84 protein-coding genes and 4 tRNA genes (1 of these 88 cut by a window edge) are annotated in these 96,004 nt (G+C 66.0%); 35 read left to right on the top strand and 53 right to left on the bottom strand.

The features are described from left to right. Positions 1 to 399 precede the first annotated feature (399 nt). The 10 genes from LC092_RS04730 to LC092_RS04685 all read right to left on the bottom strand — a co-directional run bounded on the left by LC092_RS04730 (position 400) and on the right by LC092_RS04685 (position 9,739). Positions 400 to 753, bottom strand: a complete 354-nt coding sequence (locus LC092_RS04730) for a RidA family protein (RefSeq protein ID WP_224805273.1) — start codon at positions 751 to 753, stop codon at positions 400 to 402. Positions 754 to 817: 64 nt separating this feature from the next. Beyond that, entirely contained in the window at positions 818 to 1,921 is a 1,104-nt protein-coding gene (locus LC092_RS04725; RefSeq protein ID WP_224805272.1) for an NAD(P)/FAD-dependent oxidoreductase, read from the bottom strand. Further along, complete coding sequence (locus LC092_RS04720; protein WP_224805271.1) at positions 1,921 to 2,943, bottom strand: histone deacetylase family protein; 1,023 nt, start codon at positions 2,941 to 2,943, stop codon at positions 1,921 to 1,923. The genes LC092_RS04725 and LC092_RS04720 overlap by 1 nt, the downstream gene beginning before the upstream one ends. Beyond that, positions 2,940 to 3,434: a GNAT family N-acetyltransferase gene (locus LC092_RS04715; RefSeq protein ID WP_224805270.1), complete on the bottom strand. Its 495-nt coding sequence runs from the start codon at positions 3,432 to 3,434 to the stop codon at positions 2,940 to 2,942. Before LC092_RS04715 ends, LC092_RS04720 begins: the two co-directional genes overlap by 4 nt. Further along, positions 3,431 to 4,357, bottom strand: a complete 927-nt coding sequence (locus LC092_RS04710) for a 3-keto-5-aminohexanoate cleavage protein (RefSeq protein ID WP_224805269.1) — start codon at positions 4,355 to 4,357, stop codon at positions 3,431 to 3,433. Before LC092_RS04710 ends, LC092_RS04715 begins: the two co-directional genes overlap by 4 nt. Before the next feature lie 31 nt (positions 4,358 to 4,388). After that, positions 4,389 to 5,744, bottom strand: a complete 1,356-nt coding sequence (locus tag LC092_RS04705) for an aspartate aminotransferase family protein (protein ID WP_224805268.1) — start codon at positions 5,742 to 5,744, stop codon at positions 4,389 to 4,391. Further along, positions 5,744 to 6,835 carry an ABC transporter ATP-binding protein gene (locus LC092_RS04700; RefSeq protein WP_224805267.1) on the bottom strand — a complete coding sequence of 364 codons (1,092 nt, stop codon included), beginning with the start codon at positions 6,833 to 6,835 and terminating at the stop codon, positions 5,744 to 5,746. The genes LC092_RS04705 and LC092_RS04700 overlap by 1 nt, the downstream gene beginning before the upstream one ends. Before the next feature lie 66 nt (positions 6,836 to 6,901). After that, the gene (locus LC092_RS04695) at positions 6,902 to 8,041 is read right to left on the bottom strand and encodes an extracellular solute-binding protein (RefSeq protein ID WP_224805266.1); all 1,140 of its coding nucleotides are present in this window, start codon (positions 8,039 to 8,041) and stop codon (positions 6,902 to 6,904) included. A gap of 46 nt (positions 8,042 to 8,087) precedes the next feature. Further along, entirely contained in the window at positions 8,088 to 8,873 is a 786-nt protein-coding gene (locus tag LC092_RS04690; RefSeq protein WP_224805265.1) for an ABC transporter permease, read from the bottom strand. Further along, positions 8,873 to 9,739 carry an ABC transporter permease gene (locus LC092_RS04685; RefSeq protein ID WP_224805264.1) on the bottom strand — a complete coding sequence of 289 codons (867 nt, stop codon included), beginning with the start codon at positions 9,737 to 9,739 and terminating at the stop codon, positions 8,873 to 8,875. Before LC092_RS04685 ends, LC092_RS04690 begins: the two co-directional genes overlap by 1 nt. A 97-nt stretch (positions 9,740 to 9,836) precedes the next feature. On the opposite strand from LC092_RS04685, the gene LC092_RS04680 reads away from it, so the two are divergent. Then, positions 9,837 to 10,805 carry a LysR family transcriptional regulator gene (locus LC092_RS04680; RefSeq protein ID WP_224805263.1) on the top strand — a complete coding sequence of 323 codons (969 nt, stop codon included), beginning with the start codon at positions 9,837 to 9,839 and terminating at the stop codon, positions 10,803 to 10,805. A 209-nt stretch (positions 10,806 to 11,014) separates the two neighbouring features. Here the strand turns inward: LC092_RS04680 and LC092_RS04675 are convergent, their stop codons facing one another. The 6 genes from LC092_RS04675 to paaG all read right to left on the bottom strand — a co-directional run bounded on the left by LC092_RS04675 (position 11,015) and on the right by paaG (position 16,292). Further along, positions 11,015 to 12,004 (bottom strand): ornithine cyclodeaminase family protein, encoded by a 990-nt coding sequence (locus LC092_RS04675; protein ID WP_224805262.1) that lies wholly within the window; start codon positions 12,002 to 12,004, stop codon positions 11,015 to 11,017. Between the two features lie 143 nt (positions 12,005 to 12,147). After that, a complete protein-coding gene (locus tag LC092_RS04670) occupies positions 12,148 to 12,720 on the bottom strand; it encodes a hypothetical protein (RefSeq protein ID WP_224805261.1) in 573 nt (190 codons plus the stop codon). A 215-nt stretch (positions 12,721 to 12,935) separates the two neighbouring features. Continuing rightward, positions 12,936 to 13,535 (bottom strand): TetR/AcrR family transcriptional regulator, encoded by a 600-nt coding sequence (locus tag LC092_RS04665; protein ID WP_224805260.1) that lies wholly within the window; start codon positions 13,533 to 13,535, stop codon positions 12,936 to 12,938. Between the two features lie 76 nt (positions 13,536 to 13,611). Beyond that, positions 13,612 to 14,925, bottom strand: coding sequence for a phenylacetate--CoA ligase PaaK (gene paaK / locus LC092_RS04660; RefSeq protein WP_224805259.1), 1,314 nt, complete (start codon positions 14,923 to 14,925; stop codon positions 13,612 to 13,614). A 96-nt stretch (positions 14,926 to 15,021) separates the two neighbouring features. Further along, on the bottom strand, positions 15,022 to 15,486 hold the full coding sequence (paaI, locus tag LC092_RS04655) for a hydroxyphenylacetyl-CoA thioesterase PaaI (RefSeq protein WP_224805258.1): 465 nt from the start codon (positions 15,484 to 15,486) through the stop codon (positions 15,022 to 15,024). Next, positions 15,483 to 16,292: a 2-(1,2-epoxy-1,2-dihydrophenyl)acetyl-CoA isomerase PaaG gene (gene paaG, locus LC092_RS04650; RefSeq protein ID WP_224805292.1), complete on the bottom strand. Its 810-nt coding sequence runs from the start codon at positions 16,290 to 16,292 to the stop codon at positions 15,483 to 15,485. Before paaG ends, paaI begins: the two co-directional genes overlap by 4 nt. 344 nt (positions 16,293 to 16,636) lie before the next feature. Between paaG and paaN the strand changes: the two genes are divergently transcribed. The 6 genes from paaN to LC092_RS04620 all read left to right on the top strand — a co-directional run bounded on the left by paaN (position 16,637) and on the right by LC092_RS04620 (position 22,979). Next, complete coding sequence (paaN, locus tag LC092_RS04645; protein WP_224805257.1) at positions 16,637 to 18,298, top strand: phenylacetic acid degradation protein PaaN; 1,662 nt, start codon at positions 16,637 to 16,639, stop codon at positions 18,296 to 18,298. A gap of 152 nt (positions 18,299 to 18,450) precedes the next feature. Beyond that, entirely contained in the window at positions 18,451 to 19,551 is a 1,101-nt protein-coding gene (locus LC092_RS04640; protein ID WP_224805291.1) for an ABC transporter substrate-binding protein, read from the top strand. A gap of 111 nt (positions 19,552 to 19,662) precedes the next feature. Next, positions 19,663 to 20,535, top strand: a complete 873-nt coding sequence (locus LC092_RS04635; RefSeq protein WP_224805256.1) for a branched-chain amino acid ABC transporter permease — start codon at positions 19,663 to 19,665, stop codon at positions 20,533 to 20,535. Positions 20,536 to 20,537: 2 nt separating this feature from the next. Beyond that, complete coding sequence (locus tag LC092_RS04630; RefSeq protein WP_224805255.1) at positions 20,538 to 21,482, top strand: branched-chain amino acid ABC transporter permease; 945 nt, start codon at positions 20,538 to 20,540, stop codon at positions 21,480 to 21,482. Beyond that, positions 21,479 to 22,267 (top strand): ABC transporter ATP-binding protein, encoded by a 789-nt coding sequence (locus LC092_RS04625; protein WP_224805254.1) that lies wholly within the window; start codon positions 21,479 to 21,481, stop codon positions 22,265 to 22,267. Before LC092_RS04630 ends, LC092_RS04625 begins: the two co-directional genes overlap by 4 nt. Beyond that, a complete protein-coding gene (locus tag LC092_RS04620) occupies positions 22,254 to 22,979 on the top strand; it encodes an ABC transporter ATP-binding protein (protein WP_224805253.1) in 726 nt (241 codons plus the stop codon). The genes LC092_RS04625 and LC092_RS04620 overlap by 14 nt, the downstream gene beginning before the upstream one ends. Here LC092_RS04620 and LC092_RS04615 read toward each other — a convergent pair. Further along, positions 22,964 to 24,508: a diguanylate cyclase domain-containing protein gene (locus LC092_RS04615; protein ID WP_224805252.1), complete on the bottom strand. Its 1,545-nt coding sequence runs from the start codon at positions 24,506 to 24,508 to the stop codon at positions 22,964 to 22,966. The genes LC092_RS04620 and LC092_RS04615 overlap by 16 nt on opposite strands. Before the next feature lie 108 nt (positions 24,509 to 24,616). On the opposite strand from LC092_RS04615, the gene LC092_RS04610 reads away from it, so the two are divergent. Further along, positions 24,617 to 26,017, top strand: a complete 1,401-nt coding sequence (locus tag LC092_RS04610; RefSeq protein ID WP_224805251.1) for a flavin monoamine oxidase family protein — start codon at positions 24,617 to 24,619, stop codon at positions 26,015 to 26,017. 165 nt (positions 26,018 to 26,182) lie between these two features. Here LC092_RS04610 and LC092_RS04605 read toward each other — a convergent pair whose 3' ends face one another. The 9 genes from LC092_RS04605 to LC092_RS04565 all read right to left on the bottom strand — a co-directional run bounded on the left by LC092_RS04605 (position 26,183) and on the right by LC092_RS04565 (position 34,816). Beyond that, positions 26,183 to 28,156 (bottom strand): hypothetical protein, encoded by a 1,974-nt coding sequence (locus tag LC092_RS04605; protein ID WP_224805250.1) that lies wholly within the window; start codon positions 28,154 to 28,156, stop codon positions 26,183 to 26,185. Between the two features lie 414 nt (positions 28,157 to 28,570). Beyond that, entirely contained in the window at positions 28,571 to 29,650 is a 1,080-nt protein-coding gene (gene paaE, locus LC092_RS04600; protein ID WP_224805249.1) for a 1,2-phenylacetyl-CoA epoxidase subunit PaaE, read from the bottom strand. A gap of 57 nt (positions 29,651 to 29,707) precedes the next feature. Beyond that, the gene (gene paaD, locus LC092_RS04595; RefSeq protein WP_224805290.1) at positions 29,708 to 30,226 is read right to left on the bottom strand and encodes a 1,2-phenylacetyl-CoA epoxidase subunit PaaD; all 519 of its coding nucleotides are present in this window, start codon (positions 30,224 to 30,226) and stop codon (positions 29,708 to 29,710) included. 2 nt (positions 30,227 to 30,228) lie between these two features. Beyond that, complete coding sequence (gene paaC / locus LC092_RS04590) at positions 30,229 to 30,981, bottom strand: 1,2-phenylacetyl-CoA epoxidase subunit PaaC (protein ID WP_224805248.1); 753 nt, start codon at positions 30,979 to 30,981, stop codon at positions 30,229 to 30,231. 17 nt (positions 30,982 to 30,998) lie between these two features. Then, entirely contained in the window at positions 30,999 to 31,286 is a 288-nt protein-coding gene (gene paaB / locus LC092_RS04585; protein ID WP_224805247.1) for a 1,2-phenylacetyl-CoA epoxidase subunit PaaB, read from the bottom strand. 34 nt (positions 31,287 to 31,320) lie between these two features. Then, complete coding sequence (paaA, locus tag LC092_RS04580) at positions 31,321 to 32,322, bottom strand: 1,2-phenylacetyl-CoA epoxidase subunit PaaA (RefSeq protein ID WP_224805246.1); 1,002 nt, start codon at positions 32,320 to 32,322, stop codon at positions 31,321 to 31,323. Between the two features lie 168 nt (positions 32,323 to 32,490). Then, positions 32,491 to 33,390, bottom strand: a complete 900-nt coding sequence (locus LC092_RS04575; RefSeq protein WP_224805245.1) for a PaaX family transcriptional regulator C-terminal domain-containing protein — start codon at positions 33,388 to 33,390, stop codon at positions 32,491 to 32,493. Between the two features lie 7 nt (positions 33,391 to 33,397). Then, positions 33,398 to 34,306: an allantoinase PuuE gene (puuE, locus tag LC092_RS04570; RefSeq protein ID WP_224805244.1), complete on the bottom strand. Its 909-nt coding sequence runs from the start codon at positions 34,304 to 34,306 to the stop codon at positions 33,398 to 33,400. Between the two features lie 102 nt (positions 34,307 to 34,408). Continuing rightward, positions 34,409 to 34,816, bottom strand: a complete 408-nt coding sequence (locus LC092_RS04565; protein WP_224805243.1) for a hypothetical protein — start codon at positions 34,814 to 34,816, stop codon at positions 34,409 to 34,411. A 378-nt stretch (positions 34,817 to 35,194) separates the two neighbouring features. Between LC092_RS04565 and LC092_RS04560 the strand changes: the two genes are divergently transcribed. From LC092_RS04560 to LC092_RS04550, 3 genes are read left to right on the top strand one after another with little or no spacing between them, the layout of a single operon-like run. Beyond that, entirely contained in the window at positions 35,195 to 35,746 is a 552-nt protein-coding gene (locus tag LC092_RS04560) for a PadR family transcriptional regulator (RefSeq protein WP_224805242.1), read from the top strand. A 24-nt stretch (positions 35,747 to 35,770) separates the two neighbouring features. Then, on the top strand, positions 35,771 to 36,874 hold the full coding sequence (locus LC092_RS04555) for an efflux RND transporter periplasmic adaptor subunit (RefSeq protein WP_224805241.1): 1,104 nt from the start codon (positions 35,771 to 35,773) through the stop codon (positions 36,872 to 36,874). Further along, entirely contained in the window at positions 36,871 to 40,479 is a 3,609-nt protein-coding gene (locus LC092_RS04550; protein WP_224805240.1) for an efflux RND transporter permease subunit, read from the top strand. Before LC092_RS04555 ends, LC092_RS04550 begins: the two co-directional genes overlap by 4 nt. A gap of 85 nt (positions 40,480 to 40,564) precedes the next feature. Here LC092_RS04550 and LC092_RS04545 read toward each other — a convergent pair whose 3' ends face one another. Together LC092_RS04545 and LC092_RS04540 are read right to left on the bottom strand one after the other, a co-directional pair. Continuing rightward, the gene (locus tag LC092_RS04545; protein ID WP_224805239.1) at positions 40,565 to 42,247 is read right to left on the bottom strand and encodes a BCCT family transporter; all 1,683 of its coding nucleotides are present in this window, start codon (positions 42,245 to 42,247) and stop codon (positions 40,565 to 40,567) included. A gap of 198 nt (positions 42,248 to 42,445) precedes the next feature. Beyond that, on the bottom strand, positions 42,446 to 43,048 hold the full coding sequence (locus LC092_RS04540) for a gamma-glutamylcyclotransferase (protein WP_224805238.1): 603 nt from the start codon (positions 43,046 to 43,048) through the stop codon (positions 42,446 to 42,448). 75 nt (positions 43,049 to 43,123) lie between these two features. Between LC092_RS04540 and LC092_RS04535 the strand changes: the two genes are divergently transcribed. Continuing rightward, positions 43,124 to 44,329, top strand: a complete 1,206-nt coding sequence (locus LC092_RS04535; protein WP_224805237.1) for an aminotransferase class V-fold PLP-dependent enzyme — start codon at positions 43,124 to 43,126, stop codon at positions 44,327 to 44,329. A gap of 25 nt (positions 44,330 to 44,354) precedes the next feature. Here the strand turns inward: LC092_RS04535 and LC092_RS04530 are convergent, their stop codons facing one another. The 5 genes from LC092_RS04530 to rpiA form a co-directional block, all read right to left on the bottom strand. Next, the gene (locus tag LC092_RS04530; protein WP_224805236.1) at positions 44,355 to 44,873 is read right to left on the bottom strand and encodes a hypothetical protein; all 519 of its coding nucleotides are present in this window, start codon (positions 44,871 to 44,873) and stop codon (positions 44,355 to 44,357) included. Next, complete coding sequence (locus tag LC092_RS04525; RefSeq protein WP_224805235.1) at positions 44,873 to 45,361, bottom strand: MarR family winged helix-turn-helix transcriptional regulator; 489 nt, start codon at positions 45,359 to 45,361, stop codon at positions 44,873 to 44,875. Before LC092_RS04525 ends, LC092_RS04530 begins: the two co-directional genes overlap by 1 nt. Positions 45,362 to 45,568: 207 nt before the next feature. Beyond that, on the bottom strand, positions 45,569 to 46,945 hold the full coding sequence (gene gor / locus LC092_RS04520; protein ID WP_224805234.1) for a glutathione-disulfide reductase: 1,377 nt from the start codon (positions 46,943 to 46,945) through the stop codon (positions 45,569 to 45,571). A gap of 96 nt (positions 46,946 to 47,041) precedes the next feature. After that, entirely contained in the window at positions 47,042 to 47,572 is a 531-nt protein-coding gene (locus tag LC092_RS04515; RefSeq protein ID WP_224805233.1) for a DUF2059 domain-containing protein, read from the bottom strand. Between the two features lie 61 nt (positions 47,573 to 47,633). Continuing rightward, positions 47,634 to 48,326 (bottom strand): ribose-5-phosphate isomerase RpiA, encoded by a 693-nt coding sequence (gene rpiA, locus LC092_RS04510; protein ID WP_224805232.1) that lies wholly within the window; start codon positions 48,324 to 48,326, stop codon positions 47,634 to 47,636. Positions 48,327 to 48,659: 333 nt separating this feature from the next. Between rpiA and LC092_RS04505 the strand changes: the two genes are divergently transcribed. The 5 genes from LC092_RS04505 to LC092_RS04485 all read left to right on the top strand — a co-directional run bounded on the left by LC092_RS04505 (position 48,660) and on the right by LC092_RS04485 (position 55,490). Next, the gene (locus LC092_RS04505) at positions 48,660 to 50,429 is read left to right on the top strand and encodes a methyl-accepting chemotaxis protein (RefSeq protein WP_224805231.1); all 1,770 of its coding nucleotides are present in this window, start codon (positions 48,660 to 48,662) and stop codon (positions 50,427 to 50,429) included. A gap of 88 nt (positions 50,430 to 50,517) precedes the next feature. Next, positions 50,518 to 51,195, top strand: coding sequence for an HAD-IA family hydrolase (locus tag LC092_RS04500; protein WP_224805230.1), 678 nt, complete (start codon positions 50,518 to 50,520; stop codon positions 51,193 to 51,195). 275 nt (positions 51,196 to 51,470) lie between these two features. Next, on the top strand, positions 51,471 to 54,803 hold the full coding sequence (locus LC092_RS04495) for a bifunctional diguanylate cyclase/phosphodiesterase (protein ID WP_224805229.1): 3,333 nt from the start codon (positions 51,471 to 51,473) through the stop codon (positions 54,801 to 54,803). Between the two features lie 311 nt (positions 54,804 to 55,114). Next, the gene (locus LC092_RS04490; RefSeq protein WP_156884463.1) at positions 55,115 to 55,285 is read left to right on the top strand and encodes a hypothetical protein; all 171 of its coding nucleotides are present in this window, start codon (positions 55,115 to 55,117) and stop codon (positions 55,283 to 55,285) included. 130 nt (positions 55,286 to 55,415) lie between these two features. Beyond that, a tRNA-Val gene (locus LC092_RS04485) sits at positions 55,416 to 55,490 on the top strand. Between the two features lie 66 nt (positions 55,491 to 55,556). On the opposite strand, the gene LC092_RS04480 is transcribed toward LC092_RS04485, so the two are convergent. Next, positions 55,557 to 56,450, bottom strand: a complete 894-nt coding sequence (locus tag LC092_RS04480) for a hypothetical protein (RefSeq protein ID WP_224805228.1) — start codon at positions 56,448 to 56,450, stop codon at positions 55,557 to 55,559. Positions 56,451 to 56,634: 184 nt separating this feature from the next. On the opposite strand from LC092_RS04480, the gene LC092_RS04475 reads away from it, so the two are divergent. Both LC092_RS04475 and LC092_RS04470 read left to right on the top strand, forming a co-directional pair. Further along, a complete protein-coding gene (locus LC092_RS04475) occupies positions 56,635 to 56,862 on the top strand; it encodes a hypothetical protein (RefSeq protein ID WP_224805227.1) in 228 nt (75 codons plus the stop codon). A gap of 118 nt (positions 56,863 to 56,980) precedes the next feature. Continuing rightward, positions 56,981 to 58,006 (top strand): GlxA family transcriptional regulator, encoded by a 1,026-nt coding sequence (locus tag LC092_RS04470; protein ID WP_224805226.1) that lies wholly within the window; start codon positions 56,981 to 56,983, stop codon positions 58,004 to 58,006. A gap of 124 nt (positions 58,007 to 58,130) precedes the next feature. Here the strand turns inward: LC092_RS04470 and LC092_RS04465 are convergent, their stop codons facing one another. The 4 genes from LC092_RS04465 to LC092_RS04450 form a co-directional block, all read right to left on the bottom strand. After that, entirely contained in the window at positions 58,131 to 58,916 is a 786-nt protein-coding gene (locus LC092_RS04465; protein WP_318245902.1) for an amino acid ABC transporter ATP-binding protein, read from the bottom strand. A gap of 72 nt (positions 58,917 to 58,988) precedes the next feature. Beyond that, a complete protein-coding gene (locus LC092_RS04460) occupies positions 58,989 to 60,290 on the bottom strand; it encodes an amino acid ABC transporter permease (RefSeq protein ID WP_224805225.1) in 1,302 nt (433 codons plus the stop codon). Between the two features lie 5 nt (positions 60,291 to 60,295). After that, a complete protein-coding gene (locus LC092_RS04455) occupies positions 60,296 to 61,498 on the bottom strand; it encodes an amino acid ABC transporter permease (protein ID WP_224805224.1) in 1,203 nt (400 codons plus the stop codon). A 150-nt stretch (positions 61,499 to 61,648) separates the two neighbouring features. Further along, positions 61,649 to 62,665, bottom strand: a complete 1,017-nt coding sequence (locus LC092_RS04450; RefSeq protein WP_224805223.1) for an amino acid ABC transporter substrate-binding protein — start codon at positions 62,663 to 62,665, stop codon at positions 61,649 to 61,651. 286 nt (positions 62,666 to 62,951) lie between these two features. Between LC092_RS04450 and metC the strand changes: the two genes are divergently transcribed. Then, positions 62,952 to 64,133 carry a cystathionine beta-lyase gene (gene metC, locus LC092_RS04445; protein WP_224805222.1) on the top strand — a complete coding sequence of 394 codons (1,182 nt, stop codon included), beginning with the start codon at positions 62,952 to 62,954 and terminating at the stop codon, positions 64,131 to 64,133. A gap of 99 nt (positions 64,134 to 64,232) precedes the next feature. Here metC and LC092_RS04440 read toward each other — a convergent pair whose 3' ends face one another. The 4 genes from LC092_RS04440 to LC092_RS04425 are packed head-to-tail and all read right to left on the bottom strand — an operon-like array spanning position 64,233 to position 67,990. Then, the gene (locus tag LC092_RS04440; protein ID WP_224805221.1) at positions 64,233 to 64,550 is read right to left on the bottom strand and encodes a lipid-A-disaccharide synthase N-terminal domain-containing protein; all 318 of its coding nucleotides are present in this window, start codon (positions 64,548 to 64,550) and stop codon (positions 64,233 to 64,235) included. Then, a complete protein-coding gene (locus LC092_RS04435; RefSeq protein ID WP_224805220.1) occupies positions 64,544 to 65,326 on the bottom strand; it encodes a glycosyltransferase family 2 protein in 783 nt (260 codons plus the stop codon). The genes LC092_RS04440 and LC092_RS04435 overlap by 7 nt, the downstream gene beginning before the upstream one ends. Beyond that, positions 65,323 to 66,258, bottom strand: a complete 936-nt coding sequence (locus LC092_RS04430) for a phosphatase PAP2 family protein (protein WP_224805219.1) — start codon at positions 66,256 to 66,258, stop codon at positions 65,323 to 65,325. Before LC092_RS04430 ends, LC092_RS04435 begins: the two co-directional genes overlap by 4 nt. After that, positions 66,251 to 67,990, bottom strand: coding sequence for an ArnT family glycosyltransferase (locus LC092_RS04425; RefSeq protein WP_224805218.1), 1,740 nt, complete (start codon positions 67,988 to 67,990; stop codon positions 66,251 to 66,253). The genes LC092_RS04430 and LC092_RS04425 overlap by 8 nt, the downstream gene beginning before the upstream one ends. 201 nt (positions 67,991 to 68,191) lie before the next feature. On the opposite strand from LC092_RS04425, the gene LC092_RS04420 reads away from it, so the two are divergent. Further along, positions 68,192 to 69,013, top strand: coding sequence for a phosphodiesterase (locus LC092_RS04420; RefSeq protein WP_224805217.1), 822 nt, complete (start codon positions 68,192 to 68,194; stop codon positions 69,011 to 69,013). A 6-nt stretch (positions 69,014 to 69,019) separates the two neighbouring features. On the opposite strand, the gene LC092_RS04415 is transcribed toward LC092_RS04420, so the two are convergent. Further along, entirely contained in the window at positions 69,020 to 70,579 is a 1,560-nt protein-coding gene (locus tag LC092_RS04415) for a Na/Pi cotransporter family protein (protein WP_224805216.1), read from the bottom strand. 206 nt (positions 70,580 to 70,785) lie between these two features. On the opposite strand from LC092_RS04415, the gene LC092_RS21255 reads away from it, so the two are divergent. Then, on the top strand, positions 70,786 to 73,017 hold the full coding sequence (locus LC092_RS21255) for a putative bifunctional diguanylate cyclase/phosphodiesterase (protein WP_318245901.1): 2,232 nt from the start codon (positions 70,786 to 70,788) through the stop codon (positions 73,015 to 73,017). 54 nt (positions 73,018 to 73,071) lie between these two features. On the opposite strand, the gene LC092_RS04395 is transcribed toward LC092_RS21255, so the two are convergent. The 3 genes from LC092_RS04395 to LC092_RS04385 form a co-directional block, all read right to left on the bottom strand. Continuing rightward, positions 73,072 to 73,147, bottom strand: a tRNA-Arg gene (locus LC092_RS04395). Positions 73,148 to 73,238: 91 nt separating this feature from the next. Beyond that, on the bottom strand, positions 73,239 to 73,544 hold the full coding sequence (locus LC092_RS04390; RefSeq protein ID WP_224805215.1) for an ETC complex I subunit: 306 nt from the start codon (positions 73,542 to 73,544) through the stop codon (positions 73,239 to 73,241). A gap of 152 nt (positions 73,545 to 73,696) precedes the next feature. Next, positions 73,697 to 74,653: a hypothetical protein gene (locus LC092_RS04385; RefSeq protein ID WP_224805214.1), complete on the bottom strand. Its 957-nt coding sequence runs from the start codon at positions 74,651 to 74,653 to the stop codon at positions 73,697 to 73,699. Positions 74,654 to 74,726: 73 nt separating this feature from the next. Here LC092_RS04385 and LC092_RS04380 point away from each other — a divergent pair, with 73 nt between their 5' ends. After that, a complete protein-coding gene (locus LC092_RS04380; protein ID WP_224805213.1) occupies positions 74,727 to 74,999 on the top strand; it encodes a hypothetical protein in 273 nt (90 codons plus the stop codon). A gap of 136 nt (positions 75,000 to 75,135) precedes the next feature. Next, positions 75,136 to 76,161, top strand: a complete 1,026-nt coding sequence (locus tag LC092_RS04375) for an aKG-HExxH-type peptide beta-hydroxylase (protein WP_224805212.1) — start codon at positions 75,136 to 75,138, stop codon at positions 76,159 to 76,161. A gap of 14 nt (positions 76,162 to 76,175) precedes the next feature. Here LC092_RS04375 and LC092_RS04370 read toward each other — a convergent pair. The 5 genes from LC092_RS04370 to LC092_RS04350 form a co-directional block, all read right to left on the bottom strand. After that, positions 76,176 to 76,252 (bottom strand) — tRNA-Pro (locus tag LC092_RS04370). Between the two features lie 157 nt (positions 76,253 to 76,409). Continuing rightward, the gene (locus tag LC092_RS04365) at positions 76,410 to 77,372 is read right to left on the bottom strand and encodes a sensor domain-containing diguanylate cyclase (RefSeq protein WP_224805211.1); all 963 of its coding nucleotides are present in this window, start codon (positions 77,370 to 77,372) and stop codon (positions 76,410 to 76,412) included. Next, entirely contained in the window at positions 77,356 to 77,856 is a 501-nt protein-coding gene (locus tag LC092_RS04360; protein WP_224805210.1) for a methanogen output domain 1-containing protein, read from the bottom strand. Before LC092_RS04360 ends, LC092_RS04365 begins: the two co-directional genes overlap by 17 nt. Positions 77,857 to 78,067: 211 nt before the next feature. Beyond that, on the bottom strand, positions 78,068 to 78,565 hold the full coding sequence (locus LC092_RS04355; RefSeq protein ID WP_224805209.1) for a DUF192 domain-containing protein: 498 nt from the start codon (positions 78,563 to 78,565) through the stop codon (positions 78,068 to 78,070). A 50-nt stretch (positions 78,566 to 78,615) separates the two neighbouring features. Further along, complete coding sequence (locus LC092_RS04350) at positions 78,616 to 79,173, bottom strand: cold-shock protein (RefSeq protein ID WP_224805287.1); 558 nt, start codon at positions 79,171 to 79,173, stop codon at positions 78,616 to 78,618. 391 nt (positions 79,174 to 79,564) lie between these two features. On the opposite strand from LC092_RS04350, the gene LC092_RS04345 reads away from it, so the two are divergent. Both LC092_RS04345 and LC092_RS04340 read left to right on the top strand, forming a co-directional pair. After that, on the top strand, positions 79,565 to 80,005 hold the full coding sequence (locus tag LC092_RS04345; protein WP_224805208.1) for a VOC family protein: 441 nt from the start codon (positions 79,565 to 79,567) through the stop codon (positions 80,003 to 80,005). 179 nt (positions 80,006 to 80,184) lie between these two features. Continuing rightward, positions 80,185 to 80,260, top strand: a tRNA-Glu gene (locus LC092_RS04340). 196 nt (positions 80,261 to 80,456) lie between these two features. Here LC092_RS04340 and LC092_RS04335 read toward each other — a convergent pair. Then, positions 80,457 to 81,353: a helix-turn-helix domain-containing protein gene (locus LC092_RS04335; RefSeq protein WP_224805207.1), complete on the bottom strand. Its 897-nt coding sequence runs from the start codon at positions 81,351 to 81,353 to the stop codon at positions 80,457 to 80,459. 199 nt (positions 81,354 to 81,552) lie between these two features. Between LC092_RS04335 and LC092_RS04330 the strand changes: the two genes are divergently transcribed. From LC092_RS04330 to LC092_RS04290, 9 genes are all read left to right on the top strand, one after another. Beyond that, positions 81,553 to 82,578 (top strand): TRAP transporter substrate-binding protein, encoded by a 1,026-nt coding sequence (locus LC092_RS04330; RefSeq protein ID WP_224805206.1) that lies wholly within the window; start codon positions 81,553 to 81,555, stop codon positions 82,576 to 82,578. A 279-nt stretch (positions 82,579 to 82,857) separates the two neighbouring features. Continuing rightward, positions 82,858 to 83,358, top strand: coding sequence for a TRAP transporter small permease (locus LC092_RS04325; protein ID WP_224805205.1), 501 nt, complete (start codon positions 82,858 to 82,860; stop codon positions 83,356 to 83,358). Further along, positions 83,355 to 84,641, top strand: a complete 1,287-nt coding sequence (locus LC092_RS04320) for a TRAP transporter large permease (protein WP_224805204.1) — start codon at positions 83,355 to 83,357, stop codon at positions 84,639 to 84,641. The genes LC092_RS04325 and LC092_RS04320 overlap by 4 nt, the downstream gene beginning before the upstream one ends. A 5-nt stretch (positions 84,642 to 84,646) precedes the next feature. After that, positions 84,647 to 85,486 (top strand): dihydroorotate dehydrogenase electron transfer subunit, encoded by an 840-nt coding sequence (locus tag LC092_RS04315; RefSeq protein ID WP_224805203.1) that lies wholly within the window; start codon positions 84,647 to 84,649, stop codon positions 85,484 to 85,486. After that, a complete protein-coding gene (locus tag LC092_RS04310; RefSeq protein WP_224805202.1) occupies positions 85,480 to 86,424 on the top strand; it encodes a dihydroorotate dehydrogenase in 945 nt (314 codons plus the stop codon). The genes LC092_RS04315 and LC092_RS04310 overlap by 7 nt, the downstream gene beginning before the upstream one ends. Then, on the top strand, positions 86,421 to 87,707 hold the full coding sequence (locus LC092_RS04305) for a Zn-dependent hydrolase (RefSeq protein ID WP_224805201.1): 1,287 nt from the start codon (positions 86,421 to 86,423) through the stop codon (positions 87,705 to 87,707). The genes LC092_RS04310 and LC092_RS04305 overlap by 4 nt, the downstream gene beginning before the upstream one ends. Then, positions 87,704 to 88,744, top strand: a complete 1,041-nt coding sequence (pyrC, locus tag LC092_RS04300; protein ID WP_224805200.1) for a dihydroorotase — start codon at positions 87,704 to 87,706, stop codon at positions 88,742 to 88,744. Before LC092_RS04305 ends, pyrC begins: the two co-directional genes overlap by 4 nt. Before the next feature lie 61 nt (positions 88,745 to 88,805). Then, positions 88,806 to 89,504, top strand: coding sequence for an orotate phosphoribosyltransferase (locus tag LC092_RS04295; RefSeq protein ID WP_224805199.1), 699 nt, complete (start codon positions 88,806 to 88,808; stop codon positions 89,502 to 89,504). Between the two features lie 14 nt (positions 89,505 to 89,518). Next, complete coding sequence (locus LC092_RS04290; RefSeq protein WP_224805198.1) at positions 89,519 to 89,842, top strand: hypothetical protein; 324 nt, start codon at positions 89,519 to 89,521, stop codon at positions 89,840 to 89,842. 798 nt (positions 89,843 to 90,640) lie between these two features. Here the strand turns inward: LC092_RS04290 and LC092_RS04285 are convergent. Further along, positions 90,641 to 96,004, bottom strand: partial view of an autotransporter outer membrane beta-barrel domain-containing protein gene (locus LC092_RS04285; RefSeq protein ID WP_224805197.1) — the 3' portion only. The gene runs 1,713 nt beyond the window's last position; 5,364 of the gene's 7,077 nt are visible here — the last part of the coding sequence; its start codon lies off the right edge, out of view — the gene reads right to left on this strand; its stop codon occupies positions 90,641 to 90,643.

The following is a 96,004-nucleotide window of genomic DNA, read 5'->3' as shown; positions in this document are numbered from 1 at the left end:
TCCAAGCGGGAAAAGGAAGCGGCAGGGACCCCGATGACGACGGGTGAGAACCCAATCCCCGACCGGTCGCCTGCCACTGGTCTCCCGGCAATCTAGGGGCCGGGAGACCGCCCCCAGTCCAACACCCCTTCAAACGAACAATCCCGAACTCCGCGCAAGCGGAGATCCGGGATCGGAGGGCCATTGCTCTTGCGGGTATCGCAGCGCAAAACAAAGCACCTTGGCTCCCCGATACCGGGTCGCGGAGTCGCCTTGCCCGGTATGACGCAAGAGATCAGTCCCGCCAATCGTCAGCGACACGAAGACAAGCCGGAAAGACGAGGTCAGCGCAAAAACGAAAACGGCCGCATTCCCTATGAAATGCAGCCGCTTGAATTCGTCGCGATGAGAAAGCCGCGATCAGCCCTTCTCGGCTGCGACGATCATGATCTCGACCTTGTAGTCGGGCGTTGCCAGGCGGGATTCGCCGCAGGCGCGCGCCGGCGTGTTGGTCTGGTCGACCCAGGCATCCCACACCGCGTTCATCTCGGCGAAATCATCCATCGACGCAAGCCAGATCGTCGCGCTCAGGATATGCGACTTGTCGGAGCCCGCATCGAGCAGCAGCTTTTCGATCTTGGCGAGGATCTGCTGCGTCTGTGCCGTGACGCTTTCCCCCGGCGCCCCGACCTGGCCGGCAAGCCACACCGTGCCATTGTGGATGACGGCCTGGCTCATGCGCCGGCCGATCTCGAGGCGTTTGATATCGGACATATCTGCGTTCCTTGGGTTTGAAAGCAAAAGAAAATCAATTCTGTGTCGGCTGCCGCCGGCACAATTACGCCCGCGACAAGCGTCCCGGGTCTAGCGCGGAAACCACATTGGCGCCAAGCGCCGGCGTGCGGTTCAGGCAAAGATCGGCGACAAGACGCGACAGCGCCGGGGCGGTCTGGATGCCGTAGCCGCCCTGACCTGCCAGCCAGAAGAAGCCGGGCGTCTCCGGCGCAAAGCCCACGACCGGCGAGCGGTCCTTGACGAAACTGCGCAGGCCCGCCCAGGTCCGCTCCACCCGTGTGACCGAAACGGTGGTGGCACATTCGAAGCGGTGCAGCCCCTCCGCCATCACCATGTCGTCGGGCCAGGCGTCATGCGGATCGACCGGATCCTCATCCGCCGGGGAGACCATCAGCTTGCCGGCCTCCGGCTTGGCGTACCAGCTCTCCGACGCGCTCACCACGGCGGGCCAATGCGTCACGTCCTGGCCCTCGGGCGCCGGCAGGATCGCAGCGGAGCGGCGCATCGGCGTCAACCCGACTTTCGCCGCGCCCGCAAGGGCCGCCACCTCGTCCGCCCAGGCACCGGCGGCGTTGATCAGGACCGGCGCGCAATAGACCTCGCCGCCGGCTTCCACGCGCCAGACATCACCCTCGCGGCGGATCGCGGTCGCCGGCGCATTCTGCACCAGCTTCGCGCCATTGTGCTTGGCATGACGCGCATAGGATTGCAGCAGCCGGTCGACATCGATGTCGCGGGCATCCGGCTCCATCGCCGCCTTGGCGATCAGCTCTTCGCGCAGGATCGGCACCATCCGCACGGCCTCGGCCGGAGTGACGATCTCCATGCCGTCGGCATCGGCGAGATAGGCGTCCAGTTGTCCGACCTCCTCGGCCATCGCGATCACAAGTTCGCCGCGCGGCGACAAGAAACCGGTTTCGGCAAAGGCGCCGCCGCTTTCAAGCACCGGCTCGGCCGCCGCATTCAGCGCTCGCAGGGTGGCATTGCCGTAGTTCTTGATGAAGATCGCCGCCGACCGCCCCGTGGAATGACGCCCGAGCGCGTCCTCCGTCTCCAGAACGGTAACGCTCGCGCTGTCCGCCAGATGCGCGGCCGCGCCGACGCCGGCGATCCCGCCGCCGACGATGAGAAAGTCGCTGGACTGCATTATTCGCCCCTGAAGCCCGTGAGGAAGCTCGTGAGATTGTCGCCGAGCTGAGGTGAGAGGTATCCCCCTTCCTGCACCAGAACCGTCGGCAGGTCCATGCCTGCGATGGCCGCGCCCATGCGGTTGAAGCCCGGCGTGGTGATCGCCAATCCCTTGAGCGGATCGTTTTCCGACGCGTCCAGGCCGAGCGCGACGACCAGCACGTCCGTTCCGAACGCCCTGATATGCGCGAAGGCGGTCTCCAGCGTTGTCATGTAGTCGTCGTCGCCGGTGCCGCGAGCAAGCGGCAGGTTGAGATTGCAGCCAAGGCCCGCCCCCTCGCCGCGTTCGTGCGCGTGGCCCCAGAAGAACGGATAGAAGCGGATCGGATCGGCATGGATGGAGACCGTCAGCACGTCGGCGCGGTCGTAGAAGATCCCTTGCGTGCCGTTGCCGTGGTGCACGTCGACATCAAGGATCGCCGGCCTGAGGCCCTGAAGCCTCAGGTGCTCGGCGACGATGGCCGCATTGTTGAGAAAACAGAAGCCGCCGGCGAGATCGCCGAAGGCATGGTGTCCGGGCGGACGGCAAAGCGCATAGGCGCTGCGCGCGCCGCCGGCGACGAGATCGCCCGCCGTCAGTGCGCTCTGTGCCGACCAATAGGCAGATTCCCAGGTGCCTGCCGCGATCGGACAGGCGGTGTCGGCCTGATGGAACCCCGCCTGCCCGACGGCCGAGCGCGGATAGCTTGCCGAGCGCCGGTCCGGGTGGATGTTGGGGATCACCTCGTCGGAGGCATCCTTCATCCGCGACCAGCGGGTGTGGATGGTCTCCAGAAACACCAGATATTCGGCCGAATGGATCGCCGCAATCGGCCCGGCGCCATGGTCCTTCGGCTCGGAGAACGCGCAGCCGGCGGCAAGCGCGCCGCCCTGCAGCACCTCGATGCGCTTCGGCTGTTCGGGATTGGCGGACACCCTGCCGTTGGCCATGAAGTGCTTCGGGTCGTGGCGGGCCTGTCGGTCGTCGAGGATTGCTTTCATGTCTCATCCGTCAGTCGGTCGAAGTCGGTCTTTGCGAGGCGCAGGACGGTCTCGCGCGGGTCGTCGCGAAAGCCCAGCCGGTCGTAGAAGGCCCGGGCCCGCGGGTTGTCGTCGTAAACGGCGAGCTTGAGAAACCGCACGTCCCAGCTCTCCGGTGCCATCTCGATGGCGGCAGCCAGCAGCCGGCGTCCCAGCCCCTGCCCCCGCGCGTCGTCCGACACCCACAGATCGGACACATAAATGCCCGCCCCGCCGTAGGTGGTGGAAAACACCGGCGAGGACAGAAGCGCGCCGCGCAACTCGCCGGCCTGCGTCTCGGCAATCAGCGCGGAAAACGCCGGCACGTCGTTGAACCCGTGGCGCAGCAGCGCGCCGGCATCCGCCACATGCGTGTCGCCGAGAACCTCCGACAGCGCGACGAGTGCTGCGTTCAGCCGCTCGGCATCGGCGGCGTCCGCGCGGCGGATGGAAATGATCTCGACGTTGCTCAAAGCGCCACCTTGTCCGCCCCCTTCAGGCCCAGCATCGCCCGCGCCTCGTCGGGTGTGGCGATCTCGCGCCCCATCTCCTCCAGGATCCTGCGGATCTTGCGCACCTGCTCGGCGTTGGACGACGCAAGCTCGCCACGGGCGATGAACAGGCTGTCCTCCAGCCCGACGCGCACATTGCCACCCATCGCCGCCGAGATCGAGGCGAAGGGGATCTGCTGGCGCCCGGCCGCGAGCACGGAGAACATGTAGTCGTCGCCGAAGAGCTTGTCGGCCATCCGCTTCATGTGCATCAGGTTTTCCGTATCCGCCCCGATCCCACCGAGCACGCCGAAGACGAACTGGATGAAATACGGCGGCTTCACCAGCCCCCGGTCGGCGAAGTGCCGCAGCATGTGCAGATGGCCGACGTCGTAGCATTCGAACTCGAAGCGCGCGCCGCGCTCCGTGCCGAGGTCGTTGAGAATGCGGGCGATGTCGCGCGGCGTGTTCTTGAAGACGAGATCCTCGCTCCCTTCCAGGAAGGGCTGTTCCCAGTCGTGAAGCCAACTGTCGTAGCGCGCGGCCATCGGATAGAGCGCGAAATTCATCGTGCCCATGTTGAGCGAGCACATCTCCGGCGCGACCTTCAGCGGCGCGGCGAGCCGGTCGTCGAGCGTCATCACCGCGCTGCCGCCGGTGGAAAGGTTCAAGACCGCGTCGCAGCGTGCGTTTATCTCGGGCAGGAACGCCAGGAAATGGTCTGGCAGCGCCGACGGACGGCCCGTCTCGGGATCGCGCGCATGCAGGTGCAGGATCGCGGCACCGGCCTCGGCCGCCTCGACCGCCTGGTCGGCGATCTCCTTGGCGGTGACGGGAAGATGCGGCGACATGGTCGGCGTGTGGATCGACCCGGTCACCGCGCAGGTGATGATGGCTTTTGTCATGAGAAGTCTGCAATCTTTCAGGCGGCTGATATCAGGCAGCGCGCGGCAGATGGGGGGCCGCCTCGGCGAGGAACCGCGCAAGCGCGCGCTCCAGCCCGTCCATGATCTCGTCCACCTGTTCCGGCGTGGTGATCATCGGCGGGCAGACGAGGAAGTGGTCGCCCTCGTAACCGCCGCGCGTGCGCCGCGAATAGAGGATCAGCCCCTCGTCATAGGCATATTCCACGAGCTTGTCATAGGCGTTGAGCTCGCGCGGAAGCGGCGCAAGGGTTCTCTTGTCGGCGACCAGTTCGAAGGCGAGCAGCAGCCCTTGCCCACGCACGTCGCCGATCAGCGGGTGACGGCCCATCAGGTCAACGAGCCGCGATTTCAGCAGAGCGCCGACGCTCGCCGCGTTCTCGCACAGTTTCTCCGCCTCGATCTCCTCCAGGACGGCGAGGCCGGCGGCGCAGGCCAGCGGATTGCCCGCATAGGTGAAGCCATGCAGGAAACCGCCGCCATCCAGCACCGGCTCGACGATGCGCTCATGCGCGATCATCGCTCCGAGCGGCGCATAGCCGGCCGCAAACCCCTTCGACACCACCAGAATGTCCGGCGCGACGCCATAGTGCTCGGCGGCAAAGAAGCGCCCCGTGCGTCCGCCGCCGCACATCACCTCGTCGTGGATCAGGAGCACGCCGTAGCGGTCGCAGATCTCGCGGACGCGTTGCATGTAGCCGGAGGGCGGCACCAGCGCGCCGGTCGACGCGCCGCCGATCGGTTCGACCATGAAGGCAAGCACCGTCTCCGGCCCCTCCTCGCGGATGCGCGCTTCCAGCATGTCGGCATAGTGATGGCCGGTCGCCGGATCGTTCGGATCGAGGCGATCGAGATAGGCGCGCGGCGCCGGGATCTTCGGCATCGGCCGCATCATCGGGTCGAAGGGCGCTGTCAGCGGCGCATAGCCGGTAAGCGCCAGCGCCCCCAGCGTGCAGCCGTGATAGCTCGGCTGGCGCGAGATCACCTTGTATCTCTGCGCCTCGCCGACGGCGATGGCATATTGCCGGGCAAGCTTGATGGCGCTTTCCACCGCCTCCGACCCCCCGGAGACGAAGAACACCTTCTCCAGACCGTCGGGCGCGCGTTGCGCCGTCAACCGGGCCAGGTTTTCTGCCGGCTCCGTCTCGAAATGCAGCCGGTAGCCGAAGGTCGACTTCTCCATCTGGCGGCGCATCGCCTCCAGCACCCGCTCGTTGGAATGACCGATGTTGCAGACCATCGCGCCGGAGGAGCCGTCGAGATAGCGCTTGCCGTCGACGTCCCACATATAGACGCCGCGCGCCCGGTCGAGCTGCGGCCGCCGCCGCCGGCTCTGGTAGAACAGATGGCTCTTTTCCCGCTCGCTCATCACGCGGCCTCCGCCAGAATGGTGCAATCGCGCGGCCTGAGCCGCACATCGACCGCCGCCCCTTCCGCGAAGGGGCTGCCGTCGATCATGTTGATGGCCTGCAGCTGCTCGTTGCCGACGCGCACGAAATAACGCGCGGCAAGACCCTGGTAATCGACGGTCTCGATCACGCCGGGCACGCTGACCTCGTCCTCTCCCGGAGCCCCGGCGGCGCCCGGCGCGACGATGGCGAGCTTCTCGGCGCGCACCGCAAGCTTGACCGCGCCGGGCCCGGAGACATGCGGCGCGCGCTCGCGCGGAAGGACCAGCTTGCCGAAGGCAGAGTTCTCGAGCGCCACGGTCGCCCCGTCCGCATCCGTGCAGGTCGACGGCAGGATATTGGAGGCGCCGAGAAACCGCGCGACGAATTCCGTTGCCGGGGTCGTGTAGACGTCCTCCGGCGCACCGACCTGTTCGACACGCCCGTTGCTCATCACCACGATCCGGTCGGACAGCGCCAGCGCCTCTGCCTGGTCGTGGGTGACGAAGACGGTAGTGATGCCGATCTGGTGCTGGATGCGCTTCAGTTCCACGCGCATGTCCTCGCGCAGGTTGGCATCGAGCGCCGACAGCGGCTCGTCGAGGAGCAGCACGTCCGGCTCGATGACGATGGCACGCGCCAGCGCGATGCGCTGCTGCTGGCCGCCCGAGAGCTGCTTGGGATAGCGGTCGCCGACGTCTGGAAGCTGGACGAGATCGAGCGCCTTCTTCACCCGCTCGTCGCGCTCCGCCTTGTCGACACCGCGAAACTTCAGGCCGAAGGCGACGTTTTCGGCAATCGTGCGATGGGGAAACAGCGCGTAATTCTGGAAAACGAGCCCGAGATTGCGCTTGTGGATCGGCACGTCGTTGATCCGCCGACCGTTGATCTGGATATCGCCCTCGCTCGGGTCGAGCAGCCCGGCGATCATGCGCAGGGTCGTCGTCTTGCCGCAGCCGGACGGCCCGAGAAGACTGACGAACGACCCTTCCGGGATCTCCAGCGACATCGGATGAACCGCGGTGAAGGACCCGAAGCGTTTGACGATGTTTTGAAGCGTGACGGCGCCCACGGGCTCACTCCGTTCAAGGGTCGGGAAGGTGGCGGCGCCGGCGGGTCCCGCCAGCGCCGCTCAGGCTCAGTAGCCCTTCTGGATGCGGCCGAAGAGCTTCGACCACTCCTGCTCGTTGCCGTTCCAATAGGCCGGATCGGCGAAGGTCAGCCCGTCGAGCTTGCCGGTCGGGTCGAAGGCCGGAAGCGTCGGGATCTTCTTGCCGAGGTCGACCTTGGTCGGATCGAGAGCCGGCGGATAGTTCTGTCCCTCGGCGACCGCAATGGAGGTCTCCGGCGCCAGCATGAAGTTCAGCAGTTCCTCGCAAGGCTCCATCGGCGAGCCCTTCATCACGAAGAGGCATTCCTGCCAGCCGAAGCCATTGGGCGGATCCATGTAGCCGATGTCGTGGCCCTGCTCCTGCAGCGCGTAGACGCGGCCCGACCAGGCCTCGGTCACATAGATTTCCTCTTCCGCCAGAAGGCTCATCAACTCCGCACCGGAACTCCAGTATTTCAGGAGCAGGTCGCGATGGGTGCGCACCGCCTCCCAGATCGCATCCATGTCGGTCGCGCCGTTCGGGTCCTGGCCGGTCTGCAGCGAGGCGTACCAGATGCGCGTGCGCCAGTCGCTCCAGCCGGCGATCTTGCCCTTGAAGCGCTCGTCGAGAAGGATGTTGGCGCCCTTCTCCTTCATCTCCTCGTCGGAGATATGCTTGCGATTGTAGGCAATTCCGGTGGTGCCATAGTCATAAGGAACGCAGGAGAGCGTTCCCCCGGTCACCTTGCGGAACACGTCGGTCAGCTTGGGGATCACATATTTCAGGTTCGGAATGTTGTCTTCGTTCAGCGTCGAAGACAGGCCGAGATTGTGGTAGCGCGCGTAGTCGAACACGCCCGACAGATGGGCGATGTTGTATTCGCCCGGCTGGCTCGCCTTGACCCGGGACAGATACTCATCGCCGCCGCCGAAGGTGCCGTCAACGACGGTGATGCCGGTCTTTTCGGTGTAGGGATCGAAGGCGTGCTTGCGGAAGGCCTCGGAGACCACGCCGCCCCAGCCGTCGAAGCGCACCTGCTCGGCGGCCGCCAGCGCACCGCGCGCGAACGGCGTCTGCACGCCATAGGCAAGGCCGGCCGCGCCGATAAGTCCGAGAAAGCTGCGACGGTCGATGCCGCCGTTCATGTAGCGTTCGCGCAACCGCTCGTAACGTTTTGTATTGTCCATAACAAAGTCCTCTCTGGAGTGCAGGTCTTGAGGTGCCAGCGCGGTTCTAGCCGCCGCGCTTGAGCGCCAGCCGCCGGGCGATGGCAATGCCGACAAGCGGCAACCCGGCGGTCAGGAAAATCATCACCGTGCCGAGCGCGTTGATCTCCGGAGAGATCGAGTTGCGCAGCATGGCGAAGATCTGGGTGGGGACGGTCTCGACGCCGCCCGGCTTCCAGAACAGCGTGCCGGTGATGTCGTCGAAGCTGATCGTGAAGGCGAACAGCATGCCGGCAAAGACGGCCGGCGCGAGCAGCGGCAGCGTCACCTGGAAGAAGGTCTGCACCGGGCTCGCGCCCAGGCTCATGGCCGCCTCCTCCACATCCCGGCGGATGCCGACGAGGCGCGCCTGCACGACCAGGATGACGAAGGGCAGCGTGAAGATGACATGGCCGGCGAGCAGCAGGCCGAAGCTCTTGTTGACCGACAGCGCGTTGAGGAAGAGCAGCAGCGCCACGGCCAGCACGACCTCCGGCACCAGGATCGGCGCGATCAGCAGCGTCGAGATCGCGTTGCGCGCCGGCACGTTGTAGCGCACCAGCGCAAGGCTCGCGAGAACGCCGATGGTCGTCGAGATCACCGAGGTCAGCAGCCCGAGCACGATGGAGGTGCGGAAGGCGCGCAGGATCGCCTCGTTTTCCGCCAGCTCGATGAACCAGCGAAACGACAGGCCGGTCATCGGGAAACTGCCGAACTGGCTGGCGTTGAAGCTCAACAGCACGACCACCAGGATCGGCAGGAACATGAAGAGATAGACCAGAACCGTCCATCCGCGCAGCAGGTGCCACCCCATCAGCCAAGCCCCTTCATCAGTTGCCCCATGCCGAGGAAGTGGTTGTAGAGCAGCACCAGCGCGCCGAGCACGGCGAGCAGCATCAAGGAGAGCGCCGAGCCGAGCGGCCAGTTGAGCTGGGTGATGATCGCCTCGAACACCAGATTGGCGAACATGGCGTCCGTGGGTCCGCCGAGCACGATCGGCGTGATGTAGGTGCCCGCCCCCAGCACGAAGGCGAGCAGCCCGCCGGCGGCAAGGCCGGGCAGCGACAGCGGCAGCGTCACCTCGAGAAAGGTGCGCCAGCGCGTCGCGCCGAGCGAGCAGGCCGCGTCCTCCAGCGTCGTGTCGATGCCGTCGAGGCTGACGTAGATGTTGAGGATCATGAAGGGCAGCAGGAAGTGCACCAGGCCCAGGATCACGCTCGCCTCGTTGTAGAGCATCTGGATCGGCGCGTCGGTAATGCCGAGCCACATCAGCGCCGAGTTGATCGCCCCCGAGGCGCCCAGAATGTTGATCCAGGACATGGTGCGGATGATGTAGCTGATCCAGAACGGCAGCATCAGCAGGAGCAGCAGCACCGCCTTGTTGCCGCGCGAACGGGCGATCACATAGGCGGCCGGATAGCCCATGACGGCGCAGACCAGCGTGGTGATCGCGGCGATCTTCAGCGTGTTGAGCAGAATGTCGCGATAGAAGGCGTCGGACAGCGCCTCGCGCCAGTTGTCGAGAAAGAAGCCGGCCTGGTCCGCACCGGTCGCCGTGCGCAGCCAGAACGAATAGACGACGATGAAAGCGAGCGGCACCAGAAGCAGCAGCATCACCGCGACCATTGCGGGACTGAGCAGCAGATAGGGTTGCCGCGCCTCCCGCGCTTCAACCGTCATGAGCGGATTCCCCTCTCCCTGTGTGTTGCGCGGAGGGTGGCACCGCCTCTATCATTGTTCAAATAGATAATCGCTATCTTGGAAATAGACACAGCCTATGATCGCCCGCTCCACCGACCAGCCGCCCGAACGTCTCGCCCGCAATCTCGACTGGAACCTGCTGCGCACCTTCCTCGTCCTGTCGGAATCCGCCAGCGTCACCGAGGCGGCCGACCGCCTCGGCCTCAAGCAGCCGACCGTTTCCTCCGCCCTGAAGCGCCTGGAGGAGCAACTCGGCAAGCGGCTGATTGACCGTTCGCCCGGAAGCTTCCGGCTGACGGCGGCCGGCAAGCTGCTGCAGGGCGAGGTGGTCGACATTCACGGCGCGGTGCTCAGGCTCGGCACCTTGATGCGCGAGGTCGCCAACGAGGTGCGCGGCCATGTGCGCATCGCCATGGCGAGCCATGTGGTCTGCCCCGTCTTCGACGAGGCGCTGACGGCGTTTCACACCGCCCACCCGCATGCGACGCTCTCCATCGACATTTCCGCCAGCAAGGAGGGACTGGCCGCCGTCATGGCACGCCGCGCCTCGCTCGGCGTCTGTCTGGTGCACGACAAGAGCCCGCGGCTCGAGTACCGGCGGCTTTACCGCGAGTTCTTCGGACTGTTCTGCGGTCCCGGCCATCCGCTGTTCGGCCGCACCGGCCTGACCAAGGCGGATCTCGGCGGCCATTCCTCGGTCAGTTTCGTCACCGACCGGATGAGCGACGCGCTGCGCCCCGTCACCCTGATGCGCGCCGATGCCCGGCTGGAGGATCGCATCGTCGGCACCTCCGCCCATCTGGAAGAGGTACGGCGGATGATCATCGCCGGCCTCGGCATCGGGCCGCTGCCGGTGCATGTCGTGCGCCGCGACATCGAGGACGGGCTCTTGTGGCAACTGCCGCCCTATGACGACATGCCGGCCATCGACGTGCATGTGGTGTGGAACCCGAAGGCGGCGATGAACCGGGCCGAGACCGCCCTGCTTGACGAGCTGCTCCGCCGCATCGAGGCCACCCCGATCGAGGCCCGGACCTACATCTGAGCGCTGTCGCGCGCCCCGATTGCGGCAAGATCGGGGCAAAGACAATATCGGCAAATTCTGTGCCGAAAATTGCGAAACTTGATCGAAAAACAAGTCGAATTGACGGAAATCGCGCGCGCAGGGCGCGCTGCGCGGCGCGACCCGCAGGCGGGAATATCCCGGCTCGGAACCGAATCCTGTCCCGGTCTCTTGTCCCCGCCCGCGTGTCCTTACATCAGCGGGAGCTTGCGCCCGGACGCGGAGGTCGACCCCGCCTGCTCGGAGGCGGTTTCATAGGCCAGGATCGCCCCGGCGAGATCCTCAAGCGCCGCGCCGACAGACTTGAACAGCGTGATGTCGTCCGGATCGCGCAGCACCGCCTTGACGTCGCGGGTCAGGTCGAAGAGATCGCCCTCGACGGCCTCCTCGGTGAGCACGCCCGACTGCAACGCCTGGACGATGTCGCCGCCTTCCTTGAGCGCTCCGGCGCGCGTGTCGACAAAGACCCGCGCCCGCGACACGGCCGCGTCGTCGCTCTCGCGCATCGTCGGCTTGAACGCGCCGACGAGATCGACGTGGCAGCCCTTCGGCAACCAGTCGCCCAGGATCAGCGGCGTCTCGGACAGGGTCGCGGCGGAGACGATGTCGGCCGAGCCGACCGCCCCTTCCAGGTCTTCGGTCGCCGTCGCAAAAATTCCGACCGTCTCAGAGATCTCGGCGGCGACGCTTTCCGCCTTCTCCGGATTGCGGCCCCACACGGTGATGCGCGACAGCGGCCGCACGGTGGCGTGGGCCGCCGCCAGATTGACCGACAGCCGGCCGGTTCCGACGATGACGAGATGGCGCGCGTCGTCGCGGGCGAGATAATCGGCCGCAAGCGCGGAGGCCGCCGCCGTGCGCCGCGCGGTCAGCTCGCCGCCGTCGACGAGGGCGCGCAATTCGCCGGTCTTTGCATCTGACAGCATGTAGCTGGCCATCACCGCCGGCAGGCCGCGGTCGCTGTTGCCGGGAACGACGGTCGCAAGCTTGACGCCGAGATAGCGTCCCGGCACCCAGGCCGGCATCAGGAGCAGCGTGCCGCTGGTCTCGCCCGGCACCTCGAAATCGTGGTGATGGCGCACCGGCATCTCGCAGCCGTCGCGAAACATCGCCCTCAGCGCCTCGATCAGGTCCCGCCAGTCGAGCGCGTCCCTTGTGGCTTGCGGGTCGAGTTGCAGCATGGTGTGGGTCCCCCTGACGATGTCCGATGCGCGGGCCTGAGGAGGGCGATTCGCCCGTCCCGGCGGCCGCGATCATGACGGCCCGTCCCGGCCGGGTCCAGAGGCCGCCTCCCGCGTCGGCCGCGGCCGGCCAGGCCGCGACGTCACCCGCCGCAGAACGGCCAGACCCAGGTCAGTCCGTCGAAGACGGCGAGCGAGCGGGCGGCGCGCGCCTCGGGCGTGCGCATCGACAGGAGCAGCGCCATGGCGCCCTGGGCAAGGATCATGTCCTCATAGAGCCGGCTGTCCTCGCGGATGCCGATCCGGGTCGTCCAGTCGGCAAAGCGCGCCGCCGTACGCTCGACGGTCTGCGACGCGGCATCGGCGAACCAGCCGCCGTCGGCGCGCTCCAGGAACGCGGGAACCTCGTGCCGCGCGGCCGCGAAGCCCGCGTCGGGCGTCTCCCCATAGGCCTGCCGCCAGGAATCGAGCGCGCGCCGCCGCCAGGCCCCGCGCTCGTAGCCGAACGGTCCGATGTAGCCGGTGCGAAGGTCGATCAGCGTCCCCGAAAGGCCCCGCATGCGCAGAAACAGCGCGCGGTCCTCGGCGAAACGGCCGGACAGGACGGGTTCGAGATCCGGAACGGCTCTGGCGCTGGTGGGACGGACCGCGACCGACGCGGCGAGCGTGGTGGCGGCAAGCGCGAAGGTTCCCATCAGATGCCGTCGTGTCAGCATGAACGCCCCTTGCGATCCCGCCGCTCACGGTTGGAGACTGCGGCGACGTCCGGCGCTGCCCCGGCGACGAGGCCAATGACCTTGGTTGAGAGACAGCCTGCCGACGCCACGGCGGGCGCGGCGCGCGGCACAACCGCCCCGGGCGGCGCGACCAGACGCCGCAATCATAGGTCGCTGATTTTCGGATTACAATTGCGAAAAACGCTAGGTGACCCTCAGGTCGCGAGGCTGCGCGCGCCGTCGAGAATGAGTCGTGTCGCGATCCCGGCGTAGTCCTCGCGGCTGACCGGCCCGCCCTCGCGGAACCACAGATAGTGCCAGTTGACCATGCCGAAGAGGCTCATGGTCACGGGTTTCAGGAGGTGGGACCCGTTGCCGAGTTCCGGCACGGCCTCGGTCAGCGCGCCGGCGAAGAGCTTGACCAGCGCGCGTTCGCGCTCCTTCAGGTCTTCCTGCTGCTCCGCCGGCAGCCGCTTCATCTCGTTGATCTGGATCTTGTGTTCCGCATTGGCGTCGCGATAGGCGTCGAGCAGCGCGCCGACATAGGCCAGAAGCCGCGCCTCGCCGGAGGCGGTCTCCGGCGCCGCCTCCTCGACCGCCGCGATCAGTTCATCCAGATGGTCGCGGATGATGTCGAAGAGCAGCGCGTCCTTGTTGTCGTAATAGTGATAGACGAGCGCCTTGGAGACGCCGCACCCCTTGGCGATCTGGTTCATCGAGGCGCGGTCGTAGCCGTGCTCGGCAAACAGCGCCGCCGAGGTCTTGAGGATCGCCTTGCGCTTGTCGTCGTAATCGTCCGCGCGCGGCCGCGCCATATCGCTCTCCGTTGCTTGCGCGACGACGGTCCTCCGCCGCCGCGCCGAATTTACACGCCCCTCGGCGCGCGGTGCCTCAAGCCTCCTTCGGCCTGTTGTCGATCACGCGCTTCGCCTTGCCCATGGAGCGCTCGAGCGCGTCCGGGTCGGCGACATGGATGCGCGCGCTGACCCCGATCACGTTCTTCAGGTGGGCGCGCAGCTCCGCTGCGGCGGACGCCCGGTGCGCATCATCGGCATGGGAGGCAAGCGCTTCGACGTGGACGGTCATTTCGTCCATCCGGCCGGTGCGTGTCAATTCCACCTGATAGTGCGGCGACAGGCCCTCGACGCGAAACAGCTGCTCCTCGATCTGGGTCGGAAACACGTTGACACCGCGCACGATCATCATGTCGTCGGAACGGCCCGTCACCTTTTCCATGCGCCGCATCGAGCGCGCCGTGCCGGGCAGCAGCCGCGTCAGGTCGCGGGTGCGGTAGCGGATCACCGGCATCGCCTCCTTGGTCAGCGAGGTGAAGACCAGTTCGCCGACCTCGCCGTCGGGAAGCACCTCGCCGGTCTCCGGGTCGATGATCTCGGGATAGAAATGGTCCTCCCAGATGTGCAGCCCGTCCTTGGTCTCCACGCATTCGTTGGCGACCCCCGGCCCCATCACCTCCGACAGGCCGTAGATGTCGACGGCATGCATGTCGAAGGCCTCCTCGATCTCCTTGCGCATGGCGTTGGTCCAGGGCTCCGCGCCGAAGACGCCGAGCTTCAGCGACGACGAGCGCGGGTCGATGCCGCGCGCCTTGTATTCGTCCAGGATCGCCAGCATGTAGGACGGCGTCACCATGATGACGTCGGGCTTGAAGTCCTCGATCAGCGTCACCTGGCGCTCGGTCATGCCGCCGGAAATCGGCACCACGGTCATGCCGAGCTCTTCGGCGCCGTAATGCGCGCCGAGCCCGCCGGTGAAGAGGCCGTAGCCATAGGCGACGTGGCAGATCATGCCCTTGCGCGCCCCGGCTGCGCGCAGCGAGCGCGCGACGACGCTCGACCAGGTCTTGATGTCGTTTCGCGTGTAGCCGACCACAGTCGGCTTGCCGGTGGTGCCGGAGGAGGCATGCACCCGCACCACCTCCTCGCGCGGCACGGCAAACAGTCCAAAGGGGTAGTTGTCGCGCAGCGTCTGCTTGGCGGTGAAGGGAAATTTCGCGAGATCCGCGAGCGTCTTCAGGTCGTCGGGATGGGCTCCCGCCGCGTCGAAGCTTTCACGGTAATGCGCCACGTTCTCATAGGCGTGGCGCAGCGACCACTTGAGGCGCTCAAGCTGGAGCGCGGAAATCTCGTCCCGGGACGCGGTCTCGATGGGCTCGAGATCGCCGGGCTTGGGCGACAGGTCGTGCATGGGATCCTCCCGACAGGTCTATCTTGATCTTCTAAAGGGCCGTTTGCGGCCGGAAACACGCGCGACGGGAACCTCCCCCCGCCGCGCCGGTTACGGTCAGCTCGCGTCCGTTTCCGGAATGAGCGTGCCGCGAATGGTGCGCGAATTGCCGCGAAACTCCGCGACGGTCTCGCCCTCGGCATTGGTCACCGTCACGTCGGTGATGCCGGAGCGGCCCTCGCGCCAGCGTTCGTGCGCGGTGGCGGTCAACCGCTCGCCGAGCCTGCCCGGCCGCAGGAAGGTGACCGCGCAATGGCTGGCGACCGTTGACTGGTTGTGGCTGTTGCAGGCAAAGGCAAAGGCGCTGTCCGCCAGCGTGAAGACGAAGCCGCCGTGGCAGATGCCGTGGCCGTTGACCATTTCCTCGCGCACGGTCATGGCGATCACCGCGCGCCCCGGACCGACCTCGACGATCTCCATGCCAAGCCCCCGGCTGGCCTTGTCGTCGGCCCACATCGCATCGGCGCAGGCGCGGGCAAGTGCAGTCGGATCGAGCCCCGCGGCAGTTTTCGGCGCGCTCATGCCTTGTCTCCGTCGGGAGCCTTGCCGGTGAAGACCGGCGGGCGTTTGGCCATGAAGGCGGCGACGCCCTCGCGGTAGTCGGGCGAACGACCGGCGCGGCCCTGAAGGTCGCGTTCCAGATCGAGCTGCGCATCCAGCGTGTTGTCGGTCGCAGCCTCCATCGCCTGTTTGATCAGGCCGAGACCGAAGGTCGGCGCTTCGGCAAGGCTTGCGGCGAGCGCGCGCGCCTCCGCCATCAGCTCGGCATCGGGCACGGCCTTCCAGATCATGCCCCAGTCCTCGGCCTGACGGGCCGGAACCGGCGTCGCCAGCATGGCGAGCGCCTTGGCACGGGCCAGGCCGACCAGGTGCGGCAGCGTCCAGGTGCCGCCGGAATCGGGCACCAGCCCGATCTTGGAGAAGGCCTGGATGAATTTGGCGCTTTCCGCCGCCAGCACAATGTCGCAGGCCAGCGCGATATTGGCGCCGGCACCCGCCGCGACGCCGTTGACGGCGCAGATCACGGGCTTGGGCAGCGCCTTCAGCCGGCGGATCAGCGGATTGTAGTTGGCCTCGATGGTCTGGGTGAGGTCTGGCGGCGTGCCGTCGTCGGAGGCGACCCGGTCGCCGAGATCCTGGCCGGCGCAAAAGCCGCGCCCCGCCCCGGTGATCAGCAGCGCGCGCACGTCCGAATCATTTTCGGCAACGTCCAGCGCATCGCGCAGCGCGGCATGCATCGCCTCGTTGAAGGAATTGAGCTTGTCCGGCCGGTTCAGCGTGACGACGAGCACGCCCCCGTCCCGCTCGACGAGAACCGGCGCATCCATCGCCCCCTCGCCCGTCTGTCCCTCGTCCATGTGGCCTCCCTTGCCTGCCTCTCCCGTGGCGCCGCCGCGATCCCGCAAGCGGCACCCTTGTGCCTCGAAAGATCGTGAGCGGAACGGTCGCTTGTCATTTTTCACTTGACTGACCAACCGGTCGGTTAATTATTATGATCGTCAATCGGGCGCTGTCAATCACGGGCAGCACCAACAATCGAACCCCGGCAGCGGCGGCGCAAGATGCGCGGCGACAGACCGGGACGGCGCGCTTCGACAGGGGCGAACCGGCCAGGGCGATCCTCGCGGATCGCGAGCCGGACGTCTTGCGCGCAAGCAACAGGGAGAGAGGCATGGCCGCGTTTTTCGACAGGCACAAGGACACGCTGGACAAGGCGGTTGCGGCAATTCACGCCCGCGGCTTCTTTTCCGCCTATCCGGAAATGCCCTCGGGCAAGGTCTATGGCGAGACCGCCAAGGACGATGGCGAGGCCGCCTTCAAGGCGCTGATCGGCAAGCCCTTCGATCTCGACCAGCCGGGCGACGGCGGCCGTGTCGGCCGCGAGGTCAGCCCCTATGGCCTCGATCTGGCCATTTCCTACCCCAAGGCCGATGCGGACACGCTGGTCAAAGCCGCCAAGGCGGCGATGACCGGCTGGGCGTCGGCAAGCGTCGAGGACCGGATGGGCGCCTGCCTGGAAATCCTGGCGCGCATCAACGCTGAGAGCTTCCTCTTCGCCAATGCGGTGATGCACACCTCCGGACAGGCCTTCATGATGGCGTTTCAGGCCGGCGGCCCGCACGCGCAGGACCGCGGGCTGGAGGCGCTCGCCTATGCCTGGGACGAGATGTCGAAGGTTCCGGGCTCCGTGCGCTGGGAAAAGCCGCAAGGCCCGAAGGACCCGATCGTCCTCGACAAGACCTTCCGCCTGATCCCGCGCGGCGTGGCGCTCGCCATCGGCTGCGCCACCTTCCCGACTTGGAACACCTATCCGGGCCTCTTCGCCAGCCTCGCCACCGGCAATGCGGTGATCGTCAAGCCGCATCCGGGCGCGATCCTGCCGCTGGCGCTGACCGTGAAGATCGGCCGCGAAGTGCTCGCCGAGGCCGGCTTCGACCCGAACGTGCTGCTCCTCGCCGCCGACGACGCCGACGCGCCGATCACCAAGGATCTGGTAACGCACAAGGACATCGCCATCGTCGACTTCACCGGCTCGCCGGCGTTTGGCGCCTGGGTGCGTGAGAACGCGCGCGACAAGCTGGTCTACACCGAGGAGGCCGGCGTCAATTCCATCGTCGTCACCGGCACCGACAACCTGCGCGGCCTTGCCGGCAACGTCGCCTTCTCGCTGGCGCTCTACTCCGGCCAGATGTGCACCGCGCCGCAGAACATCTACATCCCGCGCGGCGGCATCGAGACCGACGACGGTCACAAGTCCTTCGACGAGGTGGCCGGGGCGATCAAGATCGCCATGGACAAGCTGCTCGGCGATCCGCAGCGCGCCGCGGGCGTGCTCGGTGCCGTGCAGAACCCGGCGACCATCGAGCGGGTCGAAAAGGCGAAGTCGCTCGGCCGGGTGGTGCGCGACAGCTCGCCCGTCGAGGGCATGGACGGGGCGCGCTCGGCGACGCCGCTGATCCTCGCCGTCGATGCCAAGGACGAGGCCGCCTATCTGGAAGAGCGCTTCGGGCCGATCAGCTTCGTCATCGCAACCGATGATGCGTCCGACGCGATCGCGCGGGCGGCCAATTCGGCGCGCGAGCGCGGCGCGATCACCGCAGCGCTTTATGCGACCGACGAGGCCGTGATCGACGAGGCGGCGGACGCCTTTGCCGGCGCCGGCGTCGGCCTCTCGGTCAATCTGACCGGCGGCGTCTTCGTCAACCAGAACGCCGCCTTCTCCGACTACCACGTCACGGGGGCGAACCCGGCCGGCAACGCCTGTCTGTGCGACAGCGCCTTTGTCGCCAACCGCTTCCGCGTGGCAACCCTGCGCCGTCCGGTCGCGGCGTAACACCAATGGTCCGCGCGTCTGGGAGGGCGCGCGAAAGACCGCGTTTTTGAAAGCGTGAAAACAGCATCTGGCCTGAGGGCCAATTCTGGGAGGAAACCATGACGAACCTGAAGACATGCCTTGGGGGCGCTGCCCTGCTGGCCGGTGCGGCGATGTTCGCCGGCACCGCAACCGCTGCCGACACGATCAAGATCGGCGCCTCGCTCGCCGTCACCGGCCCCGCGTCCTTCCTGGGCGATCCGGAAGCCAAGACGCTCGAGCTTTACGTCGACAAGATCAACAAGGACGGCGGCGTCAACGGCAAGCAGCTCGAGCTGATCGTCTATGACGACGGCGGCAACGCCAACAACGCCCGCACCTTCGCCACCCGCCTGGTGGAAGACGACGGCATCGTTGCCATGGTCGGCGGTTCGACCACCGGCGCGACGATGGCGATGGTTCCGGTCTTCGAGGATGCGGGCATTCCCTTCATCTCACTTGCCGGCGCCGTGGTGATCATCGATCCGGTGAAGGAGTTCACCTTCAAGACGCCGCACACCGACCGCATGGCCTGCGAGAAGATCTTCACCGACATGAAGGCCCGCGGCATCGCCAAGATCGGCATGATCTCGGGCACCGGCGGCTTCGGCAAGTCGATGCGCGGCCAGTGCCTCGACGTGGTCGGCAGCTACGGCATCGAAGTCGTCGCGGACGAGACCTACGGGCCGAAGGACTCCGACATGACGCCGCAGCTGACCAACATCAAGTCGGCTGAGGGCCTGCAGGCGGTGATCAATCCGGGCTTCGGCCAGGGGCCGGCCATCGTGACGCGCAACTACCGCCAGCTCGGCATCGAGGTGCCGCTCTACCAGAGCCACGGCGTCGCCTCCAAGTCGTTCATCGACCTTGCCGGCGATGCGGCCGAAGGCGTGCGCCTGCCGGCCTCAGCCCTTCTGGTCGCCGAAAAGCTCCCCGACAGCGACCCGCAGAAGGCCGTCGTCCTGGGCTACAAGACCGCCTACGAGGAAGCCACCGGCCAGCCGGTCTCGACCTTCGGCGGCCATGCCTATGACGGGCTGATGATCCTGGTCGAGGCGATGAAGCGCGCGGGCTCGGAAGATCCGGCCGCGATCCGCGACGAGATCGAGAAGACCTCCGGCTTCATGGGCACCGCCGGTGTCGTCAACATGTCGGCCGACGACCACCTCGGCCTCGACCTCTCCGCTTTCCGCATGCTGGAAATCAAGGACGGCGACTGGGCACTGGTCGAGTAACCCACTAGACGCTTTGGCCCGCCGCGCGCGGTTCGCGCGGCGGGCCCTCACCTTTCGCATCGCGCCGGCGCACCCCGGACGCGCGCACCCCTGAGCTGGCGGCAAGGATCCATGGCCGAATTCCTGCAATTCTGTGTCTCCGGACTGACGGTCGGCGCGGTCTACGCGCTGGTCGCGCTCGGCTTCACCATCATCTACAACGCCTCCGACGTGGTGAATTTCGCGCAAGGCGAATTCGTCATGATCGGCGGCATGGCGACCGTGTTCCTGACGGCGGCCGGCGTGCCGCTGCCGCTCGCCGCACTCATCGCCATCGCCGCCGCCATGGTCGTCGGACTGGCGCTGCACCGGCTGGCGATCGAGCCGGCGCGCGGCGCCTCGCCGGTGACGCTGATCATCATCACCATCGGCGCGTCGATCTTCCTGCGCGGCCTCGCCCAGGTGGTCTTCGACCGGCAGTTCCACTCGCTGCCGTCGTTTTCCGGCGACACGCCGATCCAGTTCGGCGGCGCCGCCATCCTGCCGCAAAGCTTCTGGGTGCTGGCCGGCGCCGGCATCATCGTCTTGGCGCTCTGGGCCTTCTTCAATCGCACGCTGCTCGGCAAGGCGGTGCTCGCGACTGCCGCCAACCGGCTCGCGGCGCGGCTCGTCGGCATCAACACCTCCTTCGTCGTCGGCTTCTCCTTCGTGGTCTCCGCCGCCATCGGCGCCATCGCCGGCATTCTGGTGACGCCGATCACGCTGACCAGCTACGACATCGGCACGCTGCTGGCGCTGAAAGGCTTCGCCGCCGCCATGCTCGGCGGCATGGGCAATCCGCTCGGCGCCATCGTCGGCGGGCTCGCCGTCGGCCTGCTGGAGGCTTTCGGCGCGGGCTACCTCTCCTCCACCTACAAGGACGCCATCGCCTTCATCGTCATCCTCGGCGTGCTCTTCGTCATGCCCGGCGGCCTGTTCGGCCGCGCCAGCGTGGAGCGCGTGTGACCATGCAGGCCCTTTTCTCCCACCGCCTCGCGGTTCCTCTCGTCATCGCCGCGCTGGTCGTGGCGCTCTCCTTCGCCCTGCCGTCCAGCTTCTACCTGCGGGTCGCCGCCCTTGTATGGATCTCCGCGCTTGCCGTGATCGGGCTGAACCTCCTGATGGGCTATGCCGGTCAGGTCAGCCTGGGACACGCCGGCTTCTTCGGCCTTGGCGCCTATGCGGTCGCCGTGCTTCCGGCGCAATTTTCGCTGCACCCCCTGCTTGCGGCTCTTGCCGGCGCCCTCGTCTGCGGGCTGATCGCCTTTGCCGTCGGCCGCCCGATCCTGAAGCTCAAGGGCCACTATCTCGCCGTCGCGACGCTCGGCTTCGGCATCCTGATCGCCATGGCGATCTCCAACGAATCCTGGCTGACGGGCGGCCCGGACGGCATGCCGGTCAGCCGGATGACGCTCTTCGGCTGGCGGGTGCGCGGCGCCGAAACCTGGTACTGGATCACCGGCGGGCTTCTCGTCGTCGGGGCGTGGATCGCGGTCAATCTGGTGGCAAGCCCCACGGGCCGCGCGCTCAGGGCGCTGCACGATTCCGAGGTCGCCGCCCGCGTCGCCGGCATCGACGTCGCCCGCTACAAGGTCCGCGTCTTCGTGATCTCCGCCGTCTATGCCTCCGTCGCGGGGTCGTCGCTGGCACTGGTCAACGGCTTCGTCACCCCGGAAACGGCGAACTTCCTGCATTCCATCGAGCTGGTGACCATGGTGGTCGTCGGCGGCATGGGCTCGATCCTCGGATCGGTGGCGGGCGCGGCGATCCTCGTCGTGCTGCCGCAACTCCTCACCACCTTCCACGAATACGAGCACATGCTGCTCGGCCTGATGATGATGGTGATCATGATTGTGCTCAGAAGCGGCATCGTTCCAAGCCTCGCCGCGCTTTTCCAGCGGAGGCGCAAATGAGCATCCTTTCGGTCCAGGACATCGGCATCGCCTTCGGCGGCGTGCGCGCGGTCGACAATGTCTCCTTTTCCGCCGAGACCGGTCAGGTGTTTTCCATCATCGGCCCCAACGGCGCGGGCAAGACCACGCTGTTCAACCTGGTCTCCGGCGTCTACCAGCCGAAGAGCGGCCAGGTGCGGCTCGACGGCGAGGCGGTCACCGCGCTGGAGCCGAACCGGCTCGCAGAGCGCGGCCTGTCGCGCACCTTCCAGAACCTGCAGGTGTTCTTCCGCATGACGGCACGCGAAAACGTCATGGTCGGCCGCCACCTGAAGGAAAGCCGCGGCCTCCTCGCCCATCTGCTGGCGCTCCCCTCGACGCTGCGCCAGAACCGGGAGAGCGCGGAGATCGCGGACACCCTGCTGTCGCGCGTCGGGCTTGCCGACTATGCCGACACGCTGGCCTCTTCCATGCCCTATGGCGCCTTGAAGCGGCTGGAAATCGCCCGCGCGCTCGCGGCCGAGCCCAAGGTGCTGCTGCTCGACGAACCGGCCGCCGGCTGCAATCCGGTGGAGACGGAAGAGATCGAGAAGCTGATCCGCACCATCGCCGACGACGGCGTCGCGGTGGTGCTTGTGGAACACGACATGAAGCTCGTGATGCGGAGTTCCGACCGGGTGCTGGTGCTCGACCAGGGCCGCGTGCTGGCCGAAGGCAAGGGCGCGGAGATCCGCTCCAACCCCAAGGTGATCGAGGCCTATCTGGGAACCCATGGCACGCGGGAGGCGAACCTTGCTCTCAACTGAAGCCCCCCTCCTCTCCGTCGCGGATCTCACCTCCGCCTATGGCCGCATCGAGGCGCTGCACGGGTTGTCGCTGCATGTCGGCGCGCGCGAGATCGTCGCGCTGGTCGGCGGCAACGGTGCGGGCAAGACCACGCTCTTGCGCGCGCTCTCCGGCGTCCAGCCGGTCACCGGCGGGCGCGTCTCCTTCGAGGGCGCCGACATCACGCGGGCCAGCCCGCATGCGCGGGTGCGCGCCGGTATCGCCCAGGTGCCGGAAGGGCGGCAGATCTTCACGCCGCTGACCATCGAGGACAATCTCCGGCTCGGTGCCTATCTGCGCAAGGACAAGGAGATCGCGGAGGATCTGGAGCGGGTCTACGGGCTGTTTCCGGTCCTGAAGGAGCGCCGGCGCAATCCGGCCGGCGGGCTTTCCGGCGGCCAGCAGCAGATGCTCGCCATCGGCCGCGCGCTGATGAGCCGGCCGAAACTGCTGCTGCTCGACGAACCCTCCATGGGGCTGGCGCCGGTCTTGGTCGACCAGGTGTTCGAGATCATCGCGCGGCTGCGCGACACTGACGACGTGACGATCTTCCTGGTGGAGCAGAATGCCTTTGCCGCACTTTCCATCGCCGACCGGGGCTATGTCATCGAGACCGGCGAGATCGCCATGAGCGGCCCCGGCAATGAACTGCTCACCGACGACCGGGTGCGCGAGGCCTATCTCGGCGTTTGAGGCGCGACCCGGGCCGCGATCCGCTCGTCCGGGTCCCGCCGCTCAGGGTCCCGCTGCTCAGGGCCCCGGCTCTCAAGGTCCGGGCCGCCGGCTCCCTCGTCGTCGGCAAGATAGGCGCGCCCGCGCCCGTCTTCCTTGGCCCGGTAGAGCGCCTCGTCGGCGCTGCGGATCACCGACTTGGCGGTCCGCGCATCCTCCGGCCACCAGGCGACGCCGATGCTGGCACCGACGCTCGCATGTCCGCCCTCGATTTCAATCTCCGCGCAGATGCTCTCCACGATGCCGTCGCACAGAAGCCGCACGGCATCGCGGCCCAGCCCCTCGTGAAGCAGCACGATGAACTCGTCGCCGCCGACGCGCGCGGCGATCCCCCGCCCCTTGACGGCGGCCAGGATGCGGGAGGCGACCGTGCGCAGCACGGCATCGCCGGCGCTGTGGCCATAGGTGTCGTTGACCGCCTTGAAGCGGTCGAGATCGATGCACAGCACCGCGCAGCTGTCCTGTTCGCCCCGGCTCAGGATGTCTTCCAGCAGGCGGTCGAAGTAGAGCCGGTTCGGCAATCCGGTCAGGGCGTCGTGATGGGCGAGGAAGCGATTGCGCGCCTCGCTCTTTTGCATGCGGTGCAGGGCGCGCCCGTAGAGCAGCGCCACCGCGCCGAGCGCCAGGATCGCCAGCGCGACGACGCCGGCGAGAACCGGAAGCGCCTGCTCCCAGATCACGGCGGACGGACGCGACGGCGTCCAGGACGCGTAGAGCGCATCGGCATCGCCAGCGCGGCCGACCCGCATGGACGCCGCTCCATCCGGCACCCGGTCGCCGGGTGTTACGGTGAAGTTGCCGAGGCCGAGTTTCTCCCCTGCGGCCTCCATCATCGGCTGGGTCAGCGGTTTCAGCGTCAGCAAAACATTCGGCAGCCCGTCGGGCAGCGTTTCCTCGTCGTCGGGAACGATCGCCTGGGCGACGATCATGTTGACGTCACCGTCGATCAGGCGGAAATCGGACACGTAGATCGGCGCCGGGGAGCGCACGGGATGGGCGAGGATCGTGAACCGGCCTCCGCGCGGCAGCCGTTTGGCCATATAGACCTCCCGGGCGGCGGCAATCAGGTCGAAGCCCAGGTCGACGTGCCTCTGCGCCTCTTCCACCGCGAGAATGTCGTCCTCGAACACCATCACCCGCGGAACGTCGTCGGGTCCGACGACAATGGTGGTCTGGATGCCGAAATCGTCCCACAGCCAGTCGGCCATCTCCTCGCGGACGAACTCCCAGTCGATCCGCGAGGCCAGCGCGCGCACCGCCTCGTCCCAGTGGGAGATCTGCGACTGGTCGCGAGCGAGAATCTCGATCTGGCGGGTGACCTCGTTGCGCACGAGGTCGCGTTCGTCGACGGCGCGCACCTCGTCGGCGATGCCGCCGGCGCGCATCAGCACATGTGCGTTCGACACACTGAAGGCGATCACCACCGCCGCGCAGATCAGATAGATCCCCACGGCAATGTTGCTCTCCCGCATCTTCATCCAGCGCGCCATCAAGCGTCCCTTTTCGTTGTTGGCCAGCACCATGCCGGATAGTGTTGAATCTTCAACTAAACGTTATGGTTCGCGTGTCGTTAACGGGGGATGGTCGGAGACAGCAGCATGGCGCGCGGAAAAAACCTGTCCACCCCGGCCCGCCGGGACGTGCTGAAATGGAGCGCGGCCGCGGCCCTGTCGGGCCTTGCGGCCAGGCCGCTGCTCGGCCCCTCGCCGGCCAGGGCGCAGGCGCAAACCCGCGAGGCCGACGTGATCGTGATCGGTGCCGGCATCGCCGGGCTCGCCGCCGCGCGCCACCTCGTCGCGCTCGACTATGAGGTGATACTGCTGGAGGCCACCGACAGGATCGGCGGACGCGTGCAGACCGACCGGTCGCTGGGCGCGCCTTTCGAGATCGGCGCCGGCTGGATCCATGGCCCCGACGGCAATCCGGTGAGCGACCTGGCGAAAGCGGCGGGAAGCCCGACCTTCGTCACCGATGACGAGAGTTTCGAAGTCTTTGCGCCGGACGGCACCCACCAGTCGCGCACTGCCATCTTCGCCGCGCAGGAGCGGCTGGAGCGGCTCGCCGCCCGCATCGACGCGACCTTCGACCGGGACCGGCCACTCAGCGAGGCAATAGGGCTGCTCGATCCATCGGCGCTGACGGCCCCCCTCACCCGCTGGATGCTTTCCGCCTATACCGAATTCGACACGGGCGCGGCCATCGAACGGCTCTCCGCGCTCCATTTCGACGAGGACGAGGCCTATGACGGCGCGGATGTCATCCTGACGCAGGGCTTTGACGCAATCCCCCGCCATCTGGCGCAAGGGCTCGACATCCGCCTCGGCACGGTCGTCGACGCCATCGACTACGAAGCCGGCGACGGGGCCGCCGTCCATGCGGGCGATGCGGTCTATGAATCCGACTTCGTCATCTGCACCGCCCCGCTCGGCGTGCTGAAAGCCGAGGCCATCGCCTTCGATCCACCACTGCCGCAGGCGATACGGGCAAGCCTTGAGCGTCTGGAGATGGGCAATGTCACCAAGATCGCGCTCAAGTTCGCCGATGCCCACTGGCCGGTGGAGACGCAGTATTTCGGGCTGATAACGGGCGAGAAAGGCCGCTGGAACTATTTCCTGAACTACCGGACGTACTCGGAGGAAAATATTCTGCTGGGCCTTAGCGTCGGCGCCTATGCGGCGAAAGCGGAGGCGATGCACGACGCCGAAATGACCGCGGATGCGATGGACGCGGTCAGGACGATGTTCGGACGCGACGTGCCCGATCCGCAAGACGTGCGCCTCACCCGCTGGTCGCAGGACCCGTTCACGCGCGGCGCCTACTCCTTTGCCGCCTACGGCGCGAAGCCGGACGACTTCGACGCGCTCGCGCGACCTGTCGAAAAGACGCTGCTCTTCGCCGGCGAACACACCACCTTCCGCCACCACGGCACGGTCCACGGGGCGTACATGAGCGGACTGGAGGCCGCGCGGATCATCGACGAGGAGCTGTGGGACGGGTGAGTTCGGAGAGTGGGCTGCCTGCGGCGGAACGCTGAGATCTGCGGAGATATGGACGGCGCCGCGACGACGAGAGAATTGAAGCGCTCCGACGCCGCCTCTCCCTCGGCCGTCACCCCGGCCCCCGAGCCGGGGCCCATTGGCATCCGTATCGACGAAGGGTGACCGCTATGGCAGCGGCAGACGCCAGCGCGCCCTCGCCACCGCTCTGGGAACGAATGGGTCCCGGATCAAGTCCGGGATGACGGCGGAGGGTGGGGCTGCCTGCGGGATGGGTTGAGCGGGATCAGACGTCGTCGTTGTCTTCGGCTGGCGTGTCGCCGTCCTCAGAGACCAAGGCCTCGTCCGACTCGCGTGCGAGAATGCGCTCGATCTGCTCGCGGATCTGAGCGTAGCTCGGCAGAAGGTTCTCGAGTTCCCGGACGCCTGGCAACATAGTGCGCAGGATCGTACGTACTGACCACCGGATCGGCTTGCGGATGAGACCGTCGAGCGCTTCCTTCTTGAGTTCGGCCTTGGCGGTTTCAACCATCTCACGCTGAAAATCGCGCAAGACCTTGGTCGATGCCTTGGCGAGATTGCGGTCGACCTGCGCCTGATCGGCGGCGAGGTTCGCCTGGGTTTCCGGGTCGGTCTCCTCGGTCGTCGCCTCGGAGAGGTCGGCGAGCTTTTCGCGCGCCTCCTCGGTAAGGCGTCGGGCCGGGCCTCAAGCGTCTTGGTCATACGGTCGAGCGCCGCGACCACCCGGTCCTGATTGCGAGCGGTGATTTCGTTCCTCAGCCGGTCGCGCTCGATTTTGGTGATCTCGGGGTAGCAGGCTTTCAACTCGGCCAGCGCCTCTACCGCCTCGTTCAGCGGATCGTCCAGTTCGGTGAGCCCGGTGCCGCCCTCGCGGATCAACTCCGCAACACGCGTCACGAACCGACGGCTAGAATGGAGCACCGCGCCGCCCTGCTTGCCGTCTTCGCTTTCCAGGAACGCGATGAGCTTGCGAAGGGACTGCTCAAGTCGTGCCGGGAAATCGTGGTTGCGCTGCGCGTTGCGCGCCTTTTCGTCTTCTTTCAGCACCTCCCGCAGAAGCTCGATAAGCCCCTCGTGCAGCGCATCCCGCGTGGCCTCGGGAACGGATAGCACCGACGTGACGTGCGCAACGTCCATGGCGCTTTCGGCGGGTGCGAAGTGCAGAACGCCGGGGCCCTGCGCCAAGGCCTCGTCGGAGAGCGTATCGTTGTCGGCATCCGATTGGTCGGCTGCTTCCTCCGGTTCGCTCGCCGGGCTGCGCTTCGCCCGAAGCTCGTCCCGAATACGCGCCAATTCGGCGTTGACGGCTTTCGCACCCTTGTCCCAAAGCTCTTCTGGCAGATTGGCCCGCGCGATTTCGAACTCAAGATCCGCCGGCCGCCCGGCCAGCCGGTCATCGTAACAGTCGGTCCATACCGACCAATTGGGATCGAGAGCGAGAAGGTCTTTACTGAGGCGTTTCCAGTCCCACCCGAGCTCCTCAGAAATGCCGTTCAGCCATAAGGGCGTTCGCGCTAGGTCCAGCGCGGTCAAACCAGCATCAATAATTTCGCATTCCGATCTTAGAGCTACAGCGAAATCAGTATTGGGAACAGCGGATAACGCTGCAGTGTCAGTTGAAACCATGTTGGCACTCAATGCCGCTGCTGCAGCGTGGGCGGCAGCGGCAAAGATCGGGATGTCAGCGTTGGGAGAAGCAGCGTAAGCGGTGGTGGCAGCGTCAGAGGCGGCGTTGGCGATAAAGCCGGCGACGCGAGCGGAGGAACGAGAGTTAGCGGCACGCGCAAAATCTCGAGCAGCTCGCGCTGCTCGCGACGCGGCAGCGGCCGCATTGTCGGCAGCAGAACGTCTCACTCTGGTCTGGAGCCTGTAGTCGACAAATCCACATGCTAGGAAATTTGCACGAAACAACGATAGAAAAACGGCTTCGGAGGAAACGCTAGTTACCCTTACATGCCGCCTAACAATAGGAAACACACGAAGCGCTGCGCGCGACGCCAGCGCCACGGCCACCTCCGGCGGATGGCCTTTGAGCCACTCTTGAAATTCCTTGCGGTCAAAATCCGGTTCGGCCAATGCGCGCGCCTCGATTGAAAACGCAACGAGTTTCGCGTGTTCCAAGTGACCGCGCAAGAGGTCGATAAGAAACCGCCTCCCCTCCCGCTTCATACCCGCAAGGCGAAACCGCGAGCCCTTAATCGGGGAGCCATGCCCCGCCCGTCATCGGGACCCGCAAGACCATGCCTCTCCGATCCCGGCTCTCATTGCATTCGGCCGGGAGGACGCCGGGGGCGAGTTTCGGGACGGAAGCAAAGGGTGAGCTACCCGCGGCAGAACACCGACGAACGACGCTACGCACTCCGAAACCGCCGCCTCTCGGACGTCACCCCGGCCCCCGAGCCGGGGTCCATTGGCATCCGTTTCGGCAGCGGGTGTCCCCGCGCCTGTGGCATGCACCGGCGCGCCCTCGCGACGGCTCTGGAAACGAATGGGTCCCGGATCAGGTCCGGGACGACGACGGAGGGTCGGACTGCCTCACATCGCGTCGTAGTCGAGGACCACCGTCTTGCTGACGGGGCGGGACTGGCAGGTGAGGACGAAGCCGGCGTCGACTTCCCAGGGTTCCAGCGAATAGTTCACCGCCATGTCGACCTCGCCGCTTTCCACCTTGGCGCGGCAGGTGCAGCACATGCCGCCCTTGCAGGAGTATGGCGCCTCGATGCCGGCGCGGATCGCGGCGTCGACGATGGTCTCGCCCGCGTTGACCGGCACGGAGACGCGGGTGCCGTCGATGATGAGTTCGGCGGTCGCCGCGTGGTCGGTATCGGCGCCGTCGTGGGCGGGCTTCGGCGCATGGGGCGCGGAGCCGTCGGCGGGAGTGAAGAACTCGCGGTGGATGCGGCCCTCGTCGATGCCGAGCGCGGATAGCGCGCCTGTCGCCGTCTCGATCATCTCGCCCGGGCCACAGAGGAAAATCCCGTCGGCATCCTTTGCAGGAACGGCATGGGTCAGGAGCACCTGGAACTTGTCGGCGTCGAGGCGGCCCGACAGCATGTCGACGTCCTGCGTCTCGCGCGACAGCACGTGGAAGACGCCGAGCCTGGTCGGGAACAGGTCCTTCAGGTTCTCGATCTCTTCCTTGAAGATGATGCTCTGCGCGGTCTTGTTGCCGTAGAAGAGATAGAACTCGCTCTCCGGCTCGCGGGTCAGCACCGTGCGGATCATGGCAAGCACAGGCGTGATGCCGGAGCCGGCGGCAATGGCGATCAGCGTGCGCTTGCCGCCCTCGTGTGGCGGCAGCAGAAAGCGGCCCGAGGGCGTCATCACGTCGATCTCGTCGCCGGGGCTGACGTTCTCGTTGGCGAAGGAGGAAAAGGCGCCGCCGTCGATCTTCTTCACCGCGACGCGCAGCTCGCCGTCATCCTCGCCGGCGCAGATCGAATAGGACCGGCGCACGTCCTCGCCGCCGATCATCCTGCGGAGCGTCAGATATTGGCCGGCGGAAAAGCGATAGGCCTCGCGCAACTCCTCCGGCACCTCGAAGGAGATCGACACCGCCTCGGCGGTCTCGCGCCGGACATCCTTGACCTTCAACGCATGAAAACGCGGCGACATGCGGAGTTCCTCCCTCACAACCGGCGATCCGCGCCGGAATTTGCTGTCAGATTTCGATCAGTGACACTTGAAATAGTCGAAGGGCTCGGCGCAGGCCGTGCAACGCCACAGCGCCTTGCAGGCGGTGGAGCCGAACTCCGAGACCTTTTCGGTGGCAAGCGAGCCGCAGCGCGGACAGGCGACCTCGTCGTCGCCGAAGAGCGCCCGGCGCGAGGCCTTGCCGGCCGGCGGCGCGATGCCATAAGCGCGCAGCTTCTCGCGCGCCTCGTCGCTGAGCCAGTCGGTGGTCCAGGCCGGCGACAGCACGGTCTTGATGCGCACGGACGGGAAACCGGCCTTCAGCAGCGCGGTCTCGATGTCCATGGTGAAGACCGACATGGCCGGACAGCCGGTGTAGGTCGGCGTGATGTCGACCTCGACCGTGCCGTCCTCCATGAGCCGCACGTCCCGCAACACGCCGAGATCGCCGATGGTCAGCACCGGAACCTCGGGGTCCGGCACCTCGGCCGCGATCTCCCAGGCACGCATGCGGGCCGCAGCAGTGTCGATGGCGGCGATCCGCTGATCGGTGGCCATGGTCACCACCGCATCCCGGGATAGGCGCGCTGCATGTACTGCATCTCCGAAAGCAGATGCCCGAAGCTCTCCGAGTGCCGGCCCGAGCGTCCGCCGGACTGCATCCAGCCCACGGGCGGCAGCGTCAGCGTCGCCTCGTCGCACACCCGGCGCAAGGTCGCGTGCCATTCGTCGCGGATGGTCTCGGGGTCGACGGCAATGCCGTCCGCCACCAGCCGCTCGACCACGCCGTCGACCTCGAAGAGCTCGCCCGTATAAGGCCACAGCAGATCGATGGCGTCCTGCATGCGCGCCCGGCTTTCCGCCGTGCCGTCGCCGAGACGGATCGTCCACTCGCCGGAATGGCGCAGGTGATAGGCGGCTTCCTTCTCCGCCTTCGCGGCGATGGCGGCGAGCGTCTCGTCCCTGGAGCCGGTCAGCTTGCGCCAGAACGGCAACATGAAGGCGGAGAAGAACAGCTGGCGCGCGATGGTCTGCGCGAAATCGCCGTTCGGCTGTTCCACCAGCAGACAGTTGCCGAACTCGCGCTCCTTGCGCAGGAAGCAGAGCTGGTCCTCGTCGCGGCCCGCGCCCTCGACCTCGCCGGCATAAGAGTAAAGGTTGCGCGCCTGCCCGATGTGGTCGAGCGCGACATTGGCAAGGCCGATGTCTTCTTCAAGGGTCGGCGCATGGCCGCACCATTCGCCGAGCCGCTGGCCGAGGATGGCCGCATCGTCGGCAAGGCGAAGCGTGTAGGTGAAAAGGTCGCTGGTCATCGCGTCTCTCCCGCCGCTCACATGTTTCCGACTTCTTCGGGGATCTCGTAGAAGGTCGGATGACGGTAGATCTTGGAGGCGGTCGGCTCGAACAGCTCGTCCTTCTGCGCCGGATCGGAGGCAATGATCTCGGAGGACGGCACCACCCAGATCGACAGGCCCTCGCCGCGCCGCGTATAGACATCGCGCGCCGCCTGCAGCGCCATTTCCGCGTCAGCCGCATGCACGGAGCCGCAATGGCGATGCGCCATGCCGGTGCGCGAACGGATGAAGACTTCCCAAAGCGGTGTTGTTTTCTCGGTCATGTTCGTCTCTCCCTCAGGCATCTCTTCCGGCGGCTCACTCGGCCGCGTGGCGTGCGGCCTCGCGGCGGTCGGCCCGCTTCCTCGAATAGGCAATAGCTGCCTCGCGCACCCAGGCGCCGTCCGCATGCGCCTTCTTGCGCGCGGCGAGCCGCTCGCGGTTGCACGGTCCGTTGCCGGCAATCACCCGCATGAACTCGTCCCAGTCGATCTCGCCGAACTCCCAGTGGCCGGTCGCCTCGTTGAAGGAGAGCTTGTCGTCGGGAATGGTCAGGCCGAGGTAATGCGCCTGCGGCACCGTCGCGTCGACGAACTTCTGGCGCAGCTCGTCGTTGGTGAACCGCTTGATCTTCCACGCCATCGACTGGGCGGAATGCTGGCTGTCGGTGTCGGAGGGGCCGAACATCATCAGCGACGGCCACCACCAGCGGTTCAGCGCGTCCTGGACCATCTCCTTCTGCTCTTCCGACGAGCGCACCATCTCCAGCAGAAGCTCGTAGCCCTGGCGCTGGTGGAAGCTCTCTTCCTTGCAGACGCGGATCATGGCGCGCGAATAGGGCCCGAAGGAACAGCGGCACAGCGGGATCTGGTTCATGATCGCCGCGCCGTCGACCAGCCAGCCGATGGCGCCGATATCGGCCCAGGTCAGCGTCGGGTAGTTGAAGATCGAGGAATATTTCGCCTTGCCGGAAAGAAGCTGCTCGGTCAGCTCCTCGCGCGACACGCCCAACGTCTCGGCGGCGGAATAGAGATAGAGGCCGTGGCCGCCCTCGTCCTGCACCTTGGCAAGAAGCGCCGCCTTGCGCTTCAGGGTCGGCGCGCGGGAGATCCAGTTGCCCTCCGGCAGCATGCCGACGATCTCGGAATGGGCGTGCTGCGAGATCTGGCGCACCAGCGTCTTGCGGTAGCCCTCCGGCATCCAGTCGTTCGGCTCGATCTTTTCTTCCGCATCGACCCGCGCCTGAAACGCCGCGACGCGATCCGCGTCCTCGACGGCGCCTGCCTCGGTGTCGCGCGCATTGAGTGCCTGGGTATACATCCGCTGAAACCTCCTCGAACCGTCCGTCATCCGTTTCCGGAAAAAGACGCGCGGATCCATCCCGTTCCGCGCCGGCATGCAGGGACTATACGTGACGAATATTTCCAGCTTCAAGCATTTTTTGTCACATAATACGATGCACTGCGGCAAGTCTCTGAAATCACGAACCTAAGAGGAAAAGCGGGCGCTGTCCCCGGAGGCCCGGGCCGGCAGGTCGCCGCTGCTGGACCGGCCGTTTTCGGCAATCCAGCGCTCCGCGCCGGGACGCAGCGCAGCGTAAAGCCGGGCGGTCAGTGCATTGGCCTCCGCGCCCGGCCAGTTGGCCGGCAAGAGGTCGGCGGCGAGCATCGGATCGCGCAGGATCAGCCGGCGGTAGTCGTGAATGAGCAATGTGCGGGCAACCATCGCGGCGGCAACCGACGGGGCACCGTCCGCGGCAAGGGCGGCATCGAGGGGCGAAAAGGCGGCAATGAACCGCCGATAGCGCTCGGCGAGCGGCGGCAGGTCGAAGGCGCGCGCCGCAAGATCGGCAGCCGATCCGCCGATCACCTCGGCGGCAAGGTGGGTGCAACGGTCCGCGCCCGGACCCTCCAGCGGCGGGCTGGCGGAGGTGCCAAGGAGCACCGTCGGGCCCAGCGCGCCGTAGCCCGACTTCAACGCGCCGTCGCGAAGCGCGCCACGGTCCTCGCCCTCGGGAAGCACCACGATGCGCAAGGCGGCGGCGGCCCGCGCGTCGCCGCTCAGCCGGTAGACGCGCGCAAGCGCCGGCACGAAGGCTTTTTGCCCCTGCGCCGAAAGCCGGTAGTAGCTGAGCCGTCCGACCTTCATCCGGTCGACCCAACCGTCGCGGGCAAGGCGGGAAAGCGCGGCACGCACCGCAGCCGCGTCGATGCGCATTTCGGCGAGCAGATCGGAGAGCGTCCCGGCCCAGACCTCGCCGCCGCGCGGCGCGACCATGTCGCCGAAGATCGTGACGATCAGCGACCAGACACGCAACGGCTGCGTCGCCTGCAGCCGCTCGACAAGCGCCGCGACACAGGCGTCGGGATCTTTTCTGTCGTGAGACACGCCCGCCTCAGCCGGCGTGATGGGCATGCCAGTGCCAGGCGATGTCGATGCGGCGGGCGACCCAGGCGTCCTCGTAGCTGGCGACATAGTCGAGGAAGCGGGCCAGCCCCGCCGCACGGCCCGGACGCCCGACGAGGCGGCAATGCAGGCCGACGGACATCATTTTCGGCGCGCCGGCGACACCTTCGGCGTAGAGCGTGTCGAATGTGTCCTTGAGATAGCTGAAGAACTGGTCGCCCGCGTTGAAGCCCTGCGGCGTGGCGAAGCGCATGTCGTTGGCATCGAGCGTATAGGGAATGACCAGATGCGGCGCCGACGGCCCCTCGACCCAATAGGGCAGATCGTCGGCATAGCTGTCGGAATCATAGAGGAAACCGCCCTCCTCCATGACCAGATCGCGGGTGTGCTCCGACGAACGGCCCGTGTACCAGCCGAGCGGACGCGAGCCGGTCACCTCCTCGTGGATGCGGATCGCCTCTTCCATGTGACGGCGCTCGTCATCGCGCGAGAAATCCTTGTATTCGATCCACTTGAGGCCGTGCGAGGCGATTTCCCAGCCGGCCTCGTTCATCGCCTCGACCGCTTGCCGGTTGCGCTGCAGCGCGGTGGCGACGCCGTAGACGGTGAGCGGCATGGCGCGGCTCGTAAACATCCGCCACAGCCGCCAGAAACCGGCGCGCGAGCCGTATTCGTAGATTGATTCCATGTTCATGTGGCGCTGGCGCGTCCAGGCCGCCGCCCCGACGATCTCCGACAGGAAGGCCTCGGAGTGCGTGTCGCCATGCAGGATGCAGTTCTCACCGCCCTCTTCGTAGTTGAGAACGAACTGAACCGCGACCTTGGCGCCATTCGGCCATTGCGGGTCGGGCGTCTCGCGTCCGTAGCCGATCAGATCGCGCGGATAGGTGTCGCTCATGGAGATGGGTCCCGTGTTCGCCCCCGGCGGGAGCCTACGCATGCTGTTGCGAAGAAACCCAAAACCCGACCGCGATGCAAGACATTCCAACGACAGGGAGCGTTAGCGCGCGCGCACCCGCACCGGCTGAAGCGCGGGCCGGAGCCCGGACAGACCGGCAAATCCGTTGTCGGCGCGCTCGCGCGTGCCGCCGCTGTCGCCGCGATCCTCGCCGGGCAGCGCCATGACAGCGGCACCCATCGCCGCCGAACACAGCGTGATCATCAGCCCGAAGAGCAGCACGACCATCGGCAGGACCGGGTCCTCGGAATTGAGAATGAGGCTGCGCAGGTTCGCCGTGTCGAAAACCATCAGACCGCCGAGCACCATCACCGAGACGAAGGCGCCGATCAGCCAGTTGATTGCCAGAAGCCGAAAGAAGGGAGAGGCCCAAAGGCCGCGCAGGCCGCCGGGCGCCGTGCTCTCGGCAGCGTCTGCCGGTGCGTCTCGACCGGTTTCGTCATTCGCCATCGGTTTTCTCCGCCTGCTGCGCTGGAGCGTATCGCCGCTCGCGCCGTTTCACAAAACTGTAGCCGCTAACGGCTAAAAGTCCACGCGGCCCTTTGGCGCAGACCGTACCCGCAAAAAGGCGCCTCGTCCCCGCTACCCCGTTATCGGTCTATCTGCCCCCGCCTTCCCCGCCTTCAAGATGTCTGCGGAAAATTTACGCAGGGTCTTGCGCCATTCCAGCAGGGGTATATAAGACGGCAGTATATCGGGTCGATATATAACGACTTGCGAATATTGCCGAGCTTGCACGCCCGTCCGCCGCAGGCCGCGACGCAGATGCGGAGCGCGCGGGCTGCGGGCGCCCGTAGGCGGGGAGAGCCCCGGAAAGGATCACATCTCATGAGCGTACGGACCCTGTGTCTGGCGATTCTCAATTTCGGCGATGCCACGGGCTACGAGATCCGCAAGCTCTCCACCGAGGGCCGTTACAGCTATTTCGTCGACGCCAGCTTCGGCTCGATCTATCCCGCACTTGCCCGCCTTGAGGCCGACGGCCTGGTGACGGTGCGCGAGGAAGCGCAAAGCGGCAAGCCGTCGCGCAAGATCTATTCGATCACCGAGGCCGGCCGCGCCGCCTTCATCCAGGCGCTGAGCGAGACGCCCGGCCCCGATACCTTCCGCTCGCCGTTCCTGCTCGTTGCCATGTGCGCCGATCTTGTCGGCGCCGACACCATTCGCGCGGCGATCGACCACCGGCTGCAGAACCTGCATGACGAACTCGCCAAACTCGACGGCATCGCGCAGGAATGCGCCCATGAACCGACCAATTTCATTCTCGACTATGGACGCCACTGCATTCGCCAGGACATTGCCTTCCTGACCGAGAACCGCGCCCGCATCGAGACCCTCGACCCTGCTTCGGCCTCAGCCCTCCCCGCTGCGGCCGAATAAAGAACGACCCGGAGACTTCAGGTCATGACGATCCGCTTTTCCCACATTCTCGCGGTGGCGATCACCGCCGGCGTTGCCGGCTGGATGTGGACCGGCACCTACATCGAGGGCGGGCGCGCCGACGCCGAAAACGCAACGCCGCCGCCGGCCGAGCGCAGCAGCGCACAGGACGCGACTCCCTTTCGCGTCGCCGTCAGGGACATCGAGGCGCAGCAGCGCAGCTCCGTTCTGGTGATCCGGGGCCGCACCGAGGCCGATGCCGCCGTTGCCGTGCGCGCGGAAACCAGCGGCCGGGTGGCGGAGCGACGCGTCACCGAAGGGCACCGGGTGGAGCGCGGCGACGTGCTCTGCGTGCTCGACAAGGGCGCGCGACAGGCCAAGGTTCTGGAGGCGGAAGCACGCCTGGCCCAGGCCCGGCTCGACCATTCGGCCGCGACGCAGCTTCAGGACAAGGGGTTTACCGCACAGACCCGCGTCGCGGCACTCAAGGCGGCCATGGATGCCGCCGCCGCCATGCTTGAGGAACAGCAGCTCGAGCTGTCGCGCACCGTCATCACCGCGCCGATCGGCGGCGTGGTGGAAAGCCCGATGGCCGAGACCGGAACCATCCTGTCCACCGGCCAGGTCTGCGCGACGCTGATCGACGCCGATCCGATCCTGGCCATCGGCCAGGTCTCTGAACGCGATGTCGGAAAGCTGAAGCTCGGCCAGGCGGCTGAGGTGGAGCTGGTCACCGGCGAGACCGTCAACGGCGCGATCCGCTACATCGCGCCCGCCTCCGACGATGCTACCCGCACCTTCCGGGTGGAAATCGAGATCGCCAATCCCGACGGCGCGGTGCGCGACGGCATCACCGCCACGGCCCGCGTGCCGCTCGCCCTGCAAAAGGCCCATCGGCTGAGTTCCGGCATCCTCACGCTGGATGATGCCGGCAGTGTCGGCGTGCGCGCGGTCACCGGCGACAACACGGTCGCCTTTTATCCGGTCACGATCCTGGGCGGCGACACGGAAGGCATCTGGGTGTCCGGGCTGCCGGAAACGCTGGCGGTGATCACCACCGGTCAGGACTATGTAATCGAAGGCCAGACCGTTGACCCGGTCCGGCAGATGGTGGAGGCGCCGAAATGATCGACATGCTTGAAGGCGTCCTGCGCCGGCCGCGCACGGTCCTCACCCTGATGCTGGTGATGGTAACGGCCGGCATTCTCGCCTATGTCGCGATCCCCAAGGAAGCCGATCCGGACATCGATATCCCGGTGTTCTATGTCTCGGTGACCCAGCAGGGCATTTCCCCGGAGGACGCCGAGCGGCTTCTCGCGCGCCCGATGGAAACCGCGCTGCGCGGCCTTGACGGCCTGAAGGAAATCACGACCATTTCCGCCGAGAGCCATCTCGGCGTCATCCTCGAGTTCGACATCTCCTTCGACAAGGACAAGGCGCTCGCCGACGTCCGCGACAAGGTCGACCAGGCGAAGGCCAAACTGCCTGAAGAGGCGGAAGAGCCGACGATTTCCGAAACGAACTTCGCGCTGCAGCCGACGATCTACATCGCCCTGTCGGGCGCGGTCCCGGAACGCACGCTCTATCAGCACGCCCGGCGCCTGAAGGACGAGATCGAGGCGGTGTCCACCGTTCTGGAGGCGGAGCTGTCCGGCCACCGAGAGGAAATGCTCGAGGTGGTGATCGATTCCATGAAACTGGAATCCTACCGCGTCACCCAGCAGGAGCTGCTGACCTCGCTGGCGCAGAACAACCAGCTTGTGCCCGCCGGCTTCCTCGACAACGGCCAGGGCCGCTTCAACGTCAAGGTGCCCGGCCTCGTCGAAACCGCCGATGACGTCTATTCCCTGCCGATCAAGCAGTCCGGCGAAGGCGTCGTCACGCTGGGCGATATCGGCGAGATCCGCCGCACCTTCAAGGATCCGTCGAGCTTCACCCGGGTCAACGGCAAGCCCGCGATCACCATCAATGTGGTGAAGCGCAAGGGCACCAACATCATCGAGAACAACGCCGCCGTGCGCGAGGTCGTGGAAACCGCGACAGCCGACTGGCCGGATGCGGTCCGCGTCGACTATCTGCTCGACAAGTCGGAAAACATCTTCGAGATCCTGGGCTCGCTGCAATCCTCGATCATGACCGCGATCTTCCTGGTGATGATCCTCGTCATCTGGGCGCTCGGTCCGAAATCGGCGCTGCTCGTCGGCATCTCGATCCCGACCTCCTTCATGGTCGGCTTCCTGATCCTCTCCACCATCGGCATGACCGTGAACACCATGGTGATGTTCGGCCTGGTGCTGACCGTCGGTATGCTGGTCGACGGCGCCATCGTCATGGTGGAATACGCCGACCGCAAGATCGCGGAAGGCATGCCGGCGCAGGAGGCCTATATCCGCGCGTCCAGGCTGATGTTCTGGCCGATCGTCTCCTCCACGGCGACGACACTTGCCGCCTTCTTGCCGATGCTCTTGTGGCCGGGGGTTGCGGGCGAGTTCATGAGCTATCTGCCGATCATGGTGGTGATCGTGCTGTCGGCCTCGCTGTTGACCGCGCTCGTCTTCCTGCCGGTCACCGGCGCGGTGCTTTCGGGCGCGATTTCCTGGTCGGGACGCCACGCCGCCGGCATTCTGGCTGGCATGGTCGGACTCGCGGTCGCCTTTGCGGTCGCGCTCCTTCCCGTCGGGCTTTCGCAAACGATGCTCATCCCGCTCGGCGTCGCCGCCGGCCTCGGCATTGGAGCCCTCTCCTTCCGCCTGTTCAAGCCGGTAGTCGAACGCTCGCGGGCCCGCGCCGACCGGCTGGCGGAAAAAGAACGCGAGACCGCGCAGCAGCTCTCCGCCGACGCGCATTTCGATCCCAAGAAGGTCACGGGCGCGACCGGCGTCTATGTCCGCTTCCTAAGTTTTGCCGCCGGCACGGCGCTTGGCAACGTGGTGACGCTTGTCGCGGTCATCGCCATCGCCGGCGGCATCACGGTCTTCTTCCAGCAGAACATGCAAGGGATCGAGTTCTTCGTTGACGAGGAACCGGAGTCCGCCGTGATCCTGGTTTCGGGTCGCGGCAACTTCTCGGTGCGCGAGGCGCTCGACCTGGTCGACGACGTCGAGGCTGTCGTGCTCACGGTGCCCGGCATCGACAACGTGGTGATGAACGCGACCGCCGGCGGCGGCGGTGGCGGCGGCGACATGCTGGGCGGTGTCCAGGACAAGCCCGCCGACGTGATCGGCGAATTGAACATCGAGCTCGCCGACTATTGCTGCCGGCGCAAGGCGGAAGACATTTTCGCCGAAATCCGCGAGCGCACGGCCGCCCTTCCCGGCATCAAGGTCGAGGTTCGCAAGATCGAGGGCGGTCCGCCGACGGGCAAGGACGTCAACCTGCAGATCACCTCGACGAGCTACGACGACGTGGTGGCGGCGGTGGCGCGCGTGCGCGGCCATGTCGATGCAATGGACGACCTGCAGGACCGCGAGGACAGCCGCCCGCTGCCCGGCATCGAGTGGCAGATTTCCATCGACCGCGAACAGGCGGGCCGCTTTCAGGCGGGCATCGGCTCGGTCGGCGCGATGGTCCAGCTCGTTACCAACGGCGTGCTGATCGGCAAGTACCGGCCGGACGATTCCGAGGACGAGGTCGACATCCGCGTGCGCCTGCCGGAAGCCGAGCGCACGCTCGACCGCTTCGACAGCCTGCGGCTGCAGACCCCGCTCGGACAGGTGCCGCTGTCGAACTTCATCGACCGCCAGCCGCAGCAGAAGGTGACCTCGATCACCCGCCGCGACGGGCTCTATGCCATGGACGTGAAGGCCAATGTGGTGGAGACGGCGACGATCACCACCGCTGACGGTCTGACCCGTCCGGCGACGGGAGACGACAAGGTGAAGGAGCTCCAGGCCTGGCTCGACAGCCAGAGCTTCCCGGACAATGTGTTCCTGAAGTTCCGCGGCGCGGACGAGGACCAGAAGGAGTCCGGCGAATTCCTGCAAAAGGCGATGGTCGGATCGCTGTTCCTGATGTTCATCATCCTGGTGACCCAGTTCAACAGCTTCTACCAGACCATCCTGACGCTCTCGACGGTGATCATGTCGGTCTTCGGCGTGCTGCTCGGCATGGCGCTGATGGGGCAGAAATTCTCCATCATCATGACCGGCACGGGCGTCGTCGCGCTCGCCGGCATCGTGGTCAACAACGCCATCGTGCTGATCGACACCTACAACCGCTTCCGCGAGGACGGCATCGAGCCGGTCGAGGCGATCCTGAAGACGTCGGCCCAGCGCATCCGGCCTGTGCTCCTGACCACGACCACCACCATCGCCGGCCTGATCCCGATGATGACGATGGTCAATTTCGACTTCTTCAATCGGGTCATCGAGAAGGGGTCGATCACCGCCGTGTGGTGGGTGCAGCTGTCGACGGCGATCATCTTCGGCCTCGGGTTCTCCACGATCCTGACGCTGATCATGATCCCGACGATGCTGGCGGTGCCGACCGTGTGGATGCGTCTCTTCACCGAGCGCCGCGCGTCAAAGAGCGATGCGGACGCTCCCGCCGAGGCGGTCGCTGCGGCCCCATCGGGACCGCAGATGCAGCCGACGCCGGCGGACGCGGCCTTCGGCACCCGGGTGTCCACCACCCCTGCCCCGGCAAACGTCACGCCGATCGGCAAGAAGCCGGCAGCGGAGAAAGACGGGCAGAAGCACGGCAACCGGGACGACCTGCCGCAGGCGGCCGAATAGCAGCGGTCCGCAAGACGTCATGAATAGGCCGGCGAGGAGCAATCCCCGCCGGCCTTTTTTATCATGAGAGGAGCTGTCCCCGCTCCTAGCTGGCGGACGTCTTGCCATCGCCTGCGGAGGTGGCCGTCGGCCCGCACTCTTCCGGGACGGTCGGGTGGATTTCAGCCTCGGCCTTTTCCGCCGCCTCGCGTTCGGATTCGCGCAGCAGCCAGCGCTCGATGCGCACGTTGAGCACGCGCGTCTTTTCGTCGGTCATCGCCAGTTCCTGCGCGAGATCGCGGTAGAGCGAAACGGCGATCAGGATCATCAGCAGCATGAACGGAAAGGCCGCGACGATGGACGCCGCCTGCAGGCTTTCCAGCCCGCCGGTGAGCAGCAGCACCACCACCATCAGCAACTGCAACGTGCCCCACAACAGCCGCACGGCCCGGGTCGGGTTGAGCACGCCCTTCGACGTGAACATGCCGAGCACGAAGGTTGCCGAGTCGGCCGAGGTGACGAGAAACATGCCGACCAGCAGGATCGACGCCAGGGTCAGCACATCGCTGCCGGGCAATTGCTCCAGCAGAACGTAGAGACCGGCAGGGACCTCGGTTGCCACCGCGTCGGCGATGCCGGCCTGCCGGAAGATCTCGAAATGGATGGCCGCTCCGCCGAAGGTGGAGAACCACAACATGCTGAGCGCGACCGGCACGATCATCACGCCGAGCACGAATTCGCGGATGGTCCGGCCCCGCGAGATCCGCGCGATGAAACTGCCGACGAAGGGCGCCCAGCTCAGCCCCCAGGCCCAGTAGAACAGCGTCCATTGCTCGACCCACTCGCCGGAGGAATAGGGCGAGGTGACGAGGCTCATCTGCAAGATGGTGCCGAGGTATTCGCCCAGGGTCTGGGTCATCACGCCGAAGATGAAGGAGGTCGGCCCGAAGACCAGCACGACGCCGAGCAGCGCCGCGGCGAGCAGCATGTTGGCATTGCTGAGGAGCTTCACGCCCCGGTCGAGCGGGGTCATGGCCGAAAGCATGAACAATCCGCCGACCACGGCGACGATCGCCAGTTGCGCGGGAAAGCCGAATGGGATCCCCGCAAGCCGCGCAATACCGCTGTTGATCTGAAGTGCGCCGAGCCCGAGCGTCGTCGCCACGCCGAAGACGGTCGAGACGACGGTCAGCACATCGATCGCCTTGCCCCAGCCGCCATCGACGCGGTCGCCGATGAGCGGGCGAAGCGTCTCGCTGATCAGGCCGTGACTGTCATGCCGGAACCGGACATAGGCGATTGCTAGCCCCACCAGGGCGAAATTCGCCCACTGGTGCAGGCCCCAGTGGAAGAAGGCGTAGCGCATGCCGGTCTGCGCCGCCTCGGCGGTGCGCGGCAGTCCGTCGCCGAGCGGCGGGTCGTTGAAATGCATCATCGGCTCGGCGACGCCCCAAAACACCAGCCCGACACCCATGCCGCCGGAGAAGATCATCGCCAGCCAGCTTGGAAAGGAGAATTCGGGCGGCGCGTCCGCCGGGCCGAGCCTGATGGTGCCCATCCGCGACAGCCCGAGGACGAGCACGAAGACGACGAACCCTGTGGTGACGAGAAGATACATCCAGCCGACATTCGTCGCGGTCGCGTGCAACAGATCCTGCGCGACCCGCTGGACGGTGTCGGGCGCAAGACTGGTCGCGATCACGATGACCAGAACGATCCCGGCGGAGACGCGCAACACCGCGCCGACATCGCCCAGGCTGAAGGCCTCGAAACTGATGGGTCGTTTCACGTGCCGTCCTCTCTTCGCGTCGGTCGGCGACCACTCCGTCATGCCCGCCGGCCCGGCTGCGACGGTCCTGTCCCGTGTCGGCACGACCGGGTGCAGATGTCAGAATCGGCAAGGCGGCAAGCGCCCCATCATTGCGAAAACCCGTTCGGATTCAACATGCGCCATGGCATCCGCCCGTCCCGGCGATGCCAAACGCCCTCACGGACGGATGTAGTGCACGCCCTGTTCGGCCAGCAGAGCGTCGAAAAACGCCAGAAGATCGGCATCGATTTCCAGCGCGCGCGGATAGCGCGGCACCGTCCGGTCGGCGAGCATCGGCGCATGCCAGCCGTCGGTCGTGGCGATGAAGCGGCGCACGCCCTCGTCGCCCCAGAAAGCATGGAAGCCCGCCATCACGCAGTCGACATAGCTTTGCAGGATCGGGTGATCGTCATCGCCCCAGTGGCGGATTTCGGCATCGGCCTCATAGAGGAACGCACCTTCCGGCGCCGGTTTGCCGCGCGGATCGCAGCGAAAGGCGTCGGCGATGCCGTCGGTGACACGCACATAGCGCTTCTCGCGCGCATCGAGCACCGCAAGCCGCTCCGCAGGTTCGCTCACCATCACGCCCTGGATCGCGCTCTGCGGATCGCGCCTTGCCGTCAGCGTGCAATTGCCCGGCCGCTCGGCGCTGCCGTCGGCCCGCCACCAGGCGCGCCACTCCCGCCGCCAGCCGTCGAGCGTTCCCGCGACCGCCGACGCCTGCGGACCGAGCGTGCGGGTGTTGACCAGCGATCCATAGCCGAAATAGGTAATCTGCATTGCGTGTCTCACCTCATTCCCGTGCAGGGCGCATCCGCTGACCCTGCCGTTTCCACCTAAAGGATAGTTTCAGTCATGACCAGCGCACCGCCAACCCCGCGCCCCTGGAGCGAAGCGGATACGGCCGCGCTCAGGGCCGCGACGCCTGGATGCGAAACCCGCATCCATTTCAACAACGCCGGGGCGGGACTGATGCCCGCGCCCGTTCTCGACGCGGTGAAGGACCATCTCGACCTGGAGGCGACCATCGGCGGCTATGAGGCGGCGGAACGGGCCGAGGCGAAGGTCGCGGATTTCTATCCCGCCATCGCCGCCCTTCTCGGAGCGCGCCCGGAGGAAATCGCCTATATCGAAAACGCCACCCGCGCCTGGGACATGGCATTCTACGCGATCCCCTTCAAGCCCGGGGACCGGGTGGTCACCGGCCGCGCGGAATATGTCTCCAACTATGTCGCGATGTTGCAGCTGAAGACGCGCGCCGGCATCGAGATCGACCTGATCGACGATGACGCCAGCGGGCAGATCGATCTCGCGGCGCTGGAAGCGGCGATCACACCGCGCACGCGACTGATCGCGCTGACCCATGTTCCGACCTTTGGCGGGCTGGTCAATCCGGCGGAGGCCGTCGGCGCCATCGCCCGCCGGCACGGCCTGCTCTATCTGCTCGACGCCTGCCAGTCGGCCGGCCAGATCGACCTCGACGTGACGCGGATCGGCTGCCACATGCTCTCCGGCACCGGCCGGAAGTACCTGCGCGGGCCGCGCGGCACCGGGTTTCTCTATGTCGCAAATGAGATCGTCGACACGCTGGAGCCGCCCTTCGTCGACCTGGAATCGACCGACTGGCTGGACGCCGACGGCTACCGGCTGGTTGCCGGCGCGCACCGCTTCGAGAACTGGGAGAGGTTCTTCGCCGGCCAGATCGGCCTTGGCGTCGCCGCCCGGCTCGCCTGTGAGATCGGCACCGACCGGCTCGAGCGCCGCATCACAGAGCTTGGCGAGACACTGCGCACAGGGCTGGCGCGGCTTCCCGGCATTGCGGTGCACGACAAGGGGACCAAACGCTGCGGCATTGTCACCTTCCGGGTCGACGGCGAAACACCGGCAGAGACGAAGGCGCGACTGGCCCGGGCGGGGATCAACGTCTCCGTCTCCTCCGCCGCCTCGGCGCGCATCGACCTGCCGGAACGCGGCCTTGACGCGCTGGTACGCGCCTCCGTCCACGCCTACAACACGGACGGTGAAATCGACGCCGTGCTGAAGGCGCTGCGCGACGGCTGAGGCCGCCGCGCAGACCGCCGCGCGATCAGCGCGCGGGCTGGACCGGACGGCGGCGCAGGCGACCGGAGATCGCCAGGCCGTCGGCGATGTTGCGCCCGATCAGGACCAGATTGAGCGCGCCGGCGACAAGCTCCACCGCCTGAACCGTGTAGAAAGCGGTGTCGAATACCCCGGCCCGCGCCTTCATCGCCAGAAACACCGCGGACGGCACGAGTACGAGGATGCCGTTGGCCGCGATCAGCGGCATGCGCCGGCGTTTGGCGTCAAGCCGCGCGCCGCCGCGCCCCTTGCCGAGCGAAAAGCCGCTCGCACCGGTGATCGCCAGCGCCGGGACGAGCACGATCATCGCATAGAGGATCGCCTGTTTCACCGACGCGATGGCCTGCGGCGAGCCGAAGAGCTCGGACACGGCCGTCGACAGCCAGAAGGTCGCGATCATCGCGAAAGCCAGCAGGCCGGCCGTGCGATGGGCCAGTTTGCGCGGCGAGGCCGGCTGCGGTCCTGCGCCTCGCGGAGCCGACGTCGAAGGGGTGGCATGCGTCATCAACGGTCTCCTTCACACCGCGCCGAAAGCCGGCGCAAAACGTCGAGGCAGGCGGACAGCGCCTCCTCGCCAAGGCCCTCGGCCAGACCCTTCGCCCAGACGATCTGGCGACGGTCGGCTTCCGCATAGGCGGCCTCCCCCGCGCCCGTCATCACCACGAGCCGGGCGCGCTTGTGATCCGGGTTGTCCTGCAAGGCGACGAGACCGGCGGCACCGAGATCGTTGACGACCCGCTGCACCGCCTGGCGCGACAGCCCCATGCGCCGAGCAATCTGCGCAACCGACAGCGGCCGTCCTTCGAGCGCGACGGCGCCCAGCACCTGCCAGCGCGCGCTGGTCAGCCCCAGATCGCCGACCAGCGCATCACCGGCCGACAGCAATCCGCCGTTGAGGCGAAAGGTCTCCAGGATCACCTGCGTGAGGAGCCGGCTTTGCGACGAATGCCCGTCTGATGCGTCCGGGCGAGAGGACTGCGGATCTGATTTCATGGCAGCACATTTGCAATATGACAATATATTGTCAATATGGAGAAACCCGGATCCATCGCGACCGGGAAGAGCGGCGCCCGCGCGCCCTTGAATCAAAACTTCACCTGAAAAAACAAACGCCTGGCGCGAGGTCCGGATTCAAATCCTTCAGACCTCGCGCCAGGCGCAACAGACAATCGAACGTCCGACCTGTGAGGCCGGACCGGATCAGGCGGTCACGCGCTCCGTCGGCTCGCGCATGGTCACCAGCTCCTCGGCGGCGGTGGGGTGCACCGCCATCGTCGCGTCGAAATCCGCCTTGGTCGCGCCCATGCGCATCGCCACGCCGAGCACCTGCGCCAATTCGCCGGCATCATGGCCGAGAATATGCACGCCCAGCACCTTGTCGCTTGCCGGATCGACCAGAAGCTTCATCAGCATCTTCTCGTCGCGGCCGGAGAGCGTGTGCTTCATCGGACGGAAATGCGCGCGGTAGACATCGACGGTGCCGTGCTTGGCGACGGCCTCGGCCTGCGTCATGCCAACGGTGCCGATCTCCGGCTGGGAGAACACCGCCGTCGGGATCATCGAGTGATCGGCGCTCCAGGTCTTGCCGCCGAACAGCGTGTCGGCGAAGGCATGCCCCTCGCGGATCGCCACCGGCGTGAGATTGACCCGGTCGGTGACATCGCCGACGGCATAGATCGACGGCACGTTGGTGCGTGACTGGTCGTCGACGGCAATCGCGCCGGAGGCCGAGGTCACGACGCCGGCAGCGTCCAGTCCGAGACCGGCGGTGTTCGGCCGACGGCCGATGGCGAACATGATGCGGTCGGCCTCAAGGGCCTCGCCAAGCTTGGTATGGCCGACGTAATCGCCGCCCTCGCGCTTCTCGATCGAGGTGAAGACATCGCCGCAAAGGACTCTGATGCCTTTCTTTTCCATCTCTTCGTGAAGCGCCTTGCGCAGATCGTCGTCGAAGCCGCGCAGGATCTCCTCGCCCCGGTAGATCAGCGTCGTCTCGGCGCCAAGGCCGGCGAAGATGCCGGCGAATTCCACCGCGATATAGCCGCCGCCGGCGACCACCACCCGCTTGGGAAAGTCCGCTAGGTGGAAGGCTTCGTTGGACGTGATGACGTGCTCGCCGCCGGGAAGATCCGCATCGACGTTGGGCGTCGCGCCGGTGGCGATGAGGATGGTCTTCGCCCGCACCCGCCGGTCGTCGGACAGGATATGCACGGTGTGCTCATCCTCCAGCACCGCGCGGCTGTCGAACATCTCGACGCCGGAGCGCTCCAGGTTGCGGCGATAGACGGTTTCAAGGCGCGCGATCTCGCGGTCCTTGGCATCGATCAGCCGCTCCCAGTTGAAGCTGCTTGCTCCCACATCCCAGCCGAAGCCGGCCGCGTCCTCGAACTCCTCGGAGAACCTGGAGGCGTAGACAAAGAGCTTCTTGGGCACGCAGCCGCGGATCACGCAGGTACCGCCGTAGCGGTATTCCTCCGCGATCCCGACCCTGGCCCCGTGGCCGGCGGCGATCCGCGCCGCGCGCACCCCCCCCGACCCGCCGCCGATAACAAACAGGTCAAACTCAAAGTCGCTCATGCCATGCCTCGCTGTGTGCCTGTCCGGGCGCGGGCGCAACACGCATGCGTGCCGGCACCCCCCGCGCCTTCGCGCTGTCCGGGGAAAGCCGGGACGTTATTCCGTCTTCGGCTGTGCTTCCGGCGCCTGGCGCTTGTTCAGCTCCTCGCGCACCAGCGTGACCATCTCGGTGGAAATGGCATCGCCCCACTGCTTGGCGGCGCCGATCGACAGCGCCCGCAGCTCGGGCTCGACCTTGGAGTACTTCTGGCCGAGCGGGGACTTGTAGAACTCGGCGAGCTGGTTCAGCTCCTCGATGGTGAAGCGGCGCGCCCACACCTCATAGACCACCCGGTTCAGCTCGGGACGGCGTTCGGCGAGCTTGAGCGCGACCTCGTTGACCACCGCGTCGATCTCGCTGGTGTTGGCCGGGTTGCTCTGGATGAAGAGCGTGCGGGTGCGGTCGGCCATCAGCGGCAGCACATTGTCGAACGCGCGGATCGCATTGGCGGCGAGAACGGTCTCGCGCGCGGCGGCGATATGCTCGTCGGAAATGGACTCCTGCGCCGTCGCCGGGACGGCAACGGCCGCCAGCAGGAACAGCGCGGAGGCTGCGGATGTCAAATGGTGACGAAGGGTCGAAAACATCGAAAACTCCATGACAAGAGGCGGTCGCCGTGAGCGAAACGCGCCGCGGTCCTTCTGAGGGTCAGGGCACCGGAACGAGGCGGGTCACGCCTCCGGCGCCGGCAAGATAGGCGGCATCGGCGATGCCGATGAACAGTCCGTGATCGACAACGCCGGGAATATCGAGAAGGGCGCGCGACAGCGCATCCACGTCCTTGATCTGCCCGAGATCGATGTCGAGAATATGATGCTGCCCGTCGGTCACGAAGGGCGTGTCGCCGCCGCGCAGCCGGACCGGCGCGTCGTAACCGAGCGCGGCAATGGCCGCCTCGATGGCGTTGCGCGTCGCCCGCAGCCCGAAGGGCACGACCTCGACCGGCAGGGCAAAGGCGCCAAGGGTGGAGACCTGCTTGGTTTCATCGGCGATCACGACCATGCGCGCCGAGGCCCGCGCGACGATCTTCTCGCGCAACAGGGCTCCGCCCCCGCCCTTGATCAGGGTCAGCCGGGCGTCGAGCTCATCGGCGCCGTCGACGGTCAGATCCAGCTCCGGGCAGGTGTCGAGCGTCGCAAGCCGCACGCCCAGGCTCTCGCACAGCGCCGCCGTGCGCTCCGAGGTCGGCACGCCGATGACGTCGAGACCGTCGGCAACGCGCGCGGCAAGCGCGCGCACGAAATGTTCCGCCGTCGATCCGGTGCCGATGCCAAGGCGCATGCCGTTGCGGACTTCTTCCAGGGCCGCCTCGGCGGCAAGTCGCTTAAAGTCGTCGCTCATTCAATTCCGCTCATGATGCCGGACCCGTCACGGCCGGAAGCCGTTCGCGGGCCGGAGCCGTTGCAAATCGCCTCGTGCACGGATCCCGTGCGACGCAAGGCGGCGTGGGCGGGTGTAGCATGGCGCGCCGGCAAGGCAAAGGGACTGCGCACCCGCGCGGGCCTCGTCCAATCTGCGGATGCAGCCGCAAAAAAGCACACCAAGACGAAGGAGACGGCCCGTACGCCTTGAAAAGCGACGTTGCGTTAACCAGGAATTCAGCCTGGACACCTATCGTTTCGGCGGTTTGTTGCGCTGGCCAGTCCAGCATTATTCGCTGCCGGGAGGATCGTCATGCGCCTTTTTTCTCTAGCCCAGCGCAAGGACGTGGTGGAAAAACGCATTTCCGAGATCGCCGCCGAGACGGAGACCCCGGCGGACGCCGATGCCGCCGCGACATCGCTTGTCGGCGATCACCAGACCTCGCTGACGCTCGACCTGATGGAGACGGATCTCCAGGCCGCCGCCGCAAAGATCGGCAACGGCGCCCAGGCGCTCGGCCTGAGGGTCGGCGAACAGCTCATCGTGCTGTCCGACATTCGCGGCCAGTCGGAAGCCTTGCGCGCGGAATCGCAACAGGCCGACACCACCGCGCAAGACCTTTCCACGGCCATCGCCCATCTGGCGGAGGCGAGCAGCGAAATCGACGCGCAGGTGCGCAGCTCCTCGCAACTTGCCGAGGAGGCCCGCGAGGTGGCCGACACCGCCAATGCCGGCATCGAGGAGCTCAAGTCGGCGATCGACGACATCGCCAGCGTGGTGCGGCTGATTTCCGACGTCGCCAAACAGACCAACCTGCTGGCGCTGAATGCGACCATCGAGGCGGCGCGTGCGGGAGAAGCCGGCAAGGGCTTCGCGGTCGTCGCCAACGAGGTCAAGGCGCTGTCGGTGGAGACACAGACGGCCACCGACGAGATCGTCGCCAACATCGGCCGCCTGCAGCAATCCGCCGAAGGCAGCATCCATGCCGTCAACCGCATCATCGGCGTGATCGGCGAGATCCTGCCAAGCTTCGCCAAGGTGGCGGACCAGGTCGGCGACCAGCTCGAGACATCGCGCTCCGTCGGGGAAACCGCCCGTCGGACCGCCGACTTCGTGCGCGCCGTCAGCGAGAAGGTCGAGACCATCGCCACGGCGACCGACACCGCCGAACAGGCCGGCGAAGCGGCCCGCGCGGCGTCCGAGGGCATGGTGGCGCTCGGCGCCGGCCTCGGCCAGCGCTTCACCATGATGATCCGCCAGACCGCGATCGGCGACCGGCGCAGGCAGGACCGCCTGCCGGCGGAGCGGGAGGGAACGCTCTCGGCCGGCGGCACGCGGTTGCGCGTGAAGACCCGTGACATATCGCAGGGTGGCGCGCTTCTGGTGCCGCAGGACGGCGAGACAGCGATGCACACCGGCCCGGCCAAGGCGGAGATCGACGGACTCGGTACGGTCGACCTTGCGATCGTCGCGGTCTCCGAGAACGGTCTGCACTGCGCCTTCCAGACCCCGTCCGCGGCGTTTCAGGCCAATGTTGCAGCCCTCCTCGCCGAGGTTCGCGAGCAGCTCGATCCGCTGATTGCCTGCGCCCGCGGCGGTGCCGCGCGCGTCGAGGCGGCCATGAGCGAGGCGCTCGCGGCCGGACGGCTGACAATGCAGGACCTCTTCGACACGGACTACCGCCCGATTCCCGGAACCGATCCCGAGCAGGTGGAAAACCGGGCACTCGCCGTGCTGGAGACACTTTTGCCGCCGATCCAGGAGGAGATCCTCGCCGGATCGAACGGAATGGCCTTTTGCGCCGCGGTCGACCGCAACGGCTATCTGCCGGTCCACAATCTGATCTATTCGAAGGCGCAGCGCCCCGACGATCCGGCCTGGAACGCCGCCAACTGCCGCAACAAGCGCATCTTCGACGACCGCGCCGGCCTGAGTGCCGCGCGAAACACCCGGCCCTTCCTCGTGCAGACCTATCCCCGCGACATGGGCAACGGCACCATCGTGTGGATGCGCGAGGTCGATGCGCCGGTGGTGATCGACGGCCACCACTGGGGCGGCTTCCGCACCGCCTACAAACTCTAGGACGCGAAAGCCGGCCCCTTAAGGCGACGGTTTCGGAAACGGGGCTTTTGCGTCTATAAGGGCGCCGCCCCTGCAGCCGGAGCCACCCATGACCCCGACCGTCCTCGTGTTCGATCTCGACGGCACCCTCGTCGATACGAAACATGACCTGACCCACGCCCTGAACGCCGCGCTGGCGCAGGACGGGCACGCGCCGGTGTCGTCAGACAGCCTCGGCCATCTCTTCGGCCACGGCGCACGGGCACTCCTGGAAAAAGGCCTTTCGCTGAACGGCGTGAGCGCGCCCGACAGCGCCCTCCTCGACCGGCTGCAATCGATCTTCCTCGATCATTACAGGGCAAACATCGCCGTCGACAGCCGCCCCTTTCCCGGAGCCGTCGACGCGATGGCCGCACTCAGGGCGCGCGGCTTTCGCATCGCGATCTGCACCAACAAGAAGGAAGCGCTGGCGCGCCAGTTGCTGGACACGCTCGGCCTGAGCGGCGCCATCGATGCCTTCGTCGGTGGCGACACCTACGCGCTGTCCAAGCCGAACGCCGAGCCGGTGCTCGGCGCGATCAGCCGGGCCGGCGGGGCCCCCGCGCGCGCCGTGATGATCGGCGACAGCAAGACCGACATCGATGCCGCCCGCGCCGCCCGCATTCCGGCGATCGCCGTCACCTTCGGCTATACCGCAGTCCCGGTGGCAGAGCTCGCGCCCGACGCGATCATCTCGGCGTTCCAGACGCTGCCCGACACGCTCGCCGAGCTGGGCCTGACGCCCTGACCTGTATTCAGCGGCCGGAAACCGGTTATATCAACCAGAGGTCGCATGACCCCCCAGGAGAATGCGGCCGGGCAAACGTGATTTTCCTTCACGCGGCAAGAATTTCGCTTCACCTTCAACGAAAAAAACCCTGCCGTCAGTGTTTTTCGGATGTGTTCGACGATTCGAAACATTGATCGGTAACGCAATGACAGTAACAATATGTGAGTCGGGTGGAAGCGATGACGTCGAGTGTAGCCGGGTCGAGACCGGCGCGCCGAGCGCGAGGACCTGTTTTGACGACCGCCCCCCCCGTTTCCCCGACGGCTTCTCAGGAAGAACTCCAGGCTCTCTACACCGGCACGCCGGCCATGATGCACGTGATCGGCGTCGACGGGCGCCTCACGCGCGTGAGCGACAAATGGCTGTCGGTCCTTGGATATTCCAGGGACGAGGTGATCGGAAGGTCGCTTCTCGACTTCATGACGCCGGACTCGCAGCGCTATGCGACCACCGGACGGCTGCAGGAGTTTTTCGTCTCCGGATCCAGCGAGAAGATTCCCTACGATCTGGTCACGAAATCCGGGGCGATCGTCAACGTGCTGATGTCCGCGACGCTGCAACGCAATGCCGACGGAAGCCCCGGCCAGACCTTTGCCGTGCTTGAAGACCTGACGGAATCGCATGCAGTGTTTCGCACGCTCGCGGCGGAGCGGCGCCGGCTGCGGCAGATCATCAGCGGCACGGGGGCCGGCACCTGGGAATGGAACGTGCAGACCGGCGAGACCGTGTTCAACGCACGGTGGGCGGAAATCATCGGCTATGACCTCGCCGAGATCTCTCCGACCACCATCGAGACCTGGATGAATGCAGCACACCCCGACGATCTCGCGAATTCGGAACGCAAGCTCCTTGCCCATTTCGCCGGGGAAACCCCGACCTATGAATGCGAGGCGCGCATGCGCCACAAGGACGGCCACTGGGTCTGGGTGCTCGACCGCGGCCGCGTCTTCACCTGGACGGAAGACGGCAAGCCGGAGTGGATGTTCGGCACCCACATGGACGTCACATCGCTGAAACAGCAGCAGGAGGACTTGCGAAAGAGCCGCGAGATGCTCGACCGCACCAACCGCGTGGCCGGTATCGGCGGATGGGAAGTCTACCCCGAGACCGGGGCGATCCACTGGTCCGACGAGACCTGCCGCATCCATGGCGTGGAGCCCGGCCATGTGCCGACGATGGAGGAGGCGATCGAATTCTATGCGCCCGAGGCACGGCCGGTCATCACCGCCGCGGTGGAAAGGGGCGTGGCGACGGGCGAAAGCTGGGACCTGGAACTGCCCTTCATCAAGGCGGGCGGCGAACGGATCTGGGTGCGCGCCGTCGGGACGGTGGATGCGACGGACGGCAAGCCGCTGCGCATCACCGGCGCCTTCCAGGACATCACCGGACGCGTGGCGCAACGCCAGGCGATCGAGGAGGCGCGCGAGCGCATTTCCGTTGCGACCGAAGACGGCGGCGTCGGGATCTGGGACCTGGAGATCGACACCGGCAAGATAAGCTGGGACGGCAATGCCTCGACCATCCATGGCGCGCAGGCGGCTGAAACGACGTTGTCCGGCTGGCTTGAGCGGGTCCACCCCGAGGATCGCGAAAGGACTGCGGACACGATCGAGAGAGCCAGCACCTCCACCGGAAACATGGACATCGAATATCGCGTCTGCCGGTCCGACGGCCGGACCGGGCACGTGCGCGCCTCAGCGCACTATCGCAAGATCGGTCAGACAAACGTCAAACGCCTCATCGGCGTGTGCTGGGACGTCACCCGCGAACGGGAAATGGCCCGGGAGCTGGCGGAGCAGCACGAACTGATGCGCGTGACGCTCGATTCCATCGGCGACGCCGTCATCACCACCGACACGGAGGGCCATATCCTGTGGCTCAATCCGGTGGCGGAACGGATGACGGGCTGGCGCGCGGAGGACGCGCACGGGCGCCCGAGCAGCGAAGTGTTCGACATCGTCAGCGAGGACACGGGAAATCCGGCGCCGGACCCGATCAGGGCCTGCCTGTCGCTGCGCGAAACGGTTGGCCTCGACCACAACACCCTGCTCGTCGCTCGTGACGGCACCGAATACGGGATCGAGGATTCCGCCGCTCCGATCATCTCCGCGGACGGGGATGTGCTGGGCGCCGTTCTGGTGTTCCACGATGTCAGCGAGCAGCGCCGGCTGAGCCGGGAAATGCGCTACCGCGCAACCCATGACCCGCTGACCGGATTGCTCAACCGGGGCGAATTCGACCGCCGCCTCGAGGAGCTGACGGGACAGGCAAGCGCCCTTCCCGCCTCGACGCAGGACGACGCCGGCATTGCGCCTCCGGGACTGGTATTGCTTTACATCGACCTCGACCAGTTCAAGGTCGTCAACGACACCTGCGGCCATGCAGCCGGCGACGAGCTGCTCAAGCAGATTTCGGCGATCCTGAAGGCGGCCGTCGAACCGGCCGCGGTGGCCCGGCTTGGCGGCGACGAATTCGCCGTTCTTCTTGAAGACTGTCCCGTCGAGACGGCCTTCCAGCTCTCCAAGACGCTGTGCGCGACGATCGGCGACTACCGCTTCGAGGCGCCGCAAGGCCGCTTCCGCGTGGGTGCCAGCGTCGGCCTGGTCAGCATCGGCGACGAGACCAAATCGGCGTCGGCCGCGCTGAAGGCGGCGGACGCGGCTTGCTATGCCGCCAAGGAGGCCGGACGGAACCGGGTCCACATGTGGGATTCGGGCGACCGCACCCTTGCGGAACGCAGCGCGCAGATGCGCTGGGCGACGCGCATCGAACAGGCGCTCGACGAAGACCGTTTCATCATCTACGGCCAACGGATCGACAGTCTTTCCCGGAACGGCGATGACACACAGGTCGTCGAGCTGTTGTTGCGGATGGTCGATGCGGATGGACGCATCATCCCGCCCAATGCCTTCTTTCCGGCAGCGGAACGCTTCAGCCTCGCCTCGCGCATCGACGACTGGATGCTGGCGCGCACGCTGGAGCTGATCGACAACGATGGCCTGTCGGCCTTCCGCGGACTGATGTGCCTGAACCTGTCCGGTCAATCGATCGGCGACCCGGACTTTCACACGCGCAGCCTGGAGCTTCTGCGCCAGTCGACGCAGTCCGTTCGCGACCGTCTTTGCATCGAGATCACAGAAACGGCGGCGATTGCCAACATGATCGCCGCGTCCGAGTTCATCCGGAAACTCCGGAAGATGGGGGTGCGCGTTTCCCTCGACGACTTCGGTGCCGGCGCCTCCTCCTTCGGTTATCTCAAGCAGCTGTCGGTCGACTTCCTGAAAATCGACGGCTCCTATGTGCGCCACCTGCCGAGCGACGCCCTCAGCGAGGCCGCGATCCGCTGCTTCGTGGAAATCGCACAGATCGTCGGCGTCAAGACAATCGCCGAGTTCATCGAGGACGCTCCGACGCTGGCACTTTTGCGCAACATGCAGGTGGACTTCGGACAAGGCTTCCACCTGCACAAGCCCGAGCCGCTGGACCAGGTGCTGACAGCCCTGGCCCCCCTGCGGAACGAGATTTTCACGCCGCAGCCTGCAAAGGCCTCGTCCGCCGGCGGATAACGCCGCCGGCACGCTGCGGACCCTTCCGGCCGGTCCCCGCCACGCCGTCAATCGCCTGTCGTCGGGCGTGCGGGGAAACCTCCGATAAACCGTTTTGAACGATACAGCGGCCGAACGACAATCTTGAATTGCGCGCAAACCCCATCTGCACGTTATATACAGGAACCCACGTCACGCCTTGGCCTTTCGGATCTCACTCGGTTTTCCCGGAGATTTGTTGAGGGAATAAAGCTATGCATCGGTCGTAGCAGCTGGACAGGTCGCCGAAGCGCCGCACAGAGGACGCCATGAAACCCAGTACGAACTCTCGCATGTTCATTTCAACGGAGATCAACCGTTGCATGTTCGAAGGCGACGTCGACGGGGCGCTGCAGCTGATTGGCACCTACATGCGCGACAACGGCCTGCAGGCCTCGATCGAGACGGTCGCGGCGATCCCCATCAAATCCGTACCGAATTCCGGCCGCCGTTCCGTTCAGTAGGACGCAGGATGCGCGCGCCCTGTCCGCCACCCGAACGCCGTCTTGTTGATAAATCCCGCCGTCGCCCCAAAACCACCTTGCGCTGGCCCCTGACCTCCATTAGAAAGCCGCAACCAGCCGCACGAGGCGCGGGCGATTAGCTCAGCGGGAGAGCGTTCCGTTCACACCGGAAAGGTCACTGGTTCAATCCCAGTATCGCCCACCATTCCCCGCACGACCCATGGACTGATATCCACACACCGCGCGGTCTCCGCCAGGCGGCACCCGTGTGTCATGCGTTTGCGTCCCTCGCTCCCGGAGATGACGCCGCACAGCGCCCCTCGCCGATGCGGTGGAGCAGGATGCGGTAGGCGGCGTGGGTGTGGGGCGCGGCTGTCGCCACCAGAAACGACAAAAGCTCGGTGCCCGCCACAACATCGCTGACAAAGGCATTGGCGAAAGCCTCCGCCGCATGTCCGACGGTAAGGGAGGGCCCTGCGAGCCGCGGGAACGCGCGATAATAGGCGGGCGGATGCCCGCCGCCGCGCTCCCGGTCGTAGACCGCGCCGATGAAATCCCCGACCTTGGCAAGCGCATAGTGCTGAAGCCGGGCGTCTTCGCGTTGCGCGGGCGACGCCGCAGGACGCCGGCGCAGCCGGAGGACGCCGCCGATGGCCTCTTCCAGCCGACCGTGGGTCCATGCGACGGCGAAACGTCCCGCCGCACCGCGACCGGGAAGCCAGGCCATCAACACGGCCCGGGCAGCTTCGGGAAACGCATGCAGCGCCCGCTCCAGGTCCCTTTGCCGCGGCACCGAGGCGCCGGGCGCGGGCCGCGGGCGCGGCCGCATCTCCTTGCGGTCCTGCCGGATCGCCGGCGCAAGCCACACCGACCGGCCCCCGCGCGCATCGCGGCCGTAGAGGTCGATGGCATGCCCGCTCTCATGGGCGAAGACGCCGAGCCACAGCTTGCCTTCGGCCGTCCGCTCCCACCGCGCCGGCGCGACGATATAGTGATGACCGGCCCGATAGGCGCCGCGACTGCCGGAAAAGAACTTCCGCCGCACCGGCGGTGTCGCGTTGAACGCGCGCACGGCATCCGGATGGGCGCGCGCCGACAGATCCTTGACGTAGCGGCGTTCAAACGGCGTGCGCGCCGCAAACCCGGCGGCACAAACCCCCGACATGCCCCCTCATAGGCCCATGGAGCGCACCGCCGCATTGCGCGGCCGGAAACAGAGCTCCGGCCTGAATTAAGTGCGTGCGCGGGCTTACCAGAGACTTAAGGGCAAGGAACGCGCCAGCACAGGAGGGCGCCAACAGAAAAACTCCGCAACGAACAAATAGAAGCGGACCGGCGCGGAGCGACCCTTGGTCGTTTTCAACGGCATCAGAGAGTTTTTCGGCGTCCCGGCCCGACGCGCGAAATCCTCGCTTCCCGCCACCTGTGCATCACGCGCCATCGCGCCGGAACGAGGACAATCTGCTGCACCGCACCCAAGTTGCAAAACCGGAAGAAACGGTAAAAAATACAAGGGATCAAAATTATTTTCTGACGGAGTTACGTTTATTATCAAAAAAGAGACACAAGATACATGAAGGCATATGTATTGCCCTGAATTTTATTTGACAGCCAAAGCCATGGGGCACAGACTGACTGGAATTAAAAAGGGAATCCTTCCAGGTCACTTGAAAGCGGGCACACGGCATGTCGGCAATGAACAACAGCGAAATCCAGAGGGTCGCGCTCATTCTGCTCGACCAGTTTTCCCTCATTGCATACACGTCGACAATCGAGCCGATACGTTTGGCAAACCGGGTTCTGGGGAAGGATTTCTACTCCTGGAAGACCTATTCCCTTGACGGCGCCGGTGTGCAGGCAAGCAACGGCTGCACGGTTTCGGTCGACGGCAGCATCGCCGATCTGGACGATGCCGACATCACGCTGATCTGTTCCGGCGTCGACGTCGAGCGCACGCCGCTACCGCGCGAACTCGGCACCCGGCTGCGCAAGCTCAATTCGCGCGGCCGCACCTATGGCGCGGTCTGCACCGGGGCCTATGTGCTCGCCCGCTTCAATCTTCTGGACGGACGGCGCTGCACCATTCACTGGGAAAACCTGCGCTCCTTCCGGGAGGAATTCCCCGACATCGAGGTCTCCGGCGACCTCTTCGCCATCGACCGCAACTGCATCACCTGCGCCGGCGGCATGGCCGCGCTCGACATGATGCTGCGCGTGATCGCGATCCAGCACGGCGCCTATCTGGCGCATGAGGTCGCCGAGGTCGCGCTGTACCAGAACATGCGCTCCGGCGAGAGCGCCCAGCGCCACGACCTGGAAAGCCGCACCGGCATCTCCAACATCAAGATCCTCGACGCGATCCGCATCATGGACCTGCACATTGAGGATCCGCTCTCCTGCCAGCAGCTTGCCATGACGGTGAGCCTCAGCCCGCGCCAGCTCGAACGGTTGTTCCGCCGCCACTTCGACTGCACGCCCGGCCAGTATTATCTCAAGCTCCGGCTGGAAACCGCGCGCGACCTGCTGCGCCGGACCAACCGGGCCGTGCTCGACGTCGCCATCGCCTGCGGCTTCGCCTCCACCTCGCATTTCACCAAATGCTACCGGGAGCGCTACCATTGCACCCCGACGGAGGAGCGCCAGTCCTATTTCTGGGCGCAGGGCGGGCGCAAGCCGATCCGGGCGGCGGTCGCACCGGCCCGCGTCGTCACCGCGCCCTGAGAAAGCCCCCGCGACCGCCGGCACGCGCGCCGGCCCACTCTGCGAAAACGAAAAACGCGGGCCCCGGGGCCCGCGTCGCTTCGTGCGCTCGGCAAGGACGCCCGGTTGGGGCATCCGTTTGCCGTCAATGCAGGATCTGGCTGAGGAACAGCTTGGTGCGCTCGTGCTGCGGATTGGTGAAGAACTGCTCCGGCTCGTTCTGCTCCACGATCATGCCGGCATCCATGAAGATCACCCGGTTGGCCACCTGACGGGCAAAGCCCATCTCGTGGGTCACGCACAGCATGGTCATCCCCTCTTCGGCGAGGTTCACCATCACGTCGAGCACTTCCTTGATCATCTCCGGGTCGAGCGCCGAGGTCGGCTCGTCGAACAGCATGATCTTGGGGCTCATGCACAGCGAGCGGGCGATCGCCACGCGCTGCTGCTGGCCGCCCGACAACTGGCCCGGATACTTGCTGGCCTGCTCCGGGATCTTCACCCGCTCCAGATAGTGCATCGCGATTTCCTCGGCCTTGGCCTTGGGCATCTTGCGCACCCAGATCGGCGCGAGCGTGCAGTTTTCCAGGATCGTCAGATGCGGAAACAGGTTGAAGTGCTGGAAGCACATGCCGACCTCGCGGCGGATCTCGTCGATCTTCTTCAGATCGTCGGTCAGCTCGATCCCGTCGACGACGATGGACCCCTTCTGGTGTTCCTCAAGCCGGTTGATGCAGCGGATCATCGTCGACTTGCCGGAGCCGGACGGCCCGCAGATGACGATGCGCTCGCCGCGCATGACCTTGAGGTTGATGTCGCGCAGCACGTGGAAATCCCCGTACCACTTGTTCATGTTCTTGATCTCGATGGCGACGTCGGTCTCCGAGATATGCATCGTCGGACGGGTGACGGCGGCTGCAGTGTCGGTCATGTCTAGTTGCTCCAAACCTGAATAAGCGAGGCGATGTGCCGTGGATACCGGGTCGGCGGGGACCGCGCGCGGCTAGCGCGCGTGCCCCCTGTGCAGCCGCCGCTCCATGTACATGGAGTAGCGCGACATGCCGAAACAGAAGATCCAGAACACGAAGGCCGCGAAGATGAAGCCCGTCGCCGGAGTGTTCGGCGACGACCAGTTCGCATCCGAGAAGTTGAGGGTCACGATGCCCAGGAGATCGAACAGGCCGATGATCAGCACCAGGCTGGTGTCCTTGAACAGGCCGATGAAGGTGTTGACGATCCCCGGGATCACCAGCTTCAGCGCCTGCGGCAGGATGATCAGCCGCATGCCCTGCGAATAGGACAGGCCCATCGCGTCGGCCGCTTCGTATTGCCCCTTGGAGATCGCCTGAAGCCCGCCGCGCACCACTTCCGCCATATAGGCGGAGGCAAAGAGCGCGACGCCGATCAGCGCCCGCAGCAGCTTGTCGAAGTTCACGCCGTCCGGCAGGAACAGCGGCAGCATCACCGAGGACATGAACAGCACGGTGATCAGCGGCACGCCGCGCCAGAACTCGATGAAGATCACCGAGATCAGCCGCACCGCCGGCAGATGCGACCGCCGCCCCAACGCAAGCACGATGCCCACCGGGAAGGACGCGACGATGCCGACGATGGCCACCACCAGCGTCACCAGCAGACCGCCCCAGAGCTGCGTCTCGACATAGACCAGCCCGAAGTCGAAGGCGGCGATGGCAAAGACCAGCGCCACCGCGACGACGCCGAAGGCCACCCCGGCGAGCGGTCGCACCACCGGGATCTTGGCGTTGACGCAGACCGCCGCGACGATGGCGAGCAGGATCACCGAGAGCGCCGCATAGGTCATCCAGAAGCCGGCCGAGATGTCGACGTTGCCGCCGGTCAGCAGCACGAAGCCGGCAATCGGGAAGACCACGATCAGGTAAAGCACCGTCTCGCGCTTGAACGGCACCTGGGGAATGGCCGCCGGCACGAGGCCGGCGATCAGCAGGATGCCGGTGAGGTCGACGCGCCAGCGCTCCTCAAGCGGATAGCGGCCGTACATGAACTGGCCGAACTTGGCGTTGACGAAGGCCCAGCAGGCCCCCGCCCCTTCCACGACGCAGGCGTCGCGGCTGTCGCCGGTGTAGACCGCGTCGATGAACAGCCAGTTGATCACCGGCGGCACGATCAACGCCAGGATGGCGATGCCGACGATCGTCAGGATGGAGTTCGCGACGGAATCAAACAGATTGTCGCGAATCCAGCCGACGGCTCCCGTTTTTGTCGAAGGCGGCGCATATTGCGGCGCGTCTTCGGTGCGCACATAGGCGACTGAGCCCGTATCCATCGCCTCTACCTCTCCACCAGCGCCACACGGCGGTTGTACCAATTCATGAAGGCCGACGTGGACAACGAGATCGTCAGATAGACGAGCATGGTGATGATGATCACCTCGACCGCCTGGCCGGTCTGGTTCAGCACCGTGCCGGCAAAGACCGCGACGATGTCCGGATAGCCGATGGCCACCGCCAGCGACGAGTTCTTCGTCAGATTGAGATACTGGCTCGTCAGCGGCGGAATGATCACCCGCATCGCTTGCGGGATCACGACGAGTTGAAGGGTGCGCCGCGGACGAAGGCCGAGCGAGAAGGCGGCTTCCGTCTGGCCGTGGGAGACGGCCAGGATGCCCGCGCGCACGATTTCCGCGATGAAGGCGGCCGTGTAGAGCGACAGGCCGAGAAGCAGCGCCATGAACTCGGGATTGACGACCATGCCGCCGGCGAAGTTGAAGCCCTTCAGCTCCGCATAGGCGAGATCGACCGGCATGCCGGTGACGAAGAAGGTCAACAGCGGCAGCAGGACGATCAGGCAGAGGCCGACGATGAGGCTGGGAAACTGCTTTCCGGTGGCAAGCTGGCGCGCCCGCGCCCAGCGCGAGATGCCGAAGGCGGCGGCGATCGCCGCAAGCAGCGCGTAGCCGATCAGGCCGCTGCCGGGCTGTCCGATGACCTCGGGGAGGATGAGGCCGCGGTTGTTGAGAAAGACGCCCGACATCGGCTCCAGCGACTGGCGCGGCGACGGCAGCACCGAGAGCACCGCCTTGTACCAGAACAGGAGCTGCAGCAGCAGCGGCACATTGCGCAGGATCTCGACATAGAGCTGCGCGAGCTGACGGATCACGAAGTTCTTGGAAAGCCGTGCCACCCCGACGATGAAGCCGATCACCGTTGCGATGAGAATGCCGATGGAGGCAACGAGCAGCGTGTTGACCAGGCCGACCAGAAAGGCCCGGAAATAGGTGCTGTCGTTTGTGTAGGGCACCAGCGTCTGCGAAATGTCGAAGCCGGCGCGCTCGGAAAAGAAGCCGAGGCCGGAAGCGATGCCGGCCCGCTCGAGATTGGTCTTTGCATTATAGGCAAAGAATGCGACCACCCCAACAAGGGCGGCAACGACGAGAAACTGGAAAACCACCCCGCGCACGCGCGGATTGTAGAACCAGGAGGTCCCAGCTTCGTCGCCCGCATGCTCGCCAGAGGCAGAGCTCACAGGTGTCATGTCAGACTGTATCCCCTCGCCCGAACCGAACGAATGCCCGGCTCGAAACCCCTGCCCGTTTTCGGGCGATTGTCACCTGATTTTTCAGGTTTTCGGAAAGTGATGCAAATGGACCCGGCGCGATGCGCCGGGTCCGGGATCAAACCGCAATCAGCGGATCGGCGGCGCGTACTGCAGGCCACCCTTCGACCACAGCGCGTTCACGCCACGCTCGATGCCGAGCGGGGTGTCCGGGCCGACGTTCTTGTCGAACATCTCGCCGTAGTTGCCGACATGCTTGATGATGCGCGCGGCCCAGTCGTTGGACAGGCCGATCGACTCGCCGAACTGGCCATCGACGCCCAGCAGGCGCTTGATGCTCGGGTTGTCGGAGCTCATCATCTCGTCGACGTTGGCCGAGGTCACGCCCAGCTCTTCGGCATTGACCATGGCGAACAGCGTCCACTTGACGATGTTGAACCACTGGTCGTCGCCCTGACGCACCACCGGGCCAAGCGGCTCCTTGGAGATGATCTCCGGAAGCACGACATGGTCGGCCGGGTTGGTCAGCTGAAGGCGGATCGAATAGAGGCCCGAGGCGTCCGTGGTGTAGACGTCGCAACGGTTGGCGTCATAGGCCGCGTTGACCTCTTCCAGCTTCTCAAACACCACCGGCTGGTATTCCATGCCGTTGGCCTTGAAATAGTCGGTGAGGTTCAGCTCCGTGGTGGTGCCGGTCTGCACGCAGACCGAGGCGCCCGACAGCTCCAGCGCGGAGGTCACGTCGAGCGACTTGCGGACCATGAAGCCCTGGCCGTCGTAGTAGTTCACGCCGGTGAAGTTCAGGCCGAGCGTCGTGTCGCGGGTCATCGTCCAGGTGGTGTTGCGCACCAGCACGTCGACTTCGCCTGTCTGCAGCGCGGTGAAGCGCTCCTTGGCGGTCAGCGGGGTGAACTTGACGGCGTTCGGATCGTCGAAGATCGCGGCCGCAATGGCGCGGCAGGTGTCGACGTCGAGGCCGGTCCACTCGCCGGCGTCGTTCGGCGCGGCGAAACCGGCGAGGCCGGTGTTCGAACCGCACTGCAGGAAGCCCTTGGCCTTGACATCGTCAAGCGTCGCGGCGGAAGCGGCCGTGGCGCTCAAACCAAGCGCGGCGCCAAGCGCGATCGTCAGAAATTTGTTCGTCATGGATATGCAGCCTTCTCTTTTGCCCTGTCTGTATATCGGGTTCGTCCGAGATCACGTGCAAGGGATACAGCATGCAACCATGCGCAGCATTGGTGTCACTGGAATTCCCCTCCCGGCAATGCCGCGACCATTGTTGTTTTCTGGTCGTCAAACATGCCACCGTTATCTCACGGGTGCATTCGATGGCATTTATGGCTAAGGGTCAAGGGGCGCAACGTCATGCTGCCCGGGAATTGTGAAAATTTTTTCACATTCCGAAAATCCCAACAGTTGTTCCGAAAGGAAGATGATGTCCGCTTCACAGTCGAACGGCAGTGCCGGTCTCGCGACACGCCTGACCCACGCCGGCCGGGCGCCGAGCAGTTTTCACGGGTTCGTCAACCCGCCGGTCGCCCATGCCTCGACGGTGCTGTTTCCCGACACCGCGACGATGCTGTCCGGCAAACAGACCTACCATTACGCCCGTAGGGGAAACCCGACCACCGACGCCCTGGAAGAGGCCATCGCGGAACTGGAAGGTGCGGCCGGCGCGAAGCTCGCCTCCTGCGGCCTCAACGCCGTGGCGCTGGCGCTGCTGTCGTGCCTGTCGTCGGGCGACCACCTGCTGATCACCGACAGCGCCTACGGACCGACACGGCACCTGGCGGACACGACGCTAAAGCGGCTCGGCATCGAGATCGACTATTACGACCCCGCCATCGGCGCCGGCATTTCCGCGCTGATGAAGCCCAACACCAGGGCCGTCATGACCGAGGCGCCCGGCTCGCTCACCTTCGAGATGCAGGACATCCCGGCGATTGCCGAGGCCGCCCATGCCGCCGGCGCGCTTGTCGTGATGGACAACACCTGGGCCACGCCCTGCTACTTCCAGGCGATTGCCCATGGCGTCGACCTGTCGATCCAGGCCGGCACGAAATACATCGTCGGCCATTCCGACGCGATGCTGGGAACGGTCGCGGCAAGCCCGCGCGCCTGGGAGGCGCTCGACGCCACCGCCGGCGCGCTCGGCATCCACGTCGGCCCGGATGACGTCTTCCTCGGCCTGCGCGGCCTGCGCACCATGCATGTGCGGCTACGCCAGCACATGGAAGCGGGACTGGAGATCGCCCGCTGGCTGCAGACCCGCGAGGAGGTCGCCCGTGTGCGCCACCCCGCGCTCCCCGAAGATCCGGGCCATGCACTGTGGAGCCGCGATTTCTGCGGAGCGTCCGGCCTCTTCGCCTTCGACTTCCGCGACGACGTCACCTTCGAGCAAAGCTGCGCCTTCCTCGATGCACTGCGCCTGTTCGGGCTCGGCTATTCCTGGGGCGGGTTCGAGAGCCTTGCGATCCCCGTGCGGCTGAAGGGCATGCGCACCGCAACGCCGATGCCGGAGGGCGGCCCCGGCATTCGCCTGCATATCGGGCTGGAGGATGTGACCGACATCCGCGCCGATCTGGAAGCCGGGTTCAAGGCCCTCATGGGCTGATCCGCGCCACTGCGACCTGAACCAAAACGAAACCGCCCGCGTCCCGGCATGACTTGCCGCGACGCGGGCGGTTCGCGTTCAGGCTGCGGAGCGGCGACCTCAGATGCTCGGATCGCGGCGCTTCTCGCGGAAGATCAGCCAGAGATTGCGAAAATAGATGATCAGGCCAAGCCCCTGGCCGGCGATGAACACCGGATCGCCGACCTGGATCGCATAGACAAACAGCAGGCTGCCGCCGGCGATGGAAAAGAACCAGAAGGCCACCGGCACGATGGAGCGCCCGACCCGTTCGGAGGCGACCCATTGCACCACGAAGCGCATCATGAACATCGCCTGCGCGACAAATCCGAGCGCCACCCAGCCGTCGAACCGCTCGATGAAAACGCTGTAGAGCCAGGCTGTCAGATCGGCTAGCACCGCGATTCCTCCTTCGCCTCGTCGGCCGGCAGTCCGGCAATGATGGACAGCTGCGGGATGCGCTTGCGCCGGCGGCGCAGCCACCACACGCCGAAGAGATCGAGGATCCCGACGAACGCCCGGTCGAAAATCCCATACTTGGAGCTGCCGTGACGGCGGTGCCGGTCGACGATGTCGACATGGGTCACGCCGTAGCCCTCGCGCAGCACAAGTGCCGGCAGGAACCGGTGCCAGCTGTCGAAATACGGCAGGCGCAGGAACACATCGCGCCGCAGCGCCTTGAGCCCGCAGCCCGAATCGCGCGTCTGGTCCTTCAGGAGCCAGCCCCGCAACCGGTTGGCGAAGCGCGACGCCAGCCGCTTGGCCGCACTTGCCTTGCGCCCGGTGCGCTGGCCGGAGGCAAGCGCCACCGACGGCCCCGCCGCCTCGAGTGCTGCAAGCAACGCCGGGATGTAGGCCGGGTCGTTCTCGCCGTCGCCGTCGATGGTCACCACCACCGCACCGCGGGCGGCATAAAGCCCGGAGCGCACCGAGGCGCTCTGGCCGCAGGCGGAAGCGTGGCGCAACGCGCGCAGGAACGGCAGCTCGCGGGCGCGCGCGGCCAGCATCTCCGCGCTGCCGTCGCTGGAGCCGTCATCGACGACAATGATCTCGAAGGCCCGTCCGGCAAGCGCCGCGGCGATCTCCTCGATCAGTTCCCCAAGGTTCTCGCGTTCGTCCTTGGCCGGCACGATGACGGAAATCTCCGGCTCCTGTCCGGATGCCTGCGCGCTCATGAGGCGTCTCCCGTCGCCGGTCCTGCGGGCGCGGCCGGCCGCATCAGGCTGCGCCGGCCCGTGGCGGAACGCCACAGCGCACGGACGCAGGCGCGAAAGCTCACCCGCCCCATGATCGGGGTGATCGCGCCGAGCCGGTTGAAGCGGAACCCGATTCGCCGGTGTGCCATCCAGCGTGCCGCCACGACACCGACGCTCAGGCCGAGCAGCGTCCCGGCGATGACATCGCTCGGATAATGTGCGCCGACCATGATGCGGCTGAAGGCGATCCAGAACCCGCAGACGACGATCAGCCAGCGGTAGGTCGGGAAGATCAGCGCGAGCGTCGTCGCCAGAGCGGCAATCGTGGTGGAATGGCCGGAGGGAAAGCTGGTGTAGGCGCCCTTCAGCGCCAGGAAGTCGAAGTGCACCGGCCCGACCTCCTCATAGAGCTTGGGCCGTGCACGCCCCAGCACCCACTTGAGGAAGAGGACGATGATGCCGCTTGATGCCACCACGACGAAGATATAGGCGCAAAAGGTCCACAAGCTGGACAGCGCCATGCGCGCCCGCCAGGTCAGCCGGTCCCAGTCGAGCGCCAGCGTCGCCAGGCAGTAGATGCCGGTGGTCCACAGGATCCAGTGCCCCTTGCCGAGATCCGTGATGGCGATGAAGGCGTTCTTGTACTGCTGCGGCAGCGAGCGCAGCCAGGGATAGGTCGGAATATCCAGCACGATCACCGCAATGCCGACGGTCAGCAGCAGCACCGCCAGGATGTCCTGCGGCCGGTGTCCCGGCGGCAGCGGCGGGCGCTGTACGGCGACCCTGTGCTCGCGACCGGCCAGAAGCGCGCGGATAGCGAACGCATTGTCGCGCGCCCGCTCGAACCCGCGCCGCAACCGGCCGTCCGCCGCCGGCGCGGGGCCACGGCCGTTTCCGCTGTCGTCACTCACGCCCCGTCTCCTCTGCGCTGTAGAGACCGATGTCCATCTCGTCGCCACCGTTGATGTTCAGCCCCGTGACCCGCACCGTGCTTTTTTCGCGCGGCGCGCCCAGCTCCGCCAGGGCCGCCAGGAACGCCGCCTCGTGCAGGGCATCGACGACGGCGATGCGGCAGCGCGCCGTGGCGCCCTCTCCCGGCTCCGGGTCCGCCTCCACCAGGAAGCGCGCCGCACCCTCGACCGAGGTCGGCAACGTGTCGGTGCCTTGCAGGAAGATATAGCTCGGTTCGTTGAAGCCGACGTTGGCGACGCGCGGCGCGGGGCAGCTTGCCTCCTGCGCCACCGCGTCGGCCAGCCGCGGGCTGATCCAGATCGGCGACAGGCCCGGAAGCGTGAAGCCCCAGGTCGCGACGATCAGCAGGAAACCGGCCAGAAGCGCGCGCGGCAAGGCGCGCAGCGCCGCCCCCCGCGCCATGGCGCGCAGCGCCGCCACGCCCGGCACCAGCGCCAGCGCGGCGATTACCGCGCCGGGCGGCGACGGCCAGACGCCGACGACCGGGCCGGCGACGAAATTGGCGGCGGCGACACCCGCGATCGGCACGAACAGCAGACCGGCGGCGGCATAGCGCCAGCCCTTCGACGGCGGTTGTTCCTGCTTCGACAGCAGCACGGCGGCAAGCAGCGCGATGCCCGGAAGCAGCGGCAGCGTGTAATGCGGCAGTTTGGTCGCGGTGAACTCGAAGATCAGCCAGGTCGGCACCACCCAGCACAGGGCGAAGACCACCGCCGGCGCACGGCGCGCGGCAATCAGGCCCGGCAGGGCCAGCACCATGAAGGCCGACAGCGGCCAGAAGGTGCCAAGTGCTGCGGCCAGATGGGTGAGCGGCGGCGCGCCGTGGCTTTCCTGTCCCGTCGCGACCTTGCCGAGCAGGTCCTTGCCGACGGCCTCGGCGAAGAACGCGCCGTCCGTCTGCAGATAGATCGCCACGAACCACGGCAGGACCGCGAGAAGGAAGCCCAAGATGCCGCGCAAGGGATAGAGCAGCCGGATCCAGCCGACATCGCGCGTCGCAATGGACAGGAACACGACGGTCAGGCCGACCACCAGCGGCCCGACGGGCCCCTTGATCAGCACCGACACGGCCAGTGCGCCCCAGAACAGCGTTGCCAGCAGCGGACGCCCGCGCAGCGCGGCGCGGTCAAGCCAGATCCGGGCAAGCGCGCCCTGTGCGGCGAGGATCGAGGCAAGCAGCATCGCATCGGTCTTGGCAAGCCGCGCCTCCACCCCGACGATCAGCGAGGCGGCGACCAGCGCGCCGGCGACGAAAGCGACCGGTGGCGCGGCAAAGGCGCGCACGCACCAGTAGCTCAGCAGCACCGCGAGCACAGCGCCCAGTTGCGAGACCAGCCGGTAGACCCAGATCGGCGCGTCATGGCCGAGACCGCTCGCCTCGACGACCGCCGACTGCAGCCAGTAGATGCCCACGGGCTTCTTGTGCCGGGCCATGTCCTGGAAGCGGATATCGATGAAGTCGCGGCTTTCCACCATCTGCTTGGTGGCCTGGGCAAAGCGCGGCTCGTCGCGATCGAGCGGCGGCACCTGGGAAAGCCCCGGCGCGAAGAAGACGAGCGCCAGAAGAAGCAGAACGAGCGGGGCGAGCCCCCGCCTGCCGATGAGGCGCAGCCAGCGCGCTCCTGCCGTTTCGAAGCCTTCCGTTCCCCGCCCGGCGGATGTTTCGCTCATTGTCGTAAAGCCTATGCGACCGACTGGTAATGGCAACCGCGCCCGCGCGCGGTCCGGCCCCCGCGCGCTTCCTACATGAGCGCGCGCAAAAGGGAAACCGTTCACGCACAACTCTCTCGCCTTCCCCGCGCGCGGGCGCTAGCTTTCGGGCAGTCCCAGGCGGCCCGAGCCCCCTCCCCGATGCACCGACGGAGCACCTGAATGACCCTTATCGCGCAGATCACGGACCTGCACATCCGCCCCCGAGGCCTTGCCTGCTACCGGGTCAGCGAGACCAACATGCTGGCGGAGCGCGCCGTCGCGGCGCTGAACGCGCTCGACCCCCGGCCCGACGCCGTGGTGGTGACCGGCGACCTCGCGGACGCCCCCGACGACCGCGAGTACGCCGGCGTCCAGCGACTGCTCAGCCGCATCAAGGCTCCGGTCTACGTGATCCCCGGCAATCACGATTCGCCCGCGATGATGCGCGAGCTGCTGAGCGAAGTCGGCCCGATCGACCAGGGCAGCGCGGACAAGATCCACTACGCCGTGGACATTGGCGACGTGCGGCTCGTCGCCCTCGACAGTTCCGTCCCCGGCAAGCCCCACGGCAAGCTCGGCGAGGCGCAGCTCGCCTGGCTCGACCGCACGCTGGCGGAAAGCGACCGGCCGACGCTGATCGCGGTGCACCACCCGCCGGCGCCGACCGGCATCGCCCACATGGACCGGATCGGACTGGCGGATTCGGCGGCCTTCGCCGAGGTGCTCGGCCGGCACGCCCATGTCCAGCGGGTGATGTGCGGCCATATCCACCGCACCATCATCGCCTCCGTCGGCGGCACCGTGATGACGCTCGCCCCCAGCACCGGCCATCAGGTACATCTGGACCTCGGCGATGAAGAGGCGGGCAAGTTCATCATGGAGCCGCCCGGGTTCTTCCTGCACCACCATACGCCGGACGGCGGCGTGGTGACGCATCTGGCCTATGTCGAGGCCTTTCCCGGTCCCTTCCCCTTCTTCGCCGACGAGGGCGTGACCTGGTAGGACGCCTTACAGGCGGGCGAGATGATGCGAGATCCGCCAGAGGTGATAGGTGACGCGGTGCAGCCAGCGCACGGCCTCGAGCCGCAACAAGGTGGTCTCCGCGTCGATGGCGCCCGCGGCCGCCGCCTCGATGGTGCGTTCGCGGAAACTGGTGCGCTGGTGCCGCAGCATCCGCCTGAGCCGGTTGAACCGTGACGCCATGCGGCCGTCGTCGGCGCCGTCGCGCACCTCCGCCGCCATCGCGCGCAACAGCCCGGACAGCCGGCGCAGGCGCGGGCTGCCGCGCAGGGCGTCGATGCGCTCCCTCTGCGACGCGCGATGCGCCGCCCGCGCCAGATGGTCGAGCGCGTGGCGCAGGGCGAGATTGCGGCGATGCACCTCCGGGTCGCCGTCGTCCGGGGCAAGCCTTGAGAGATAGTCGCCAAGCGCCGCAATGCCCGCCTCCACATCCGCCACCGACCGCGCCGGCTCCGCCGCAGCCCCGCCCGGCGCCAGCAGTGCCTGAACGCTGCCGGCCAACTGGCGATGGAGATCGCGGGCATTGGCACCGGCGACATCCAGCGCCGCCGCCGGCTCCGACAGGAGTTTCGGATCGAGCCGGACCGCATGCGCGGCGGAGGGTTCTGGCACCAGTCGCTCCACCAGCCGCGAAAAGGGGCCGACAAAGGGAAGGATCACCAGGACGCCGATGATGTTGAAGGTGGTGTGAAAGGCCACCAGCGCCAGTTGCTCGTCCCCGAGTGCCGCGACGATATGCGGACCGAGCGCGGCAAAGGGCGTTAGCAGCGCAAAAGCCATCGCCGCCGTCATCACGTTGTAGACCACATGGGCGGCCGCCGTCCGGCGCATCGCCGTCGACCCGCCGAGGGCGGCCAGCACGGCGGTGGCCGTGGTGCCGACGTCCATGCCGATCACCAGCGCCGCGCCCTGCGCCAGCGAGATGGTTCCGGCCGCCATCGCCGCAAGCGCCGTCGCGACCCCCGCCCCGGACGACTGGGTGACCAGCGTGATCGCGAAGCCGATGCCGACGAGTTGCGCCCGCCCCCAAAAGGTGTCGTCGGGAAAGTCGCCGGGCGTGACCACGCCCTCGAAGGCGGCAAGACCGTCCTTCAGCGCATCGACGCCGAGGAACAGCACGCTGAACCCGGCCAGCGCCCAGCCGACATTGCGAAGCGACCCGCGCCCGAACAGCTTCAACAACGCCCCGAGGAGCAAGAGCGGCAGGACAAGCAACCCGACATCGAGCCGGAAGCCGATCAGCGCGACCAGCCATCCGGTGACCGTGGAGCCGATGTTGGCGCCGAGCACGATGCCGATCGCCTGCGGAAAGGTCAAAAGCCCCGAACCGACGAAGCCCACGGTGGTCACCGTGGTGGCGCTCGACGACTGCAGCATTGTGGTCGAGACCACGCCGGCCAAGGCGCCGCTCGCGGGGCTTCGGGTCATGCGCGCCAGCGTTCGCCGCAAGCCTCCGCCGGCGAGCGCCCGAAGGCCATCGGTCAAGACGGTCATGCCCACCAGAAACAGACCGACGCCACCGAGGCCGAGAAGAACACTGTCATTCATCTTGCGAACTTTTTTCAGCGTCTTCCGGCCGCGTCAATCCGGACTGACACCAAGGAGAGCGTAGCTTCGTTCACGGGGAAGATCTTCGCGCGATTTTTGCCAATTTCTTTTTGATCTTCGCCCCCTATAATGCCGTAGGTATTGTAATATTTAAGATTCCTGAAAAATAATGAATGCGCATGTCGCAAAAAGACAAGAAGAAAACCATGCCAGCGGTGCAAAGCGAAGACGGCACGACGCCGACCGCGCCTGACGCCCCTGCGGGCGGGACCCGCCAAGGCGCAGCCTCCGGGGACACCCGCGCCGAACAGGCCGCGCGACGCGACAGGAACCAGCCGGACGCGGTCGCCAGGGAGACGATATCGAGGTTCCAGCTTGGAGAGGCGCCGTCCTTCGTCGTGATGCGCGTGTCGCGCGGCCCGGGCGATGGCTTTTCGATCGATTTCATCAGCGAGAGCTGCGAGACCATCTGGGGCCTGACTCAGGCCGAGATCGGCGCGGATCTGGGTCAGCTTTGGAACCTCATCCACGTTGAAGACGAGCCGCAGGTGCGCGCAATCCTGCGACAGGCGAGCGAGCGCAAGCGCGAGTGGGTCAGCACCTTCCGGATTGTCCACCGGCACGGCGGCCTGAAATGGGTCGTGGCGCGCGGCATCCCGCGCAACGACATTCGCGAGACGGAAACCTGGAGCATCACGATCACGGATGTGACCGGCCAGATGCGCGCCTTTCACGACCTGCAGGCAAGCGAGATCCGGTTTCGCGCGCTGGCCGAGAATGTTCCGGGCGCGATCTTCCGCTATTGCCTTCATGCCGACGGAACCCACGAGATCCACGATCTCAGTCCGGGCTGCGAGGCGCTCTGGGAACTGAGCGCCGAGGAGATCGGCAAGGATCCGGCGCAGATCTGGGAGATGATCCACCCCGACGACGTCGGCGCCGTCCGCGCGTCGGTTGTAGACTCGGCCAACACGCTGGAGCCCTGGACGCAGACCTGGCGGCTCACCCCGCCGTCCGGGACGATGAAATGGCTGCAGGGACGCGGCCAGCCGTCGCGACTGGCCAATGGCACGACGGTTTGGCACAGCGTGATCTTCGACGTGACCGAGCAGCGGGCAAAGGACGACGAGATCCGCCGCCTTGCCGAGCAGGACGACCTGACCGGGCTCGCCAACCGCGCCGTGCTGCGCAACCGCATGCAGGATGCGCTGACGCTGCAACAGGACATCGGCGGCGGCGGCGCGCTGATCCTCATCGATCTCGATCATTTCAAGGACATCAACGACACGCTCGGCCACGAGGCAGGCGACAGCGTGCTGATCACCATCGCGGAGCGGTTGCGCGGCTGCGTCAACGACGGCGACGTCGTCGCCCGGCTCGGCGGGGACGAATTCGCCGTGTTTCTGCAGGAGGCGCCGACGGAAGCCTCGGTCGCCAAGGTGATCGAGCGGATCACCGTCAGGCTGTGCGACGACGTCCTCGTCGAGGGCCGGCAGACCGCCATCGGCATCTCGGCCGGAGCAGCACTTTATCCCCGCGACGGGCGCACGCCCGGCGAAGTGCTGAAACATGCCGATATCGCCCTGTTTGAGGCCAAGGCGGCCGGGCGCAACACCCATGTCTTCTTCTCGCCCCGGCACAGTGCCGTACGGGCGCGGCGCCAGACGCTGGCCGAGGCGCTTCGCATGGCGATCGGACACGGCGAGCCGGAAGTCGCCTTCCAGCCCATCGTCGAGACCGAAAGCGCCGCCCACAGCGGCTTCGAGAGCCTGGCCCGCTGGACGCACGCGGGAACGGCGATCCCGCCGGTGGAGTTCATCCCGCTGGCGGAGGAGACCGGCCTTGCAATGGCCCTCGGCGAGGTGCTGTTTGCCAAGGCCCTGGCGCGCACGTCGCAACTTCACAGCCTCGGGCTCGATCCGGGCACGCTGTCGGTCAATGTCTCGGCGCAGCAATTGCGCGATCCGGGCTTCGCGCGAACCGTCGGCGACGCACTCTCGCGCCACGGCCTTTCACCTCAGTCGCTGGAAATCGAGGTCACGGAAAACGTGATCTTCGGCCGCTGGGCGGATGCGATCGCCACCACGCTGCGTGAACTGCACCGGCTCGGCACGCGCATCGCGCTCGACGATTTCGGCACCGGCTACGCCTCGCTCATTCACCTGCGCCGCCTGCAGGTCCACCGGTTGAAGATCGACAAGTCCTTCACCGCCGCCTGCACGACGAACGCGGATGACGCAGCGATCGTGCGCACCATCATCTCCCTGGCGCAATCGCTCGGCCTCGATGTGGTCGCCGAAGGCATCGAAACCCAAGAGCAGCGCGCCTTCCTGCAGCGCAACGGCTGCGACTTCGCGCAGGGCTACCTGTTCGGCCGTCCCACGACCGAGACAGCGGCGATAGAGGCGTATCTGCGCGCAGCACCATCACCGGGCTGACGCGGAAGGCGCCGCGACCACAGTTGCGAAATCATTGGAATCCATTGAAAAAAATGGCGACCCCGGCAGGATTCGAACCTGCGACCATCGGCTTAGAAGGCCGGTGCTCTATCCACTGAGCTACGGGGCCACTTGGGCCGGGACAGTCGTTTCACCGGCCTTGCGCAGGAGCGCCGGACGCGCGGGGCCTCTCCGGCCCGATTGAGCCATGTGCGGACCGCTCAATGCGTCCAGGGCATGAACCGGTCGTAGCGGAAATTGTCCGAATAGGCGATCTTCGGAACCCGACGGGTCTGCTGCGTCTCGACGCGATAGGCAATGCCGTTGCGCTTGGCATAAGCGACCGCCTCATCCTGCGTCTCGAAGCGCAGGCGCACCTGCTGCTTCATGTCCGAGGACGACGTATAGCCCATCAGCGGCTCGATCGAGCGTGCGGTTTCCGGAACGAATTCCAGGATCCATTCGTGGGTCTTGCCCCGACCGGATTGCGTTGCCGTCTTTGCCGGCGAGTAGATGCGTGCGACCATCGGGCGTCTTCCGTCAACAAGAGCTTCGCCTGTCACCGGCGGAACCGGGACGGCTTCGTTTATTCCGTCCGCACGGCGCGAAGTCAATGGCGAGCTGCACACAACCCGCCGCATTCCCCCACGAGCGACGACCCGGACCGCAGGCCCGACCCTCACGGTTGCGGCAGGCGAAGGCCGAAGACCGGGCGCAGCCGGGTCATGTCCCAGACCGATGACGCGACGCGCGCGGCAACCGGCTCGCTGCCGATCTCCCCCAGGGTCTCGACAAGGGCCCGCAAGCCGCGATCCACGGCTGCGTTGAAGCCTTCGTGACGCGAGCCGCCCTTCAATCCGATCGAGGGATTGGTGTTGATCTCATAGACGGCGAGACGTCCGTCGCGAAACCCGAAATCCGCGCGGCCATAGTCGATGTTGGCGGCCTCGAACGCCGGCCGGAGACGTTCGGCATAGGGGTTGGATGCCATTTCCGCGACGATTTCCTCGAACTCGGCATCGGTTGAAAGGCCGCGTTGCCCGTATTTAACGAAAGGGCTGCCCTCGATCACGGAGTTTCCCGGCAACATGACGTCGCCGACCCGGTAGATGGTGTGACGCCGGTAGACGCCGTCGCGCACCGGCGTATTGGCGAATTCCGTCACCAGCATGCGCGTCAGCGGCGCGCCCGCTGCCTGGACCTCGTCCAGAGAGGCATCAAGCGCCGCCTGGTCCTCCAGCAAGCGGTCGAAGTGCTGGCTGTGCCCCTCCTCGCACTTCAGGAAGACCGGAAAGCGCTCCGGGCGCGGGCGCTGCGCCGCCGGGTAGACCCGGTAGTCGTTGATGCCGAGACGCTGCAGCGTGCTCAAGAGGTCGAAGCGCAGCAGCACCCGCGCGGGGTCGTTGAACACCCTCACCCCGGCAACGCGCAGCCGGCGATAGACCTTCGCGGCCTCCGCGAGCTCGAAATAGCGAAGCCGGTCGAGATCGGTGAACACACAGGCGCTCGCCACGATCCTGCGCTGGCGAAACAGCCAGTCGTAAGTGCGGCAGGCGACCGGAAAGCGGCGATAGGGAGACTTGCGGATCCCATTGAGGGTATAGGCATGGTCGGCAGTGGTGAAAAAATGGATCATGGGAAATACGACACTTTCCTTGCGGATGCGGCGGGTCCGATTGCAGGATTGCGAAACCGCAAGGACGGTTTGAATGCACGCATCCATTGTGCTAAGAATTTTTGTCAATTTTTACAAGGCAGGTACCATGAGCTTTCCCGTTTCTCTCGACAATTCAAGATTGCTTGGCAACCGGCTGACCGGAGATCGCATGGTCGGAACCGGAAAGGTCGGACAGGCCAAGCCGACCGTTACCGGACCGAGCGAGCAATTGCGTCTCGACGAGACCAAGGTCCTGGGCGCGCGCCTGAACGGCGCCAGCATGGTTGGAGCGGCCAAGCCCGTTATCGAGCCTGATCAAGGCTGACCGCGACGACACTCGCATGCAAACATCATGATACGAAGGCGGCGGACCGACAGTCCGGCGCCTTTTTCTTGACCGAGCTGCGAGCAACACATTTGTTGCGAGTCGCAATCCTTCCGCCTTGTGCCAGGGTCAGCCGATGTCGACATCTCTCTTTCTGCCGGGTAAAGACGCCGCCATAGAGCATCTCGACGCCCTGCATGCCCGCTTCCGGGAAAGCCTTGCCCATCTCTTCGAGCGCTGCAGCGGCCATGTCGCGTTTGACAATGCGCGGGCCGACGCGCTGGTGGCCCGGCTCGCGCAGCCCTTGCGCCTTCCGCCCGCTGTCTACGGCCATTATTTCGACGCGGTCGACGCCGTCTCCGCCCAGGATCTGACCGCCCTGCAGCGGGCGATCGACGCGCTGATGACCTACGACCCAGCCACGACGCCGCCGGCGCTTGAGCTGCGTCCGCTGAATCGCGAGACCTTCAGCGCCGAGGAAGAAGCGGCCCTTCGCCGGCAGTTCGTCTCGGATTCCCTCCACGACAAGCAACTGTCGCATCTGATGGGTGAGGACTGCGACGCGGCCCTCGCCAAACTGCGCGCGAGCCTCGATCTCCTGCGCGTGCATGCCCCGGTGACCTATGGCGAAATGGAAACGCTCGTCTCCGAGATCGTTCCGGTTCACGGCAAGGTCCATGACGACCTGGAGTTCGACGGCGCCAGCAGCCTGAGACGCTGGGGCACCGTGCTGATCAACATGACGCGAACGCGCGGCCCGATCGCTCTTGCCGAAACGCTGGTGCACGAAGCCGCGCACGGAACGCTGTTTGCCATGTCCCCGGTGGAATTCTATGTCTTCAATCCGGAAAACGAGCGCTATTCGTCGCCGCTGCGCCTCGATCCGCGGCCGCTGGACGGCATCTATCACGCGACCTTCGTCCTGGCGCGCATGCATGTCGCCATGCGCGAGCTGATCAGCTCGCCGAGCCTGGACGAGAACGCACGGGCGCAGGCGACGGCGCTTGCCCGGCACAGCCGCGCGAATTTCCAGGAAGGCTACGACGTGCTCGCCGTCCACGCGGACTACACGCCGACGGGACGCGCGATCATGGAGGCCGCCCACGCCTACATGCAGGCGCTTGAGCCGCTCCCGGCACCGGATCCTGCAGCAACTGTCTGAAAAAATTTCGGAAATGGTCGGGGCAGCAAGATTCGAACTTGCGACCCTCTGCTCCCAAAGCAGATGCGCTACCAGGCTGCGCTATACCCCGTCCGGTCTGCCGTGTATCGGGCTTCGGACCTCTCCGTCAAGCCGGAAATGCAGATCGTGCCCTGCGCCGGCGGCCCTCCGTCGGCGCCTTTGGCGAAGCCTGGCGGCATCACGCGAGCGGCGCCCGGCCGGATGCTGATCTAACCGCGACCGCCCGCCTATCCGGCGTGCCGCTTGTGCCGCTTCGCCAGATACATCGCCTCCTCCGCCTCATGCTGCAGCGCCTCGAGCGTCTGGCCGGCAACGGTCGCGCAGGAGATCCCGAAGGACGCCATCGGCTTGATCGTGCTCACCGCCGTTTGCCCCGGCGAGGACCAGGACAGCGGCCGGGAAATGCCGGTCGCAATCCTGAGGGCGATGGCCCCGGCCGCCTCCCGGTCGGCGTTGCGCAGGACAACCATGAACTCGTCGCCCCCCAGCCGCCCGGCAATGTCGCCTTCGCGAATGGCCCGGTGCAACACCCGCGCGGTGGAGCGGATCACCGTGTCGCCGGCCTGATGGCCAAAGGTGTCATTGACCCACTTGAAATTGTCGAGATCGAGATAGATGAGGGCCACCTGCGCCAGCCTGTCAGGCACCTCGGCAAGCAGGCGCTCCGCCTGATGGCGGAACGCGACCGGATTGAGCAGGCCGGTCATCGGGTCGGTCTCGTTCAGCCGCTTGAGCCGGGCCGCCTCGTGGCGAAGATCGCGCTGCTGCGCCAGACTGTCGGCCAGCCGGCGGTTGCTGCGCATCGCATCCTCGGCGGCCGACAGGAACTTTCCGACCAGGGTCTTCGTCTGGTCGAGCTGGAGGATCGCCAGCGGCCGGCCCAGTCCGGACACGTCGGACAGCCGCCAGCCGGAAAACGTCATCCTGTCTCCGGTCACGCCTTCCAGGCCGATGAACACCGGCGTCGACGATTTGAACGCCCGCGACAGGCGCGCGCGCACACGCTCCGGCCCTTCGGCGAAAAGCTCGGGAAACCGCATGTTCTCAACCTTGCCGTACTGGCGCTGCGCCGCGCGGTTGGACAACCACAGGCCGCCGTCCTCGTCGACGACGAAGGTGGCCTTCGGCATATTCTCGATGGCAATGGTCAAGCCGCGCAGCAAAAGCTGCGCATCAGGGGAAGAACTCATAGCCATTCGAATTTTCCTGAGGCGACAGGTGAACCCGCACCCGACACCCGGGATGACCCGTCGCGATGGCTTCCTCTATCTCGACATGGGCATAGCCATTGGCGGTGGCGACAATCCGCCCGAACACATTGGTGGTCATCATGCACAGCGACGGACGCCCCTTGACCTGTTCGGCGAAGGGGCATCGGGAGTTGACCAGAACGATCTCATCCTCATCGAAGGTCTCGATGCGAAAGGTGCCACCGATCCGCGATTTCATGTCGACCAGGATGGTGCCCAACACCTCGGCATTGGGCGGCTGCCCCTGCAATTCAGCGACATACTGGGACGCCAGATCGTCACCGATCTTGCCCCCGACAACGCCGACAAAGGACGCGGCATCCTCCAGCCCGACGACCTCCTCAAGTGTGCCGGCAAGCGTGCCGATCATGCCCTGAAAAAAACTGACGTCATCCAGCTCAATCTTGAAATCTCGAGTGGCCATGGAAGTCACCTTCGACATTCAACCAACCCTTTCGAACCAACGATCATGGATGATCGTCACAGAACGCTAGTTAAAAAGCAAACTGATCATGGGACTTGCTCGAAAGAATTCGGACGCGAAAGGGGATCTCCAAAAAAACAACAACCATCAATAGAAACGCGACTTCAAGTGGGTGTATCGGGCAACAACCCTGGGCGGTGGCCCGGCTCCGTCAACCCGGCTGTCCGGCGGAGCCGATCAGGTCGCTCTGCACGACGTCGCCCGGCACGATGCCCAGTTGCGCCGCCGTTCCGCCGGGCACCTCGAGAACGAAACGCACCACCGCGCGGGAGGGAACGAGGTCCTCCGACAGCGGCTCGGTCTCGCGCGCGATATGCGCAACCCGCCCCGACGCCTCGATGAAGATCATATCGAGCGGGATCAGCGTGTTCTTCATCCAGAAGGCGACCTCGCGCTCTTCCTGAAAGTCGAACAGCATGCCGGCATCGGGCGCCAGCGCCTCGCGATACATCAGTCCACGGGCGCGCGCCCGCGGCGTCTCCGCGATCTCGACCTCGAAACGGTGACGGCCGGACGCGGAAATCACGAACAGCGTCTCGCGGCGCAACTCCAGCGCCGCCTCGGCGCGCGCGCCCTGCGCAAACACGCCCTCCCCGGAGGCAACACCGACGACCGCCCCGGCGAGCAGCGCGACCAGAAGCGCAAACATCGCGAAGGGCGTCGGCTTCCGGGGCCTGCCCGGTGCGGCATGCGGGAGCATCAGTGCGACGACGGAATATGCACGCCCTCGCCGTCCGGGCGGATCTCGGCGGCCATGCGGCCCTTGGGGCCCTGTCCGAACCGGACCATCACGGTCTGGCCGGGCCGCAATTCGGTAATGCCGAAGCGGCGCAGGGTTTCCATATGCACGAAGATATCCTCCGTTCCCTCCCCTTGGGTCAGGAAGCCGAAGCCCTTCACGCGGTTGAACCATTTGACGGTGGCGCGTTCGTATCCGCTTTCCGGCACGACCTGTACATGGGTGCGCGACGGCGGAAGCTGGGACGGATGAACGGCCGTGCTCTCGTCCATCGACAGGATGCGGAAGGCCTGGAGACCGCGGGTGCCCGGCGTGACCTCGCAGACGATGCGGGCGCCCTCATAAGCGGTGCGGTAGCCGTCGCGGCGCAGGCAGGTCACATGCAAAAGCACATCGGGCGCGCCATTGTCCGGCACGATGAAGCCGTAGCCCTTCGCGACGTCGAACCACTTGATCGACCCGGCGAGCACATCCAGGTCGGCTCCGGGGTCATCCGCTGCCCCGTCCGGCACCGCCATGGCGTGTTTCGTTCCCACGTCCTTCATCGTCCACGCCCCTGATACGCCGTAAGCTGGATACGCCTTCGCGAGCATCGCAACACCAACGATTCCGCGTGGTGAGGATAACATCCCGCGCCGGCGGGACCACACCTAATTGCGAAAAAGTGTCAATGGTCCCACCGACGAAGTGTGAAACGCTTTTGATCGATTCGCAAAGCCCGGACTTTGGAACCGGCTGCGCAAATCGCGGGCACGGCCGGCAAAAATCGCCGCCCCGGCATGTCGGCCATTGATCTGGGCGTGCAACTCCATAGTGTTTCGGTCATCCCCGCCGCAGGCTGCCGCGCACCGTCGCCCGGCCGGCGGCGACCCCGCCAAGGCCGCTTGCAGCGGCATCAAGGAGGTATTCATGCGCTATCTGCACACAATGGTCCGCGTCCGCGACATCGACGAATCGCTGGATTTCTACTGCAACAAGTTCGGCCTTGAAGAGGTGCGCCGCCACGAGAGCGAGGCCGGCCGCTTCACGCTGATCTTCCTGACCGCGCCCGAAGACGTCGAGGCCTTCAAGAAGGGATCCGCGCCGGCGCTCGAACTGACCTACAACTGGGACCCGGAAGACTACGACGGCGGCCGCAACTTCGGCCATCTCGCCTATGAGGTCGATGACATCTACGCCACCTGCGAAAAGCTCCAGGCCGCCGGCGTGACCATCAACCGTCCGCCGCGCGACGGACGCATGGCCTTCGTCCGCTCGCCGGACAATATTTCCATCGAATTGCTGCAGAAGGGCGAGGCGCAGGCGCCGAAGGAACCCTGGGCCTCGATGGGCAACACCGGCACCTGGTAGCTCCGGCTGCCGGGCGGCGGGGTCCGGGTCACCGGACCCCGCGCACGGGCCTGCCCCCTGCCGGCCGCCGCCCCGCCCTCTTTTTTCGCGGCTGCGAAGACGGCTGTGGATTACGGTGCATCTACCCCCTTGCCTGTGCGAAAAATTCTGCCTATAACCCGCCCACATCGACGGACCGGGCGCCCATCGTCTAGCGGTCTAGGACGCCGCCCTTTCACGGCGGAAACACGGGTTCGAGTCCCGTTGGGCGTACCACTTTCCTTCCGGTCAAACCGTCGATCGTGAGCATGGCTCGCGACACCGCCTCCCCCCAAAAAATCAGACCGATGACCGCACCAGGCTCCGCCCGGGACGCTGCACGCTGATCCGCTGCAGATGCGGTGTCTTGACCGCACGGCGCGCACGCACGCTCGGCCGCGTCCCTCTCAAGGCCAGCTGGCGGTCGCGCGCGTCACACCGCGTATTTGTCGATCATCGCTTCCAGATATTCCGCCGCGTCCTTGCCCTTCAGCGCATCCTGCCAAAGCCCCTTGGCGATCTCCTCGTGCAAGGCCATGGCTTCCGGCGCGGCGGTGATCAGGGCGACGCCAAGCCGGATATTCGGTTGCTCGCCGAGCCGGAACGGACTGATCGCCACCAGCGAGCGTCCGTTCTGGCGGAAGATCTGGAAGCTCGTCGCCGGCACCGGTTCGCGCACGATGCCGATCTGAATGCCGATCGGTTCCTCCCGCAGCATCTCCAGGATCGATTCCGCTTCGCGACGGGCCTGAACGCGCCGGGCACGGACCACATCGGCCGGCAGGTCGTGGCGCCCGATCAACCCGTGCAGCAGAAAACGCTCCAGATCCGCAGAGGCGATCAGGCTGACGATCAGCGGCCGGCGCTGGTGAAAGGCCGTCTTGCGGGCCCGCAGGATCTCCAGCAGGGAGGCCACCAGATCGGCGGCCGCCGGCGCGCTCATCGCGCTTTCCGGGATCGATTCCAGCAACACCTCGCGCAGCATGTCGTCATAGGCGTCGGAGGTCAGAAGGTAGGAGACCGGACTAAACAGACCGATGATCTGTTCGCAGTTCTGCTCCAGCTGGCGCATGCGCTCGAAGAAGGCGACCGCACTGGAGACATATTCGACGCCGACCCCCATCAGGCTCGCGAGCGAGACGCCGAGTTCGGCGGCGATGCTGGTCAGCGCCTCGATCTTGCGAATCTCGCCCTTTTCCGCCCGGTACAGGGCGGCGCGGGACATCCCGAGCTTTTCGGCAAGCGTTTCCGGCGACAGGCCCTTGCCCAGACGATAGGCTCTCAATCTCGCGCCAATATCGGAGAAGCTGATGGTTTCCTCGTCCGGCACGCCCGATCCTTCCACTAAAATTTGTCTTGGCTTCACCGCACGGGCTTGTCAACGCGACCGGCGCCCGAACGGAAAGCATCGTACCAATTATTAGACTTAAAGAGCTAGTGTCTCAATTTTGAGATTTGTCGTTGACAGGAAAAATGTCCGCTCCTACGCTCTTCCCTTCCCGGATGTAAAAATTCCAGAGAGGGTCACAATGAACACGCGCATTCGTAATCTATCGGCTTCCTGCCTGCTTGTCGCCGCCACCATATCCGGTGTCTCCGGCGCCTATGCCGCAGAGTTCACCGCGAAGATCGGACATCTGGAGTCCGCGCAGCAGTCGCGCCACGTCCACCTCGAGAAGGTGGCCGAACTCGTGGCGGAGCGCACCGGCGGCGCCGTCGAGTTCCAGATTTTCCCGCAGGGCCAGCTCGGCTCGCAGCGCGAGATGACCGAAGGCGTCCAGCTCGGCTCGCTTGAGGGCACGGTCGCCCCGGCCGCCTTCCTCGGCGGCTTCAACCCGGCGGTGTCCATTCTCGACATTCCCTTCCTGCTGCCGAACGACGAACAGGTCTCCCAGGAAATCCGCGGCGGTGCCTTCGGCGACGCGCTCTGCAAGTCTTTCGACGAGCGCGGCGTGACCTGCATCGGCCTGTGGCCGAACGGACGCAAGAACTTCACCTCCTCCAAGCCGCTCGCCAGCCTCGACGACTTCGCCGGCCAGAAGTTCCGCGTGATGGATTCCAACATCCTGATCGAGCAGTTCAACTCGCTCGGCGCATCGGCCATCGCCCTACCCTTCGGCGAGCTCTACACCGCACTTCAGACCGGCGTCGTCGACGGCGAGGAAAACCCGCTCGACACCATCCAGCGCATGAAGTTCCACGAAGTACAGAAGCATCTCGTGGTTTCCAACCACGGTGCCATGGAAGACGTGATCCTGTTCAACCCGGCCTGGTGGTCGAGCCTGCCGCAGGAGCACAAGGACACGATCGTCGCCGCGTTCCAGGAAGTCATCCCGGAGCTGATCGCGCACAAGTCCGCGGCCGTCGACGCCGCGCTTGAGGAGATCAAGAAGTCCGACATCGAGATCCGCGTGATGAGCGATGAGGAAAAGGCGGCCTTCCGCGATGTGATGTACCCGCCCGCACGCGCCGCCTATCTGAACCGCGCCGGCGAGGAAGGCGAAGCCCTGATCGCCATCTACGAAAAGGAATACGAGGCCACCACGGCCAAGTAATTTCCGGCCGGTTCCGCGTGTCGGCATCGGTCTCTCTCCTGCCGGACCCTCAAAAGGGTCCGGCATCGGGGCCCGCAGCGTCGGGACGCGCGCGCAGACGACGCCCGCACCGCCCTGCCCATTGGCTCCGGCTTTGACGGGAGTGCGCTTCCCGCACGTTGCGAATGACGCGAAAATGGCCCCCGTTTCCGGCTCATTGGCGTGTTGACGAAAAGCGCTCCGCCTCGAACCGTTTCACCCTCGGTCATGGACCGGTCCCCCCGTGCTAAGGACAGTCCCTTGAAAATACTGACCGCCATAAGAACAGCCGAGCGTATCGCCGCTGTCTCCATCTTTCTGTCGATGGTTGTCCTCTACTTCTCCAACGTGCTTGCGCGTCAGGTCGGGGGCACCTTCGCGTCGGACTTCGCCTGGGTGGAAGAGGCGGTCCGGCTGATGAGCCTGTTCCTCGTCTTCTTCTCGGTCGGCCTCGCGCTGGAAAAGGGCCGCCACGCCGGCGTGCACACCTGGCGCGACCGCATCGCGCGGGCGAGCGGGCTGCCGCTGCGCAAGGTCATCGACGCGGTCGGCTTCGTCTTCTGCGTCTATCTCGTCTACCTCAGCTACCAGATGACCGCCTTCGTTTACGGCATGGGCCAAAAAAGCCCGACGCTGAACGTCCCCGTCTTCTGGATCTATCTCGCACCGACCACCGGTTTCGCTTTGATGGCGTTGCGTTACGCCCTCAGCTTCTTCGGTCGCATCGATCGTTTCGCCGGACAGGCGTCGGAGGACCTATGATCCTGATCGCACTCGTCGTTCTCGCAGCCGTCCTGCTGCTCGTTCTCGGCTTCGAGATGTTCCTCGTGCTGGGCGTTCCCGCGCTCATGATCAAGGAATTCTTCTACGGAAACCTCCCCGACCCGGTTCTCGCGCAGAAGATTCTCGGCGGCATCAACCACACCACGCTCCTGGCGATCCCCTTCTTCATCCTCGCCGCGGAACTGATGGGTGCGGGCCAGATCGCCAGCCGGTTGACCGGCCTCGTCAAGACGATGATCGGCCACCTGCGCGGCGGCATGGGCTACACCACCATCGGCGGGTCCATGGCCTTCGGCTCCGTCTCCGGCTCCGCGCCGGCGACCGTCGCCGCCATGGCGCGCATGGTCTATCCGGAATTGCGCAAGGCCGGCTTCAGCGACCGCTTCTCGCTCGGCCTCATCGTCTCCAGCGCGGAAACGGCCCTGCTCATTCCGCCCTCCATCACCTTCATCATCTACGGCTGGATGACCGGCACCTCGGTCGCCAAGCTGTTTGTCGGCGGCCTCGCGGTCGGTCTGGTGCTCGGTCTGGCCTTCGCCGTAATGGCGGCAATCGAGGCCCGCCGCAGCGGCGTCGAACGCGCGCCGCGCACAAGCTGGCGCGAGCGGCTCGTCGCGATCCGCCAGTCGGGCTGGGCGCTCGGCATGCCGTTCATCATCCTCGGCGGCATCTACAGCGGCTATTTCACACCCACGGAAGCGGCCGCCGTCAGCGTCATCTATGCCATCCTCGTCGAGGGACTGGTCTTTCGCGAGCTGACCTGGCGCAAGCTGTTCGACGTGACCGAACGCGCCGCGATCTCGACCGCGATCATCTTCATCCTGCTCGCGATGGGCAGCCTCCTGTCCTATTTCATCACCCTGGCGCAGGTGCCGACCGCGATCACCAACTTCCTGGAGGCGATCCACGCCGGGCCGGTGATGTTCCTGCTGATCGTCAACGTCTGCTTCCTGATCGCCGGCATGTTCATCGATCCGAACTCGGCGCTGCTGATCCTGGTGCCGCCGCTCTTTCCGGTGGCCATGGCGCTCGGCATCGACCCGGTCCACTTCGGCATGGTCGTCACGCTGAACATCTCCATCGGCATGATCACGCCGCCCTTCGGGCTCGATATCTTCGTCGCCTCCTCGACCCTGTCGAAACCGGTGATGACCATCATCTCGGGACTGTGGCCCTTCATCATCGCCAATCTAATCGTTCTCGCGATCATCACCTATGTGCCGGACATCTCCACGTTCCTGCCCCGGCTCGTGTTCGGATGAGTGCTATGCTGCAAACACCCAATGCAACCGCCGGTCGGGTCGCGCCTACCGCGTTCGACCTCGACCTTCGGGTCAAGAGCAACACCGCGGTCAACGGCGAATACCGCATGATGGTGCTGGACGCGCCCGCCCACGTTCTGGAGCAGTGCCAGGCGGGCCAGTTCTTCAACATCCTGTGCCCGCAGGCCGGCGGCGAGACCCCCTATCTGCGCCGGCCGATGAGCATCTACGGCTTCTATCCCGAAAAGAACGAGCTGCATTTCCTCTACAAGGTCGGCGGCGCGGGCACCCGCGCTATGGCAACGCTTGGGGAGAACGACAGTCTCACCGTCTTCGGACCGCTGGGAACGCCCTTCACCATCGAGGATGACTGGACGGATCTGGTTCTCGTCGCCCGCGGTGTCGGGCTCGCAACACTCGCCCCGCTGGCGCTGGAGGCGAAACGTCTCGGCCGCCGCCTGACGGCGGTCTGCAGCGCGCGCCATCCCGACTACCTGATGTCCATCGACCTGTTCGAAGGCCTCGGCGCGACGGTCGTCGCGCTGACCGATGCGGAGGGAACCTCGGCGCCGGACAACCTTGAAAAGGTGCTGGAAGGCCTGATCGCCGAGGGCCGCGCGGATGCCTTCTACACCTGCGGGTCGAACCGCATCCTGCGCCTGCTGCAAAAGCTCGGCGAGGCTCACGGCATTCCCGGCCAGGTGGCGCTGGAACAGCAGATGGCCTGCGGCATCGGCATGTGCCAGTGCTGCGTGCGCAAGTTCAACCGGGACGGCAAGGTCGTCAATCTGAGGGTCTGCCGGGAAGGCCCCGTCTTCGATATGGCAGAGGCCATCGCATGGTAGATCTTTCAGTCGATATCGCCGGGTTGAAGCTCAAGAACCCGATCATGCCGGCCTCCGGGACCTTCTCGGAGGAACTGGCCGAGGTCTTCGACCTCGAACGGCTTGGCGCCCATGTCACCAAGACGATCACGCGGGACTGGCGGGACGGCAATCCGACCCCGCGGGTTTGCGAGGTGAACGGCTCGATGCTCAATTCCATCGGCATTCCGAGCAAGGGCGTCGGCGCCTTTCTCGAGAAGGTCGTGCCCTTCTTCCAGCGCTACGAGACCCCGCTGGTGGTGAGCATCTCCGGCAACACGGCCGATGAGTTCGCGGCCCTGTGCGCGGAGGTCAGCGTCGCCGGCGTCGACGCCATCGAGGTCAATATCTCCTGCCCGAACATCGAGGAAGACGGCAAGGCCTTCGCCATCCGCCCGTCCTCAACCTTCGAGATCATGCAGCGCCTGCGCGCCGCAAGCCCCCTGCCGCTCTGGGCGAAGCTCACGCCGAACACCGGCGAGGTCCCCGACGTCGCACGGGCGGCCGAGGAAGGCGGCGCGGATGCGCTCGTCGTCTCCAACACCATCCTGTCGATGGCCATCGACATCCACACGCGCCAGCCCCGGCTCGGCAACCTGATGGGCGGCCTGTCGGGACCGGCGCTGAAGCCGATCGCCCTGCGCATGGCCTATCAGTGCGCCCGCGCGGCCAATATTCCGGTGATCGGCTGCGGCGGCATTTCCACCGCCGAGGACGTGATCGAATATCTGATCGCCGGCGCCACGGCCGTGCAGGTCGGCACGGCGACCTTCATCCATCCGACCGCCATGCTCACCATCCTTCACGATCTGGAAGCCTGGCTTGCCGCACAGGGCATCGCCTCGGTGTCCGAGCTGATCGGCTCGGTCGTCGACGGCGAGCAGGACATCCGGACCTCAGCCATCGCGGTGGCCCAATGACCCTTGCAAAGACACCCCCGAAAGCCGCCTCGCGGGAAGCCGACCACGCGCTCGCCGAGCGGCTGTTCGACGAGATCGCCGAGATGACCCCGGACGTCGAGGGGGTCAGCCGACCGGCGTTTTCCGATGTCGAGACCAAGACGCTTGCCTATCTGGAGGACTTCGCCCGCGCCGAAGGGCTCGACGTGTGGTACGACGACGGCTGCAACGCCAATTTCTGCCTGCCGCAGGACCGCGACGCGGAGCGCTTCATCGTCATCGGCTCGCATGTCGACAGCGTGCCTTTCGGCGGCAACTACGACGGTCTTGCCGGCGTGATCGCCGGGCTGATGTGCCTGGTGCGCGCGCGCCGCGCCGGCACCTCCTTCCGCCGTCCCGTCCATGTGCTCGCCATGCGCGGCGAGGAAAGCGCCTGGTTCGGCCCCTGCTACATCGGCTCCAAGGTGCTGACCGGCCAGCTGACGGAGACCGAGGCGAACGCCCGCCACAAGGGCGACGGCCGCACGCTCGCCGAGCACATGGCCGACGTCGGCCTGCCGACCGAGCGGATCGCCAAGGGCGAACCGCTGGTCGACTGCAGCCGGATCGAGGCCTATCTGGAACTCCATATCGAGCAGGGCCCGCTGCTGATCGGCAAGAACCTGCCGGCCGCCGTGGTCTCGGGCATTCGCGGCAACTTCCGCCATCGCGCGATCAACTGCATCGGCGAAGCCGGGCACTCCGGCGCCGTGCCGAAAGCCTATCGCCGCGATCCGGTGCTTGCCTTCGCCGACCTGATGGTGCGGCTGGATGAAAGCTGGACGACGATCCTGAACAAGGGCGCCGACCTGGTGCTCACCAGCGGCATGGTCTCCACCGACCGGGAAACCAACGCGCTGTCGCGCATTCCCGACCGGCTCACTTTCAGCCTCGACATCCGCAGCCAGAGCGCGGAAACGCTGGACGAGATGCGCAGCCTCGTCGCGACCGAAATGAAGCAGATCGAGAAGGACCGCAAGGTCCGCTTCGAGCTCGACGAGGGCATGTATTCCGCCCCGGCGGTCTGCGACCCCCAGGTGGTCGACGGTCTGCGCGAGGCCATGGCGCGCGCCGGGCTGGAGCCCTTCATCATGCCGAGCGGCGGCGGCCACGACGCGGCGGTCTTTTCCGCCGCAGGCGTTCCGGCCGGAATGGTGTTCGTGCGCAACCGAAACGGCTCGCACAATCCGGATGAAGCCATGGACGTTTCGGACTTCCTGCGGGCATGCGATATCTTCTCCGCCTATCTCGAGGAGCAAGCATGACCACACTCACGATTCGCCGGCCGGACGACTGGCACCTGCACCTGCGCGACGGCGACGTCCTGGAAGGTGTCCTCCCCCACACCTCCCGCAACTTCGCCCGTGCCATCATCATGCCCAACCTGGTGCCGCCGGTCGTCACCACGGCCCAGGCAGCCGCCTACCGCGACCGCATTCTCAAGGCGCTGCCCAAGGGCGACGACTTCACCCCGCTGATGACGCTCTATCTGACGGAAACGACCGATCCGGCGGATGTGGAAGCGGGCTTTCGTGACGGGCTGATTACCGCGGTGAAGCTCTATCCCGCCGGCGCCACCACCAATTCCCAAAGCGGCGTGCGCGATCTCGCCAAGGTCCATTCCGTTCTGGAGAAGATGGCCGAGATCGGCCTGCCGCTCTGCGTCCACGGCGAAGTGACGGACCCGGCCATCGACATCTTCGACCGCGAAGCGGTGTTCCTGGAAACGGTTCTCGCCCCCTTGCGCGAGCGGTTGCCGGGACTGCGCGTGGTGCTGGAGCATGTGACGACGGAAAACGGCGTCGACTACGTCAAGGCGCAGGACAAGAACGTCGGCGCGACGATCACCACGCATCACCTGATGATCAACCGCAACGCGATCCTCGCCGGCGGCATCAGGCCGCATTACTATTGCCTGCCGGTCGCCAAGCGCGAAAAGCACCGGCTGGCGCTGCGCGCCGCCGCGACCTCGGGTGACGCGCGGTTCTTCCTCGGCACCGATTCCGCACCGCATATCGATCCGCTGAAGGAAACGGCCTGCGGCTGCGCCGGCATCTTCACGTCCATCAACACGATGGCCTGTCTGGCGGAGGTTTTCGAACAGGAAAACGCGCTGGACAAGCTGGAGGCCTTCGCCTCGCTCAACGGGCCTGCCTTCTATGGCCTGCCCGCGAACGAAGCCACACTCACCCTCACCCGCCAGGACGAACCGGTCGTCTTTCCCAGGAAGGTCGCGGTCGGGCAGGACGAGGTGACGGTGTTCGATCCGATGATCCCGATCCACTGGAATGTGGGTAGCTAGACCGGTCCAGATTCAGTAAAGCACCTAGCGTAGAATCCGCTCGCAGCACAGGACCCAGCCCATGTTCCCCAACACCTTCCCCGACAAGGCCCTCGTTTCCGAGTTGGTCGCCAAAATGCTGCTCGAAATCGAAGCCGTCCATTTCCGGGCAGACCAGCCGTTCACCTTTACCTCGGGCCTTGCGAGCCCGGTCTACATCGATTGCCGCAAGCTGATTTCCTTCCCGCGGATCCGTTCCGCCGTGATGGATTTCGCGGCCGGCACGATCCTGCGGGACGCGGGCTTTGAACAGTTCGATTCCGTCGCCGGCGGGGAAACGGCCGGAATTCCCTTCGCCGCCTGGCTGTCGGAGCGCCTCGGCCTGCCGATGCAATATGTGCGCAAGAAGCCCAAGGGCTTCGGCCGCGACGCCCAGATCGAAGGCTATCTCAAGGAAGGCTCGCGCGTCCTCCTGGTCGAGGACCTGATCACCGACGGCGGCAGCAAGGTCAAGTTCGCCGAGGCGATCGCCAAGGCCGGCTCGAAGGCGACCGACACGTTCTCGGTGTTCTACTACGACGTCTTCCCGGGCACGCCGGAACGGCTAGAGGCCGCCGGCATGCGCCTGCACTATCTCGCGACGTGGTGGGACATTCTCGACGTCTGCAAGAAGCAGAAGCACCTGTCGCCCGAGGTTCTCAGGGAAGTCGAGAACTTCCTGCACAATCCGCTGGAGTGGTCGGCCAACCACGGCGGCATTGCCGAACTGTCCAGTCAATAGGATCGGAGTTGGAAATGTTTGAAAGTCTCGTCGAGATCGTTGTCGATGGTGGTCACGGGGTGCGCGCCTACAACTCCTGCGCAAAGGCCGCGCGGGCGCGGATCTCCAGCGAGCCGGACAATGCCGCCGCCCTGACCCTGATCATGTTCGCCGCCCAGGGCGTGGTGGAAGCCTATGACGACCAGCCGCTGCCGATCGATGCCGCCGATGCGCTGCTCGACAATTTCCGCGGCATGGTCGCGACCCTCGACGCGGCCTATGCGGACGGAACCGGCGAGGCGAAGCTCGCCGCGCTGAACGCCGTCTCGGTCCAGCTCGTGGAAGCCGCGAAGAACTGATCCCGAAACATGCCCTCCGGCAGCGCCGCTCGCGCTCTGCCGGAGGGCCTTGGCATACTTGGAAACACGGCCCCGACGCATGTCATCCCGGGGCCTGCGCTTTCCCGGTCCAGGCGCCGGACGACGGCAATTGTGGGCTGAAACGCCTTCCGACCCGCAACCGACCTAGCGCCGCGCGGCCCGCCGGTGGCCCCCGCAACCACATCCGACCCATCCACCGCTCCCGACACAGGATTGCATCCATCCGGAACAGTTCCTATCGGAATTGCATACGTTTGCAATTTCGAAAGCGGAGATTTGCGTTTTGCAAAGGACGGCCGACCGAGCTCCAAGGCATTCGCAATACGCAAAGCTAAAATCCGCGGCTTCAGGAGAAAATGCAGTCAAAAGCTGAATTCCGTCACTTATCAAAAGTGGCATGCTTCTTGGATATATAGATCCGAGCCTGGCAGGCTACGCTTCGGAGGGTCAGCCCGAAGCCCGCAAGCCGGTCACAAAACCGCGATGCCCCATCGATCAAAATCGCGGAAACAAAAACTCCCGAGCGCTCGCCGCGGCACATGTCATCGTTTCCACCCCAGATGACTTCCCCCGGCGGGCGTTTTCTCTTTTTCCCCGATGTCCCTCTTCCGGTCTGCCGCGCTCACCCGCTTGGCGCGCGCCTGCACGCAGGCCATCCCCCTCCCCGCTTGCGACATGAAAAACGCGCCTTCACCGAAGACGCGCCGCCGGAGTGGTCGATTTTGCGTGCCGGCCCGCGACTTGAGCGCCGCGGGCCGGATGACGAGAGCCTGCGCCCTAGAAGCGCAGCTTCATGCGCGCATAACCGCCGATGTCGGTGGTGTTTTCGCTGAAGCCGGCCTGCCCGAGCAACGAGACCGAGAAGCGCTCGCTGATGTCCATGTCGAAACCGGCGGCGAAATCGGCCCGCACCCGGTCGGAACTCGTCATGCTCGACAGCGACCCGAAGGAGGCATCCGCCCCGGCGAGCACCGCCGTGGTCGATACGCTCGGATCGGTGAGCTGAGCGGTGATCCCGCCGCGCAGGAAGACGACGGTCGGCCGCTCCTGCAGATCGAAGGCATGCCCGACCTCGAGAATGGGCGCAGCCGCGACCGAGGTCTTCGAGACGCCGCGAACATTCCAGTTCAGCGGACCCGAACCCGTTTCCCGGAACGCATCCTGCCAGAAGCGCGTAATGGAAAGAGCCATCGCCGGCTTGGCATAGAACCCATGACGCTCAAACACCGCCGACACACGCCCCTCCGCCGTCAGGAAGCGGCCCTTGACGTCAGCCGAGGCGCTGTGGGCCGTTCCGCCGGAGACATAGCGCCGGGTCTGGTCGAGATCGTAGACGCCACCGCCCACGGTCGTGGAAAAGGTGAACATGCCCACTTCGCGCTTGAGCGCGATGCCGGCGCTGAAGCGGCTGCCGGACTGGGAATAGCTGCGCCCCGACACGTCGATGAACTCGATCTGGCCGCCGACCTCGACGAAAGTGTCGTCGAAGACTTCCTTCTGGAAGGCGCCGGCGACACCCGTCGTGACTTCGCGGAAGGATTCGGTATCCGCGGTCGCGCTTTGGTGATGACGATTGCCGATGGCCTGCACCCACACGCAATCACGCTGGCGGAAAAACGCATCGCCCATGTCGGGATCGAGAGTCGGACAGCTTTGCAGCAACCCGTGCAGCGCCTGGGAGGCTGCCACCGCCTTCATCGCGCCGTTCAGGCTTTCTTCCGGCGACAGCGAATTGAGATGCTGCTCCGTTTCCGCCGTCGTTCCGGAATTGAGCAGGGTCGCCCCGAATTCCCGCACCCCGCCGGAGGTATCATCGGTCATTCCGGCGTTCTTGATCTGGTTCATCGCGTTTTCGAAGTATTGCGCCGTATTCGACGCATTGCGCCCCATACCCGATGCACCGCCCTGGTAGTCGACGCTGTAGTCCAGAAACACCTCGTCGTCACTGCCGCTTAGCGTATAGGCAATGACGCCGTTGCTCGTGGCCTTTGCATCCGACCAGTCGATCGCCTCGCCGTTCGCCGATGTGAAGAACTTCAGGCTACCAGTGTCACCGGAAGTCAGCGTCGTCGTCTTCGACCAATGGGTTTCGACCGTGCCGCCAAGTTCGATGGCGTCGTCCTTGCCGTGGACATCGACAATGATGAGGTCGTTGGTGACGGTGCCGCCTGCATCCTGGTCGGCGTCGACGACCAGGAGATCGCTGCTGGTGAATCTGCCCGTCGTGATCGTGGAGGTATGAACCGTGCCCCACTTGCCGGCTGTCAGCACGGCCGAATTCTCGAACAGGCTGTCGGCATGGATGCCCATGTTGAAGCTTGTGCCCAGTTCGGTCATGCCGGACGCGATGTTGTAGAAGGCCTGCTTGTTCGCGTCATTCAGGTCGAGCGAGCCGGTGAACGTCCCGCCGTCATTGACGATTTTGAGCGAGGCTTCCCTGTCGTTGCGCACCACGACCGAATCGAGATCCGCACTGCGCAACGTTCCGCTGTTGGTGATCTGGTTGGTGACGATGAGATCACCTTCGGAATTCGACACGGACCGACCACCCATAACGGCAATCGTTTCATAAGCATCCGCCGACGTGGTTTCGACCAGACCGCCCTCTTTGATCGAGATTCTGACCACGCCCTCGGTTTTGTTCTTCCCCTCCACGTCATGCTCATAGAAGCTGGAGACCTGCGCGAGGATCGCACGACCCTTCGCGCCTTCGGCACGCACCGTGCCATCGACCGAGATATCGACGCCCTTGGAGTAGCTTTCGCCGCCGCCCGACACGCTTTGGGCGTAGACGCCCACCGCGCCCTCGCCACCGACATCGACCAGATAGTTCACGTCGACCGTAACCAGACCGCCGAGACCGTCGCGCCCCTCGCTGCCGATGGACCCGGTTCCGTCGCCGGCCTTCAGTTCGCCCTCGGCGCCGCCGCCGCCACCGATCGAATAGGCGAAGATGCCGTGGGCGTTTGCGCCGTATGTAACAATGGCGCCATCGGACCCGAGCGTGACCGTGACGTCACCGCCATCGCCGCCCTCGCCGCCATCGGCAACGCTGAAGATCTGGGCCCCGAGCGTTTCCCAGAGATTGTCGATCTCATGGACGATGGTGGTCTCGATATCGCCGGCGGCACCGCCGCCGCCGCCCTGCGACTGGGCCAGAATGCCGATGGCACCGTCGCCATTCGTCGAAATCGTGCCGTTGTGCGTGACATTGACCGTGCCGCCGTGGCCGCCGCCGCCAGAGCTGCCGGCAACCGACAGCGACGTTATCAGCCCTTGCGAACCGTCTCCACCGGTCCCGCCGCCACCGCCGACGGACTGGGCGTAGATCGCGGTCGCGGAATCTCCGGTCGTGGTAAGATCGCCGTCATTCATCACCGTGACGTCGCCGCCGTCGCTGGCCTCGCCTGCGCCGCCGCCGACATCGACCGAAAGGCTTTCATAGAGGCTTTCCGGGAACTCCTTGAACTGCTCGTAGATCTCCTTGGCGGTGTTGAGCTTCTCGTAGACGTCGTAGACATCGGCAAGCCAGCCCTCCAGTCCCGGCTCGCCATTGCCGCCGGTGCCGCCCGACCCGCCGACCGACTGCGCGAAAATCGCATAGGAGGCCTTGCCGGTCGTCGAGATCGTCGACTTGGCGTCATTACTTACCTTGACGGCGTCGCCATGACCGCCACCGCCGCCGCTACCGCCCATGGTGAAGGACAGGCTGACGCCCTTGCCTTCCGCGCCCTCGCCTTCGTCGTTCTTCGGCGCAAACGTGTAACCGATGGAATAGGCGCCGGCATTGCCGCCGTCGCCGCCGCCACCGCCGACCGACTGGGCATAGACACCATAGGACGTATCCTGCGCGGTGGAGATATCGCCGCTGTTGTCGATCGTGACGCTTCCGGCATGGTTGCCCGAACCGCCTCCACCGCCGACCTGAGCGTTGGCGGTGATCTTCATGTATTTATCGGTTTCGCGTTCGAAATTGCCGAGGAAGGCGATCCCCGACCCGCCGTCGCCACCGTCGCCACCGACCGATTGGGCGAAGATGCCGTGCGCGTTGCCCCCGGTTGTCGTCAACGTCTTGCTGTTGGTGACCTTCACATCGGAGCCGATGGCCCCCGACCCGCCGTTGCCGCCGACCTGAACATTGGACTCAAACTGATTGCCGGTGCTGATGTCGAGTGTTCCGGCATAGCTTGCGCCGCCCGCGCCGCCGTTGCCGCCAATCGACTGGGCGAAAATGGCATCGGCATAGTGGCCTTTGGTCGTGATATCGCCGTTGTTCACGATGGTCACGACGTTGCCCTTGCTGCCCCCGCCGCCGCTGCCGCCGACCGTGACGGCAACCGTCGCGCCACCATCCATCGACGCGTTATACGTGCCGGCATAGACCGCGCCGCCCATGCCGCCATCGCCGCCAACCGACTGGGCGGCAAGGCCAAAGGCGTTGTAGCCGGAGGTTTCGATTGTCGCGGAGTTGTCGATCTTGACCGCGTCCGCGATGCCGCCGTCGCCGCCGTCGCCGCCGACGCCGACATTGACCGACCCGGAGATCTCGCCGGCCGTGGCCGACCCCATGCCCAGCATGCCGGCGTTGCCGCCGGAGCCGCCAACCGACTGTGCCAATACCGCGGAGGAATAGTTGCCCTTGGTCGTCAGCTTGCCGGTGTTGCTGACGTTGACCGTGCCGCCGGTGCCGCCGGCGCCGCCATTGCCGCCGACCCCGATGTTCACGTCGACGATGCTGATCGCACCCGTCGCGGTCACCGCGCCGTTGCCGCCGCCGCCGCCCATCGACTGCGCGAAGATCGCGACCGATCCGTCGCCGTCGGTCTGCACCTCGGCATCGTTCTCGACGGTGACGTTGCCGGCATCGCCGCCCTCACCGCCGTTGCCGCCGTGCGTGTAGTTCATGCTGATGCCGAGATCGCCGTTGACCGTGGTGTTGGCCACGCCGCCGCCGCCGGCAACGCTTTGCGCCAGAATGCCGGTCGCGGATGCGCCCTTGGTCCAGATCCTCGCCTTGCTGGTAACGCTCACGTCGCCGCTGACGCCACCGTCGCCGCCCGACTGGCCAAGCGTCACGGCCCCGGCCGAAAGCCCCACATCGGCATTGATCGTCGATCCGGCCTTGCCGCCGCCGCCACCGACGGACTGCGCGAGGATACCGAGCGACATGTGACCGCCGGTCGTGATGGTGCCGTTGGAGACGACCGTCACCTTGCCGCCATCGCCGCCCGCACCGCCCTTGGCGCCCTGATTTCCGATATACTGGCTGAGGTTCAGTCCGCCGACGTTGCTGTCGAACACATTGCTGGAATGGCCGCCGCCGCCGCCGACCGACTGGGCGAAGATGCCATCGGAATCCATTTCATGGGTTATAATCGCGGCATTGCTGGTGAAATCGACCGTGCCGCCATCACCGCCTTTCTGTCCGTCCGCGCCCATGTCGTGATTGAACTCGATCGCGACGCCGGCCTGGACGCTGTTGCCGGCCGCACCGCCGCCGCCGCCCACCGACTGGATGAACGCACCGGCGGAATTGCGTCCGTCCGTTTCGATCGTGCCACCGATCGTACCGGAGACCGTTCCGCCGTGATGAGCGATATCGGAGGCCTGTTGGCCGGTGTTCGGATTAAACATGAGGCCGATGTTGATTTCGACCGTATTGCCGCCGACACCGCCGCCGCCGCCGATCGACTGTGCCACGAAGCCGCGCGAATGTTCGCCGGACGTCTTGATGACGTCCTTGTCCGACCCCGTGAAGGTCACGTCGCCGGCCGATCCGCCACCGCCGCCGCTGGTACCCGTCAGCGGCGTAAGCAGCGCGATCGCCTCGAAGGAACTGGCGCCCTTGCCGCCGCCGCCGCCGACGGACTGAAGCACGACGCCGTCCGCATGATCTCCCTCGGTCGTGACCGACACACCCTTGTTCTTGCTGGTGAAGGTGACCGTGCTGCCGTTGCCGCCGCCGCCGCCGTCCTGGCCGAATGCAAAGGCCCCGCTCGGCGAATAGGCGTCACCGCCACCCGCGCCGATGCTTTGCATGAGAATGCCGACGGAGGCGTGCCCCTTCGTGGAAACCGTTGCTCCATCGACCGTCAGGGACACGGCCCCGGCCGCGCCACCGAGCCCGCCCTCGCCGCCGAC

The sequence above is a fragment of the Stappia stellulata genome (assembly GCF_020176715.1).
GTDB lineage: Bacteria > Pseudomonadota > Alphaproteobacteria > Rhizobiales > Stappiaceae > Stappia.
This window is presented reverse-complemented; position numbering and strand designations above follow the sequence as displayed.

Coding starts and splice junctions, on each gene's coding strand:
- LC092_RS04730 (WP_224805273.1), bottom strand. CDS start 753: ATGTCCGATATCAAACGCCTCGAGATCGGCCGGCGCATGAGCCAGGCC.
- LC092_RS04725 (WP_224805272.1), bottom strand. CDS start 1,921: ATGCAGTCCAGCGACTTTCTCATCGTCGGCGGCGGGATCGCCGGCGTC.
- LC092_RS04720 (WP_224805271.1), bottom strand. CDS start 2,943: ATGAAAGCAATCCTCGACGACCGACAGGCCCGCCACGACCCGAAGCAC.
- LC092_RS04710 (WP_224805269.1), bottom strand. CDS start 4,357: ATGACAAAAGCCATCATCACCTGCGCGGTGACCGGGTCGATCCACACG.
- LC092_RS04705 (WP_224805268.1), bottom strand. CDS start 5,744: ATGAGCGAGCGGGAAAAGAGCCATCTGTTCTACCAGAGCCGGCGGCGG.
- LC092_RS04695 (WP_224805266.1), bottom strand. CDS start 8,041: ATGGACAATACAAAACGTTACGAGCGGTTGCGCGAACGCTACATGAAC.
- LC092_RS04690 (WP_224805265.1), bottom strand. CDS start 8,873: ATGGGGTGGCACCTGCTGCGCGGATGGACGGTTCTGGTCTATCTCTTC.
- LC092_RS04685 (WP_224805264.1), bottom strand. CDS start 9,739: ATGACGGTTGAAGCGCGGGAGGCGCGGCAACCCTATCTGCTGCTCAGT.
- LC092_RS04680 (WP_224805263.1), top strand. CDS start 9,837: ATGATCGCCCGCTCCACCGACCAGCCGCCCGAACGTCTCGCCCGCAAT.
- LC092_RS04675 (WP_224805262.1), bottom strand. CDS start 12,004: ATGCTGCAACTCGACCCGCAAGCCACAAGGGACGCGCTCGACTGGCGG.
- LC092_RS04670 (WP_224805261.1), bottom strand. CDS start 12,720: ATGCTGACACGACGGCATCTGATGGGAACCTTCGCGCTTGCCGCCACC.
- LC092_RS04665 (WP_224805260.1), bottom strand. CDS start 13,535: ATGGCGCGGCCGCGCGCGGACGATTACGACGACAAGCGCAAGGCGATC.
- paaK (WP_224805259.1), bottom strand. CDS start 14,925: ATGCACGACCTGTCGCCCAAGCCCGGCGATCTCGAGCCCATCGAGACC.
- paaI (WP_224805258.1), bottom strand. CDS start 15,486: ATGAGCGCGCCGAAAACTGCCGCGGGGCTCGATCCGACTGCACTTGCC.
- paaG (WP_224805292.1), bottom strand. CDS start 16,292: ATGGATGCGCCGGTTCTCGTCGAGCGGGACGGGGGCGTGCTCGTCGTC.
- paaN (WP_224805257.1), top strand. CDS start 16,637: ATGGCCGCGTTTTTCGACAGGCACAAGGACACGCTGGACAAGGCGGTT.
- LC092_RS04640 (WP_224805291.1), top strand. CDS start 18,451: ATGTTCGCCGGCACCGCAACCGCTGCCGACACGATCAAGATCGGCGCC.
- LC092_RS04635 (WP_224805256.1), top strand. CDS start 19,663: ATGGCCGAATTCCTGCAATTCTGTGTCTCCGGACTGACGGTCGGCGCG.
- LC092_RS04630 (WP_224805255.1), top strand. CDS start 20,538: ATGCAGGCCCTTTTCTCCCACCGCCTCGCGGTTCCTCTCGTCATCGCC.
- LC092_RS04625 (WP_224805254.1), top strand. CDS start 21,479: ATGAGCATCCTTTCGGTCCAGGACATCGGCATCGCCTTCGGCGGCGTG.
- LC092_RS04615 (WP_224805252.1), bottom strand. CDS start 24,508: ATGGCGCGCTGGATGAAGATGCGGGAGAGCAACATTGCCGTGGGGATC.
- LC092_RS04610 (WP_224805251.1), top strand. CDS start 24,617: ATGGCGCGCGGAAAAAACCTGTCCACCCCGGCCCGCCGGGACGTGCTG.
- paaE (WP_224805249.1), bottom strand. CDS start 29,650: ATGTCGCCGCGTTTTCATGCGTTGAAGGTCAAGGATGTCCGGCGCGAG.
- paaD (WP_224805290.1), bottom strand. CDS start 30,226: ATGGCCACCGATCAGCGGATCGCCGCCATCGACACTGCTGCGGCCCGC.
- paaC (WP_224805248.1), bottom strand. CDS start 30,981: ATGACCAGCGACCTTTTCACCTACACGCTTCGCCTTGCCGACGATGCG.
- paaB (WP_224805247.1), bottom strand. CDS start 31,286: ATGACCGAGAAAACAACACCGCTTTGGGAAGTCTTCATCCGTTCGCGC.
- paaA (WP_224805246.1), bottom strand. CDS start 32,322: ATGTATACCCAGGCACTCAATGCGCGCGACACCGAGGCAGGCGCCGTC.
- puuE (WP_224805244.1), bottom strand. CDS start 34,306: ATGAGCGACACCTATCCGCGCGATCTGATCGGCTACGGACGCGAGACG.
- LC092_RS04565 (WP_224805243.1), bottom strand. CDS start 34,816: ATGGCGAATGACGAAACCGGTCGAGACGCACCGGCAGACGCTGCCGAG.
- LC092_RS04560 (WP_224805242.1), top strand. CDS start 35,195: ATGAGCGTACGGACCCTGTGTCTGGCGATTCTCAATTTCGGCGATGCC.
- LC092_RS04555 (WP_224805241.1), top strand. CDS start 35,771: ATGACGATCCGCTTTTCCCACATTCTCGCGGTGGCGATCACCGCCGGC.
- LC092_RS04550 (WP_224805240.1), top strand. CDS start 36,871: ATGATCGACATGCTTGAAGGCGTCCTGCGCCGGCCGCGCACGGTCCTC.
- LC092_RS04540 (WP_224805238.1), bottom strand. CDS start 43,048: ATGCAGATTACCTATTTCGGCTATGGATCGCTGGTCAACACCCGCACG.
- LC092_RS04535 (WP_224805237.1), top strand. CDS start 43,124: ATGACCAGCGCACCGCCAACCCCGCGCCCCTGGAGCGAAGCGGATACG.
- LC092_RS04530 (WP_224805236.1), bottom strand. CDS start 44,873: ATGACGCATGCCACCCCTTCGACGTCGGCTCCGCGAGGCGCAGGACCG.
- LC092_RS04525 (WP_224805235.1), bottom strand. CDS start 45,361: ATGAAATCAGATCCGCAGTCCTCTCGCCCGGACGCATCAGACGGGCAT.
- gor (WP_224805234.1), bottom strand. CDS start 46,945: ATGAGCGACTTTGAGTTTGACCTGTTTGTTATCGGCGGCGGGTCGGGG.
- LC092_RS04515 (WP_224805233.1), bottom strand. CDS start 47,572: ATGTTTTCGACCCTTCGTCACCATTTGACATCCGCAGCCTCCGCGCTG.
- rpiA (WP_224805232.1), bottom strand. CDS start 48,326: ATGAGCGACGACTTTAAGCGACTTGCCGCCGAGGCGGCCCTGGAAGAA.
- LC092_RS04505 (WP_224805231.1), top strand. CDS start 48,660: ATGCGCCTTTTTTCTCTAGCCCAGCGCAAGGACGTGGTGGAAAAACGC.
- LC092_RS04500 (WP_224805230.1), top strand. CDS start 50,518: ATGACCCCGACCGTCCTCGTGTTCGATCTCGACGGCACCCTCGTCGAT.
- LC092_RS04490 (WP_156884463.1), top strand. CDS start 55,115: ATGTTCATTTCAACGGAGATCAACCGTTGCATGTTCGAAGGCGACGTC.
- LC092_RS04480 (WP_224805228.1), bottom strand. CDS start 56,450: ATGTCGGGGGTTTGTGCCGCCGGGTTTGCGGCGCGCACGCCGTTTGAA.
- LC092_RS04470 (WP_224805226.1), top strand. CDS start 56,981: ATGAACAACAGCGAAATCCAGAGGGTCGCGCTCATTCTGCTCGACCAG.
- LC092_RS04465 (WP_318245902.1), bottom strand. CDS start 58,916: ATGACCGACACTGCAGCCGCCGTCACCCGTCCGACGATGCATATCTCG.
- LC092_RS04460 (WP_224805225.1), bottom strand. CDS start 60,290: ATGGATACGGGCTCAGTCGCCTATGTGCGCACCGAAGACGCGCCGCAA.
- LC092_RS04455 (WP_224805224.1), bottom strand. CDS start 61,498: ATGACACCTGTGAGCTCTGCCTCTGGCGAGCATGCGGGCGACGAAGCT.
- LC092_RS04450 (WP_224805223.1), bottom strand. CDS start 62,665: ATGACGAACAAATTTCTGACGATCGCGCTTGGCGCCGCGCTTGGTTTG.
- metC (WP_224805222.1), top strand. CDS start 62,952: ATGATGTCCGCTTCACAGTCGAACGGCAGTGCCGGTCTCGCGACACGC.
- LC092_RS04435 (WP_224805220.1), bottom strand. CDS start 65,326: ATGAGCGCGCAGGCATCCGGACAGGAGCCGGAGATTTCCGTCATCGTG.
- LC092_RS04425 (WP_224805218.1), bottom strand. CDS start 67,990: ATGAGCGAAACATCCGCCGGGCGGGGAACGGAAGGCTTCGAAACGGCA.
- LC092_RS04420 (WP_224805217.1), top strand. CDS start 68,192: ATGACCCTTATCGCGCAGATCACGGACCTGCACATCCGCCCCCGAGGC.
- LC092_RS04415 (WP_224805216.1), bottom strand. CDS start 70,579: ATGAATGACAGTGTTCTTCTCGGCCTCGGTGGCGTCGGTCTGTTTCTG.
- LC092_RS21255 (WP_318245901.1), top strand. CDS start 70,786: ATGCCAGCGGTGCAAAGCGAAGACGGCACGACGCCGACCGCGCCTGAC.
- LC092_RS04390 (WP_224805215.1), bottom strand. CDS start 73,544: ATGGTCGCACGCATCTACTCGCCGGCAAAGACGGCAACGCAATCCGGT.
- LC092_RS04385 (WP_224805214.1), bottom strand. CDS start 74,653: ATGATCCATTTTTTCACCACTGCCGACCATGCCTATACCCTCAATGGG.
- LC092_RS04380 (WP_224805213.1), top strand. CDS start 74,727: ATGCACGCATCCATTGTGCTAAGAATTTTTGTCAATTTTTACAAGGCA.
- LC092_RS04375 (WP_224805212.1), top strand. CDS start 75,136: ATGTCGACATCTCTCTTTCTGCCGGGTAAAGACGCCGCCATAGAGCAT.
- LC092_RS04365 (WP_224805211.1), bottom strand. CDS start 77,372: ATGAGTTCTTCCCCTGATGCGCAGCTTTTGCTGCGCGGCTTGACCATT.
- LC092_RS04360 (WP_224805210.1), bottom strand. CDS start 77,856: ATGGCCACTCGAGATTTCAAGATTGAGCTGGATGACGTCAGTTTTTTT.
- LC092_RS04355 (WP_224805209.1), bottom strand. CDS start 78,565: ATGTTTGCGCTTCTGGTCGCGCTGCTCGCCGGGGCGGTCGTCGGTGTT.
- LC092_RS04350 (WP_224805287.1), bottom strand. CDS start 79,173: ATGGCGGTGCCGGACGGGGCAGCGGATGACCCCGGAGCCGACCTGGAT.
- LC092_RS04345 (WP_224805208.1), top strand. CDS start 79,565: ATGCGCTATCTGCACACAATGGTCCGCGTCCGCGACATCGACGAATCG.
- LC092_RS04330 (WP_224805206.1), top strand. CDS start 81,553: ATGAACACGCGCATTCGTAATCTATCGGCTTCCTGCCTGCTTGTCGCC.
- LC092_RS04320 (WP_224805204.1), top strand. CDS start 83,355: ATGATCCTGATCGCACTCGTCGTTCTCGCAGCCGTCCTGCTGCTCGTT.
- LC092_RS04315 (WP_224805203.1), top strand. CDS start 84,647: ATGCTGCAAACACCCAATGCAACCGCCGGTCGGGTCGCGCCTACCGCG.
- LC092_RS04310 (WP_224805202.1), top strand. CDS start 85,480: ATGGTAGATCTTTCAGTCGATATCGCCGGGTTGAAGCTCAAGAACCCG.
- LC092_RS04305 (WP_224805201.1), top strand. CDS start 86,421: ATGACCCTTGCAAAGACACCCCCGAAAGCCGCCTCGCGGGAAGCCGAC.
- pyrC (WP_224805200.1), top strand. CDS start 87,704: ATGACCACACTCACGATTCGCCGGCCGGACGACTGGCACCTGCACCTG.
- LC092_RS04295 (WP_224805199.1), top strand. CDS start 88,806: ATGTTCCCCAACACCTTCCCCGACAAGGCCCTCGTTTCCGAGTTGGTC.
- LC092_RS04290 (WP_224805198.1), top strand. CDS start 89,519: ATGTTTGAAAGTCTCGTCGAGATCGTTGTCGATGGTGGTCACGGGGTG.